The 113,544-nt window shown below is 58.2% G+C and carries 103 protein-coding genes, 1 tRNA gene, 1 other RNA gene and 8 pseudogenes (2 of these 113 only partly in view); 49 read left to right on the top strand and 64 right to left on the bottom strand.

Translation table 11 applies throughout. The features are described 5' to 3' along the window. The 3 genes and pseudogenes from FFH21_RS09930 to FFH21_RS09920 form a co-directional block, all read right to left on the bottom strand. A protein-coding gene (locus FFH21_RS09930) for a phage late control D family protein (RefSeq protein WP_011168263.1) crosses the window boundary here: on the bottom strand, positions 1 to 426 show its start. The gene continues 615 nt to the left of window position 1, outside the view; 426 of the gene's 1,041 nt are visible here — the first part of the coding sequence; the start codon lies at positions 424 to 426; its stop codon lies beyond the left edge, outside the window. A gap of 76 nt (positions 427 to 502) precedes the next feature. After that, a complete protein-coding gene (locus FFH21_RS09925; RefSeq protein ID WP_011168262.1) occupies positions 503 to 709 on the bottom strand; it encodes a tail protein X in 207 nt (68 codons plus the stop codon). After that, positions 684 to 821, bottom strand: a pseudogene (locus tag FFH21_RS09920) (phage tail protein); the annotation flags it as partial. The pseudogene FFH21_RS09920 and the gene FFH21_RS09925, both read right to left, overlap by 26 nt. A gap of 556 nt (positions 822 to 1,377) precedes the next feature. Here FFH21_RS09920 and FFH21_RS31025 point away from each other — a divergent pair. After that, positions 1,378 to 1,545: pseudogene (locus FFH21_RS31025) on the top strand (hypothetical protein); the annotation flags it as partial. A 109-nt stretch (positions 1,546 to 1,654) separates the two neighbouring features. Here FFH21_RS31025 and FFH21_RS09910 read toward each other — a convergent pair. Further along, positions 1,655 to 2,758: an IS5-like element ISPsy19 family transposase gene (locus tag FFH21_RS09910; RefSeq protein ID WP_004663854.1), complete on the bottom strand. Its 1,104-nt coding sequence runs from the start codon at positions 2,756 to 2,758 to the stop codon at positions 1,655 to 1,657. Between the two features lie 68 nt (positions 2,759 to 2,826). On the opposite strand from FFH21_RS09910, the pseudogene FFH21_RS09905 reads away from it, so the two are divergent. Continuing rightward, a pseudogene (locus tag FFH21_RS09905) lies at positions 2,827 to 4,100 on the top strand (IS256 family transposase). 61 nt (positions 4,101 to 4,161) lie between these two features. Further along, a pseudogene (locus tag FFH21_RS30535) lies at positions 4,162 to 4,317 on the top strand (LexA family protein); the annotation flags it as partial. A 29-nt stretch (positions 4,318 to 4,346) separates the two neighbouring features. On the opposite strand, the gene FFH21_RS09890 reads toward FFH21_RS30535, so the two are convergent. Continuing rightward, entirely contained in the window at positions 4,347 to 5,270 is a 924-nt protein-coding gene (locus tag FFH21_RS09890) for a hypothetical protein (protein WP_011168261.1), read from the bottom strand. Positions 5,271 to 5,668: 398 nt separating this feature from the next. Between FFH21_RS09890 and FFH21_RS09885 the strand changes: the two are divergent. Continuing rightward, a pseudogene (locus tag FFH21_RS09885) lies at positions 5,669 to 5,911 on the top strand (N-acetyltransferase family protein); the annotation flags it as partial. A gap of 91 nt (positions 5,912 to 6,002) precedes the next feature. On the opposite strand, the gene FFH21_RS09880 reads toward FFH21_RS09885, so the two are convergent. The 4 genes from FFH21_RS09880 to FFH21_RS09865 all read right to left on the bottom strand — a co-directional run bounded on the left by FFH21_RS09880 (position 6,003) and on the right by FFH21_RS09865 (position 9,405). Next, complete coding sequence (locus FFH21_RS09880; protein WP_019742372.1) at positions 6,003 to 7,130, bottom strand: sensor histidine kinase; 1,128 nt, start codon at positions 7,128 to 7,130, stop codon at positions 6,003 to 6,005. A 134-nt stretch (positions 7,131 to 7,264) separates the two neighbouring features. After that, the gene (locus FFH21_RS09875) at positions 7,265 to 7,504 is read right to left on the bottom strand and encodes a hypothetical protein (RefSeq protein ID WP_004659854.1); all 240 of its coding nucleotides are present in this window, start codon (positions 7,502 to 7,504) and stop codon (positions 7,265 to 7,267) included. Positions 7,505 to 7,582: 78 nt separating this feature from the next. Then, positions 7,583 to 8,026 (bottom strand): LexA family transcriptional regulator, encoded by a 444-nt coding sequence (locus FFH21_RS09870; protein WP_011168258.1) that lies wholly within the window; start codon positions 8,024 to 8,026, stop codon positions 7,583 to 7,585. A gap of 134 nt (positions 8,027 to 8,160) precedes the next feature. Further along, complete coding sequence (locus FFH21_RS09865) at positions 8,161 to 9,405, bottom strand: M20/M25/M40 family metallo-hydrolase (protein ID WP_011168257.1); 1,245 nt, start codon at positions 9,403 to 9,405, stop codon at positions 8,161 to 8,163. 240 nt (positions 9,406 to 9,645) lie between these two features. Between FFH21_RS09865 and FFH21_RS09860 the strand changes: the two genes are divergently transcribed. Both FFH21_RS09860 and tal read left to right on the top strand, forming a co-directional pair. Further along, on the top strand, positions 9,646 to 12,015 hold the full coding sequence (locus FFH21_RS09860) for a TonB-dependent siderophore receptor (protein ID WP_011168256.1): 2,370 nt from the start codon (positions 9,646 to 9,648) through the stop codon (positions 12,013 to 12,015). 215 nt (positions 12,016 to 12,230) lie between these two features. Further along, positions 12,231 to 13,157 (top strand): transaldolase, encoded by a 927-nt coding sequence (gene tal, locus FFH21_RS09855; RefSeq protein ID WP_004659848.1) that lies wholly within the window; start codon positions 12,231 to 12,233, stop codon positions 13,155 to 13,157. Between the two features lie 85 nt (positions 13,158 to 13,242). On the opposite strand, the gene rssC is transcribed toward tal, so the two are convergent. Then, entirely contained in the window at positions 13,243 to 13,728 is a 486-nt protein-coding gene (rssC, locus tag FFH21_RS09850; protein WP_002552898.1) for an anti-sigma factor antagonist RssC, read from the bottom strand. After that, entirely contained in the window at positions 13,725 to 14,909 is a 1,185-nt protein-coding gene (rssB, locus tag FFH21_RS09845; RefSeq protein WP_002552897.1) for a two-component system response regulator RssB, read from the bottom strand. The genes rssC and rssB overlap by 4 nt, the downstream gene beginning before the upstream one ends. 267 nt (positions 14,910 to 15,176) lie before the next feature. On the opposite strand from rssB, the gene FFH21_RS09840 reads away from it, so the two are divergent. Beyond that, the gene (locus FFH21_RS09840) at positions 15,177 to 15,476 is read left to right on the top strand and encodes a PilZ domain-containing protein (RefSeq protein WP_002552896.1); all 300 of its coding nucleotides are present in this window, start codon (positions 15,177 to 15,179) and stop codon (positions 15,474 to 15,476) included. Positions 15,477 to 15,564: 88 nt separating this feature from the next. Here the strand turns inward: FFH21_RS09840 and FFH21_RS09835 are convergent, their stop codons facing one another. After that, complete coding sequence (locus tag FFH21_RS09835) at positions 15,565 to 16,266, bottom strand: VacJ family lipoprotein (RefSeq protein ID WP_004659844.1); 702 nt, start codon at positions 16,264 to 16,266, stop codon at positions 15,565 to 15,567. Between the two features lie 199 nt (positions 16,267 to 16,465). On the opposite strand from FFH21_RS09835, the gene FFH21_RS09830 reads away from it, so the two are divergent. Next, complete coding sequence (locus FFH21_RS09830; RefSeq protein WP_004659841.1) at positions 16,466 to 17,074, top strand: hypothetical protein; 609 nt, start codon at positions 16,466 to 16,468, stop codon at positions 17,072 to 17,074. Between the two features lie 103 nt (positions 17,075 to 17,177). After that, entirely contained in the window at positions 17,178 to 17,444 is a 267-nt protein-coding gene (locus FFH21_RS09825) for a DUF4404 family protein (protein WP_002552893.1), read from the top strand. Between the two features lie 255 nt (positions 17,445 to 17,699). Here the strand turns inward: FFH21_RS09825 and queF are convergent, their stop codons facing one another. The 4 genes from queF to FFH21_RS09800 form a co-directional block, all read right to left on the bottom strand. Then, a complete protein-coding gene (queF, locus tag FFH21_RS09815; RefSeq protein WP_011168254.1) occupies positions 17,700 to 18,530 on the bottom strand; it encodes an NADPH-dependent 7-cyano-7-deazaguanine reductase QueF in 831 nt (276 codons plus the stop codon). 129 nt (positions 18,531 to 18,659) lie between these two features. Beyond that, positions 18,660 to 19,904, bottom strand: coding sequence for a lipoprotein-releasing ABC transporter permease subunit (locus tag FFH21_RS09810; protein ID WP_011168253.1), 1,245 nt, complete (start codon positions 19,902 to 19,904; stop codon positions 18,660 to 18,662). 77 nt (positions 19,905 to 19,981) lie between these two features. Further along, on the bottom strand, positions 19,982 to 20,665 hold the full coding sequence (lolD, locus tag FFH21_RS09805; RefSeq protein ID WP_011168252.1) for a lipoprotein-releasing ABC transporter ATP-binding protein LolD: 684 nt from the start codon (positions 20,663 to 20,665) through the stop codon (positions 19,982 to 19,984). A gap of 7 nt (positions 20,666 to 20,672) precedes the next feature. After that, positions 20,673 to 21,923: a lipoprotein-releasing ABC transporter permease subunit gene (locus tag FFH21_RS09800; RefSeq protein WP_004659831.1), complete on the bottom strand. Its 1,251-nt coding sequence runs from the start codon at positions 21,921 to 21,923 to the stop codon at positions 20,673 to 20,675. A 102-nt stretch (positions 21,924 to 22,025) separates the two neighbouring features. Here FFH21_RS09800 and FFH21_RS09795 point away from each other — a divergent pair, with 102 nt between their 5' ends. Together FFH21_RS09795 and FFH21_RS09790 are read left to right on the top strand one after the other, a co-directional pair. Further along, entirely contained in the window at positions 22,026 to 22,613 is a 588-nt protein-coding gene (locus FFH21_RS09795; protein WP_011168251.1) for a PilZ domain-containing protein, read from the top strand. A gap of 72 nt (positions 22,614 to 22,685) precedes the next feature. Beyond that, complete coding sequence (locus FFH21_RS09790) at positions 22,686 to 23,408, top strand: glycerophosphodiester phosphodiesterase (RefSeq protein WP_005744379.1); 723 nt, start codon at positions 22,686 to 22,688, stop codon at positions 23,406 to 23,408. Between the two features lie 42 nt (positions 23,409 to 23,450). Here the strand turns inward: FFH21_RS09790 and sthA are convergent, their stop codons facing one another. Both sthA and FFH21_RS09780 read right to left on the bottom strand, forming a co-directional pair. Next, positions 23,451 to 24,845 (bottom strand): Si-specific NAD(P)(+) transhydrogenase, encoded by a 1,395-nt coding sequence (sthA, locus tag FFH21_RS09785; protein WP_004664563.1) that lies wholly within the window; start codon positions 24,843 to 24,845, stop codon positions 23,451 to 23,453. Between the two features lie 166 nt (positions 24,846 to 25,011). Beyond that, entirely contained in the window at positions 25,012 to 25,995 is a 984-nt protein-coding gene (locus FFH21_RS09780) for an FAD:protein FMN transferase (protein ID WP_032704117.1), read from the bottom strand. Between the two features lie 425 nt (positions 25,996 to 26,420). On the opposite strand from FFH21_RS09780, the gene FFH21_RS09775 reads away from it, so the two are divergent. Next, positions 26,421 to 27,713 (top strand): MFS transporter, encoded by a 1,293-nt coding sequence (locus FFH21_RS09775; RefSeq protein ID WP_011168250.1) that lies wholly within the window; start codon positions 26,421 to 26,423, stop codon positions 27,711 to 27,713. An 84-nt stretch (positions 27,714 to 27,797) separates the two neighbouring features. On the opposite strand, the gene FFH21_RS09770 is transcribed toward FFH21_RS09775, so the two are convergent. Then, on the bottom strand, positions 27,798 to 29,042 hold the full coding sequence (locus FFH21_RS09770) for an MFS transporter (protein ID WP_011168249.1): 1,245 nt from the start codon (positions 29,040 to 29,042) through the stop codon (positions 27,798 to 27,800). 146 nt (positions 29,043 to 29,188) lie between these two features. After that, positions 29,189 to 30,652: a glyceraldehyde-3-phosphate dehydrogenase gene (locus FFH21_RS09765; RefSeq protein ID WP_011168248.1), complete on the bottom strand. Its 1,464-nt coding sequence runs from the start codon at positions 30,650 to 30,652 to the stop codon at positions 29,189 to 29,191. 190 nt (positions 30,653 to 30,842) lie between these two features. On the opposite strand from FFH21_RS09765, the gene mfd reads away from it, so the two are divergent. The 3 genes from mfd to FFH21_RS09750 all read left to right on the top strand — a co-directional run bounded on the left by mfd (position 30,843) and on the right by FFH21_RS09750 (position 37,651). After that, positions 30,843 to 34,295 (top strand): transcription-repair coupling factor, encoded by a 3,453-nt coding sequence (gene mfd, locus FFH21_RS09760; RefSeq protein ID WP_011168247.1) that lies wholly within the window; start codon positions 30,843 to 30,845, stop codon positions 34,293 to 34,295. A gap of 11 nt (positions 34,296 to 34,306) precedes the next feature. After that, on the top strand, positions 34,307 to 34,831 hold the full coding sequence (locus FFH21_RS09755; RefSeq protein WP_004659810.1) for a CsiV family protein: 525 nt from the start codon (positions 34,307 to 34,309) through the stop codon (positions 34,829 to 34,831). A gap of 75 nt (positions 34,832 to 34,906) precedes the next feature. Then, positions 34,907 to 37,651 (top strand): DEAD/DEAH box helicase, encoded by a 2,745-nt coding sequence (locus tag FFH21_RS09750; RefSeq protein WP_011168246.1) that lies wholly within the window; start codon positions 34,907 to 34,909, stop codon positions 37,649 to 37,651. A gap of 13 nt (positions 37,652 to 37,664) precedes the next feature. Here the strand turns inward: FFH21_RS09750 and FFH21_RS09745 are convergent, their stop codons facing one another. Next, the gene (locus FFH21_RS09745; RefSeq protein WP_011168245.1) at positions 37,665 to 38,231 is read right to left on the bottom strand and encodes a cysteine hydrolase family protein; all 567 of its coding nucleotides are present in this window, start codon (positions 38,229 to 38,231) and stop codon (positions 37,665 to 37,667) included. 114 nt (positions 38,232 to 38,345) lie between these two features. Between FFH21_RS09745 and FFH21_RS09740 the strand changes: the two genes are divergently transcribed. Then, positions 38,346 to 39,095: a 3-oxoacyl-ACP reductase family protein gene (locus FFH21_RS09740; protein WP_011168244.1), complete on the top strand. Its 750-nt coding sequence runs from the start codon at positions 38,346 to 38,348 to the stop codon at positions 39,093 to 39,095. 178 nt (positions 39,096 to 39,273) lie between these two features. Next, positions 39,274 to 39,363, top strand: a tRNA-Ser gene (locus FFH21_RS09735). A 371-nt stretch (positions 39,364 to 39,734) separates the two neighbouring features. Here the strand turns inward: FFH21_RS09735 and FFH21_RS31020 are convergent. From FFH21_RS31020 to FFH21_RS09710, 4 genes and pseudogenes are all read right to left on the bottom strand, one after another. Next, positions 39,735 to 40,013 (bottom strand): annotated as a pseudogene (locus FFH21_RS31020) (TOPRIM nucleotidyl transferase/hydrolase domain-containing protein); the annotation flags it as partial. A gap of 12 nt (positions 40,014 to 40,025) precedes the next feature. Then, a protein-coding gene (locus tag FFH21_RS09725; RefSeq protein WP_086004864.1) for an IS3-like element ISPsy24 family transposase occupies positions 40,026 to 41,188 on the bottom strand; the annotation gives its coding sequence in 2 pieces (ribosomal slippage) (positions 40,026 to 40,933 and positions 40,933 to 41,188; 1,164 coding nt in all). After that, the gene (locus tag FFH21_RS09720; RefSeq protein WP_011168241.1) at positions 41,157 to 42,674 is read right to left on the bottom strand and encodes an ATP-binding protein; all 1,518 of its coding nucleotides are present in this window, start codon (positions 42,672 to 42,674) and stop codon (positions 41,157 to 41,159) included. Before FFH21_RS09720 ends, FFH21_RS09725 begins: the two co-directional genes overlap by 32 nt. Positions 42,675 to 43,492: 818 nt before the next feature. Continuing rightward, on the bottom strand, positions 43,493 to 43,750 hold the full coding sequence (locus FFH21_RS09710) for a DUF1652 domain-containing protein (protein ID WP_004661336.1): 258 nt from the start codon (positions 43,748 to 43,750) through the stop codon (positions 43,493 to 43,495). A gap of 215 nt (positions 43,751 to 43,965) precedes the next feature. Between FFH21_RS09710 and FFH21_RS09705 the strand changes: the two genes are divergently transcribed. The 3 genes from FFH21_RS09705 (at position 43,966) to FFH21_RS09695 (ending at position 45,696) form a co-directional block, all read left to right on the top strand. After that, positions 43,966 to 44,469 carry a cupin domain-containing protein gene (locus tag FFH21_RS09705; protein ID WP_004661338.1) on the top strand — a complete coding sequence of 168 codons (504 nt, stop codon included), beginning with the start codon at positions 43,966 to 43,968 and terminating at the stop codon, positions 44,467 to 44,469. Between the two features lie 261 nt (positions 44,470 to 44,730). Then, the gene (locus tag FFH21_RS09700; RefSeq protein ID WP_004661339.1) at positions 44,731 to 45,261 is read left to right on the top strand and encodes a hypothetical protein; all 531 of its coding nucleotides are present in this window, start codon (positions 44,731 to 44,733) and stop codon (positions 45,259 to 45,261) included. A 66-nt stretch (positions 45,262 to 45,327) separates the two neighbouring features. After that, positions 45,328 to 45,696, top strand: coding sequence for a cytochrome c family protein (locus FFH21_RS09695; protein WP_011168239.1), 369 nt, complete (start codon positions 45,328 to 45,330; stop codon positions 45,694 to 45,696). Between the two features lie 52 nt (positions 45,697 to 45,748). Here the strand turns inward: FFH21_RS09695 and FFH21_RS09690 are convergent, their stop codons facing one another. Continuing rightward, positions 45,749 to 45,919 (bottom strand): DUF6021 family protein, encoded by a 171-nt coding sequence (locus tag FFH21_RS09690; RefSeq protein ID WP_004664519.1) that lies wholly within the window; start codon positions 45,917 to 45,919, stop codon positions 45,749 to 45,751. Between the two features lie 151 nt (positions 45,920 to 46,070). Here FFH21_RS09690 and FFH21_RS09685 point away from each other — a divergent pair, with 151 nt between their 5' ends. Next, positions 46,071 to 46,490 carry a DUF4124 domain-containing protein gene (locus FFH21_RS09685; RefSeq protein ID WP_011168238.1) on the top strand — a complete coding sequence of 140 codons (420 nt, stop codon included), beginning with the start codon at positions 46,071 to 46,073 and terminating at the stop codon, positions 46,488 to 46,490. A gap of 1 nt (position 46,491) precedes the next feature. On the opposite strand, the gene FFH21_RS09680 is transcribed toward FFH21_RS09685, so the two are convergent. Then, positions 46,492 to 46,821, bottom strand: coding sequence for an EthD family reductase (locus tag FFH21_RS09680; RefSeq protein WP_004661345.1), 330 nt, complete (start codon positions 46,819 to 46,821; stop codon positions 46,492 to 46,494). A 162-nt stretch (positions 46,822 to 46,983) separates the two neighbouring features. On the opposite strand from FFH21_RS09680, the gene FFH21_RS09675 reads away from it, so the two are divergent. From FFH21_RS09675 to FFH21_RS09665, 3 genes are all read left to right on the top strand, one after another. Next, positions 46,984 to 47,277, top strand: a complete 294-nt coding sequence (locus tag FFH21_RS09675) for a DUF6388 family protein (RefSeq protein ID WP_011168237.1) — start codon at positions 46,984 to 46,986, stop codon at positions 47,275 to 47,277. A 125-nt stretch (positions 47,278 to 47,402) separates the two neighbouring features. Then, on the top strand, positions 47,403 to 48,092 hold the full coding sequence (locus FFH21_RS09670) for a crotonase/enoyl-CoA hydratase family protein (RefSeq protein WP_002552864.1): 690 nt from the start codon (positions 47,403 to 47,405) through the stop codon (positions 48,090 to 48,092). 124 nt (positions 48,093 to 48,216) lie between these two features. Next, positions 48,217 to 49,188 (top strand): magnesium and cobalt transport protein CorA, encoded by a 972-nt coding sequence (locus FFH21_RS09665; RefSeq protein ID WP_004664514.1) that lies wholly within the window; start codon positions 48,217 to 48,219, stop codon positions 49,186 to 49,188. A 40-nt stretch (positions 49,189 to 49,228) separates the two neighbouring features. On the opposite strand, the pseudogene FFH21_RS09660 reads toward FFH21_RS09665, so the two are convergent. Further along, positions 49,229 to 49,956 (bottom strand): annotated as a pseudogene (locus FFH21_RS09660) (amidotransferase). 608 nt (positions 49,957 to 50,564) lie between these two features. Here FFH21_RS09660 and FFH21_RS09655 point away from each other — a divergent pair. Continuing rightward, positions 50,565 to 50,936, top strand: a complete 372-nt coding sequence (locus tag FFH21_RS09655; RefSeq protein WP_002552861.1) for a rhodanese-like domain-containing protein — start codon at positions 50,565 to 50,567, stop codon at positions 50,934 to 50,936. Positions 50,937 to 50,995: 59 nt separating this feature from the next. On the opposite strand, the gene FFH21_RS09650 is transcribed toward FFH21_RS09655, so the two are convergent. The 8 genes from FFH21_RS09650 to FFH21_RS09610 all read right to left on the bottom strand — a co-directional run bounded on the left by FFH21_RS09650 (position 50,996) and on the right by FFH21_RS09610 (position 59,276). Beyond that, positions 50,996 to 51,826, bottom strand: coding sequence for a transglutaminase family protein (locus FFH21_RS09650; protein WP_002552860.1), 831 nt, complete (start codon positions 51,824 to 51,826; stop codon positions 50,996 to 50,998). After that, positions 51,823 to 52,782, bottom strand: a complete 960-nt coding sequence (locus FFH21_RS09645; RefSeq protein ID WP_003415868.1) for an alpha-E domain-containing protein — start codon at positions 52,780 to 52,782, stop codon at positions 51,823 to 51,825. Before FFH21_RS09645 ends, FFH21_RS09650 begins: the two co-directional genes overlap by 4 nt. Positions 52,783 to 52,794: 12 nt before the next feature. After that, positions 52,795 to 54,204, bottom strand: coding sequence for a circularly permuted type 2 ATP-grasp protein (locus tag FFH21_RS09640; RefSeq protein WP_002552858.1), 1,410 nt, complete (start codon positions 54,202 to 54,204; stop codon positions 52,795 to 52,797). Between the two features lie 461 nt (positions 54,205 to 54,665). Next, positions 54,666 to 55,007 carry a ribonuclease E inhibitor RraB gene (locus FFH21_RS09630; protein WP_002552857.1) on the bottom strand — a complete coding sequence of 114 codons (342 nt, stop codon included), beginning with the start codon at positions 55,005 to 55,007 and terminating at the stop codon, positions 54,666 to 54,668. Positions 55,008 to 55,255: 248 nt separating this feature from the next. After that, positions 55,256 to 55,492, bottom strand: a complete 237-nt coding sequence (locus FFH21_RS09625; protein WP_011168236.1) for a hypothetical protein — start codon at positions 55,490 to 55,492, stop codon at positions 55,256 to 55,258. A 192-nt stretch (positions 55,493 to 55,684) separates the two neighbouring features. Beyond that, positions 55,685 to 57,772, bottom strand: a complete 2,088-nt coding sequence (locus FFH21_RS09620) for an LTA synthase family protein (protein WP_002552855.1) — start codon at positions 57,770 to 57,772, stop codon at positions 55,685 to 55,687. A gap of 262 nt (positions 57,773 to 58,034) precedes the next feature. Then, entirely contained in the window at positions 58,035 to 58,895 is an 861-nt protein-coding gene (gene speE, locus FFH21_RS09615) for a polyamine aminopropyltransferase (protein ID WP_011168234.1), read from the bottom strand. 189 nt (positions 58,896 to 59,084) lie between these two features. Next, positions 59,085 to 59,276, bottom strand: a complete 192-nt coding sequence (locus tag FFH21_RS09610) for a PLDc N-terminal domain-containing protein (RefSeq protein ID WP_002552853.1) — start codon at positions 59,274 to 59,276, stop codon at positions 59,085 to 59,087. A gap of 154 nt (positions 59,277 to 59,430) precedes the next feature. Between FFH21_RS09610 and FFH21_RS09605 the strand changes: the two genes are divergently transcribed. Next, positions 59,431 to 60,357 carry a ZIP family metal transporter gene (locus FFH21_RS09605; RefSeq protein WP_004665830.1) on the top strand — a complete coding sequence of 309 codons (927 nt, stop codon included), beginning with the start codon at positions 59,431 to 59,433 and terminating at the stop codon, positions 60,355 to 60,357. Here FFH21_RS09605 and FFH21_RS09600 read toward each other — a convergent pair. Continuing rightward, a complete protein-coding gene (locus FFH21_RS09600; protein ID WP_004658449.1) occupies positions 60,354 to 60,872 on the bottom strand; it encodes a hypothetical protein in 519 nt (172 codons plus the stop codon). The two genes, FFH21_RS09605 and FFH21_RS09600, sit on opposite strands and share 4 nt — an antisense overlap. A 95-nt stretch (positions 60,873 to 60,967) precedes the next feature. Next, positions 60,968 to 61,513 carry an ankyrin repeat domain-containing protein gene (locus FFH21_RS09595; protein WP_004665831.1) on the bottom strand — a complete coding sequence of 182 codons (546 nt, stop codon included), beginning with the start codon at positions 61,511 to 61,513 and terminating at the stop codon, positions 60,968 to 60,970. A gap of 346 nt (positions 61,514 to 61,859) precedes the next feature. Between FFH21_RS09595 and FFH21_RS09590 the strand changes: the two genes are divergently transcribed. Beyond that, positions 61,860 to 62,138, top strand: coding sequence for a DUF3509 domain-containing protein (locus FFH21_RS09590; RefSeq protein WP_002552849.1), 279 nt, complete (start codon positions 61,860 to 61,862; stop codon positions 62,136 to 62,138). 109 nt (positions 62,139 to 62,247) lie between these two features. Here FFH21_RS09590 and FFH21_RS09585 read toward each other — a convergent pair whose 3' ends face one another. From FFH21_RS09585 to aroC, 6 genes are all read right to left on the bottom strand, one after another. Further along, a complete protein-coding gene (locus FFH21_RS09585; RefSeq protein WP_011168231.1) occupies positions 62,248 to 62,970 on the bottom strand; it encodes a LuxR family transcriptional regulator in 723 nt (240 codons plus the stop codon). A 257-nt stretch (positions 62,971 to 63,227) separates the two neighbouring features. Then, complete coding sequence (gene mtnC, locus FFH21_RS09580; protein WP_004665833.1) at positions 63,228 to 63,911, bottom strand: acireductone synthase; 684 nt, start codon at positions 63,909 to 63,911, stop codon at positions 63,228 to 63,230. 16 nt (positions 63,912 to 63,927) lie between these two features. Then, positions 63,928 to 64,473, bottom strand: a complete 546-nt coding sequence (locus FFH21_RS09575; RefSeq protein WP_011168229.1) for an acireductone dioxygenase — start codon at positions 64,471 to 64,473, stop codon at positions 63,928 to 63,930. Between the two features lie 82 nt (positions 64,474 to 64,555). Continuing rightward, complete coding sequence (locus tag FFH21_RS09570; RefSeq protein WP_004658442.1) at positions 64,556 to 65,170, bottom strand: methylthioribulose 1-phosphate dehydratase; 615 nt, start codon at positions 65,168 to 65,170, stop codon at positions 64,556 to 64,558. Then, positions 65,167 to 66,330, bottom strand: coding sequence for an MFS transporter (locus FFH21_RS09565; RefSeq protein WP_011168228.1), 1,164 nt, complete (start codon positions 66,328 to 66,330; stop codon positions 65,167 to 65,169). Before FFH21_RS09565 ends, FFH21_RS09570 begins: the two co-directional genes overlap by 4 nt. A gap of 30 nt (positions 66,331 to 66,360) precedes the next feature. Next, on the bottom strand, positions 66,361 to 67,452 hold the full coding sequence (gene aroC, locus FFH21_RS09560; RefSeq protein WP_011168227.1) for a chorismate synthase: 1,092 nt from the start codon (positions 67,450 to 67,452) through the stop codon (positions 66,361 to 66,363). 141 nt (positions 67,453 to 67,593) lie between these two features. Here aroC and FFH21_RS09555 point away from each other — a divergent pair, with 141 nt between their 5' ends. Further along, entirely contained in the window at positions 67,594 to 68,622 is a 1,029-nt protein-coding gene (locus tag FFH21_RS09555) for an alpha/beta hydrolase (RefSeq protein WP_011168226.1), read from the top strand. Between the two features lie 101 nt (positions 68,623 to 68,723). Continuing rightward, positions 68,724 to 69,527, top strand: coding sequence for a hypothetical protein (locus FFH21_RS09550; RefSeq protein WP_011168225.1), 804 nt, complete (start codon positions 68,724 to 68,726; stop codon positions 69,525 to 69,527). Positions 69,528 to 69,571: 44 nt separating this feature from the next. Here FFH21_RS09550 and prmB read toward each other — a convergent pair whose 3' ends face one another. Further along, on the bottom strand, positions 69,572 to 70,480 hold the full coding sequence (gene prmB, locus FFH21_RS09545) for a 50S ribosomal protein L3 N(5)-glutamine methyltransferase (protein ID WP_004658439.1): 909 nt from the start codon (positions 70,478 to 70,480) through the stop codon (positions 69,572 to 69,574). A gap of 262 nt (positions 70,481 to 70,742) precedes the next feature. Here prmB and FFH21_RS09540 point away from each other — a divergent pair, with 262 nt between their 5' ends. The 5 genes from FFH21_RS09540 (at position 70,743) to FFH21_RS09515 (ending at position 73,844) form a co-directional block, all read left to right on the top strand. Next, on the top strand, positions 70,743 to 71,333 hold the full coding sequence (locus FFH21_RS09540) for a cysteine hydrolase family protein (RefSeq protein WP_002552839.1): 591 nt from the start codon (positions 70,743 to 70,745) through the stop codon (positions 71,331 to 71,333). Between the two features lie 149 nt (positions 71,334 to 71,482). After that, positions 71,483 to 71,800 (top strand): hypothetical protein, encoded by a 318-nt coding sequence (locus tag FFH21_RS09535; protein WP_011168224.1) that lies wholly within the window; start codon positions 71,483 to 71,485, stop codon positions 71,798 to 71,800. A 45-nt stretch (positions 71,801 to 71,845) separates the two neighbouring features. Further along, on the top strand, positions 71,846 to 72,403 hold the full coding sequence (locus tag FFH21_RS09530) for a Smr/MutS family protein (protein WP_005755898.1): 558 nt from the start codon (positions 71,846 to 71,848) through the stop codon (positions 72,401 to 72,403). A 442-nt stretch (positions 72,404 to 72,845) separates the two neighbouring features. Continuing rightward, positions 72,846 to 73,391, top strand: a complete 546-nt coding sequence (gene folE, locus FFH21_RS09520; RefSeq protein WP_002552836.1) for a GTP cyclohydrolase I FolE — start codon at positions 72,846 to 72,848, stop codon at positions 73,389 to 73,391. 75 nt (positions 73,392 to 73,466) lie between these two features. Beyond that, entirely contained in the window at positions 73,467 to 73,844 is a 378-nt protein-coding gene (locus tag FFH21_RS09515) for a glutathione S-transferase N-terminal domain-containing protein (protein ID WP_004658436.1), read from the top strand. Positions 73,845 to 73,865: 21 nt separating this feature from the next. Here the strand turns inward: FFH21_RS09515 and FFH21_RS09510 are convergent, their stop codons facing one another. The 3 genes and pseudogenes from FFH21_RS09510 to FFH21_RS09500 all read right to left on the bottom strand — a co-directional run bounded on the left by FFH21_RS09510 (position 73,866) and on the right by FFH21_RS09500 (position 76,090). Further along, entirely contained in the window at positions 73,866 to 74,252 is a 387-nt protein-coding gene (locus FFH21_RS09510) for a lysozyme inhibitor LprI family protein (protein ID WP_005782962.1), read from the bottom strand. 30 nt (positions 74,253 to 74,282) lie between these two features. Continuing rightward, positions 74,283 to 74,885, bottom strand: coding sequence for a glutathione S-transferase family protein (locus FFH21_RS09505; protein WP_011168222.1), 603 nt, complete (start codon positions 74,883 to 74,885; stop codon positions 74,283 to 74,285). Between the two features lie 38 nt (positions 74,886 to 74,923). Continuing rightward, a pseudogene (locus tag FFH21_RS09500) lies at positions 74,924 to 76,090 on the bottom strand (PLP-dependent aminotransferase family protein). Positions 76,091 to 76,172: 82 nt separating this feature from the next. Here FFH21_RS09500 and FFH21_RS09495 point away from each other — a divergent pair. Beyond that, positions 76,173 to 76,643, top strand: a complete 471-nt coding sequence (locus FFH21_RS09495) for a MarR family transcriptional regulator (RefSeq protein ID WP_004658431.1) — start codon at positions 76,173 to 76,175, stop codon at positions 76,641 to 76,643. A gap of 116 nt (positions 76,644 to 76,759) precedes the next feature. Then, positions 76,760 to 77,953, top strand: a complete 1,194-nt coding sequence (locus FFH21_RS09490; RefSeq protein WP_011168221.1) for a benzoate/H(+) symporter BenE family transporter — start codon at positions 76,760 to 76,762, stop codon at positions 77,951 to 77,953. Between the two features lie 30 nt (positions 77,954 to 77,983). Here FFH21_RS09490 and FFH21_RS09485 read toward each other — a convergent pair whose 3' ends face one another. Next, the gene (locus tag FFH21_RS09485) at positions 77,984 to 78,919 is read right to left on the bottom strand and encodes an LD-carboxypeptidase (RefSeq protein ID WP_011168220.1); all 936 of its coding nucleotides are present in this window, start codon (positions 78,917 to 78,919) and stop codon (positions 77,984 to 77,986) included. 231 nt (positions 78,920 to 79,150) lie between these two features. Between FFH21_RS09485 and FFH21_RS09480 the strand changes: the two genes are divergently transcribed. After that, positions 79,151 to 80,158, top strand: a complete 1,008-nt coding sequence (locus FFH21_RS09480) for an NADP-dependent oxidoreductase (RefSeq protein ID WP_011168219.1) — start codon at positions 79,151 to 79,153, stop codon at positions 80,156 to 80,158. Positions 80,159 to 80,225: 67 nt separating this feature from the next. Here the strand turns inward: FFH21_RS09480 and pyrF are convergent, their stop codons facing one another. Next, the gene (gene pyrF / locus FFH21_RS09475; RefSeq protein ID WP_041924767.1) at positions 80,226 to 80,924 is read right to left on the bottom strand and encodes an orotidine-5'-phosphate decarboxylase; all 699 of its coding nucleotides are present in this window, start codon (positions 80,922 to 80,924) and stop codon (positions 80,226 to 80,228) included. A gap of 291 nt (positions 80,925 to 81,215) precedes the next feature. Here pyrF and eat point away from each other — a divergent pair, with 291 nt between their 5' ends. Together eat and FFH21_RS09465 are read left to right on the top strand one after the other, a co-directional pair. Next, complete coding sequence (gene eat / locus FFH21_RS09470; protein ID WP_002552827.1) at positions 81,216 to 82,580, top strand: ethanolamine permease; 1,365 nt, start codon at positions 81,216 to 81,218, stop codon at positions 82,578 to 82,580. A 119-nt stretch (positions 82,581 to 82,699) separates the two neighbouring features. Further along, the gene (locus FFH21_RS09465; protein WP_002552826.1) at positions 82,700 to 82,867 is read left to right on the top strand and encodes a DUF2897 family protein; all 168 of its coding nucleotides are present in this window, start codon (positions 82,700 to 82,702) and stop codon (positions 82,865 to 82,867) included. A 36-nt stretch (positions 82,868 to 82,903) separates the two neighbouring features. On the opposite strand, the gene FFH21_RS09460 is transcribed toward FFH21_RS09465, so the two are convergent. After that, positions 82,904 to 83,740, bottom strand: a complete 837-nt coding sequence (locus tag FFH21_RS09460) for an ABC transporter substrate-binding protein (RefSeq protein WP_011168217.1) — start codon at positions 83,738 to 83,740, stop codon at positions 82,904 to 82,906. A 249-nt stretch (positions 83,741 to 83,989) separates the two neighbouring features. Here FFH21_RS09460 and FFH21_RS09455 point away from each other — a divergent pair, with 249 nt between their 5' ends. Beyond that, positions 83,990 to 84,532: an exonuclease domain-containing protein gene (locus FFH21_RS09455; protein WP_004665844.1), complete on the top strand. Its 543-nt coding sequence runs from the start codon at positions 83,990 to 83,992 to the stop codon at positions 84,530 to 84,532. A 112-nt stretch (positions 84,533 to 84,644) separates the two neighbouring features. After that, entirely contained in the window at positions 84,645 to 84,926 is a 282-nt protein-coding gene (locus FFH21_RS09450; RefSeq protein ID WP_004658419.1) for a pyrimidine/purine nucleoside phosphorylase, read from the top strand. A gap of 63 nt (positions 84,927 to 84,989) precedes the next feature. Here FFH21_RS09450 and FFH21_RS09445 read toward each other — a convergent pair whose 3' ends face one another. Continuing rightward, entirely contained in the window at positions 84,990 to 86,759 is a 1,770-nt protein-coding gene (locus FFH21_RS09445) for an ABC transporter transmembrane domain-containing protein (protein WP_011168216.1), read from the bottom strand. A 280-nt stretch (positions 86,760 to 87,039) separates the two neighbouring features. Here FFH21_RS09445 and FFH21_RS29930 point away from each other — a divergent pair, with 280 nt between their 5' ends. Beyond that, on the top strand, positions 87,040 to 87,210 hold the full coding sequence (locus FFH21_RS29930) for a PA1571 family protein (RefSeq protein WP_002552821.1): 171 nt from the start codon (positions 87,040 to 87,042) through the stop codon (positions 87,208 to 87,210). 72 nt (positions 87,211 to 87,282) lie between these two features. Here the strand turns inward: FFH21_RS29930 and pdxB are convergent, their stop codons facing one another. The 4 genes from pdxB to dnaX form a co-directional block, all read right to left on the bottom strand. Further along, positions 87,283 to 88,425: a 4-phosphoerythronate dehydrogenase PdxB gene (gene pdxB / locus FFH21_RS09435; protein WP_011168214.1), complete on the bottom strand. Its 1,143-nt coding sequence runs from the start codon at positions 88,423 to 88,425 to the stop codon at positions 87,283 to 87,285. A gap of 89 nt (positions 88,426 to 88,514) precedes the next feature. Then, positions 88,515 to 88,769 carry a sulfurtransferase TusA gene (tusA, locus tag FFH21_RS09430; RefSeq protein WP_011168213.1) on the bottom strand — a complete coding sequence of 85 codons (255 nt, stop codon included), beginning with the start codon at positions 88,767 to 88,769 and terminating at the stop codon, positions 88,515 to 88,517. A gap of 156 nt (positions 88,770 to 88,925) precedes the next feature. Next, complete coding sequence (locus FFH21_RS09425) at positions 88,926 to 89,252, bottom strand: YbaB/EbfC family nucleoid-associated protein (protein WP_002552818.1); 327 nt, start codon at positions 89,250 to 89,252, stop codon at positions 88,926 to 88,928. A 61-nt stretch (positions 89,253 to 89,313) separates the two neighbouring features. Then, on the bottom strand, positions 89,314 to 91,527 hold the full coding sequence (gene dnaX / locus FFH21_RS09420; protein ID WP_011168212.1) for a DNA polymerase III subunit gamma/tau: 2,214 nt from the start codon (positions 91,525 to 91,527) through the stop codon (positions 89,314 to 89,316). A 109-nt stretch (positions 91,528 to 91,636) separates the two neighbouring features. Here dnaX and FFH21_RS09415 point away from each other — a divergent pair, with 109 nt between their 5' ends. Together FFH21_RS09415 and acpA are read left to right on the top strand one after the other, a co-directional pair. Further along, positions 91,637 to 92,422, top strand: a complete 786-nt coding sequence (locus tag FFH21_RS09415) for an ABC transporter substrate-binding protein (RefSeq protein WP_004667473.1) — start codon at positions 91,637 to 91,639, stop codon at positions 92,420 to 92,422. Positions 92,423 to 92,515: 93 nt separating this feature from the next. After that, positions 92,516 to 94,201: an acid phosphatase gene (gene acpA, locus FFH21_RS09410; protein ID WP_011168210.1), complete on the top strand. Its 1,686-nt coding sequence runs from the start codon at positions 92,516 to 92,518 to the stop codon at positions 94,199 to 94,201. 17 nt (positions 94,202 to 94,218) lie between these two features. On the opposite strand, the gene FFH21_RS09405 is transcribed toward acpA, so the two are convergent. Beyond that, positions 94,219 to 95,343 (bottom strand): mechanosensitive ion channel family protein, encoded by a 1,125-nt coding sequence (locus tag FFH21_RS09405; protein ID WP_041924492.1) that lies wholly within the window; start codon positions 95,341 to 95,343, stop codon positions 94,219 to 94,221. 303 nt (positions 95,344 to 95,646) lie between these two features. Then, positions 95,647 to 95,743: signal recognition particle sRNA small type (gene ffs, locus FFH21_RS09400), an RNA gene on the bottom strand. Positions 95,744 to 95,969: 226 nt separating this feature from the next. Between ffs and FFH21_RS09395 the strand changes: the two genes are divergently transcribed. Then, positions 95,970 to 96,458 (top strand): GNAT family N-acetyltransferase, encoded by a 489-nt coding sequence (locus FFH21_RS09395; protein WP_011168208.1) that lies wholly within the window; start codon positions 95,970 to 95,972, stop codon positions 96,456 to 96,458. A 52-nt stretch (positions 96,459 to 96,510) separates the two neighbouring features. Here the strand turns inward: FFH21_RS09395 and FFH21_RS09390 are convergent, their stop codons facing one another. The 5 genes from FFH21_RS09390 to FFH21_RS09360 form a co-directional block, all read right to left on the bottom strand. Beyond that, positions 96,511 to 97,674, bottom strand: a complete 1,164-nt coding sequence (locus FFH21_RS09390; protein WP_004665850.1) for a putative zinc-binding metallopeptidase — start codon at positions 97,672 to 97,674, stop codon at positions 96,511 to 96,513. 635 nt (positions 97,675 to 98,309) lie between these two features. Further along, on the bottom strand, positions 98,310 to 100,673 hold the full coding sequence (ligA, locus tag FFH21_RS09375) for an NAD-dependent DNA ligase LigA (protein ID WP_004667470.1): 2,364 nt from the start codon (positions 100,671 to 100,673) through the stop codon (positions 98,310 to 98,312). A 129-nt stretch (positions 100,674 to 100,802) separates the two neighbouring features. Continuing rightward, on the bottom strand, positions 100,803 to 101,672 hold the full coding sequence (gene zipA / locus FFH21_RS09370; RefSeq protein ID WP_004665852.1) for a cell division protein ZipA: 870 nt from the start codon (positions 101,670 to 101,672) through the stop codon (positions 100,803 to 100,805). A gap of 250 nt (positions 101,673 to 101,922) precedes the next feature. Then, positions 101,923 to 105,411, bottom strand: a complete 3,489-nt coding sequence (gene smc, locus FFH21_RS09365; protein ID WP_054072944.1) for a chromosome segregation protein SMC — start codon at positions 105,409 to 105,411, stop codon at positions 101,923 to 101,925. Positions 105,412 to 105,415: 4 nt separating this feature from the next. Beyond that, the gene (locus FFH21_RS09360) at positions 105,416 to 106,075 is read right to left on the bottom strand and encodes a GntR family transcriptional regulator (RefSeq protein WP_002552808.1); all 660 of its coding nucleotides are present in this window, start codon (positions 106,073 to 106,075) and stop codon (positions 105,416 to 105,418) included. Positions 106,076 to 106,351: 276 nt separating this feature from the next. Here FFH21_RS09360 and xdhA point away from each other — a divergent pair, with 276 nt between their 5' ends. From xdhA to guaD, 4 genes are read left to right on the top strand one after another with little or no spacing between them, the layout of a single operon-like run. After that, complete coding sequence (gene xdhA, locus FFH21_RS09355) at positions 106,352 to 107,806, top strand: xanthine dehydrogenase small subunit (RefSeq protein WP_011168206.1); 1,455 nt, start codon at positions 106,352 to 106,354, stop codon at positions 107,804 to 107,806. Then, positions 107,799 to 110,318, top strand: coding sequence for a xanthine dehydrogenase molybdopterin binding subunit (gene xdhB / locus FFH21_RS09350; protein WP_011168205.1), 2,520 nt, complete (start codon positions 107,799 to 107,801; stop codon positions 110,316 to 110,318). Before xdhA ends, xdhB begins: the two co-directional genes overlap by 8 nt. Further along, complete coding sequence (gene xdhC / locus FFH21_RS09345; RefSeq protein WP_004665856.1) at positions 110,315 to 111,154, top strand: xanthine dehydrogenase accessory protein XdhC; 840 nt, start codon at positions 110,315 to 110,317, stop codon at positions 111,152 to 111,154. Before xdhB ends, xdhC begins: the two co-directional genes overlap by 4 nt. A gap of 17 nt (positions 111,155 to 111,171) precedes the next feature. Next, positions 111,172 to 112,485 (top strand): guanine deaminase, encoded by a 1,314-nt coding sequence (gene guaD / locus FFH21_RS09340; RefSeq protein ID WP_004665857.1) that lies wholly within the window; start codon positions 111,172 to 111,174, stop codon positions 112,483 to 112,485. A 762-nt stretch (positions 112,486 to 113,247) separates the two neighbouring features. Here the strand turns inward: guaD and FFH21_RS09335 are convergent. After that, positions 113,248 to 113,544 carry the final stretch of a GntR family transcriptional regulator gene (locus FFH21_RS09335; RefSeq protein WP_011168204.1) on the bottom strand. The gene runs 456 nt beyond the window's last position, so the window shows 297 of its 753 coding nt (coding positions 457–753); its start codon lies off the right edge, out of view — the gene reads right to left on this strand; it ends in the stop codon at positions 113,248 to 113,250.

The raw sequence follows: 113,544 nt of genomic DNA, 5'->3' as shown, positions 1-113,544 counted from the left end.
ATCAGCGCGGGGAACCTTCGTCGCAACATTGCACACAGGCGTCCACCCATTGCGTGCGGCAATGTCGCTCACTATCTTGGAGAGAGGTTCGCCCTCCCAGCTACCGCTGCGCGTGGTCTTGCCACTGCCGCGCATGCTGCTGGCCTTACCCTTGATGACCATCGTGTCGGGCGGGCCTGATATCTCGACTTCATCTATCGTGTACAGACCAATCTTGGTCAGCTTCTGACCTTCGTAGCCCAGATACACCTCGACATCAGCCCCCCTCGACGGCAACGCCACTGCACCGTCGCGGTCATCGATGCGCAGCTCAAACTCGTCTGAGTCCATGTCGGGCTTGTCAGTGGTGCGCAGCTGGATCAACCGATCATTGATCAGCGCCGTGATATCGGTGCCGTCGGCAACGATCCGAAAAGTGGGTTTCATGGGGAACACCAAAAGAAGGCCCCGCACTTGGCGGGGCAGGACAGAGGGGATGATTCGTTACGCGTAACGAAGGGGGTCAGCCCCAGAGCATTACGGTTTCACCCGAGGGTGCGGGAAGATCCGGCAGGGTGATGACCAGCCCGGCCCGATACGGCTGCACCACATCAGCCAGGCCCTGATTGGCATCCAGCACGGCTTCCACAGAGCCTTTCAGATGGCCGTAGTAGTTGAAACAAACGGTATCGAGGATATCGCCGTCAGACGTTCTGCATATCGTCGCCATAGCGTGTGAACTCCAGCGTAAACGCCTGTTTGCGAGGGATACCCCCTTGCATCAGGGCGCTCTGATCTTCCTGAATTTTCTTCAAGCACCAGTTGCCCATCACCGCCCCGTAACGGCACACGCTCTTTTTCAAACACCTGCGCCGTTGCTCCCAGCGTGGGAATGGCCGGACCCGGCATAGGGACAGGGGCCGGTGGCGCAGCCAGCAGCGACACCGGCTTGTTCTCTTTTTCCGGGGTGCCGAAGACCTCCTTGCCCAACGCGCCGCCGATCTCACCGCCGCCCCACGCCCCCAGGGCACCGCCAATGGCCGCGCCTATCGCCGTGCCCATGAGGCGTTTACTTTAAGACTAAAGCAGTGAGTAAATGGCTGAATGGAGAAGCGATTGCCAATGCAGATAGCGTGGTCGTTTTGTGCTCATGGTTGAAGGTGCGTAGGGAATGGCTAGAATATGGCGTGTTGCCAAAGAGCAGCGCATTTGATTCTTCAATAGAGAAGCTTACAACTGTAGGGACCTCCAATGCCGTAGATGTCCCATCTCGTTTTGACAAGGTGCCCCCTGATCTCATGGGTCCAAGCGGGGCTTGGTGCGAGGAAGCGAGCATAAGCCCTATGGTGTAAATGAGTGGGTATCCTGCCCAGTGCCCATTAGCAAAAATGGTTTGCGCTTAGGGTACGTGGAGACTCTATGACGAATCCTAGGTCAGGACGTAGCTACCCTTCAGACTGCATTATATTTATAGATCCAGAAGTCAGAGCAACTACCCGGGACCGTGTAATAGCGCGGGTCCCGAGACTGTCAGAAATTTTGTGTTCGGGCATAACATGTAGCTAGAGGTGCATGTATGCCGACCAAAAAGAAGTCCGCCAATGCAACAGCGAGGGAGTTGCCCTCGATTCCCCAAGAGCTGATCGAGCAGTTTGTTAAGAGGGTGTAGACAAAATCATGTAGTGAGTCGGCGCGCGAGTATTCGAGCCTCGGCCAACCAAACCCATGCCTCGCTTACCGCAAAAAGGCGATCATGATGCATGATCAGTCGCCGAGCTCTCTCATTCCAGGCATGAGTTCGCTCCACTACCCATCGCTTGGGCATGACCACAAATCCAGTCTGAACAGGCTCCACGGAAAATAGATCGCCTTGTTCAGAGTGCCATTGCCCTGTTCTTCTGTTATTCGGGCCACGGATCACTTGAACATCGATAGCGTGCAGTTGATGGGTGCGCTGTGCCCATTTTCCTGCGTACGCACTATCAACAAAAAGCGTGCTCAGTGACGGATATTTTTCCTTCGAGTACGCCACCGCATCATCCGCCGCGTCACGATCCTGCACGCTTGCAGCACTGATACTGACAGCCAGCAGCAGGCCCAATGTATCGACAATCAGACTTCGTTTACGCCCCTTCACTTTTTTGCCTGCGTCGTAGCCGCTGTCACCGCCTTGAGGAGAACTGCGGGTCGACTGTGAATCCAGGATCGCTGCTGACGGGCTGTCAGCGCGTTCTTCCCGCTCACGCCATTGAGCTCGCAAGCGATCATGCATTTGCTCGAACTTGCCTTGAGCGCTCCACCGGCGGAACGTTTTGTAGACATTGTCCCAATGAGGAAAATCGCGGGGTAGCATTCGCCATGAGCACCCCGTGCGTACGACATAGCAACAGGCTTCCAGCAACGTGCGCCGAGAGTGAAGCGGTGGCACTCCTCGTCCGCCCTGGCTTTCAAACAGGTCGGCGACCAGTGCCCACTCGGTATCTGTCAAGCAACTCGGATATAGCTGCTCCGGCAGTTGGCGGCGGTGGGTTTCATTGTAGCCATAGGCTTTATTAGGTTCAGGTGACTGAAAACTTCCCTTGGCCCGCTGCTTTACACGCGTAATCCCTGCCATTTTCAACGCTTTTGCAAAGGTGTCGGGATGCGCAGTGATACCGGTTTCGGCGAAGAATACGAGCGCCAATTCGGCCTGGCTGGAATAGGGCTGTGCATGAGCGAGTTTCACCAGCACGGGATAGTGCTCGGCGGCAATCGAGCGAGGACGTCCGGTTTTAGGCATGGCTTGAGGGCTATTCAGACAAGGGAGTGAAAGTTTAATTTATTTTGTCTACACCCTCTAAGGAAGGTCTGAAAAAGCCTTTTCTTCAAAAGTCGAAGCCAGTAAATACAGGCGCTCCAGCCCGGTTCCTCTCCAAAAAAATGGGCTTTTTCAGAGGATACTTAAAGGCCCGATGAGCGCCGAAGCCATTCAAGACGCGTCCATGGCGTTCAAGAAGGCTCTGATCGAGCGTGCGCTAGGCGCCGAGCTGGGTCACCACCTTGGTTACCCTCAGGGCGCGGAGCGCCCTGAGGGGGCGACCAATCAGCGCAATGGCAAAAGCAGCAAGACGGTTCTGACCGACGACGGGCCGCTTCGCCTGGATATCCCCAGAGACCGCGATGGTAGCTTCGCCCCGATCCTGATTCCCAAGCACGAACGACGTTTTACAGGCTTCGACGACAAGATAATTGCCATGTACGCCCGGGGCATGACGGTGCGTGAGATCCGCGCTTTTCTATCTGAGCAGTATGGAACTGACGTGTCCCATGACTTCATCAGCTCAGTCACCGATGCGGTCATGGAAGAGGTGGGCGCTTGGCAGCAACGACCCTTGGAACCGATGTATCCGGTGATCTTCTTCGATGCGTTACGGGTCAAAATCCGGGACGAGGGGTTAGTGTGCAACAAGGCTATTTATCTGGCGCTGGGGGTATTACCTGATGGCACGCGCGACATTCTGGGTATATGGATCGAGAGCACCGAGGGTGCCAAGTTTTGGATGAAGGTGTTCAACGACCTCAAGACTCGTGGCGTTGAAGATGTTCTGATCGCCGTCACGGATGGCCTCAAAGGAATACCGGAGGCGTTGGGGGCGGTTTTTCCTGCCACGACGCTGCAAACCTGCATCGTGCATCTGATCCGCAACAGCTTGGACTATGCCGCTTGGGATAAACGTCGGGCACTGGCCAAAGCACTCAAGCCGATCTACCAGGCGATCAATGCCGATGTGGCTGAGCAAGAGCTTAACGCCTTTGAAGCGGGCCCCTGGGGCAAGCAGTATCCGACTGTAGTTGCTGCATGGCGTCGCGCCTGGGATCGGGTTATACCGTTTTTTGTTTTTCCGGCGGGCATTCGCAAAGTGGTTTACACGACCAATGCCATCGAGAGCATCAATGCCCAGTTACGCAAGATCATCAAGACTCGAGGGCACTTCCCGACCGATGAGGCTGCGACGAAACTGATATGGCTTGGGTTGCGCAACATCACCGCCAACTGGGGTCATGCGGCACACGACTGGAAAGTGGCAATGAATCAATTTGCGATCCTGTACGGAGACCGATTTACCAGACCGAGCTGGTAAAACAAGGGCCTGCCTGACGGCAGGCCCTAACCAGCCCGAACACAAAAAAACTGATACTCCCCGGGTCCCGCGCACCAATGAAGTGACGTTTAAGGTTCTATTGGAGGACGCAGGGAGGCAGTATCTGCGCCCGATAAACCCACAATACCCCATCATTGATATTATTGAAGAAACCCATATCTGCGGTAAGGTTATGGGCTCTTTCATACCTGAGTAAATGAGGACACCATAGCCCCAGCTTGGCGTCTAGATTTTCAAAAAGTGATCATCGTTTTCAATGTACATATTGATATTCTGAAAGACCCAGAAGGGGCCGTCCTCTGACAGAACACCTTTTTCGCACTGATTCGTTTTCCAACGACCAAAAAATATATACTCCTCACCTACTGCAAAGCTGCTCGCTAGAGAGGATTTCGTTAAGGCAATTTTTACAACGGGCTTCACTACTTTATTACTCGGATCAGGCGTGACATAGGGAGCGTCCAGCTCTACTGAGTGAAATGGAAATTTTTCCGTTGGAGACTTTATACATTTAACACTACCGCAAATGGCTAGCGGCGAAGTTGTTTTAGGCGCTCCATATACATTGACTAACGTGCGAATATTTTCGTGATCGAAGTAAAACTCAGACCAAGGAATACTTTTGGCCCCGTCTTTGATGACGACAAGAGAGCTAAGATCCTCATTACTTTCACACAAGCTTCTAAGCTCTACTATCTGCTTTAGCTTCTTCAAGTAGCTGCTTAGCTTACCCTTCTGAACAAATAATTTATCTTTTCCTTGATTCTTTTCAGAATCTTTGGCGCTGGACAACTCAAGCTTAGAGACGGCCTTGAATGCCTGTAACAGTATATGCAAACGAAACTCATAACTATTTTGGGATACTGACCCGAAAATATCTGTATCAGAGCCGGCGGCCATCACCTTTAATTGGCCTTCCAGGTTGTATTTGCAATCAGCGGCATGAACCTCTTTGGGCTTAAGCCGAAAGCTTGGCTTAACCGTTATGGATTTGTCTGCAAGTTGTCTCAGGTGGCTCTTCACAAACGTAAGCTTAGCAGCACATTCACTTGAGGCGCAGATTGGAATTCCCACGGGAGACGACTCATATTCCTGAGCTGTTTTTTGCCCGACACCTTGAATTTTCGCCTTAAAAATCTTGCTTCCCACTTACCCTCCTACAAATTGAAAATTTGGATCCACAAATATCCATCACTGAGTGCAAAACTGCAAGGGAATTACTCAATCAAGAAAATATCAACCATAAGTTGATATTCACCTCATTCTTCCACCACAGAGCGAGGCATCACCATGCACACCAAGGCCGCCCCTCCGGAACTGACAATATCTCAAACGGTAACCGCTGGCGTTTATCCTTGCGCAGCTTGGTGAGCGCAGCCGGTTACTGGCGAGGAGGTATGTACGAAACCGGAAGTTCGTTATGAAGAAGTCTGACGTCGAGGTGATATGAGCATCACGTCAGAAGTTCATAACAAGCTGCGCCATCATCGGCAGGCGTACCAAGACGGTCTGACCAGGTATTCAGCGGGCAAAGAAGGAGTACATCAATGATTCGCATGGCCCGCCCCTCTGACGCAAAGGCCATTGCCCAGGTGCATGTCAGCAGTTGGCAAGAAGCGTACTGTGACCTGATGCCGACCGAATACCTGAATTCGCTGGAAGCAACCCTGGCTCAACGTGAATCATTTTGGGTTCGCTCGATTGAATCGGGCGAGCCTTGCGTATTGGTCGAGGAGTTGAACGAGCAGGTGGTCGGCTGGATATCAGTCGGTGCCAGCCGTGACGAAGATACTGCGGCAACGTTGGACCGTACCAAGGCTTTTACGCAAAGACGTAGTCGAGCGAGAAAGACAGATGACACAAGCGCCATCTGCCGGGGGCTCACTCCGCATTCAGCGGAATAAACACCGCAAACGTAGTTCCCAGATCCGCTTTTGACGTCACTTCAATACGCCCGCCATGGGCATCGACGATCTTGGCGACGATGAACAAGCCAAGCCCAAGGCTTGAGTAGGGACCGTTGTCAGTCATTTTCTCGGGCGAGTAGCGATCCATCGGGTTGAAGATAAAAGGAAGCACGTCTTCGGGAATTGGACTACCTGTGTTGTGCACGGTGAACTGAAGTGTGCCGTCAGAAGCTGCCAGCGTTACCTCGACAGGGTCGCGGCTGTTGCCGTGTTGTATGGCATTGCCAATGAGGTTCGAGAAGACCTGCTCCAGGCGATCACCATCAAAATTGCCAATGACCGGATCGTTGGAAGTGAGGTGAATATCCGCCTCTGGATTGACCGTACGCGATTCGTCAACGATGCGAGCACAGATGGGCTGGATGTCTGTCTGGGTCTTTTTCAACGGAATGCCGGGACCGATCTGTGACCGTGTGAAGTCGAGCAGATCGCCAACGATCTGATTGGCTCGTTTCACGCTTGAGTAGATCCTTGATGCCACCTTGGTCGGCCGCGCGCCCAGGTCATTGGTACGCAACAGCACGTCTGCACCCAGCAATATGGCACTTAACGGTGTGCGCAAGTCGTGCCCGAGGATGCCCAGAAAGATATTGCGCGAGGCCTGAACCGCACCGGTATAGCTGGAGATGGATTCCGCGAGAGCCTGATCTATTGCTTCGTTGAAGCGGATCATGTCCTCCATCTGCTGCTGGGTGTCCGAGGTCGCGCGCATCATCCATTGTTTTATCACGCTCGCGCGTAACGCTCGAAACTCCGAGACCACCTGATCAATGGTGAAACCTGACATCAAACGAGTGATCGCATGGCTTTTCGCAGCGGTCTCTTCTTGCGATACGACCTGGCCCTGAGATTTTTCGACCTGTTGCTGCGACGACTGATCAGTCCTTAAATCGGTGGCAATGGCTCGAAGCATCTGCTCGGCGTGATCTCTGAGCTCCTTGGTATCCAGAGGCTCGCCGAGCGTGGACATGGTGCGCGCGAAGTCGGTCCACTCCAGTACAATAGGCTCGATGTTCTCAAGGATGAAGCCCGATAACCGCATAGCAATTAAAACCCGAAAATGAACCCCGCGAACTGCAGATTCGTGGGGCGAGTTAAACACCAATTCCGATCAAAAAGACGGATACATTTGTTAAATGAATTTCACGCAGACCAGGAAAATATCGAGGCCCGGAGCTAATCGGAAAGCGCTTGTAAACGAGCCTGAACTGCGTCGTCAAAAATGATGTAGAGCGCCTCGGCATCGGCGGGACGCAGTTTTCTGCTTGTCTCAAGACTGTGAATGTATTCGATCTGCAACGCCCCTTCGGCCTCCACGTCAGCGCGGGTGCTGGTTGCTTCGAGCGCTCTTACCAGATCACTGATAGCCCCCTGGACAGCCTTGGGGAGCCGTAACTGGTCAAGTTGTTCCTGCATTCGCTCAATTTCCGGGTTAAAACCATAGGGTCGGCAGCAGATCACGGTGAAGCGTGCAATGCAAGGCCATGAGCCCGATCATCGATGAGCTGAAGAGGCGGTGCGACCTTCAAGAAGGTTTTTCAGGCTGTAGGTCACCACACCCAGAATGATCAGGTCGTCGTGGTCAGTGACATGCAGTGGTGGATAATCCGGGTGTTCGGACTTGAGGATCACGACGTCGCCACGCATGTGCAAACGCCGACACATCTGCCTTGCGTTGAGTGAGGCGACGACGATGTCACCGTGCTCGGCGTACTGACTGCGGTCGACAACCAGCATGTCACCGGTGCGCATGCCGCTTCCCTGCATCCCTTCATCCTCGACCCTGGCCAGATAAACGTGCGGCTCACGGACCTCACAAAGCTCTGCGATAGAGACATGCTTCTCGACCACTGGCGACCTGGAGCCGACGGATGACAAGGATAGCAAAGGGAGCTTGATGCCCCCTGCCGACAAGGGGCCAAGGAATGTGACACTCATGGGACAAGCCTTTTATGATTAACTGTATGCATATACAGTTAATCGTTTATCAGGCGTCAGGTCAATCTCCACGACCTGACACATCGACAAATGGTGTGGACTCAAGCCGATGCACGGTCAACGCTCGCGTACTGTCAAGGCGCCTCGCCTTGCGACAACCGGGTAATCAGCGCCACGGTCAGGTAAAGCCTGGGGGCGATGCTCGACAGTTCGATGTACTCATCGTCCGCATGCAAGCCAGCTCCGACAACGCCCATGGTTTCCAGCACGGCAGGCTTTGCGCTGCCCGGTACGTAGGCGTAGCCCGCATCGGTGCCGAAGCGCATGGCGATCGGCTCGATACTGCGACCTATTTTTTCATAGAGCGTCTGCGCGGTTTTCGCCAGTTGCTCGGAACCAGGGTTCCTGGCCAGTGGCGGACGGCCTTTCTCCATGCGCAAGGTCACTTCGGTGCCATTAACGAGGGTTTTCTTCACAATCCGCTGACCGTCAGCCAGCACCCTGTCGCTCTCGCTCAGATCGGAGTAGCGCATGTCCGCCTCGGCCGAAGCGCTGGACGGGATGATGTTGCGCTTCTCACCGCCTTTGACAAGCGTCCAGTTGACGGTCGTACCCTTGCCCGGATCGCCAAGGTCCTTGAGTTGCAGCAGTTGGTGCGCCAGCTCGATGGCCGCGTTGCGCCCGGCTTCAGGGGCCGAGCCTGCGTGTGACGACTTGCCTTTGACGTCGAGGAGCAAGCCATTGATGCCATTGGTGGCGACAGTCACGGCGTCTTTGTCAGGCGGCTCATACGAAAACACGTAGTCATGCTGACGAGCGAGTTCGGCTATGACTTTTTTCGACCCGCTGGAGCCGGTCTCCTCGTCCGGGTTGAAAAGCACGGTGAGCGTGCCGAAATCCTTGAAATTCTGGTCCTGCAGCAGTTGCAGCGAATGCAGAATCATCGCAACACCGCCCTTCGCATCTGCCACACCGGGGCCATAGGCGCGTTCGCCGTCGAGCCTGAACGGGCGTTTCGCGGCAGTGCCCGGCCCGAAGACTGTGTCGTAGTGGACCATCAACAGAAAGGACCGGCTGCCATTACCTTTGAACCTGCCGACGATGTTGTCACCCGCAGAAGGGTCTGCCGGCGTGGTGGAAACTTCGGCACCCAATGCCTTGAGACGCTCCACCAGCATCGCGCTGACTGTTTTCAGTCCGGGTGCCTGACCAGTGCCCGTATCGATATCCACGAGTTGCCGGACGGTTTTGAGGTAGGACTGTTGTTCGGCCTGGGCTTTTTTCAGTAACAGATCAGATGGCAGCTCGGCGGCGATGACGCCCATGGAAAACAATGAAAAGCCGATTGCGGCAGTGATGGGGAAACGTCGTGAATGCATGCTGGCTCCTTCAGATCATCGCGAGTTGAACAGCATCTTTACCCCAATGCACTGCTCGACGCCACAAGCGAGTCTCATCAGACAAATATGTATGAGAATGTAACTGATAGTGATTAGCATTTAATAAAATGTGAAAAATTTGTTAGTCTCGCCCTCCGCTGCCGTCTGTCACGACCTGCCAGCCAGCACACCATCATCCAGGTGTCCCGCCACGTCCCAGTTCCTGCAGGAATTACCCCAATGCTTCGTCCGCTTCTACCTTCGTTGGCCAGCCTTGTGACTCTCGGTCTGTCGGCCGCCGCTCTGGCCAGTCCCGTTCAACTCGATCTGCCTGCACAGGCGCTTTCCAGATCGCTCGCACAGCTGAGCCAAGCGAGCGGTATGCAGATATCAGTGGATGACAAATTGATTGCAAGCAAGCAGGCTCCAGCCATTAGCGGCAGCCTGGAACCGGCTCAGGCATTGAATCAGCTACTGTTGGGCAGCGGCCTAGATACGCAGGTACAGGGCAATGCTGTGAGGGTGTTCCAGCCATCGAGCGGTGGCTCGATGACGCTGGGCAACGTGGACATCAGCGCTCAGGCGGGCATTGCAGGAATGGCCACCACAGAAGGCAGCGGTTCGTACACCACGGGCTCGATGAGCAGCGCGACCGGGTTGCCCCTTTCGATTCGCGAGACGCCGCAGTCGGTAAGCGTGATCACTCGCCAGCGAATTGAAGATCAGGGCATGAACGACCTCAATGATGTCGTCAAATATGCACCCGGCGTGACACTGCGCAAATTCGGCTCGGACCGTCAGCAGTTTCTGGCGCGCGGCTTTACCATCGATAACCTGATGTATGACGGTCTGCCGACCATCGTCAGCACCTTTACACTGGACACCATCTCCGGTGCTGACCTGGCCTTGTACGACCGCGTTGAAGTGGTACGCGGCGCTACGGGGCTGATGACCGGTGCAGGCAGCCCCTCGGCGACACTCAATCTGATTCGCAAGCGCCCTACTGCTACCCCGCAAGTCAGCGTGACTACCAGCGCCGGGAGCTGGGACCGCTACCGTACCGAGGTGGACGCGTCGAGCAGGCTCAACGATTCCGGTACGTTACGTGGCCGGGTGGTGGCAGCCTATGAAACGGGCAACAGTTTTGTCGATGAGCGCGATAAAGAGCGTCAGACGTTCTATGGCGTTCTGGAAGCCGACCTTAACGAGTCGACCACCTGGACCATCGGGGCCTCGAAGCAGCGCGATGATGCAACGTCGGACTGGGGCAGCCTGCCATCCGGCCCTAACGGTGAAAACCTTCACCTGCCACGTTCCACCTTCCTCAGTAACGACTGGGCGTATTGGGACAGGGAAAACGTCAGTGTTTTCACGGACCTGACTCATCGCTTCGACAACGGCTGGAGCAGCAAACTGGCGGCGACCAGAATCTGGGCTGAATCCGACATGTACTCCAATTACCTGACCGCCAGTGGCACCGGTTACGGCCAAGCGGCTGGCGAGTACGACACCACAGACGTGCAGACCAGTCTGGATGGTTCGCTGTCCGGTCCATTCCAGCTGTTTGGCCGGCAGCACGAACTGATGCTCGGCGTCAGTCGGCGCGAAGAAAAGTTTGACCAGAAAGGCGGCTTTTACGGCTCCACACCGGTCGATATCTACACCTTCAACCCCAATCTCATTGCAAAACCGGACCCTACCACGCGTACCGCCTACGTCAATCAGAACACCGCCACCGAGGAAGGCGTCTACGCCGCCGCACGTTTCAACCCGATTGATCCATTGCACGTTATCGTCGGCAGCCGGGTAAGCTGGTACGACTATCAGAATCGTTCGGCCAGCAATGGTGACTACAAAGTCATTCGTGAGGTCACGCCTTATGCCGGCATCGTCTATGACCTGAACGATACCTACTCGGCCTACGCAAGCTATACCGAGATCTTCAAGCCGCAGAACCAGCTGGACGTGGGAGGCGGCGTATTGGACCCGATGACGGGCGAAAGTTACGAAATCGGCCTGAAAGGCGAATACTTCGACGGTGGTCTGAACGCATCGCTGGCAGTCTTCGACATGACCCAGGAAAACCGCGCGTACGCCATCGTCAATCCGCCAGTCACTTGCCAGCAGCAGAATCGCGTCTGCTACGAAGCAGCCGGTGAAGTGCGCAGCCGAGGGATCGACGCAGAAATCAGCGGCCAGCTGACACCTGACTGGCAAGCGTCGGCCTCCTACACACTGGTGCTAAGCCAGTACGTCAAAGACCGGACCAATGACAAGGGCGACCTGTTTGCGCCCAATCAACCGAAACACCTATTCAAGGCAGCAACGTCCTATCACCTGCCCGGCAACCTGAACAAATGGCGCGTGGGTGCCGACGTCCTGGCGCAAAGCGAAACGTACAACCGGGTCGGCACCGGTCACTCCGAGCAGGACGCCTATGCGGTTGTGGGACTGATGGCAGGCTATCGTTTCGACGAGCACTGGGACGCGCGGGTCAACCTCAACAACGTATTCGACGAAAAATACTGGCAGGGCATTCCTCTCGCGACCGGTAGCGGCGTTTACGGTGACCCGCGCAACCTGATGGTCTCGCTGAAGTGGTCGCTCTGACTCTTGCACGCTGCAAGCTGCAAGCTGCCTGATAGCCGTTAAATTCACATCAAGGGAACAAGCAGTGCGTGCGAGGCTCAAAAACAGTCTCGACAAAGGTATTCACGACAATGCCGTCCCTCAGGGCCTATCATCGGCAGCAGGAAACGCTGCGGCCTTGAGTGGTCGGCAGCGCTCGGGTAATGTCATCCAACCGCACAGGACAGAGCACGCTCATGACTTCCAAGCTGGATCAACTCAAGAAATTCACTACCGTTGTTGCTGATACCGGCGACTTCGGCGCAATCAAAAGCCTCGAACCAGAGGACGCCACCACCAACCCTTCGCTGCTGCTCAAGGCCGCATCCGACGTAAACAACGCTCAGATGCTCGCCGACGCATTCAGCGGTGCCAAGGGTGACATTGGCCTGGCCTGCGACCGCTTTGCAGTCGCCATCGGTCAGGAAATTCTCAAGGTGGTTCCGGGCCGCGTATCCACTGAAGTGGACGCACGCCTCTCGTTCGACACCAATGCCCTGATCGAGCGCAGCGAGCGCTTGATCGGCCTTTACGATGCCGCCGGCATCAAACGTGATCGGGTGCTGATCAAGCTGGCAGCCACGTGGGAAGGTATCCGTGCCGCTGAGAAGCTGGAGAAGGACGGTATTCAGACCAACCTGACGTTGCTGTTCTCCTTCGCCCAGGCAATCGCCTGTGCCGAGGCTGGCGTGTTCCTGATTTCGCCGTTCGTGGGCCGTATCTACGACTGGTACAAGAAATCTTCAGGCACCGACTACGTAGGCGCAGAGGATCCGGGTGTGCAGTCCGTGACGCGCATTTACAACTACTACAAGGCCAACGACTTCAAAACCGTGGTCATGGGGGCAAGCTTCCGCAATCTGAACCAGATCGAACAGCTGGCGGGCTGTGATCGCCTGACCATCAGCACCGACCTGCTCAAGAAACTGGCTGAAGATACCGGTACGCTGGAACGCAAGCTTGCACCGGGCAATGCCGGTGAGGCTCGCCAGAGCCTGACCGAGAGCCAGTTCCGCTGGGCCTCCAATGAAGATGCCATGGCCACTGAAAAACTGGCTGAAGGCATTCGTCAGTTCGCTCGCGATCAGGAAAAGCTGGAAGCGCTGCTCTCCGCAAAAGCCTGATAACAAAAAAGGGCGACACCTTAACGGGTGTCGCCCTTTTTGCTGCCTGTCGTTCAGTGATCAGAAGGACAGACGCCAATGGTGCCTAGCGCTGACCTTCCAGTGCATTGACCAGATCATGGAATGCTTCACGATTCGAGTCGTTAAGGCCCATGAGGATCTTGTGCGCCTCAAGTACCTTGGCCTTGACCACTTCCTCGCACTGATCCTGCGAAGGCAGGTCAGTCAGGCTCTCAGGCCGCGGCAGGGGCCGGTCAACGATGTTGAACACCTGATCAAAGCCCATCGACTGCAACAGGCGCGTGATGTCCTCGTGAGTGGTCACGAGAGTCGGCAACAGTCCGACCTTCTGGCGCGACAGGATCGAAAGTTTGGCCAGCAAGCCAAGCGTTGTGCTGTCAATGCTGCGCGTCTCGGTAAGATCGATGACCACCGCCGAGAAATTCAACGCAGTGAAGATACGCTCGATAGTCGCATCCAGGGCCGAACACAGCGTCAACCGCACTTCACCCACGAACTTGAGAACGAAGGTGCCTTCCTGCTCGGCGAACTGGATTCTACCGGTACTCATTCAAGATTCCTGCTTAACACTAACAAGGCGATATCATCCGGCATCTCCCCTAGCGTTGCCAATTCAAAAACCCGCTGCAAGCCATCCAGGCTGCCGCCAGCCGTCTTGACCAACTCGGGAAGGACGGCTTCTTTCTCTTTGAGTGTATCACCGGGCAACAGATCCAGTATGCCATCAGACAACATGGTCAGACTGAAGGATGCTGGCAGGTCGATTTCGTGATCCTGATAGGTCGCTTCGTTGAACAAACCGACCGGAAGGCCGCGACCTTCCAGATACCGCGCCTGCCCTTCGGAATACAACACCGGCAGTGGCAGATGACCACCCACGGCATACGTCAGTTTACCTGACTCTTCATCAATAACACCGCCGACCATCGTAACGTGCTTGCCCAGCTTGCAACTGATAAGCCCGCGGTTGATATGCCCCAGTACATCCGACGGTTTGAATTCCGGCAGTGTTCCGCCACGCCTGGATTCAAACAGCAGCCGCGTGGTCATGAACTTCAGCAGCACCGTGATGAACGCCGATGAAGCACCGTGACCTGAAACATCTGCCAGGTAGAAGGCAACACGCCGTTCGTCGACCCTGAAGTAATCGACAAAATCGCCGGACAGATACAACGACGGAATGATCTGATGGGCAAACTTGAATTCGTCAATCGACCACGGGGTGATCGGCAACATGTTCATCTGCACTTGCCGACCTGCGTCCTGATCTTCCTGCAACAGGTGAAGACTGGCTTCAAGTTCGCGATTGGCCTTTTCCAGCTTTTCGCGGTAGACCTGGTTTTCAGTAAGCAGACGAGCCCGATCCAGCGCCCGACGCACTGAATGCTCCAGCACGGCAAGATCTTCAAGGGGCTTGATCAGATAATCGGCAGCGCCGAGGCGCAAGGCCTCTACCGCATCGCTCATCACGCCCGCACCGGATACAACGATGACAGGCGTCTGCGGAGCAATGGCGGTGACCTGACGGATCAGCTCAAGACCGCCCATCTGAGGCATGCGTAGATCGCAGACCACCAGATCGGGGTTCTCTTGCTCGAACATCTGAATTCCCTGCAAGCCATTACTCGCTTGCAGAACGCTGAAGCCACTGTCTTCAAGGTAGGCGGCAAGGCTCGCGCGCACTACGTCGTCGTCATCGATAATCAGCAGCTTGGCACTGGTTTTTGGCATGGGGGCAAACGGCGCCAGATCAGGTTGGCGTAGGCGGCCCGGTGTTTCCGGAACCAGCTTACTGGATTCGCTTCTAGCCTCTCCGTAATAACACGCGACAACTGGATATGCGTGGCGTGTCTCAGAGGTGCCCTTCAAGGCGCAGACGGTACTCCCATCCGACGGGTGTTTCAAGCATGCTCCTATCCTCACTTTGCGCTCTTTACATCGCAAATCACCCGGAGTTATAAGAACTCACAAATCAGCAACTAAAACGAAGGACTGTACATGAGTGGAAATGATCGCAACTACGAGGAAAAGCGGGATTACATCCGCATGCGCGTCGAAGCAGACGTCAACCTGATCCACGCGGGCCAGGTGATTCCCGCCGTATGCATTGACCTTTCCAGCTCAGGCATGCAGGTCCAGGCACCACGCTCATTCCAGGTCGGGGACAAGCTTAGCGTGAGCATCGACTCTGATCATCCTGCGCTCAAGGGACTTGAGGCCGAAACCGAGGTGGTGTGGGTCAATGACGAAGAAGGCGGCGGACAGAAACTGGGGCTTTCCATCGTCTCGATGCGCTGACTGCAGGCGGAATTACTTCACACTTTCAAAAAATAATAAAGGCGACCCAGGGTCGCTTTTATTGATTCACGCAGAGGTAAAGTGTCGATTAAAAATCGTCTTCGACCTTTCCGTCCTTGACCTTGAACTCGCGGTTCTGCAGGTAAGCGTTACGGATGAACGTGTAACGATCACCGCTGACCATACGCTCGGCAGACAGCAGGCTGGCACGCGTATCGATGAGGTTGACGCCCAGCGCCGTGTTACGGGTCGGCACATGATCGATGTAGCGGTACGGAGACGTGTAGGTGTCCGGGTATTTGGCGAAGGCATCACGCACGGTGCTTGGACCCAGCAGCGGAATCACCACGAACGGGCCGCTCGGCACACCCCAGTAGCCCAGTGTCTGGCCAAAATCTTCATCGTTGCGTTGCAGGCCCATGCGGGTACCCACGTCAATGAAACCCAGCAGCCCGAACGTGGTGTTGACAATCAGGCGCGCAGTGTCGACACCGGCCGCCTCAGGCTTGGCTTGCAGCACGTTGTTCGCCAGGTTGCCGACATCGCCGATGTTGTTGAAGAAGTTATGGATACCGTCTTCGACAAATTGTGGCGCGATGTACTGATAACCCTTAGCCAGCGGCTTGAGCGTGTAAGCGTCGAGGGTATCGTTGAAGCTGAAAATGGAGCGGTTGATGCCTTCCCACGGGTCATCTTCGGCGGCCTGAACGGCTACCGGCACCAGCGCAATGCCGGCACAGAGGGACAATTGCAGCAAACGCTTGATAAAGCCTGCACCGGTCACGGGCATAGCTGACACTCCTGATCGAGATATCGAAATAATGACGCGGGTGCTACGCCCCACACGCTAGGACAGGGAGTATAAAGCCTTCTGTCATGAATAAGGCAGGTCTGTCAGCAAAGGGTTCCGGATAAACCCCCGTCATCGCACATTCATCGAAGTGTCACAAAATACCGGTAACGTTTCTGGATATTTCAGAGAGATCCTCATGCTCGCGCCGGTCCTCACGCCTCTGCCAACCTTTCCCGCCCTGCTGTTCGGCCTTAGCGGCTGTCTGGTGGACTTCGGTGCGCAGGCCGTGACCTCGCTTACACCAGGCAATGAGCTCACACAGCTCACACCTGGCGCAAAGAATATTCTGCGGACTCTGCGTGATCAGGGAATGCCTTGCGCCTGGCTTGACGAGCTGCCTGAAACCGTCAGCGCTACGCTGGCTGAGCCAGTAAGTGACTGGATGATTCCCGCCCCTCGCCCAACCGCCAAATGGCCCGCCCCGGATGCTTGCTGGATGGCGCTGATGGCCCTGAAGGTCAGCCAGCTGGATGGCTGCGTGCTGATCAGCGGCGACCCACGCCTGTTGCAGTCCGGGCTGAATGCCGGGCTGTGGACCATTGGCCTCGCGTCTTGCGGGCCACTGTGCGGACTTTCGCCTTCGCAGTGGCAGACACTGAGTGACGCCGAACGCGAGCAGCGACGCGCGCAGGCCACGCTCAAACTCTATTCGCTGGGCGTGCACTCGGTCATTGATCACCTTGGCGATCTGGAGTCCTGCCTGGCCGATATCGCATTACGCCGCAGCAAAGGTGAAAAACCCTGATACACATGCAGCCAGGCACTGACTGGATTAGTCTTGAGTGATCATGGACCTTTAGCTCTTCGGCGAAGTCCATGAGACAGACTTATCAATCAAGGAGCACGTCATGCCCGCCCGCGAACTGCAAGAACAACTCAACACCCTGCGCGAGCAACTGGAGCATAACCCCCCGCTTTCGGAGTCTGACCGGGAAAATCTTCACGAACTCATGCAACAAATCGAAACTGAAATTCAGCTGGAAAACGCCACCCATGAAGACAGCAGTTTGGCTGACGGCGTGAACCTGGCCGTCGAGCGTTTCGAGCTGGAGCATCCGACCATAGCTGGCACCTTGCGCAACATCGTGCAGACGCTGGGCAATATCGGAGTCTGATTAGGGAATGCCGCTCTGCTGGCTCTGCGTCCGGTCGCTGATGCATGGTGAGGCGTAGAGTTGTGACGCAGAGCGTCACCCAACGCGTGCCGACGCGGAGCGTCGGCACGATAATCCTGAACCTGGAAATATCAGCCAGTGGGTAACGAAGCGCTGCATCGGCACTGATGGACACAGACAACTATCGTTCCACACGCTCCGCGTGGAAATGCCGTTGCGGACGCTCTGCGTCCACGCCCTGAGCCCCAGACGATACTACTGCCGCGCCAGCCTGCGATTATTCACGTCCAGCGTTTCTGTGCTGCGATACGGGTTGATATCCAGACCACCGCGGCGCACGTAGCGTGCGTAAACCGTCAGTTTTTCCGGTTTGAGCAAACGCTGCAGGTCGAGGAAGATTCTTTCCACACATTGCTCGTGAAAGTCCGAATGCTGGCGGAAGCTGACGATGTACGCCAACAGGCTGCTGTGATCCAGCGCCGCCCCGCGATACTCGACCACCACACTGCCCCAGTCGGGCTGACTGGTAACCGGGCAGTTCGATTTGAGCAAATGACTGTGCACGCTTTCTTCGATAATTTGCGACTCATCGCAGCACAGCAGCTCTGGCTGAGGGCGATCGTAGCTACTGACCGTGATATCCAGATCGTCGATGCAAACGCCCGGCAAAGTCGCCACACCCTCCCCCTCAATGTCGCTCAGACTGCGAATGCGCACGCCAACCGGCTTTCCGGCCGCAGTTGACAGATCCTGTTCGAGGGTTGTCTGCACCTGCTCAACGGTAGCGAAGGCGGTCTGATTCAACGAGTTGAGGTACAGCTTGAAGGACTTCGATTCGATGATGTTCGGCGAATCGGCCGGAATGCTGAACTCGGCAATGGCCACCACCGGCTTGCCGGATGGCAGCAGCCAGGACAACTCGTAACAATTCCAGAAATCGACACCCTGATAAGGCAGCGTCTGAGCCGTCAGCCCAAGCTCGGCCCATTTTGCAGCGCGGGAGATCGGGAACAACAAAGACGGCGTATAGGTGGCGATGTACTCACTGGACTTGCCCAGCGGCGAGTGTTCGGCTGCGGGATGCATGGCGATACCTGGATCATGAATTAACGCGGCGAGTTTATAGCGTTTGCGACGGGCTTTCAGCGAAAATCCGCTTCAGCCCGCAGCCGTCGCGGGCCGCAATGCGGCCTCGGCGAGGACACTCGGTTCTGATCACTCATAACGCAATGCATGCGCAGGCTGGATCTGCGCGGCGCGCCAGGCTGGGTAGATCGTGGCCAGAAAGCTCAGGATAAACCCGGCACTGCAGATCAGCAGCACATCGCCGCCCTGCAATTCGGAAGGCAGGTTGCTGATGAAGTACACGTCGGAACTGAAGATGTGCTGACCACTGACCCGCTCGACCCAACCGACCAGACTGCTGACGTTCAGCGCGGCAATAATGCCCAGCACGCCGCCGATCAGGGTGCCGACAATACCGATCACCGTGCCCTGGACCATGAAGATCGCCATGATTTGCCGCGGCGTGGCGCCGATGGTACGCAGAATGGCGATGTCCGCGCCCTTGTCATTGACCACCATGATCAGCGTGGCAATGATGTTGAACGCCGCAACCGCAACGATCATCAGCAGCAGCAGGCCGATCATGGTCTTTTCCATTTTCATGGCGCTGAACAGGCTGCCCTGAGTGTGGGTCCAGTCATCGGCGTGATACCCGGCACCCAGACCGGCAGCAATGGCTGTGGACACCTGAGGCGCCTTGTACAGGTCCTTGAGCGCCAGTCGCACGCCTTGAACCTGATTGGGTTGCCAGCGTTGCATCTGCGCGGCGTCGGCAATGTTGATCAAGCCCATCGAGCCGTCCAGCTCGGCACCGACCTTGAAAATACTCACGACGGCCAAGCGTTGCAGGCGCGGCGTGATGCCGCCTGGCGCACTGCTGACTTCCGGTACGATCAGGGTCAGCTTGTCGCCGATGCTCAGGCGGAAGCGGCGCGCGGTTATATCGCCAAGTACCACACCAAATTCGCCCGGCTTCAGGTCTTCAAGACTTCCACGCGTAATGTGTTGAGTGACGATCGACACCTCATGCTCCAGCGCCGGGTCAACGCCGCTGATCTGGATCGGCTGCATCGAGCCCTTGTAGGACAGCATGCCTTCCATGTCGGTAAACGGTACAGCAGCGGTGACTTCAGGATTTTTCAACGCTGCGTCGGCCAGCGGTTTCCAGTCATCCACAGGTGTGGCACCGGCGATAACCGCATGCGGCACCATGCCCAGGATTCGCGAACTCATTTCCCGCTGGAAACCGTTCATGACCGACAGCACCACGATCATCGCCAGCACACCGAGTGCCAGCCCGATCATCGAAGTCATCGAAATGAACGAGATGAAGCTTTTGCGGCGTTTGGCGCGGGTATAGCGCATGCCGATGAAGATGGGTAACGGTCTGAACATTCGCGAAGCACCGTGGGAAAAAACACCGTATAAAAAACGTAGAACCCGACGCGATGAGTTGCGCCGGGCCGGGTCAATCAGGCCTCGACGAGGCGGCCGTCTTCCAGACGCAGGACGCGGTCCATCTGCCTGGCGAGGCTCATGTCGTGGGTCACGATCAGAAACGCCGTACGCGATGAAGTGCTCAACTCACGCATCAGGTCCTGAATGCCCTGCGCGGTGTGGTGATCGAGGTTGCCGGTCGGCTCGTCAAGCATCACCAGACCGGGCTGATTGATCAGCGCACGAGCAATGGCCACACGCTGCCGCTCGCCACCGGAAAGCTCCGAAGGCTTGTGCGCAAGACGATGGCCTAGGCCGACACGTTCGAGCAACGCGGTGGAGCGTTTACGGGCCTCGGGTATCGCCGTCCGACCGATCAGCAAGGGCATGCAGACGTTTTCCAGCGCCGTGAATTCAGGCAGCAAATGGTGGAACTGGTAGACGAAACCCAATGCCCGGTTACGCAGCAAGCCACGCGCCTTTTCGCCCAGCGCCGACAATTCTTCGCCCGCCAGCCAGACGCTGCCTTCGGAAGGTGTGTCCAGGCCGCCCAGAAGATTGAGCAAAGTACTTTTGCCCGACCCCGAACTGCCGACAATAGCCACCCGCTCACCGGGATGCAGCTCCAGTTGCAGACCGGACAACACCACGACCGACTCCGGGCCTTCCTCGTAGGATTTACCCAGGTTGCGGCAACTCAATACTGCTTTATCAGACATGCCCGACTCACTCATAACGTAACGCCTCCGCCGGCTGGGTGCGCGCAGCACGCCAGGCGGGATACAGGGTGGCGAGGAAACTCAGGACCAACGCCGCACCGCAGACCTGGAACACGTCCTGGGCCATCAGTTGCGAAGGCAGGTAATCAATGAAATAGACGTCGGCGTTGAGAAACTTGTGGCCGATCAGCCCTTCCAGCGCAGCGATGGCAGCACTGACGTTAAGCGCTGCAAGGATGCCCAGCGCAGCGCCAATCAGCGTACCGACCACCCCGATCACCGTGCCCTGCACCATGAAGATCGCCATGATCTGCCGCGGTGTCGCGCCCAGTGTGCGCAAAATGGCGATATCGCCCTTCTTGTCATTGACCACCATCACCAGCGTGGAAATGATGTTGAATGCCGCAACGGCCACAATCAGCAACAGCAACAGGCCAATCATGGCTTTTTCCATGCGGATGGCCTGATAGAGGTTGCCGTGGGTGCGCGTCCAGTCACGGGAATAGAAATTGTTTTCGCCCAGTTTCTGGGCGATTTCCCACGAAGTACGCGGCGCTGCAAACAGATCATCGAACTTGAGCCGCAGGCCCTGCACCTGATTGGGCTTCCAGCGGTGCAGACGGGCCAGGTCATCGAGGTTGGTCAGCCCCAGAAAGCCGTCGATTTCGCCAGCGCCGACATGAAAGATACCGGTCACCTCGAAACGCTTCATGCGCGGGAACATGCCGGCAGGCGTGACAGTCACCTCAGGCGCGACAAAGGTCAGTTTGTCGCCGACCACGACGCCCAGTTTGGCAGCCGCCTTGTCGCCGATCATGATGCCGAAACTGCCGGGAGACAGGCTGTCGAGCTGGCCCTGCTTGATGAAGTGGTCAATGATCGAGACCTTGCGCTCCTCGGCCGGGTCGATGCCATTGAGCAGCACCTTCTGAACCTTGCCGTCGTGGGTCAGCAGACCCTGCATTTGGGTGAATGGCGCAACGGCCAGCACCTGCGGGTTTTCCTGAACCTTCGCGGCCAGGCCACGCCAGTCGGTGATCGGGTCAGCCGATTCGATGGTCGCGTGCGGCACCATGCCCAGCACGCGGGTACGCATTTCGTGATCGAAGCCATTCATCACCGATAACACGACTATCATCACTACCACGCCGAGGGCGAGGCCGATCATGGACGTCAGGGAGATGAACGAAACAAAATGGTTGCGTCGCTTGGCACGTGTGTAGCGCGTGCCGATAAATACAAAAAGAGGTCTGAACATGTAGGAATTTGTTCGCAGGAATGAGGACGTCCATGTGGCGGGCCTTGACGTGCAGCTTTACACTCGAAACTCTCAGACCACCGCCGCTAGCTAGGGTTCGCCATGTCGACATTAGATGAAGCAGGACGCCGCGAATACTACCGTATCGACGACAGCGTCGCACTGGAAATTAACCCCCTGTCTGGTGCCGACCAGGCAAGTCAGGACGCCATGCAGGACACCTCGACACTGTTCGACCTGCTCAGCGAGCTGCACGTCAGCGAGTTCGAATCGCAGCATTTGATGCGCCAACTCGACGAGCGCGACCGGGTGCTGAACAGTTTTCTCAAGTCGCTGAGCAAGCGCATTGACCTGCTGGGCGAAGTGGTTGCACATACGGCGCTGGGCAAACTGGGCGCTCCGCAACCGGTAAAACTGTCCGAAGGCGGCATTCAATTCAATTCACAACAAGGTTTTGCCGTGGGCGAACAGCTGTCGATCAAGATGGTGCTGATGCCCCAGGCGGCAGGTCTGATGCTGCGCGCCAGGGTCAGCCAGTGCGATGCACGGGCAGATGGCGGTTTTGACATCAGCACCGACTTCGTCAATCTGCCGGACGCTCAACGTCAATTGCTCGCACGGCACGTGTTGCAGCATCAGGCTCAGCATCGACGCCAGGCCCTTGAACAGGGTCAGCCATCCGGCAATTGAGTTTCCGGTATATCTCTTTTCACCTCATCATTTTCATATCAGCAGTGGGTGCCTTAACGGCCAGGAGTAAACGTGACCTTTATCTACGGCCACCGCGGCGCCAAGGGCGAAGCACCGGAAAACACCCTGGTCAGCTTCCAGGAATGCATCAAGCACGGCGTGCGCCGTTGTGAACTGGACCTGCATCTTTCACTGGACGGAGAGTTGATGGTCATTCACGACCCGACCCTCAAGCGCACCACCGACCGACGCGGCAAGGTCAATGAGCATCTGGCCGCCGACCTGGTGACCTATGACGCGCGCAAAGGTGGCCCCGGCTGGGTCTCGCCCTGCCCGATTCCGCGTCTTGAAGAGTTGTTCGAGCAATGCGATTTCGAGCACTGGCAACTGGAAGTCAAAAGCGCTTCACGCACCCGCGCCGCCAACACCGTTCTGGCCATTCGTGAAATGGCTCAGCGTCATGGCTTGCTCGACAAGGTCACCATCACTTCCAGCTCTCGTGAAGTGTTGCGCGCCGCCCTCGACCTGACGCCGGACATATCGCGCGGGCTGGTGGCCGAGTACGCCTGGCTCGACCCGTTGAAGGTCGCGCAAAGCTACGGCTGTGAAATTCTGGCATTGAACTGGACACTGTGTACCCCGGAGCGCCTGCAGAAAGCACAGCGTCAGGGCCTGCATGTGTCAGTGTGGACAGTCAACGAGCCTGCACTGATGCGCAGGCTCGCTGATTTCGGCGTCGACAGCCTGATTACAGACTTTCCCGGTTTGGCCACCGCCACGCTCGGGAGTCGCTGAAGTCGGTCTCCCCGGCCGGCTCAGGCCACCGGCCGGAGTCGCTTAAAAAAGCCGGTTGAGGCCGTCGTATGCCGCTACCCGATAGGCTTCGGCCATGGTCGGGTAGTTGAACGTGGTGTTGACGAAGTACTTCATGGTGTTCGCTTCACCCGGCTGGCTCATGATCGCCTGACCGATGTGCACGATCTCGGAAGCCTGGTCACCGAAGCAATGCACGCCCAGCACTTCCAGCGTTTCACGGTGGAACAGGATCTTCAGCATCCCGACCCGCTCACCGGAAATCTGCGCACGGGCCATGCCCTTGAAGAACGCCTTGCCCACTTCGTACGGCACCTTGGCCTGGGTCAGCTCGTGCTCGTTCTTGCCGATCGAACTGATCTCCGGAATGGTATAGATCCCGGTCGGTACGTCGTTGACATAGCGCCAGCTGCCGTTGTCGACCATGCTGCCAGCCGCCGAGCGGCCCTGATCGTAGGCAGCGCTTGCCAGACTTGGCCAGCCGATAACGTCGCCTGCGCCATAGACATTGGAAACGCTGGTGCGATAGTTCTCGTCTACCTCGATCTGGCCACGACCGTTGGCCTTGAGACCAATATTTTCCAGCCCCAGCTTGTCGGTGTTGCCGGTACGGCCATTGCACCACAGCAACGCATCTGCCTTGATTTTCTTGCCGGACTTGAGGTGCAGGATAACGCCGTTATCCAGGCCTTCGACCCTCTCGTATTCTTCGTTGTGGCGAACCATCACGTTGTTGTTGCTGAAGTGATAACTCAATGCCTGAGAGATTTCCGAATCCAGGAAGCTCAGCAACTGGTCACGGTTGTCCACCAGCTCGACCAGAACACCCAGACCGCTGAAGATCGAGGCGTATTCACAGCCGATCACGCCCGCGCCATAAATGATCAGCTTGCGCGGGGTATGGCCCAGGCTGAGGATGGTGTCGCTGTCGTAGATGCGCTTGTGACTGAAATCGATGTCGGCCGGACGATAGGGGCGCGAACCGGTGGCGATGATGATCTGGTTGGCCACCAGCTTTTCGACTACGCCGTTGGAGCAGACCACGTTGACACTGGTCTCGTCGGCAAAACTGCCAGTACCGAAGAACACATCGACGCGGTTGCGGGCGTAGTAACTGGTGCGCGAGGCCACTTGCTTGGAGATGACCATTTCGGCGTTTTTCAACACATCCGGAAACGAAAACCAGCGCGGCTCGCCGATGGCACGGAACATGGGATTGGTGTTGAACTGAATGATCTGCTTGACCGAGTGACGCAGAGCCTTGGACGGAATGGTGCCCAAATGGGTGCAGTTACCGCCCACTTGCCGACGGCTGTCGACCATGGCGACCTTGCGCCCCGCCTTGGCGGCGTTCATTGCCGCGCCTTCTCCGGCAGGGCCGGAACCCAGTACCACTACGTCGTAGTTGTAGACAGCCATGCGTACTCCTTTAAACAGACCGAGGCGCCACTCTGGCATCTCTGGCTAAATCACACGGCGCAGTCTAGCGCTGCACCGAGGCGGCGAACATTAACCCTTGGTCGCGTCGAAGGCCAATTTTTGTCTGTCCAAGGTGGCAATTGACCGGAAGTTCCGGCCTCTTGACTTACCGTGGCTGCTCCACCGCCAGACGATCAAACGACGCGTTGCTGCGGATGATAAAGCGCTTATCGGCACGAATCACAAAAAAAGCAGGGATTTTATGTTCTTGCGCATAATTCCAGCCGCGCCGCGGGCCGAGAATCAACAGCAGTGAGGAGAGGCCGTCAGCCATCAGCGCCGAGGGATGAATGACCGTCACCGACGCCAGCCCATGATGAACGGGTTGGCCGGTCAAGGCGTCGAGCGTGTCGGAAATGCGCCCGCCTTCGCCGCCAGCGTAGCGACGATAGTCACCCGAGGTAGACAGGGCGTAACCATTCAGGGGAAAGACTTTTTGCACAACGTTGCCATCATCGCGTGGTGCGTCAAGGGCCACCCTCCAGGGCGAACCATCGGGCTTGAGCCCGCTGACTTTCAACTCGCCCGTGGCTTGCACCAGATAATCGTGCAACCCCAGCTTTTCCATGCGCTCGCTGATGCGATCTACCGCATAACCGGCGGCAATACTGTTGAGGTCCACTTGCACAGCGGCGCTTTTGCACAACTGTTGCCCGACGACGCGCAGATCGCGATAGCCCACCGTTGCCCGGGCGCGGGACAACTGGCGCACCAGCGGCATTTGCTCAAACAGTGCATGAGCGCCCAGCCCCCACAGGTCCATCAGCGGCTTCACCGTCAGGTCGAAAGCACCATCACTGTCCCGTGACAGTTGCTCGCCAACACTGATCAGTTTCAAAACCGGTTCGGGCATGGTCTGGCAGCTATTGGCAGGCAATGCATTGAAAAGCTCGATATCCGAGTCACTGCGCCAAAGCGACATCTGTTGATCGACTTCAGCCAGAATCGATTCGATCTGCGGGCGCACGACTGCAGGCTCAGGCTGCCCGGAGGCGCGCACGTACACCACTGAATAATGACTGCCCATGGCCGGCCCGCCAAAGCTTTCCAGCTTGCGTTCCTGACCGCAACCACCGCACCCCAGCAGCACCAGGCACACTGCAACCCTGCAAAACCCACGCAAACTGATGCCCCGCACTAAAAAAACCTTTCAGAGTGACTTGCCATCATTGGCAGGCAAGACAGAAACCTTCCGTAGCGGCCCGCTCGGACCAGGGCCGGCTTCACCCACATGAGGCCGACCAAAGCATTGAGTGGTCAGTGTCGGGCTTATGGTTCCCATGCGGCATGCCTGTTCATCCGGTTTCATCTGGTTGATAAGCCGTGCACGCATCGACCGGCTATACCTGTCAAGCGTCTGTTAAGTAATAGCAAATCGCCGAAACGGTTGTCTTTGAGCCCTGTTACACATACCGTTACAAATGTGCATCGCCAGTCGCACATACGTAATGGCGATGTAAACGGGATAAAAAAACGACAACGGACTCCAAGCCGACGAGCCTGAGCGAGTAACTAATGGCCTCCACAACAAGTAAGGGCAAAGCGATCTTTCGCGTTGTCAGCGGTAACTTCCTCGAGATGTTCGATTTCATGGTCTACGGCTTTTACGCCACGGCCATTGCCAAGACATTTTTCCCATCCTACAGCGCATTCGCTTCGTTGATGCTGTCGCTGGCGACCTTCGGCGCAGGCTTCCTGATGCGACCCTTGGGCGCGATCTTTCTCGGTGCCTATATCGACCGTCACGGACGTCGCAAGGGCCTGATTATCACTCTCGCGATGATGGCAATGGGCACTTTGCTGATTGCCTGTGTGCCGGGCTACGCCACTCTGGGCGTTGTTGCACCGCTGCTGGTGCTGCTCGGTCGCCTGCTGCAAGGCTTCTCGGCTGGCGTCGAGCTGGGTGGTGTTTCGGTGTACCTCGCTGAAATCTCGACACCAGGTCGCAAAGGCTTCTTCGTCAGTTGGCAGTCCGCCAGCCAACAGGCTGCCGTGGTATTCGCCGGTTTGCTGGGCGTTGGTCTGAACCACTGGCTGAGCCCGGAGCAAATGGGCGAATGGGGCTGGCGCGTGCCGTTCCTGATCGGCTGCCTGATTGTGCCGGCGATCTTCATCATCCGCCGTTCGCTGGAAGAGTCACCGGAGTTCGAAGCCCGCACGCACCGCCCGACGCTGCGTGAAGTGGTGCGCTCCATCAGCCAGAACTTTGGCCTGGTGCTGGGCGGCATGGCGCTGGTAGTGATGACCACGGTGTCGTTCTACCTGATTACCGCCTATACCCCGACCTTCGGCAAGAACGAACTGAACCTGACTGACCTGGAAAGCTTGCTGGTGACCGTCTGCGTCGGCGTGTCCAACTTCATCTGGCTGCCGATCATGGGCTCGTTCTCGGATCGCATCGGCCGCAAGCCGCTGTTGATTGCAGCGACCGTGCTGGCCATCGCCACTGCCTACCCTGCGCTGTCGTGGTTGGTAGAGCACCCAAGCTTCAGCCACCTGCTGATGGTCGAGCTGTGGTTCTCGTTCCTGTACGGTTCCTACAACGGCGCAATGGTCGTGGCGCTGACCGAGATCATGCCGGTCGAAGTCCGCACCACCGGTTTCTCGCTGGCCTACAGCCTGGCGACCGCAACCTTTGGTGGCTTCACCCCGGCGGCCTGTACTTACCTGATTCACGAATTGGGTAACAAGGCAGCGCCCGGTATCTGGCTGACGGGTGCCGCTGTGCTGGGTCTGGTTGCTACGCTGGTGCTGTTCCGCAAAGGCGGGCAGAAGCTGGAAGCGCCCGGAGCACCTGCAACCGCCTGATTCATCGCTTGATCGATCAGATAGCTGTAACGGCTAAAAGCAAAAACCCCGGCACGACTTGATCTCGGCCGGGGTTTTGCTTTTTCAGACAGCGCGCCTCCAGGGTCGAAAACCAAGCCAGAGCAGCACCCCGGGCAATTGCAACGCAATCATTAAACCCAGCGACCACTGATAGGCCTCAAGCGGATGACCGGCACCCTGCGCAACCGGCCACAGGTTGAGCACCACACCCATCAGCCACTGGAGGAAGAACGCGAGCACAAACACCACCAGATTGAAGGAAGAGCTGACCCTGCCCGCCAGCTCCGGTGCAACCGATTGCGCCACAATGGCGTAGTTCATGGTGGTCGACGTGCCGAAGAAGCTGAAGCCCATCGCAACAATATAGGGTGACACCGGTAGACCACTGGCCATCAGCATCTGGAAGCCGATGAAGATCACCATCCCTGCACCACAGACCATGATCGGCTGTACACCGAACCTGCGCAGATAATCAGTGATCGTGCCGAACGTCAGGGACCCTGCCACCATCGCGATAGCGCCGAACAGCAGTACATTGGCCATGCCTGAATCGCTCAGCCCGGCCATGTCACGCAACCACGGTCCCATCCACAGCGACAGTACCGACATGTAGATGGCGTGCGAAAACACTGAATACAACGCCAGACGCCAGAACGTCCAGGAAGAATAAAGTTTGCCGACTGCGGCAAACATATCGCTGTAGCGGGTGTTTCTGGTCTCGTAGGCTTTGGGAACACTGAGGTGTATGACCACGGCCACACAAAAGGTCAGCAGCGCCAGCATCAGAAACGCTTCTCGCCAGGTCAGCCAGCTCAGCAACGCATGCAAAGGCGTGGTCGACGCCATCGCGCCCAGCCCGCCAATCGACAGCAGGCAGGCAGTACTCAGTGGCAAACGCTCGACCGGCAACCAGATGGCACATGCCTTGATCGCACTCATCAGCGAACCCGCCACGCCCAGACCAACCAGACCCCGCCCGATCAACAACCCTGTCTCGGTGCTGGAAATACTGAAGATGACCGAACCGGCGACTGCAAACAACAGCATCGGCACCTGCACGCTGCGCGGGCCGTAACGATCAATCTGTGCGGCAGCGAAGGTCAGAAAATACACGCCAGTCAACATCCCCAGGCTGCTCGCGGGCAAACTCAGGTCGACCTGCAGATCGACATAGATCACCGCATTGACGGTACGAAACAGGTAGGAAACGAAATGCCCCAGACCAAAGGGGACGAAAATCGTCAGAAACAGAAAAAAGAAGCTGCTTTTGAGGTGTTTCTGCGATCCGTCCAGGGCCGAACTGCTCATCCTTGGCCACTCCGTCATCCACAAGGGCTTTGCCTGACAGGCTCTCATGACACGCAACAAAACAAAACGGGCCGAAGCCTGCATGCGCAGGGTTCGGCCCGTTTATTTGCTGCCCGGTCAGACCGGGCAGTTCAAGCGTTCAACATTTACTGCGGAAAGGCAGGCGGATTAACGTCCGCCATGTCTTCCATCACGCGAACCACCTGATGGCTGTAGCCGAATTCGTTGTCGTACCAGACGTACAGCACAACGCGGTTATCGTTGACGATGGTGGCTTCGGCATCCACAACACCGGCGTGACGCGAGCCGACGAAGTCAGTGGACACCACTTCCTGCGAGTTCACAAAGTCGATCTGCTTGTGCAGGTCCGAGTGCAGCGCCATGTAGCGCAGGTACTCGTTCATTTCTTCGCGGGTGGTCGGCTTCTCGAGGTTGAGGTTGAGAATGGCCATGGACACGTTCGGCGTTGGAACGCGGATCGCGTTACCGGTCAGCTTGCCGGCCAGTTCAGGCAGTGCCTTGGCAGCAGCGGTGGCGGCACCGGTTTCGGTGATCACCATGTTCAACGCAGCGCTGCGACCACGACGGTCACCCTTGTGGAAGTTGTCGATCAGGTTCTGGTCGTTGGTATACGAGTGAACCGTTTCAACGTGACCATTGGTGATGCCGAACTTGTCGTTGACAGCCTTGAGCACCGGCACGATGGCGTTGGTGGTGCAGGATGCCGCGGAAACGATCTTGTCGTCCGCCGTGATTTCACCGTGGTTGATACCGTGCACGATGTTCTTCAGCTTGCCTTTGCCCGGCGCGGTCAATACCACGCGGTCGACGCCAGGGCAGGCCAGATGCTGACCCAGACCGTCGGCATCACGCCATACACCGGTGTTGTCCACCAGCAGAGCGTCCTTGATACCGTATTGGGTGTAATCCACCTCGGACGGGTTCTTGGCGTAGATGACCTGAATCAGGTTACCGTTGGCAGTGATGGTGCTGTTGGCTTCATCAATGGTGATGGTGCCATCGAACGGACCATGTACCGAGTCACGACGCAGCAGGCTGGCACGCTTGACCAGATCGTTTTCCGCGCCTTTGCGGACCACGATGGCACGCAGACGCAGACCGTCGCCACCGCCCGTCTTCTCGATCAGAATCCGCGCCAGCAGGCGACCGATACGACCGAAACCGTAAAGCACGACATCGGTGCCCTTGCGCGGGCTGGTGCCCTGCTGACCCACTACACTGGCCAGCTCTTCACGTACGAACTGCTCGGGCGTGCGGCCGTTGCCTTCAGTCTTGAACTTCACGGCCAGCTTGCCCAGGTCCACCGAAGCGGCACCCAGTTTGAGCTCGCTCATCGCCTTGATCAGCGGGAACGTCTCGTGTACGGACAACTCAACCGCATCGGACTGACGATGACGCGCAAAGCGGTGAGCTTTGAGAATCGCGATGACTGAACGGTTGATCAGGCTACGGCCATAGATCGAGCTCACCACGTTATTATTGCGGTAGAGCTGACCGATGAGCGGGATCATCGCTTCGGCGAGAGCTTCACGATCAATCCATTCACCAAGACACTGGTCGGGCTTCTGAGTCACGGGAACCTTCCACATGTAGGGGCTGAAAAAAGGGGCTACATTATGACCGCGCCTTTTTTTATGAGCAATGCACGGCTGTCATATCGACGCGCACTACATAATTTTCGCCGGTAAACACTCGGTAATACTCCGGAAAACTGACAGCCACCACCTTCCCCCGTTACAATCGCCGCCCCTGTTGCAACGCCTGGAGCCCGACCTTCCCGTGCCAGTTCTGCGTCTACCGCATCTTTCTGCCGCTGCAGGCAAACAACACTGGGGCAATCTTCCCGGTGCCACACTGAGCCTGGCCATTGCCGAAGCCGCCAGCGCGGCGAAGCGCTTCACCCTGCTCCTGACCGCCGACAGCCAAAGCGCCGAGCGGCTCGAGCAAGAGCTGAAGTTTTTTGCGCCTACGCTGCCGGTTCTGCACTTCCCGGACTGGGAAACCCTGCCCTACGACCTGTTTTCGCCGCACCAGGACATCATTTCCCAGCGTATTGCCAGCCTCTATCGCCTGCCGGAACTGGAGCATGGCGTTTTGGTAGTTCCCATCACCACCGCCCTACACAGACTGGCGCCGACCAAATTCCTGCTCGGCAGCAGCCTGGTGCTGGATGTTGGCCAGAAGCTCGATGTGGAAGCCATGCGTACGCGTCTGGAAGCCAGCGGCTACCGGTATGTGGACACGGTCTACGAACACGGCGAGTTCACCGTGCGCGGGGCGCTGATCGATCTGTTCCCGATGGGCAGCAAGCTGCCGTTTCGTATCGACCTGTTCGATGATGAGATCGAAACGCTGCGCACCTTCGACCCGGACACTCAGCGCTCCATCGACAAGGTCGAGTCGGTACGCCTGTTGCCCGCCCGTGAATTCCCGCTGCAGAAAGAGGAAGTCACACGCTTCAAGGCGCGCTTTCGCGAACGCTTCGACGTGGACTTCCGGCGCAGCCCGATTTTCCAGGACTTGAGCAGCGGCATTACGCCTGCCGGCATCGAGTACTACATCCCGTTGTTCTTCGAGGAAACCTCGACGCTGTTCGATTATCTGCCGCAGGACACTCAGGTGTTCTCCCTGCCGGGCATCGAACAGGCTGCCGAGAACTTCTGGAACGACGTGCGCAACCGCTATGAAGAACGCCGCGTCGACCCGGCCCGGCCGCTGCTGCCGCCAGCCGAGTTGTTTCTCCCGGTAGAGGACTGCTTCGCGCGCCTGAAAAACTGGCCGCGCGTGGTCGCCAGCCAGCAGGATGTCGACACCGGTGCCGGACGCGAGCGCTTCCCGGCGCAGTCCCTGCCGGACCTGTCCATCGAAGCCAAGGCCACTCAACCACTGGCGGCCCTGTCGAATTTTCTGGATGACTTCCCCGGTCGCGTGCTGTTCACCGCCGAGTCCGCCGGGCGCCGGGAAGTGCTGCTGGAACTGCTCGAACGCCTCAAGCTGCGACCCAAGACCGTCGACAGCTGGCTGGATTTCGTCGACGGCAAGGACCGGCTGGCAATCACTATCGCGCCGCTTGACGAAGGCCTGCTGCTGGAACAGCCAGCCCTGGCGCTGATCGCAGAAAGCCCGCTGTTCGGCCAGCGCGTCATGCAACGCCGTCGCCGCGAAAAGCGCACCGACGGCGGCAATAACGATGCAGTCATCAAGAACCTCACCGAGCTGCGCGAAGGCGCGCCGGTGGTGCACATCGATCATGGCGTAGGTCGTTATCTGGGGCTTGCGACGCTGGAAGTCGAAAACCAGGTCGCCGAATTTCTGATGCTGGCCTACGCCGAAGACGCCAAGCTTTACGTCCCGGTCGCCAACCTGCACCTGATTGCCCGTTACACCGGCAGCGACGACGAAACCGCGCCGCTGCACCGCCTGGGCTCGGAAACCTGGCAGAAAGCCAAGCGCAAGGCTGCCGAGCAGGTGCGTGACGTGGCGGCCGAGCTGCTGGACATCTACGCGCGTCGCGCAGCCCGCGAAGGTTATGCGTTTGCCGACCCGAAAGCCGATTACGCGACCTTCAGCGCAGGCTTCCCGTTCGAAGAAACACCGGATCAGCAGACCACCATCGATGCCGTGCGCGCCGACATGCTGGCGCCCAAGCCGATGGATCGGCTGGTCTGTGGCGACGTGGGCTTCGGCAAGACCGAGGTGGCCATGCGCGCTGCCTTCATCGCCGTGCATGGCGGGCGTCAGGTGGCCATTCTGGTGCCGACCACCCTGCTCGCCCAGCAGCACTACAACAGTTTCCGCGACCGTTTCGCCGACTGGCCGGTAACCGTCGAGGTGATGAGCCGCTTCAAGTCGGCCAAGGAAGTCAGCGCCGCGGTTGCCGATCTGGCCGAGGGCAAGATCGACATCGTTATCGGGACGCACAAGCTGTTGCAGGATGACGTCAAGATCAAGAACCTCGGTCTGGTGATCATCGACGAAGAACACCGGTTTGGCGTGCGCCAGAAGGAACAGCTCAAGGCGCTGCGCAGCGAGGTCGATATTCTGACCCTGACCGCAACGCCGATCCCGCGCACCCTGAACATGGCCGTGTCGGGCATGCGTGATCTGTCGATCATCGCCACGCCACCGGCGCGCAGGCTGTCGGTGCGCACTTTCGTGATGGAGCAGAACAAGCCGACCATCAAGGAAGCCCTGCTGCGCGAGCTGTTGCGCGGCGGTCAGGTCTATTACCTGCACAACGACGTCAAGACCATCGAGAAATGCGCCGCCGACCTGGCCGAGCTGGTGCCGGAGGCGCGTATTGGCATCGGCCACGGGCAGATGCGCGAGCGCGAACTCGAACAGGTGATGAGCGACTTCTACCACAAGCGCTTCAATGTGCTGATCGCCTCGACCATCATCGAGACCGGCATCGACGTACCGAGCGCCAACACCATCATCATCGAGCGCGCCGACAAGTTCGGTCTGGCCCAGTTGCACCAGTTGCGCGGTCGCGTCGGGCGCAGTCACCACCAGGCCTATGCCTACCTGCTGACCCCGCCACGCAAACAGATCACCCCGGATGCCGAAAAGCGTCTGGAAGCGATTGCCAACACCCAGGACCTGGGCGCGGGCTTCGTGCTCGCCACCAACGACCTGGAGATCCGTGGCGCAGGCGAACTGCTCGGTGACGGCCAGAGCGGCCAGATCCAGGCGGTGGGCTTCACCCTGTACATGGAAATGCTCGAGCGCGCGGTGAAGTCGATTCGCAAGGGCGAGCAGCCCAATCTCGACCAGCCGCTGGGCGGCGGACCGGAAATCAACCTGCGCGTGCCGGCACTGATCCCCGAAGCCTACCTGCCGGATGTGCATACGCGCCTGATTCTCTACAAGCGCATTGCCAACGCCGCCGACGAAGAGGCCCTCAAGGACCTGCAGGTCGAAATGATCGACCGCTTCGGCCTGCTTCCGGAACCGACCAAGAATCTGGTGCGTATCACGCTGCTCAAACTGCATGCCGAACAGCTGGGCATCCGGAAAATCGACGGTGGCCCGCAAGGTGGCCGTATCGAGTTCGCGGCCGAGACGCCGGTTGACCCACTGACCCTGATCAAGCTGATCCAGAGCCAGCCCAACCGCTACAAGTTCGAAGGCGCCACGCTGTTCAAATTCCTGGTCCCCATGGAGCGCCCGGAAGAGCGTTTCAACACCATCGAAGCGCTGCTTGAGCGCCTGACCCCGAAAACTGCTTGAAGGATTCACGCATGCGTCTGTTTCGTTCATTGATCCTGCTGCTGACGCTGATCGCGCCGACCGCGTTCGCCGATGGCTTGTATCAGGTCGAGATTTTACTGTTTCGCCAGAACGGCGAACCCGCCTCGACCCGTCAGCTTGTCCCGGAAAACTGGGACAAGGACGCGCAGAAGATCGCCGCGACCGATGAACGAAGCCCAGCCCTCAATGATCTGGCCAGCAAACTGCAGGGCAGTGGCAATTACCAGGTGCTGATGCAGCGCGCCTGGCAGCAGAGCATCGGCACCGAGCCGGGCAAGGTTGCCGTCACCAGTGGTGACGAGCGGCTTGGGCACTTCCCTATCGAGGGCACCGTGAGTCTGGCGATGGCACGTTTTACCGATATTGGTGCACAATTCTGGGTCAACCAGCTGGACCCGCATGGTGTGGTCATCAGCAGTGAACGATTGAAGCAGACCGCCAGGGTAAAAAACGGTGAGCTGACCTATCTGGACAATGGCAACCTCGCGTTGCTGATCAAAGTTTCACCTCTTTGATCTTTACGTACGCAAGGGACGCCAAGGCGCCCCCTTTCTTTTTGAGCATCGCTGCGGCGTAGGGCTTTTTAAAACTTGTCGTCCATTCTCGAAAAAGTCCTGGCTGCGGCCTGGACAGACCTATTCCACGAGCGAACGCTCGAGCGAGGGCGCGACTACGCCCGGCAAAAACGCATCGTGCTGGAAGACTCCAGCCCGCAGATCATCCGCACCGCCTGTCGGGGCTCGGGCCTGGAAATCTATACCCAGACACTGCTGTTCAAGGACCCCGATCGCTACAAGAATTACCTGACCTGCAAATGCACCTGCCCGGTTCGCAACGATTGCAAACATTGCGTGGCTGCCCTGCTGTTTCTGCAGGACCCGCAAAACCGTCCGTTGCTGCAGGCCGCACTGGCCTCGCACCAGCAAGAGCCGGAAAAGCCCGTAGAGCAAAAACCCAGGCTGCCGGAGCGCCTGATCGATGACCTGCAGCCACGGCCCAGGCTGATTCTGGCCAGCATCGAGTTCAGTGCCTACGAGCCGCGCAACGGGCGCATGCAGCGGCACATTCAGCACCGTGCCGCGCTCGCCTTTGCCTACGGCAAGCATTACGCGGTCGGCACCACCAACGTCAGCATTCTGGTCAGTTCGCTGGGCAGCGATCTGGTGAATCAGAAAAGCGACATCATCGAGCACACCGACACCGAAACCCTGCGCATCCGTCGTCAGGGCGAACGGGAGCGGCAGTTGCGTCAGGAACTGGCCAACCTGGGCTTCAAGGTCGCCACCCGGCAAAGCAAGGCGTTGCCCGACAGCGCCGGCGACATGTACGAACTGCCCAACGACAAGGCCTGGCTGCATTTCGTCCTCGACGACCTGCCGCGACTGCGCGAGCAAGGCTGGGAAATCGACATTCAGGACGAGTTCGGTTTCGACGTCACGCCGGTGGAAGACTGGTACGCGGTCATCGACGAAGAGAACGAACGAGACTGGTTCGACCTGGAACTGGGCATCATCGTCAACGGCGAGCGCCTGAGCCTGCTGCCGATTCTGATCAACCTGATCCGCAGCCATCCCGAACTGATGAGCCCGTCGGCCGTGGCCAAACGCGGCGACGAAGAACAATTGCTGGTGCAGCTCAACCACTTCACCCAGAGCGGCGGCAGCCCGGTACAGATCGCCCTGCCCTATGGCCGACTCAAGCCGGTACTGGCTACGCTGGGCGATTTCTACTGGCGTCAGGAGGGCAACAACGCGCTGCGTATGAGTAAAGCCGATGCCGCGCGCCTTACCCAGCTAGAAGACCTGCCGCTTACCTGGCAGGGTGGCGACCGTCTGCGCCATTTCGCCGAACGCCTGATCAACATCAAGGACGCGCCGGTCAGCCTGCCCGATGGCCTTAACGCCACACTGCGCCCTTATCAGCTGGAAGGCCTGAGCTGGATGCAGTCGCTGCGCGAGCTGGAAGTCGGCGGCGTGCTGGCTGATGACATGGGGCTGGGCAAAACGCTGCAGACCCTTGCTCACCTGCTGATGGAAAAACAGGCCGGACGCCTCGACCGACCCGCGCTGGCCGTCATGCCCACCAGTCTGATTCCCAACTGGCTGGATGAAGCCGAGCACTTCACCCCGGACCTCAAGGTACTGGCCCTGTATGGCGCCAATCGTCATCAGGACGCTGGCAACCTGCAGGATTACGACCTGATCCTGACCACTTACGCATTGCTGCCCCGGGACCTGGAACTGCTCGAAAAACAGCCCTTCCACGTGCTGATTCTCGATGAAGCGCAGTACATCAAGAACCCCAACAGCAAGGCCGCCCAGGCCGCACGCAACCTCAACGCACGTCAGCGCCTGTGCCTGAGCGGTACGCCACTGGAAAACCACCTGGGCGAGCTGTGGTCACTGTTCCACTTCCTGATGCCCGGCTGGCTGGGCAACAGCAAGGAATTCAACAGCAATTACCGCACCGCCATCGAAAAGCATGGCAACCAGGACCGCCTCCACCACCTCAATGCGCGTATCAAGCCGTTTCTGCTGCGTCGCACCAAGGAGCAAGTGGCCACCGAGCTGCCACCCAAGACCGAGATCATCCACTGGGTCGACCTTAACGATGCCCAGCGCGACGTGTACGAAACCGTGCGCCTGGCGATGGACAAGAAGGTCAGGGACGAAATCACCCGCAAGGGCGTGGCACGCAGCCAGATAATCATTCTCGAAGCGTTGCTCAAGCTGCGCCAGGTGTGCTGTGACCTGCGTCTGGTCAATCAGGACATGCCGGTCAACAGCAAACAGGGCACTTCAGGCAAGCTCAACAGCCTGATGGAGATGTTCGAAGAACTGCTGGCCGAAGGTCGCAAGATTCTGTTGTTCTCGCAGTTCACTTCGATGCTCAGCCTGATCGAGGAAGAGCTCAAGCAGCGCGGTATCGCCTACGCCCTGCTGACCGGATCGACCCGCGATCGCCGCACGCCGATCCATGATTTCCAGAGTGGCAAGCTGCCGATCTTCCTGATCAGCCTCAAAGCAGGCGGCACCGGCCTCAACCTGACCGCCGCCGATACGGTGATCCACTACGACCCGTGGTGGAACCCAGCAGCGGAAAATCAGGCGACCGACCGCGCGTACCGTATCGGCCAGGACAAGCCGGTGTTCGTCTACAAGATGATCGCGCGCGGCACCGTGGAAGAGAAAATCCAGCGCCTGCAACGGGAAAAGTCAGCGCTGGCAGCCGGTGTGCTTGATGGCCGCACAACCGGCGACTGGAAACTGCGCGACGAAGACCTTCAGGCCCTGTTTGCCCCGCTTCCCGCAGCCCCGAAGAAAACCCGCAAGTAAACCCGTCCGGCGCTTATTCGACAGCAACCTGCTGGAGAATTTGCGCCGTGGACAGGACCGTGGCGTATTCACCGTGCAGGTTGGCCAGCGACATTGCATGCACGTCCTCGGCACTGCGCGGCGTGCCGAAAAAGTCCTGTTGATCGAAGGTAAAGCAGGCATCGTGCGCGACCAGCACATCAAACCCCAGATTGCCGCCACTGCGTGCGGTGGACTCGACCGAATTGTTGGTGATCACGCCGACAATCACCACCTGCCCGATCCCGTCCGAGCGTAACCACATCTCCAGAAACGACCCGCAAAACGCGTCAGGCACCTGCTTGCTCAACTCCCGCTCATCGGCGTGCGGCAAGAACGCTGACTGGTATTCGACCCCCGACTGCTCCGGCCAGAACACTGATTGGGGCGACGTCGAGAAATGCCGAACGTGAATCACCGGACGCCCGGATTGTCGCCAGGCACTCAGCAGCGCGCCTATATTCGCCTCGGCCTGCGGATTGTTACGCCGCCCCAGCTTGGGATGATTGATGCCCTGCTGCATGTCGATCAGGATCAGCGCGCCATTATCTTGAATACCCATGATGAATCAGTCCGAACTTTTGGTTCAGGAAGACTATCGCAATCAGGGTCTATTCTGGTCGCAATCGTCGACAGGCTCAGGCTTGTCCGAGACCCGCCCCCCAAGGAGAACATCATGATCGAACACCTTAAACTCGCTGGCAAAGTAGCGCTCGTGCAGGGCGGCTCCCGAGGCATCGGTGCAGCCATCGTCCAGCGGCTGGCTAAAGAAGGCGCCGCCGTGGCATTTACCTACGTCAGCTCTGAGGTCAACGCTCTGGAGATTCAAGACAGCATCGTCGCCAATGGCGGCCGGGCCCTGGCCATTCGCGCCGACAGCGGCGACGAAAAAGCCATCCGCCAGGCCGTGCAGACCACCGCCGAAACCCTTGGCAGGCTGGACATTCTGGTCAACAACGCCGGCATTCTGGCGATTGCACCACTTAACGACTTCAAAATGCAGGACTTCGACAAAACTCTGGCGATCAACGTGCGCAGTGTGTTCATCGCCAGCCAGGAAGCCGCCCGGCACATGGAAGAAGGCGGCCGCATCATCAACATTGGCAGCACCAACGCCGACCGCATGCCCTTTGCAGGCGGAGCAACCTACGCCATGAGCAAATCGGCGCTGATTGGCCTCACCAAAGGCATGGCCCGCGACCTTGGCCCGCAGGGCATCACCGTCAACAACGTCCAGCCCGGCCCGGTGGATACCGACATGAACCCGGCACAGGGCGAATTCGCCGAAACCCTGAAAGCACTGATGGCCCTGCCCCGCTACGGCACAAGCGAAGAAATCGCCAGCTTCGTCGCCTACTTGGCAGGCCCGGAAGCCGGCTACATAACCGGTGCCAGCCTGACCATCGATGGCGGCTTCAGCGCCTGAACTTCACAAGACGAGCGGCGCTGCGCCTCAGCGCCGCACCGCCTTCTTGGGCTTTTCAGTGGCACATAAGCGTTTATTTGCTTAAGCGCATGAAAAATCTGAAAAAAAGTTTTGCGTTAGGAAAAGGTTTCGACTACATTAGCGCGCCTCGACAGACACAACGTTGTCGTCGAGATACGGTGAGGTGTCCGAGTGGCTTAAGGAGCACGCCTGGAAAGTGTGTATACAAGAAATTGTATCGAGGGTTCGAATCCCTCCTTCACCGCCATATTAAGAAAACCCTGTGAATTCAGTTGTTTAGAGTTCACAGGTTTTTTTGTTTGTACTACTCACAGTGCTGCAAGTTCTCGCCGGTCAGCGCTTCCCCTCCCCCGATGGCTGGGGATGTGCATACATTCTCGACGCCCGCACACCCTTCTCCAACCCCGCCAGCTTCTCAGTCTGACTACTCGCCAGCCCGTCGCACTTTCTGCACAGGACAAGATTCTGTGGGTGCTCATGAAAGATCGGCACGACTACTTCACCGGCGAAGGCAAGCTGTGGTTCGACAATCAGAACCACATCGCCAGCGCGTGTGCTTGCAGCCTTACTGTTGCAAAGGCGTTCATCAAGAAATTGCGTGAGCATGGATAAAGCACCCGCTGCGGGCGGAGAAACACTGTCAATGTCGGTCACGATCAGAGAAGTGAGTCCCAAGAAATCAATGAGGCCTTTGAATCGATGTCCGAACGCGCCACCCACCTCTAAAACGCTCAAATAGTTCGATTGAAGTCGAGGTGCAGCTTTAGCAATCATTTGCGGCATCAGCAGCCGCTCGACGTTCCCTTCAACCAAAATGGCCGCATCAGCGAAGAACATGTCGCAGTGAGTTAGCCTGAGATATCGCTCAAGAAAATCCCTGGTGCGGTCATTTGGGTCGTTATGTAGTGGTCAACTGATCCCGGACACGACGTTAAGTCTTTTTTCGGACTGAGCTGGCGCCAGTCCGTTATTGAACTGGTGTGGCCGAATCCAGTTGTAGCGATGCATCAGATAATGACTGATGTCTCGCTGAGCCTCTTGGGCCGTCATGTAGCCCACGGTCGGTATCCACTCAGTTTTCAAACTCCGGAACACCCGCTCCATCGGCGCATTATCCCAGCAGTTGCCACGACGACTCATGCTCTGGCGTATGCGGTATCGCCAAAGCCGCTGGCGAAATTGTCGGCTGCCATACTGGGCGCCCTGGTCCGAGTGAAACAGCAGGCCCTGCGGCTTGCCGCGTTGTTCGTAGGCCATATCCAGCGCCTTGATTACCAGATCAGTATCCGGTTTGCTCGATAACGCCCAGCCCACCACTCGGCGCGCGAAAAGATCCATAACCACAGCCAGGTAATGCCATTTCCCTTGTGCCCAGATGTAAGTGATATCGCCGCACCACACCTGATTGGGCGCTGGAACATCGAATGCTCGATTCAAAATATTCGGAATATCGGGTCGCTCCACCGTCGCTTTTCTATAAGCATGCGATCCCGGTTGCTTACTGATCAATCCCAGCTCTCGCATCAGGCTACGTACCTTGAACCGGCCAATCTGCTCGCCATCTTCATGCATCATCAACACGATGCTGCGGCTGCCGGCAGCGCTTCGACTTTGTGTAAACAGCTCGTTGACCCGGCTGCGTAGCCGGACTCGCTCAACGTCTGGATTGCGCCGTCTAAGGCGATGGTTGTAGTAGCACGAGCGAGGTACTTCAAAGGCTTCGCACAGCAACTCAACCGATTCACGGGCACTGAGCTGATCAATCAGCGCATGCGCTCGTGCTCTTCCGACATCAAGAGCGCGGTAGCCTTTTTTAAAATGGATTTCTCCCGCTCAAGACGGGCAATCCGGGCTTCCAGCTCCTGAATTTTCTGCTGCTCGGGCGTCAGGGCTTTGCTCTGTGGAGTGACACCGTTGCGCTCCTGTTGAAGCTGGTTAACCCAGCGACGCAGTGCGGACTCGACAACTCCCAGCGAGCGAGAGGCCTCAATGTGGCTATAGCCTTGATCGAGCACGAGGCCTGCGGCCTCGCGTTTGAATTCAGCGGAAAAGGTACGGCGTTGTTTGGTCATCAGACACCTCTATCTGGCGAGCATTCTCGCCTAAATGGGTGTCCGGTTTCATTAGACCACTACAGTTAGGATCTACAGCCGCCTCATAAAAAGCTGCCATGCTGAGCACTTGAGATTGCTGTATGCCGGCATCCGCTACTCGCCGAAAATATCGAATAGGTTTAAAGCCTCGCTCGTAAAGGACGTGAGGCGAGTGCGTCGAGACTACAAGCTGGCTGGTGCAATATGGGCTGTCTTCCTCGGGCACGGCGAGTATATCTAACACTTTCCGAATGAAAACCTGCTGCAGCTGAGCATGGAGATGCGCCTCCGGCTCTTCTATGAATATCAGGTGGAGCGGTGGGCGGTTTTCCTCAATGTCCAACCATCGACCGTGAACATCAAGCAGTTCAATAACCATATAAATCAGGTTCTTGAAACCTAGGCCGTTGTACCTATCAGGCAAGGTTGCCGTGACCTCTGCTGCTCCGAGAGCGCCGAGCGCGTAGTGCACACGTGCCCCTTCATGGCTACTCAGAATGGTCGCAGGGTTCAATGCAGTCTTGATCAGCAGCCGAGGATTGTTTACCCCGGGATAGCCCAGATCGGCCAAACGCTCCAAAGTGGGACCGAAGACACGTTCCAGGTGGTCATTCAGTAGACTCTCGGATTGGTATAGTGCGCGCTGAGCGTCATAATCCTCGCCGCGCTTCTCAAGGTTCCGTTCATAGAAACGACTCAAACAGCGGGAGAGATCTTCGGATCTAGATCCAGCATTGGAGTCGGACAGGTGACGCTGGGCATGTAAACAGTCGACCTTTACCAAGCTACCCAGCACATCCCTGCCACTGCGCCCCTTATCAGGAACCAGGCGTAGAGGCACGTAACCATCAAGCTGTTTAAACTCAGTGTCAAATCCGGCGCTATCGAGTATGTAGTACCGCAATTCGAAATCACGCCGTAGCCTGTCACCTACGGTGTCTGCAATGAAGTCACAAGGGTCACGCGGTCGCGGGTTGTACCCGTCTTGCGCAATGGCTGGCTCCACGTATCCCTGTGCCACGCCTTCCCCTGCAGGCTGCAACTGAGCATGCCGTGCGCTGGCCCGTGCTTCTTGGAAACTGCTTCTCAGAAGGCCGGCATCTGCTGCTGCGAGCTCCACTCGAATACCAACCCGGCTACCTTGCCAATCTAGGCTAGGTAGCAGATCTACAACTCGATGCAGATCGGCTGGCGTGACGCAAAACCAGATGTCGAGGGAGATGGTTGGCAGTTCGACTCCGTCCGCTCCTTCTCCGAAAGCGTTGATGACGTCCCAGCACTCTGAGCTGAAATCATGGAGGGTAAACCGATCTTTCGAAGCGGAGGTAAAAAGCTGCAAAGCGTGCGCCGCAGATGTTTTACCGCTGTTGTTGGCCCCGACAAATATTGAAATATCTGACGCCAGATCGATGCGAGTGTCCTTCAGACGACGGAAATTACGCACCCAAACGGTCTCAATATGCATATCCTTTCGTTCCCTGAAAAATAGTTTTTGAATACTGAACGACTCGCTGCCACTTTCCCAGATACGCCAAATAATTTAGTTGGGTGCACGGGCCCTCTAACTAATGCCCGCGTCTGGCCGATAGCGGTCGGGCGCCACCGGCAGATTCAAGCCCAAGCGGAGACGCCTGCGACTCGACGCAATCCAGTCGACATTGCAAAGGCGATGTAGAACATATCATTCCTCGCCAACCAGCCTCCGGCGAAGAACTCCGTACAGGCCTTTTCTAAATCCATGCCGGTGAGCTTTTCGAACCTCTCCCAGCATAGCTCACTAAATGGCAACGCCTGTGCGGCTTTGCGGACTGAGGTAAAAGGTGGGACATGACTTGCTGGCGCCGTAATTGCAGTTCCCATCATTTTTGAGCATCCATGTGCAAATGCGGCTCCTGTCATCGGGCACCGGTGCTTGTGCATCATATTGTGTGTTCAAAACGCGAGCACCGCGGCTTTCCTTACGCAAGGGAATCAACCTCAGGCCCAACTCAATGTTCGTTTCTCGGGAAAGCATCAAGTCATTGTCTTGGTGATGGACTCGCGAGGGTAAACGCTCCGGTATCGCACCACGCCATTGACGATTACTTGAGTCCCCTCCTTCACCGTCATATCAATACAACGCAAAGCCTTTGAACTCTGAAAGCAATTCAGGGGTTTTGTGGTCTCTGACGTATCAAAACCAGCTGTCAGACGCCGCATGAGCAGACACCCACGATAAGCCTGGAAACGATACGACTTTCTGAATGCAATCAAATAATCCCAATCAAAATCCGAGCCCAGTCCCTACGCCAACCGCCTCATGGACAAATCCATCAACCCCATCAAGTCTCGTTGCTCTCTCAGCGAAAGCACCAGACGCGCGATGGATCGGCTGCTCTCTACCTCGGACAAGGACAGCCCCTTTACATACAGCTGGATATCGCCTGACTCGGGGTGGAGGAGCTTCACGGAAAAGGTTTCGTCCAGCGCGACGACGCACTCGCACTTTGACGGCAGAAAGGCCGTTTCAAGAACGCGCTGAATATCGGGTTTTGAAAACATGGTGCGTCCTCTGCAAAGGGCTGAATCGTGATGTAAAGAGTAGACGAGTTTTAGGTGAATAGGTTTCCGACCTGCGCAACTGCTGCACACGGCGCGGCAGGCTTTTTGTGGCGACTGCCCAAGACCGTTTTTTCCTGATCAAGGTAACTGCCTGCAACGCATCACGCCGTCTGGTCTAAAGTATCCTCTTCTGAACTCCCCGAGCCTCGACTGACATGAATGAACGCGCACGTGAACTGGCGTCTCGTCTGATTCGCAATTTCAATGAGGCCCCACTCCAACATGAGGTTCGTGAACCTCTCTATGAGAGCTCGGCGGCCCGTCTGGGCACAGGCACGGCAGCGCAAAAGCTCGGGGCCTCTATTGATGTCGTCGCGCCGGGCAAGCGCTCGTGCCCTTATCACTTTCATCATGCGCAGGAAGAGATGTTCGTGATCATCGAGGGCGAAGGCAGTTTGCGTGTCGCAGGCGAGATGCTGCCGATCCGGACGGGTGACATCGTGTTTATCCCGGCGGGCTCCGAATACCCTCATCAGATAATCAACACCTCGCAGGCCCCGCTGAAGTACCTGTCGATCAGCACCCGGGAAACGCCGGAGGTCTGTGAATACCCCGACTCGGGGAAGTATCAGGCGATGGTTTCAGTGCAGGGAACCCGTGTGTTTACCGCCAACCAGCGGACCACTGAAAACCTCGATTACTGGGAAGGCGAACCCTGATTTCAATTGTTCATAAATTGTATCCGGCAGTTCACGCTTTTTTCACGTTCGCGGGTTTATTGTTAACTCAATTCCCAGCAAGACCTTAAGCCCGCTACCCCCCATCGCGGGCTTTTCTTTGTCTGCGATTTGAGCATGCAGCGTCTGGCATGGGTCAAGAGACATCAGGGACACGACTGCTCAAGCAAGCGTCGGGCAGACAGGGAACATCATGCAGAAAACGATTTCCAAGCCCTACCTCCCGGATGAAACCCTGCAATCATGAAAAATATCCTGAAAAAACTGCTCATCGCCGTTGCGTGTCTGGCGGCTGCTCCCGCGTTCGCTGCGTGTCAGATGACGCCAGTGGCGTATGACATGCCTTCACAACGCCTGGATGAGGCGCTGCAACAACTGGCGCATAGATCCGGCTGCCCGGTTACCGTCGACTTGGGTGTTGACAGCAGCAGAAAGGTCAAGAAATTCAAGGGTACGTTCACGCCGGATCAGGCACTTTGGCTGGTGTTGAAGAAAACCGGGCTGGAGGGCTATGTCGAAAACGACGGGCTCACCGTTGATCGTCGAGGCCAGGATTTCGTAAACCAGCGAGCAACTGAGCTACGCACGGCTATCGATGAGGCTGGCGCACGGATGGAGGCGAGAAAGAAGAAGCGCTTCCTTCATCAACTGGACACCATCGAGTCCGGCGCGAAGAAAGTGGTCTTTGAACAAAGCTTTGTCAGTGCCGCAGAGATGGCGAGTTACAAGCGTGACTTCGACGAGTTGTCGAGGCAGATCCCGGCCAGCAAGTGAACCTCCGATAATTGCGCTAACATTCGTCGTTTTTGACCAGACGGCCGCACACGCTGTGGGATATCGATGAGAAAAACTGCCTTATTCATAGTGGCGCTGGCACTGCAACCGCTGGCTTACGGCGCAGGTGATGCAGAGGCCGGAAAAGCAGTCTTTACCCGCCTCTGCTCCGGCTGTCACAAGATCGGCCCTTCTGCACGCAACGCATTTGGTCCGCCCCTCAACGGCATCATTGGCCGTCAGGCAGGGCAACAGGAAAGCTACGTTTATACCGATGCAATGAAAAACTCGGGACTGGTCTGGACGCGTGAAGAGTTGCGCACGTATATCAAAGACCCAGGCGAAGTCGTGCCTGGCACGCGGATGAAACTGTGGTGGATGGGCAACGATGAGCGAATGGAAGACCTGCTCGAATACCTGGACGCAAACAAATAATACGGACAGGTAGATAAACCGCCCTCGGTGTTTACCGAGGGCAGTCGCTCAGTTACTTGTCCGGGGTGTACGGCGGGTAATCATCCTTGCTGCCCTTGTCAGTGGCTGGAGTCTTGGCGGGCTCGCTCGGATCGATTTGCGGGTCCTGGGTTTTCGGTGACTCTTCGTCAAAACCCGGATCATTCTTGTCTTCGTTGCTGCTGCCTGGCTTGGTGCCGGTCATGTGAGCCTCCACTGGTTAAATTCAGAACCTGATAGTCAGAAAGCGGATCAACATAGCCGTGCGATATGTCTGACGAACGGGGCCTTGCAGCAAGAGGATATGGCGGCGTTCAGAGGCAAATGGTAGCCTTGCGCCATGCAAGGAGAGAACCATGAAAAGGCTTTCAATCACGCTGGCAGTGGCAGCGTTACTGGGTGCAGGCACGGCGTACGGCGAGATCTTCAAATGCACATCAGCGCAGGGACAGGTGAGCTATGCGTCAATCCCCTGTGACAACGCTGCACAGAGCGCGCTGCAGCGCCAGGGGCCGCCGAACATGCGGCGCGAGGGTGAGCCTATCGATTATGTTCACCAGACCAATCTCAAGGCCACTGAATACCTGAAGATCAGTGGCCGCACCCACGTGACGGTCTACGAGACGGAACGCTACAAGGCGTATCAACGAAACCGCACGCCACCGCCGAACATCCCTTCGCAGTGCCAGAGCCCACATTACGACAGCCAGTGCTTTGATCCGTCGGGTGGCATGTCGTCAAAAAAACAAGCGGCTCGCCAGGACGCCGCTCGATAATCTATGGCGCGGTTTTCACATCGGCACGCACTTCGCTGATCTGTATCTCCGGGATCAGGTCGGTGTAGTTGGTGATGTCGGCATTGATCTGCTTTGAATGCGGCCCCATGCCGGCTTCAAAGTCTTCAATGGAATTACAATAGATGTGGCACATGCCGATATACCGAGGCTCCGAGCCCGGCGTTGCTCCGCCTATGCCTCTGTCGACGCTGTAGCCCTTGCAGTAACTGCCCATCAGCTCTTGCACCAGCGGCAAGTGTTTGTCGCGATAGTAATCGTGGTCGAAACGGGCACCCTCTTCATACGCATACAGCACACTGACTTTGATCATCTCGATAGGCTCCTGAGTGAAGGATCAATACATTAGTCTGAACACTCTAGCGATTATTGCGGCCGGGTGCTGACATCAATGCCGCGCTCCCTCACAATCACGCCGTCTTGCCCCCTGCCCTGAAAAGCGGCCGGGCTATCGAAACGTTTTGAGGAACCCCGCATGAACACGCTTGAGTGGAACGAGGCCGCGCTGGCGAAATACCTCGCTACCCATCCGACCCTGAAGGACGAAATCAGCGCGTTGAGCCCGAAAGAGCAAAAGCAGCAATTACAGTGGGCTTTTGAAGATGAGGCCGAGAGCCAGGGCATCGAGACCTGGGAACTGGCGCTGGAACTGATTGCCGAGTCGCCCGAACAGTTGCAGAGCATGCGCCTTGAAGCACACCGCCAGGTCGCCGAGGCGCTGGGCATGGACTGGGAAGAATATTGCGGCCTCAACGATATCCAGCCGTGACCGAAGCCGCCGTGGAGGGTAAATCGGCCATTGATTGGCGATCTACCGAGTGACTCATCAGTCAGCGCTTTACCTGTTCCTTATGGGTGAGTAACGTCTGCTCAATTCAATAAAGGAATCACGTCATGAGTGATCTGGTCTCGTACCATCTGGACGACGGTGTCGCCACGCTGACCCTGAACAACGGCAAGGTCAATGCCATTTCCCCGGACGTAATCATCGCGTTCAATGCTGCGCTGGATCAGGCCGAACAGGACCGGGCAATCGTGATCGTCACTGGACAGCCCGGCATTCTCTCGGGCGGCTACGACCTCAAGGTGATGACCTCGAGCGCCGAAGCGGCGATCAATCTGGTTGCTCAGGGCTCCACCCTGGCGCGCAGAATGCTGTCACACCCCTTCCCGATCATTGTCGCCTGCCCCGGTCACGCGGTTGCCAAGGGTGCCTTTTTGCTGCTGTCCGCCGATTATCGAATCGGTGTCGCAGGGCCATTCAGTATCGGATTGAACGAAGTACAGATCGGCATGCCCATGCACCACGCCGGCATCGAACTGGCGCGTGACCGGTTGCGTAAATCAGCCTTCAATCGCTCAGTGATCAACGCCGAAATGTTCGACCCTGAAGGCGCGATGGCCGCCGGCTTCCTGGACAAGGTGGTCAGCGTCGATGAACTGCAAAACACCGCATTGTCGGTCGCTGCACAGTTGAAGAAGATCAACATGAGCGCGCACAAGAAGACCAAACTCAAGGTCAGAAAAGCCTTGCTCGATACACTGGATGCAGCTATCGAGCAGGATCGGCAACACATGCTGTGATACCCAATCGAAGCCCGCCCGCGCGGGCTTTTGTTTACCGGCGAACTCATACGCATTTGATCAATCTGATCAGCTACCGCGCATGTTTTTTGCGCCACTGACATATTGAAGAAGCGATAGCGCCATGGGTCGAGTTGTTGCAGCAGCGGTGTACAGCAAAGGCAAAAAAGTCCGCGACATTACCCTTGATGAGGGTGCCGCCTGGGCCGCCAAACCCGATCATTTCGTCTGGATCGGCCTGGAGCAGCCCAGTAATGAGGAACTGACCAGCCTGAAAGAGCAGTTCAACCTGCATGAACTGGCCCTTGAAGATGCCATGGAGGTTCACAGCCGTCCAAAGCTGGAAACCTTTGGCGATGCGCTGTTTATCGTGACCTACGCGCCGGTACGCGAAAACGGCAAGCTGCTGTTCATCGAAACCCATATCTTCGCGGGCAAGGGCTATGTCATCACCTCGCGCAACGGCCATTCCAAGTCCTACGGGCTGGTGCGTCAGCGCTGCGAGGCCAGGCCACTGCTGCTGGAGCACGGCGAAGACTTCGTGCTCTACGCCCTCCTGGACTTCGTCACCGAGAACTATCAACCGGTGACCGAAGCCATCCATGCCGAACTTGAACTGTTGGAGCAAAGTGTCATCGGCGGCTCGTTGCGCGAATCCGACATCCAGCACATTCATGCACTGCGCCGTGACCTTTTGCGCATGCGCCGTTATGTAGCGCCGATGGTGGAAGTGGGTGAAGAACTGCAGAGACTCAGTTTCCCGTTCATCGACAAGAACATGCGCCCCTACTTTCGCGACGTGGAAATTCACGTCAAGCGGCAGATGGAAGACCTGGGCAACCTGTGTGACATCGCCAGCCAGACAATCGAAATCGGCCTGTTGCTGGAGTCTTCGAGGCAAAGCATCGTGCAGCGCAAGTTTGCTGGCTGGGCAGCGATACTGGCCTTTCCAACCGCAATTGCCGGCATTTACGGCATGAACTTCGAGAACATGCCGGAGCTCAAGTGGGAGTACGGCTACTTCATCGTGCTGGGCGTCATTCTGGGCGGGTGTACGGCGCTGTTTGCCAGCTTCAAGCGCTCTGGCTGGCTATAGCACCGCCACTGCATTCCCGTTCAAAAAGCCATGCGCCGGATCAGACAGACTGTTTTTCCGGCTTGTGCGCCACAAAGCGCATCATCCATTCTGCCACCGTCGTCCCATGATGGTCGTGATCCAGGCTGGCAACACCCTGTTGGTAAACCTGTTCGCCCAGCGCTTCCTGACGAAGATCAAGCAAGGTCCGGGAAAACTCGTGAATGAACTCGGGATGGCCCTGGAAACACAGCACCTGATCATTGATATGGTAGGCCGCAAATGGACAGAACTCGCTGGATGCAAGCACCGTTGCGTTCTCGGGCAGCGCGGTCACCTGATCCTGATGGCTGATCAGCAACGTGAGCTTGTCCATTGCTGGCGTCATCCACGGTCTGGCGGGTGCCAATTGATAGTGATGAATACCCACACCCAACCCTGCACGGCACGCTCGGTCCTGCCGCCCAGGAGCAAGGCCAGCAACTGGTGACCAAAGCAGATACCCAGCAGTTTTTCGCCGCGCTGATAAAGCTCCAGCAGATAAACCTTCAAGGTCTGAATCCAGGGATCGGTGCCAAACGAGTCTGCCTTGCTGCCGGTCACCAGATAAGCATCGAACTGCTCGTCTACAGGTGGATAGTCACCTTGCACCACGTTGTAAACCGTCAGCTCTGCAGCGATTGGCTGGCGAGCGAAGAGCAATTCGAACATCCGCCCGTACCCCTGGTATTGCTCGACCAGCTCCGGTCGCAGGTTGTCGGTTTCCAGAATACAGATGCGTAAAGACATAAAAGAGGCCCTGAAACAATGATGAGGCAATAGCGCACGGGCAGAGCCTGCCTTGACGGCCTCGGCAAATCAAGCAGCACTCCGCGCCTTGTCGGAGGTTTAATGCACGTAGGAAAAGTCTGACCCGGACGAACGGTGCAAAGCTGACCGATGTGAATGAAGCGTCTAGCAAAGGCCTGAGCCTCTGGCGAGCAGTTGATTGATAACGTTAAGTTGGATAAGTAGACGTTTAAATTCCCAACCGTTCTAAGGCGTGGGGCACCTCGGCTCTATTGTTAAATCTGTAACAGGAGGCGCGCAAAATCCTTTCAGCGCTCGGGCCAGCGGTCAAATGACCGGGGCCACCTGTTCAATGCGCACCCATGCCAGCGGTCGACTCTCTGCGTTGCGGAATAGACCTGCTTCTGTCGCTCAGGAATAACAACAAAAGGCGGTCAGCCATGTTCAAGTTCAAACACTCCAAAGTACGTCAGGCGGGATTAATCCTCTTTACCACTGCGCTGTTATTGATCGTGCCTAACCTGAACAGGTTGTTCGGCTGATCTGACACGCTTTCGGTCAGTGTGTAACTGTGCCACTCTTTCCACTCGACTGAAGGAGACGCGCCTATGCGCCAATGGATTGCTGTTTTTGCACTTGTCAGCAGCTTCGCAGCCCACGCGGGCATGGTAGATCAGGCTGCAGCGGTGGCTGCGCTCAAGGAAGGCAAACTGGCGATGGATGTACGCAGCCAGACCGACTATGACGCTGGCACAGTATTGAATGCAGTACGGGTCGATGACCGGCGGCTGGTCAATCAGATGAAGCAGGTGCTCAACGACCGCAATGCGGTTTTCGTTATTTTCAGCAGCACCGACAGCAAAGCCGACAAGGCTCAGGAAAAGCTCAGGGCAGCGGGCTATTTCAGCGTCATCAATGGCGGTAATTACGAAGAGCTGCACAACGCGCTCTACAGCACCACCGACGACCCTGCCGAATAAGCAATGGCCGGAGTTTGAATTCCGGCCATTTCAGTGAAGCGCAGGTCAGTGCGTTAAAGCTACTGATGCTGCGCCTGGACCTGTACGCGGGTTTTCACTTTTGGCGTACCGGTCATAGGCGAAACCACGACCTTGGCGTGCATCTGCTCAGACCCGCCACCCCGGCGCATGCCGCGCACCGGGCAAGCATCCAGATAGTCCAGCCCTACCGCCAGCTTCAAATGGCGCTCAGGAATGGCCAGCTGATTGGTGACATCGAAACTGTACCAGGCGTCATCTATCCAGGCTTCGGCCCAGGCGTGACTGGACAAGTGTTCGCTGTCTTCGCTGCACAGATAACCGGATACATAACGTGCCGGCACCCCAAGACTGCGGGCGCAGGCCAGGAAGGCGTGGGTATGGTCCTGACAGACCCCCGAGCGTCCGGCGAAGGCTTGGGCGGCACTGGTGTCGACTTCGGTCGCACCCTGCGTGTAAGTCATGTGCTGGTTGAGCGCCTGCATCAGGTCGATCAATGCGCTACGGTCAGCGCGCTTGCGACATTCCCTGGCTGCGAAACTGCGAATCGCTTCGTCAGGCTCGGTCAATCGCGTCACGCGCAAAAACGGTAATGCCGACTGGCTTTCGTGCTCGGCCTCGCGGGTTTCGTCGATTTCCACCTGCCCGCGCGCGCCGATGATGATCGCTTCGTGCGGCTCTTCCAGGCTAAGGACATGCAGGATATTGCCGAAAGGATCAATCTGCGCGCGCACCGGGCGCGGCAACGTCAATTGCCAGCTAAGCACTTGCTGGCGCTCACTGTCGTGAGGCGTCAGGCGCAGATACTGGATACTCGAGCGCACCTGGTCATCGTAGTGATAGGTGGTCTCATGGCTTATCGAAAGTCTCATGCAGCCTCCAGGTACGAAGTGTGAATGGCATCACCCAGTTGGGCCAGCATTGGAATGAATTCGTTCAACCACTCATGCAGGCCCTCAGCCAGAATCTCGTCGATACTGGTGTAGCGCAATCTTGCATCCATCTCGGCGGCCATGCGCTGCGCAGGTCGGCCATTGACGCCGGGCAGACTGGCCAGAATGACGTCCATCTCTTCCAGACAGGCGCGCAACGAGCGCGGAATGTCGGCACGCAGCAGCAACAGTTCGGCAACCTGACGCGCGCCTGGCGCATCCCGATAGACTTCAGTGTAAGCCTCGAACGAAGACAGTGCGCGCAACAAGGCGCTCCACTGGTAGTACCCGGCAGCCGAGTTGTCCGCCGCAGCATTGGCCTGTGGCCCACGCAGTTCGAGCATCTCATAGCGGGCGTCGAGCATGCGCATGGTGTTGTCAGCGCGCTCGATGAACGTTCCCAGACGAATGAAACGGAACGCATCGTTACGCATGATGGTGCCGTAGGTCGCACCACGGAACAGGTGCGAACGCTCCTTGACCCACTCGCAAAAGCGACTCATGCCGTAACGGGTCAGACCCTGTTGAGCAATGCCGCGAATTTCCAGCCAGGTGGAGTTGATGTTCTCCCACATGTCGGCAGTGATACGCCCGCGCACGGCATGCGCACTGGCCCTTGCGGCACCCAGGCAGCTGTAGATGCTGGCCGGGTTGGTCGCGTCCAGCGCGAAGAAATGCAGCATGCGCTCGGCATGCAGTTCACCATGACGCTCGATGTAGGTTTCCAGCGTTCCGGTAATCAGCAACGGCATGGCTATTTCATCCAGCCCGTCACCCCGCCCGTCCTGCGGCATCAGCGACAGCGAATAGCTCACGTCCAGCATTCGGGCGAGGTTCTCCGCTCGCTCCAGGTAACGCGACATCCAGAAAAGATCAGAGGCAGTTCTACTTAACATTGGCAGGCATCCTTAATCCTCGACCACCCAGGTGTCTTTGGTTCCGCCACCCTGTGACGAATTGACCACCAGTGAGCCTTCACGCAAGGCCACTCGGGTAAGCCCGCCAGGTACGACGCGGGTTTCGCGACCGGACAGAACAAAGGGGCGCAGATCGATATGTCGCGGTGCTATGCCATTTTCGACAAAGGTCGGACAAGTCGACAGGCACAAGGTGGGTTGGGCGATGTACGCATGCGGCTTGGCCTTGAGGCGCGCCCGAAAGGCTTCGATCTCGGCGGCGGTCGCTGCAGGGCCGACCAGCATGCCGTAGCCCCCGGAGCCCTGGGTTTCCTTGACGACCAGGTCGCCCAGGTTGGCCAGCACATGTGACAGCTCCTCCGGCTTGCGGCACTGCCAGGTCGGTACGTTCTTGAGAATCGGCTCTTCGTCCAGATAGAAGCGAATCATGTCGGTGACATACGGATAAACCGACTTGTCATCGGCAACGCCGGTACCAATGGCATTGGCCAGAACCACATTGCCGGAGCGATACGCGGCCAGAAGTCCGGGAACGCCCAGCATGGAATCAGGGTTGAACGCCAGCGGATCAAGGAATGCATCGTCAAGCCGACGGTAGATAACATCGACAGCCTTGGGACCGTCGGTGGTACGCATGAACACGCGGTCGTCGCGGACAAACAGATCGGCACCTTCAACCAGCTCGACCCCCATCTCGCGAGCCAGAAACGCATGCTCGAAAAAGGCGCTGTTGAAACGCCCGGGCGTCAGTACCACGACACTCGGGTTGTCCAGATGGCTGGAACTCTTGAGCGTGTCGAGCAACAGATTCGGATAGTGATCGATCGGTGCAATGCGCTGGGCCGAGAACAGCTCGGGGAACAAACGCATCATCATCTTGCGGTCTTCGAGCATGTAGCTCACGCCGCTCGGGGTTCGCAGGTTGTCCTCCAGCACGTAATACGTGCCATCACCGTCGCGCACCAGATCGACGCCGGAAATGTGCGAATACAAATCGCGGTGCAGGTTCAGGCCCTGCATCGCCAACTGATATTGCTCGTTGGCCAGCACCTGTTCGGCAGGAATTATCCCGGCCTTGATAATCCGTTGGTCGTGATAAAGATCTGCCAGAAACATGTTCAGCGCCTTGACGCGCTGGATACAGCCACGCTCGACAACACGCCATTCGCTGGCGGGAATGCTGCGCGGGATGGTATCGAAGGGGATAAGCCGCTCGGTGCCCTGCTCATCACCATAGAGTGTGAACGTGATCCCGGCACGGTGAAACAGCAGATCGGCTTCGCGCCTGCGTTGAGCCAAAAGCTCGGGAGGCGTATCACCCAGCCAGCGGGCGAACTCCCGATAGTGCGGACGGACTACGCCGCCCGCATCGTACATCTCGTCATAAAAGGTGCGGATCATGCCGTACTCCTTGTCACCATGGACACCAAGACCATCGCAAAGCCCGTGCCACCGGCATAAACGCTTGGATTTCAAAAGGTTAGGTAAACACTCGACGTTCTACGCACCATTCCTGTGCACTAAACGCCCAAGCCGATTATTTCGCGCCTCATTCGGAAGCGTCATTCAACCGTGAAATCTATGATCAGAATAGTCAGAGTTGATTTCCGCCAACAACATTAGTTCGCCACACTCCACAGCAACCGAGCAAACAGGGCACCAAACGCCGTTTTTGCGCTAACCGTTATTTTGTCCAGCAGGCGAAGAACGCGTGCGGATTTTAAACAGACTTCCCTTTGCGCCACTCATTTGAGTGGCTTTTTTTTGACCACTGTTTATGAGCGCGAAGCAAAAACAGAACCGGCCGATCCAGAACGTATCCCGAATCAGCCGGTAATGTGTTGCCTGACAATCAAAAGCCATCAAGCGTGCAGTCTTCTGATCTCCTGAGTGACACCCCAACCTTCAACCTCACCGTCCATGGGCGAAATCACCATCTGAAAGTCCTGCTCGAAATCACCGATACCGTCATAAGTGGCGTACATCACTTTGCTCAACTGCAAGTGCCAGTTACCGTCATCACGTACGTTTACCTGGGTATTGAGGGATTCACCGCGAAATTGCTCTGCAGCCTGCCGTGCCCGCTCCTCATCCGGGAAGATGGCGTAAAACTCGATGGGATAGATTCGCGCAAAATCAAAACCGCCTTCTTTCATGCGGCGCAGTACGTTACTGCTGATGTCCTCTTGATAGGCTGTGCTCATGAAACGTCCTCCTATGCAACGATAGATAGAGTTTCAACTCTTCCAGAGCGACCGCCGAATCATCGGGGGCCGCCGCACGACAGATAATCCGGCGTGGGGAATCAAGCATGTAGCTGACCAGACCAGGCTTGGCACAGGTCGGGTATCGAGATGTCAGAGGCCGTTTGAACAGCCTCATCTGCAGAGTAGACCCATCGTGGGCAGGATGCCAAGTGGTTGCCACGAAAAGCTTTTTGAATCACCGCAGGTCAGGCAACTTCTGTAATGGAAATGATCCGCACACTGTTATGGTCTTTAAGCGTTTTAACCGTAGGCTCGTCGGTGCGCCCGTCAAGATCATTGAGATCCAGCTCATCGGTGACTGGATACAGGTCCTTGCGCAGGAAACGCGCGGCCTCCTCCTCACTGGGACGCTCGTCAAAACTAGCCTCACGGAGTTGCTGCACACCATCCTTGTCCAGATACGAAATGGCCCACTGTTTCATCAATGCCTCCAGAACGAAGCCAGGCACTCTGGCTTATGTGATCTGGACCTTTTGGCCCACGCATTCGTTCCAACGAATTACGCCGGACAGCCCGCGATGACGGGCAAAACAAAAGGCCCTCGCAATGGATGCCGAGGGCCTTTTGTGTGCTGCTGATCCGACTTGCCGGGTACCCGGACAAGTCAGTCATGGTCAGTTACGGTTCTTGCTGGCCTCGACACCGGCCGTGTTGTCCAGAAGGCTCTTGGTGGCGGTCTGCAGGAAGCTTTCCAGCTTGCGCTTGAGCTCCTGAGTGTCAGGTGCATCAGGCACTTCTTCGGCAGACGGCTTGGCACCGAGCGTGTAGGTCAACAGCTTGGCCGGCATTTCTGTCGGCTCGATCAGAATGCGGTTGCCGCTGATGATCGCGACCACCTGCTCACTGCCCGACGGCTTGATCACGCCAAAACCCTTGTCGCCTTCCGGCAGGTTCAGCAGATCGCGGCCCCAGCACTGGTTGCGGTTCAGGCCACCCAGACGCCCCATGATGGTTGGCACGACGTCAACCTGTGTGCCGACAATGCTGCTGCGCTGGCCGAATTTCTCTTGTACCCCAGGCCCGATGAGCAGCAATGGCACGTTGAAACGCCCCAGGTCCATTTCAGTCAACTGCTTGTCATTACCGAAACCGTGGTCGCCCAGCACCACGAACAGGGTGTTCTTGTAGTAAGGCTCTTTTTTGGCCTTCTCGAAGAACTGACCCAGCGCCCAGTCGGCATAACGCATGGCGGTCAAATGCTCATCCAGCGAGCCGTGCCCGGTCACGCGCTCGACCGGCAGCGGGTCCGGCAACGCATACGGCGTGTGGTTGGACAGGGTCTGCAGCAGCGCATAGAACGGCTTGCCGTCCTGACGGGCTTTGAGCTCCTGAGCGCCACGGTCGAACATGTCCTGATCGGAAACGCCCCAGGTCGGATCGGAGAACACCGGATTGACGAAGTCCTCGCGACCGACAAAGTTGGTCATGCCCTGGTTGCTGAAAAAACCCGACTGGTTGTCCCAGGCGAAGTTGCCGTTATAGACATAGACGTCATCGTAGTTGCGACCCGCGCTCAGCAATTGCGGAAGGCCCGACAGCTTATGGCTGCCCTCTGGCGTCTGCATCAGGTACTCAAAACCCGGCAGGTTCGGGAAGCACGCCATGGTGGCGAACATGCCCTGATGGGTGTGGGTGCCGTTGGAGAAGAAGTGGTCGAACAACAGACCCTCTTTCGACAGCTTGTCGAAATACGGCGTGATGTTGGCATCGTTGCCCAGCGCCCCTACCGAGTGACCGGCGAAGCTTTCCATCAGGATCACGACCACGTTGCGGATCGGCAACGTGTTCTCTACTGGCGGTGTGAAGTCGCGACGCACAGCCGCAATATCAGGTTCTACCAGCTTGTCATGCGAGGTCAGCAGCATGTCGCGCACAGTCTGTTGCGCCTCGGCCTGTGGCAGCGTGGCTTTCCAGATGTTGTCGCGATCTTCGGACATACGGCTCTTGGCCGCCGTAATCAGGGTCAGTGTGCCGTTCAGGCCCAGCTGATTGGCGAAGTTGGAGTCGGTGGTGTAAGCGTCACCCCAACGCAGCGGTGGGCCTTGGCGCAGGGTGCCACGGATGCACACCACCATAACCAGCAATACCAGCACGAAAACGCCAACACGCATGTACCACGGCGCAACTGTACTGACCGTCTGGGTGCCCTTCGTCGTTACGAGGCGTGGCCGCGTCAGGCGGTCGATGCCCTTGAACACCAGGCTCAACAGCCAGGTCACGATTGCCCAGGCGAGCAGGTAGCGAACCACCGGAAAGCCATACCAGAGCATGCTCAGGACAGTCTTGGGGTCTTCCTTGACGTATTGAAACACCAGACCGTTGAGGCGCTGGTGAAACTCACGGTAAAAGTCCATTTCCATCAAGCCGAAGAACAGCGTGATGCTGCCGACCAAGGTCAGCCAGAACCGGAAAAACCCGCGTGCAGCCATGGCCCGGGCGCTGAACAGCGACAGCACCAGCGGAATGAGCAGATACATGGTCAGGCGCAGGTCGAAGCGCGTGCCGTTGAAGAGTGCTTCAAGGAATGTCGAGGCTGGCGTGTCGCCAATCATCTCGCGGTTGTAGACCAGCAGACCGATACGCAACAGCGTGTACATCACCATCAAAGCGAAACCGCTGAGCAGGATGTAAGCCAGATGCGATTTGACAGTCGGGTTCAGCAGGCGGGCTTGCCGATGAATCTGGGCGTCCGTTTTAGCCATGGTTGTCAGGATCCGGTGGATTCAGGGGTAGGTTCAGGGTGCAGCACCGCCCTTCACCAAGGGCGGGCGGCGTACGACAGGGCGCAGATATTACTTGATTGCGGGTCACCAGGGGCCGGGGCGGCCCATGAATACGCGTGCCTGTTCAGCTTCGCGCGCAATTCTGGGACAGAAAGTGTGAAATTTCTGTCGCCAGTTGCGCGCTTCAACGCCTCTCAGGCGGCGTTAAGGCTGACCCGGCCGCTAACGTCAGATCTATTGATCAGTCGTTGCTGGCCTTGCTCACAGCCTGCAGTACGTACTGCGGCAAGGCGAATGCGCTAATGTGAACTTCCGGGTTGTAATAGCGCGTAACAATACCGCTGCCCGTGAAGCGCTGACGCAGGGTTTCCAGTGGCAGTTTGCGGTAGCTCTTGTCAGTGGCACCCCAGGCAAAAGTCATTGCACCGCCGATGTAGGTCGGGATGGCGGCCTGATAGAAATGCCAATCGGCAAACAGGCCATTCATGCGTCCTGCAGTGGTCTGCACACCGCTCAGTTGCATGAAGGGCGTACCGTTCTGGGTAACCAGAATGCCGCCTTCGTTCAGGCAGCGATGACAGGCCTGATAAAAGTTCTCCGAAAACAGCACTTCGCCCGGACCGATAGGATCAGTGGAGTCGGAGATGATCACGTCGAACTTCTCTTCGGTCGTCGCGACAAAGCGCATGCCGTCGTCGATGACCAGGTTCAGGCGCGAATCGTCAAAAGCGCCACTGGAGTGATTGGGCAGGAACTCCTTGCACATCTCGACCACCGTGGCGTCGATCTCGACCATGGTGATGTGCTCGACGGTCAGGTGCTTGGCGACTTCGCGCAGCATGCCGCCATCGCCGCCGCCAATGATCAGTACACGTTTGGCAGCGCCGTGGGCCAGAATCGGCACGTGAGTGAGCATTTCGTGATAGATGAACTCATCCGCCTCGGTGGTCTGGATCACGCCGTCCAGCGCCATGACGCGGCCCATGCGCGGGTTCTGGAAGATCACCAGATGCTGGTGTTCGGTACGCACTTCGTGCAGCATTTTTTCCATACGAAAGCGCTGGCCGTAGCCTTCGTACAACGTTTCCTGATAATCGCTCATGGGTAAGCTCCCGCTGGGTACTGATGACAGGACGGCCGACCGCCCACAACAAAGGCGCGCATTCTACGTCGAGGAACATGACAGGTCGAACCTCTGTGCAGCGTCTTGCTTGCAAATGCCTTGGCCCATGAACGAAAAACGCCTGATTACTCAGGGTAATCAAGCGTTCGTTGATAACCTGGCGGCCTATCAGATTCGCACGTTGCCACGCGGTCCGAGGATTGCCCAGATGATCAGGCCCACAACAGGCAACAGCACGATCAACAATACCCAGAGAATTTTCTTGCCGGTCTCGGCGCCGCTTTTCAAGACATTGATGATGGCCCAGATATCGAGCGCCAGAATGATCAAGCCGACCAGGCCGTTGAAACTAGAACCCATGGTGTTGCCCCTAATTGAATGCTTACCTTCCTAGGATAGTTGTGCCGTTCGGGGGTTCCGTTGAACCAACCTTATATTCTCAGGCTCCCAACGGGGGGTCGACTTTGCATTTCATTCATTATCGCTTTCACCCCCTATACAGGTAGCCGTCTTCATGCCAACGCCCGCACAACCCCGAACGCCTTGGGCGACATGGTTCAACCATCTTCAGGGCAGCCCGCTGGTGAGCCTGGGTTTCGCCCTTGCTCTGCTGATCGTCGTCGGCCTCGGCGGCATCAGTCTTTACAATGCCTTCTATGGCACCAGCCAGGTCAACTTCAATCATGCACTGCTGGGCGGCACGGCCGGCTTCCTGGCGACGGCGCTGGGTGCAGTCATGGCGGTCGCCCTGCGCAACGTTTCGCAACGCGCTCAAGACATCATGCTCGGTTTTGCTGCCGGCATGATGCTGGCTGCCAGCTCGTTCTCGCTGATACTGCCCGGGCTGGAGGCCGCTCGGGGCATAACCGACAGTGGCCCTTGGGCGGCTGCGACGGTAGTGACCGGTCTGGGCCTGGGTGTGCTGTTGATGCTTGGGCTGGACAAGTTCACCCCGCACGAGCATGAAAGCGTAGGCCGTCAGGGTCCTCATTCAGAGCGAATCAGCCGGGTCTGGCTGTTTGTCCTGGCGATTACCCTGCATAACCTGCCGGAGGGCATGGCGATAGGTGTGAGCTTCGCCAGCGGCGACATGAACGTCGGCCTGCCGTTGACTACTGCCATTGCTATTCAGGACATCCCTGAGGGCCTGGCCATTGCGCTGGCCCTGCGTGCTACCGGGCTGTCGGCATTCAAGGCAATGCTGGTGGCCATCGGTTCAGGACTCATGGAGCCGCTGGGCGCGCTGGTGGGCCTGGGTATTTCCAGCGGGTTTGCCATCGCCTACCCGCTCAGCATGGGGCTGGCGGCAGGTGCGATGATCTTCGTGGTGTCCCATGAAGTCATCCCGGAAACCCACCGCAACGGCCATCAGACCTCGGCGACGCTTGGCCTGATGGGCGGCTTCGCGGTAATGATGTTTCTCGACACGGCGCTGGGTTAACCGCGCAATGCCTGTAGCGCGGGTGCGGCATGGATGCCGGCCAACGCTGCCAGTTCAAGCACCCGCGCCTCGTCACGGCCATACACCAGCACCGCTTGCAGTTCGTCATCCAGCGGCTGGCTGAAGTTCATCAGCACATAGCCGCCCATGTCCTTGTTCATGCTGCTCAATTGAATCTGAATCCGGTTGAGCGCTACCAGTGGTTCGACCTTGGCCAATTGTTTCGGCTTGATGTTGAACGTCACGTCCTTGCCGAATGACTGCACGATCTGCTCGAACAGGTCCATATAACTGTCGGCCTGAAACAGCACGGTTTCCGGCAGACTGCCTACCACCACCCATTCGCCCAGCGGAATCGGAAAGGTGTCGTCGTAGTTGATATCAGGGTTGGCGGCCAGAAAAGCCTGCGGGTCGGCATACGCCTGCGCGGCTTCATCGGCAATACGCACGATTTCGTCGTCGCCCATGCAGCCGGAGCTGACTTTGCTGATTAATTCGACCAGTGAGTCTTTCATGGGAGCGATCCTGATAACGGGCAAAAAAAGAGGCGCGAAGGATAACGGTAAATCCATCGCGCCTCTATGTGTTCATGCCCTGAAGGCACTCGGCATCAGGACCGGGCCGGCTGTACGCCCAGTTTGATCAGTTGATCAATGGTGACGGTCGCGCCCATTGCCTGAGCGGCGCCCAGTGCAGTGATGCCCTTGGCATCAGTGGCATGCGGGTCCGCGCCCTGACTGATCAGGTAATCGACTATTTCGTTGCGATTGAACATCGCCGCCATCATCAACGCAGTACGACCATCGGCAGAGGCGCCGTCAACGTCTGCACCGGCCTCGACCAGCAGCCTCACCACCGCCAGATCACCCTTGAACGCGGCACCGGCGATGGGGCTCTGGCCATTATCGTTACGAATTTCAGGGTCAGCCTTGTGGTTCAGCAGCACACGGACCGCATCCGCATGGCAGTGGTAGCTGGCCAGCATCAGCAGCGTATCGCCCTTGTGGTTGCGCAGGTCTGCGGGCAGGCCTTTTTCAAGCAGACGCTCCAGCATGACTGCATTTCCCTGGCGAGCCACATCGAATACCTGCTCGGCGAACTCGGCGGCTTCGTCTTCAGTCATGGTTTTCGAAGCGCTGATATCTGTATCGGTCATTAACTACTCCTTGGCGCAAGGTACTCCGGGCATGCGTTGACCCGGCGTCGATACACACACTGACCTCAAGTCTCGCCAGCTGTTCGATCAGCATCGATACGGATGCGCAATGCCTGCTCCTGATCACCGCAATCGATGCAATCCCCCTTCTGCCCGATACCCATCGTGCAAGAAACGGCAAAATGCAGGGCGCACGAAGGGTGTTCATGCAAAATGCACGAAGCCTTAAAATAGAGAATATTTCAAGTTGTTGATTTTAAAGGATTTATTTTAAGTTAAAGACTGGCACAGACACTGCAATAGTACTTCCAAGCTTATTATCCCATGAGCAATGGAGCCGCCTGACATGACTTTTATTCAAGAAAAATTCGCTTCCGTATTCTCCGACTACACCGTTACCACTCAGCCACGTCCTGATGGTGGTGTTCTGTTGTCACTGCGTACTCACGATGGCAAGCAGATCCGTCGCTCCGTGTCTTATGCTCAGTTGCACACTCCGGTCCAGCTGGAATGGGTAATCAGTGCTATCCGCCGCGACCTGGCTGCACAAGCCAGCGAGTTGCCAGCTATTTCGATGCTGCAAAGTCAGCACCGCTTCGACCTGCCGACTTACCACACCCGTTGATTTTCCCGCCGCCTTGACAGGCGGCACCTGCTGTACGCTCTCATCCCTTGTTTGCCGCGATTACACCTTGTTCTCGCGGCTTTTTTTTGCCCGCGTTTTCAGGTGTCGATTACCTGATCAAACCCCGGCAAAGCGCTTCGCCTACCGCCTGCGCCCTATTGGCGACACCCAGCTTGGAATAGATGGTCTTGAGGTGATACTTCACCGTCGACTCCGACACGTCGCGGATCATTGAGATCTCCCAGGCAGTTTTTCCATCCCTGGCCCACTGCAGTACCTCCAGTTCCCGATGGGTCAAACCGCGAGAGCAGAACTTCAAACCCCGCGCAACGCTGTGCAGCACCGGCATGAGACTGCTCATGAGGTATTTTTGTTCAGCGGAGATCGCTCGCCCCACTTCACCCAGCGTACAAACCGACGTCACGCTGTCGGCACCACGGCAATGGTTCATGTAACCGTAGGAAATGGCCGGAAGCAGTTCGCACGTAACGACGATTTCTTCGTAACACGCTGACACCGGATACTGTCTGAATGCATCCTGCCAGTTCACAAATCCCAACTGATTGCGATAACAGCGGATGACCGGATCCTGGGTGATGAACTCGCGCTGGCGGTAAGCCTTGCCCCAGGCATCATCGACATTGCAGGTAATGAACGTCAGCAGCACCGGCCCTTTGAACTGATAGAACATCGCCCGCTCACTATTGCATTCGCGCCTTAGCCATTCGAGGGCATTCTCGATGGCGGTCTGGCCATCGAGTTCGCTGATCGTGCTCACCATCTGCTGTATCAATAAGTCCCTGCTTGCGCTTTCTTTAATGGCACTGCACATCCGCTGCCGCTCCTTATGCGCCCGCGAATCGGTACAGGTGTTGTCCGTGACTCAGCGGGCGATGGGCGCAGAACTTACACGAATAATCGCGTTGAAGAATGACGAGCAGAACAAACAGATTCAACGCACTTTCAGGTAGGCAACGTCCCACTCAAAAGCAGCACGCTCCTTACAGAAAATAGCGTGCAAGCCTCGCGGCAGGCAGATTTGCATGCTGCGGCATCAGGACAATGCCGTGCACGACAGGCTGATGTCGTTTAGAACGAAGCAGGGTCGATGAGCGCGAAACTGCTCACATATCTGTGACCCACAAGCACCCCGCCGTCACGCGCCAGACCGCAGGTGATCATGCCAGCGGCCTGCGCTGCGTCGAGCTCTTCGACGATATCCGAGAGGAACAGAATGTTCTCGGCAGGACACTCGATTGCCTGCGCAATCGTCCGGTAGGACTGCGCTTCGCGCTTGGGGCCGGACGTCGTATCGAAGTAACCACTGAACAGACCGGACAGATCGCCCGCCTCGGAACAGCCGAAAATCAATTGCTGAGCCTGAATTGAGCCCGAGGAATAAACGTAAAGCCTGTAGCCCTGTTGATGCCAGTGTTTCAAGGCATCGACAGCATCCGGATAAACATGGCCCTTGAGCTGTCCGGCGTTATAGCCCTGCTCCCAGACCATGCCCTGCAACGCCTTCAGCGGTGTGGCCTTGCGGTCTTCGGCAATCCATTCCAGCAGTATTGCAATAACCCGCTCGACATCGGCGTCAGGCTCGCCGGCCTCGGTGCGTACCGCTTGCAGCTGCGACGCCACTGCCGGTTGTCCGGCGTTTTGCCGAACAAACCCGGGCAGGTGCTTTTTGGCAAACGGAAACAGCACGTCGAAAACGAAACTCACTGCGCTGGTGGTGCCTTCAATATCCGTGAGGATAGCTTTGATGGGCATCAGAATCGGGCTCCTGTCAGTCTTCCAGCCGTGGAAAACGGCCAGCAATGTCTTCACCGGTAAAATTCGCCACCCAGCCTTCCGGATTGTTGAACAGGCGGATGGCAACGAAATGCGGGTTCTCGCCCATATCGAACCAGTGCCGGGTGCCGGCCGGTACGGAAATCAGGTCATTCTTTTCGCACATCACGGCGTACACATAGTCGTCGATGTGCAATGTGAACAAGCCCCGCCCGGCGACGAAAAAGCGCACTTCGTCCTCACCATGCCGATGCTCTTCAAGAAATTTGGCGCGCAATTCGGCTTTCTGCGGGTGGTCACTGTTGAGGCTGATGACGTCTACGGTGACATAACCATGCTCGGTCATCAGCTTGTCGATCTGGGTACGATAGGCGCTGATCACTTCTTCCTGGCTGGCACCGGGGGTAATTGGCGCTGCCGCTTCCCAGCGGTCGAACGCCACGCCGTGCTCGCCCAGCGTCGAAGCAATATCTTCCAGATGGGTCAGCACCTTGTTGGGCGTGTCAGGGCTTGAAACGTGAAAAACGGACAGGCTGCTCATGGCATGAATCCTCGGTTTGGGGCACCACCTTCCGGCTTTTACAGGCAGGTCAGGCTTACAGGCTGGTTTTAATACGACGTTTTCAACGGTTCAATACCGCGCGCATTTTAAGTTCGCATTCAAACAGAAACTCGAACGCTTCGATCTGGCGCAAGGCGTCGCTCATTTTTGCCCCCCAGGTGTAGAGACCGTGACCGCGGATCAGGTAACCAGCGCACTCGGGATGGGCGTCCAGCCAAGGCTGCACCTTTGCGGCGAGACGGGCAATATCCTGATCGTTGTCGAAAATCGGTACCACGACCTGCGACTGATGAGTGACCACGCCGTGAAAGGCCTTTTGCAGCTCGTAATCCTCGAACACCAGATGATCGGCGGCAGTCAGCCTCGACAGCACCGTCGCATTCACCGAGTGGGTGTGCAGCACCGCGCCGACCTGTGGCCTGCTGCTGTACAACTGGGTGTGCAGCAAGGTTTCGGCAGACGGTTTTTTGCCGGGCTCCAGGCTGTTGCCTGCCATATCGGTAGCCAGCACATCGTCAGGACCCAACTGGCCCTTGTGCTTGCCGGATACGGTCAGCAGCGCCTCGGTGGCTGAAAGACGCGCGGAGTAATTGCTGCTGGTGGCAGGCGACCAGCCGCGGCCATACAGGAAGCGTCCGGCCTCGATTATTTCCACGCTAAGTTGTTCGCGGCTCATACACCTTCCTCTTTCTTGGGTGTGATAATCATGATGGCTGCGGCAAAGGCGACAAGGCTGGCAATGGCAAACGTCCAGGCTGGCCCCAGCGCGTTCCAGCTGTAACCGGAATACAGAGCACCCAACGCGCCACCCACGCCTGACAGTGCGGCATACAGCGCCTGCCCCTGTCCTTGCTGACGCGGGCCAAAGCTACTTTGCACGAAATGAATGGCAGCGGCGTGAAAGCTGCCGAACGTGGCGGCGTGCATCACCTGGGCAATCAGCAGCGCGGTCAGGTAATCGGCAAACAGCCCCAGCAGCAGCCAGCGCAATGCGGCCAGCAGAAAGCTGACGAACAGTACCTGGCGCACGGAGAAACGCTGCAGAATCCGGCTCATGACCATGAACATCAGCACTTCAGCCACCACGCCGACCGCCCATAGCAGGCCGATCAGGCCACGGCTGTAGCCGAGCGCTTCGAGGTGCAGGGTCAAAAAGGTGTAATACGGCCCATGGCTGAGCACCATCAGCGCGACACTGAGGTAGAACGCCAAGACACCGGGACGCGCCAGTTGCCTGAGAAAGCCGCCCGAAACGGTTTCACGGCTCGACGGTGAGGGATGCGCATTCGGCACCCACCAGCTGCTGACAACGATACCGGCCATGATCGCCAGCGCGATGTAAGGAAACAGATCCAGACTGAACCATTCGAACACCCGTCCCAGCACCACGACCGCCAGAATGAAACCGATCGAGCCCCACAGGCGGATCTGGCTGTAGCGCGAGGTCTGGCCTTGCAGGTGCGCGAGGGTGATGACTTCGAACTGCGGAAGGACGGCGTGCCAGAAGAATGCATAGAGCGCCATGACCATCGCCAGCCAGGCATAGCTTTTTTCGACCAGAATCAGCGAAAACGCCAACAACGTGCAGATGGCGCCAGAACGCACAATGGTCAGACGCCAACCGGTGTGATCACCCAGCCACCCCCAGAGATTGGGCGCAACGCAGCGCATCAGCATAGGGATGGCGATCAGTTCGCCTATGCGTGAGCTGGAAAAACCCAAGTGATGAAGATAAAGGGCCATGAACGGCGCAGACAGGCCGAGCAAGGCGAAATAGCACACGTAGAACCCGGACAGCCGCCAGTAAGGAAGCTGTCCGCCGGATGTTTGCGTCACGCTAGCAGTCCGCGACCGTGACAGCGCGCATTACAACTGTCCCAGCACAGGCGTGTTGACGCTGACATCGGCGTTCTGACCGCGATGACGCAGCAGATGATCGAGCAACACGATGGCCATCATCGCCTCGGCAATCGGTGTGGCGCGAATGCCGACACACGGGTCGTGTCGGCCTTTGGTGATGACGTCAGCCGCGTTGCCATCGGTATCGATCGAACGCCCCGGCGTGGTGATGCTGGAGGTTGGCTTGAGCGCCAGATGCGCAATGATCGGCTGGCCGGAGGAAATGCCGCCGAGAATGCCGCCCGCCTGATTGGACAGGAAACCCAGTGGGGTCATCTCGTCGCGGTGCTCGGTGCCGCGTTGTGCAACGCAGTCGAAACCGGCACCGATCTCCACGCCCTTGACCGCATTGATGTTCATCAGCGCGTGTGCCAGCTCGGCGTCCAGACGATCAAAGATCGGCTCGCCGAGGCCGGGCATTACGCCTTCGGCCACCACCGTTATTTTCGCACCGACCGAGTCCTGATCACGTCGCAGCTGGTCCATGTAGGCTTCCAGCTCCGGCACCTTGTCAGGGTCGGGGCAGAAAAACGCGTTGTCTTCTACCGAATCCCAGGTCTTGAACGGGATCTGGATCGGGCCCAGCTGGCTCATGTAGCCGCGAATGACGATGCCCTGGGTTGCCAGGTATTTCTTGGCAATCGCCCCCGCTGCCACGCGCATGGCGGTTTCCCGTGCCGAACTGCGGCCGCCGCCGCGGTAATCGCGAATACCGTACTTGTGGTGGTAGGTGTAATCGGCATGGGCCGGACGGAACAGGTCCTTGATGGCCGAATAGTCCTTGGACTTCTGGTCAGTGTTGCGGATCAGCAGGCCTATGGAGGCACCGGTGGTTTTGCCCTCGAAGACGCCGGAGAGGATCTCGACCTCATCGGCCTCCTGACGCTGCGTGGTGTGACGGCTGGTGCCTGGCTTGCGCCGGTCCAGATCACGCTGCAGGTCTTGCAGGTCCAGCTCCAGCCCCGGCGGGCAGCCGTCGACGATAGCGACCAGCGCCGGGCCGTGGCTTTCGCCGGCGGTGGTGACAGTGAACAGCTTGCCGAAAGTGTTGCCGGACATGCGGGCGCTCCGAAAAATCAGCCAAAAAACCAGATCGTTAAACCAAGCGCGCCAGTATACGCAGGCTCGCGGTTCAGTTCATCCTCGAACCTTCTGTCACGCCGCGCGTCCAAGCGAGACTCTCCCCATGATGGCCTTGCGATGTTATCCGGTAATTCCCTGCTTCGAGTACCAAACGCGCTGCGTCTGCTGGCCCTGCCGATAACATTGACCCTGAGCCTAATCGCCGGAACAGCCAGTGCTGCGGCGCCCAGCGTGGTGCAGCGGCCGATCACGGTGGATACCGAAAACGGCAAACTGTACGGCACTCTGCTGATGCCCCGATCGGACAAACCGGTCCCGGTGGTGCTGATCATCGCCGGTTCCGGCCCCACCGACCGCGACGGCAACAACCCTGAGGGTGGACGCAACGACAGCATGAAACGCCTGGCGGTGGTTCTGGCTAAAAACAATATCGCCAGCGTGCGCTACGACAAACGCGGCGTCGCAGCCAGCAAGGCAGTCACGCCGGATGAACGTAATCTGAGCGTCGAGCGCTACGTGGACGATGTTCAACTCTGGGCCAGAGCGCTCAAAGCCAACCCGCGCCTTGGCCAGCTGATTCTTCTGGGCCACAGCGAGGGTGCGCTGGTGGCGACGCTGGCGGCTGAAAAAGTGGGTGCAGCGGCGCTGATTTCCGTGGCGGGCACCGGACGGCCTGTCGATCAGGTGCTGCGCGAACAATTTCAGGAGCGCTTGCCACCGGATCTGCTGCAACGCAGCAATCAGTTGCTCGATGAACTGAAGGCGGGCAAGACCGACGACAACGTGCCCGCCGAGCTGGAAGTGGTATTTCGCCCCAGTGTCCAGCCGTATCTGATCTCGCTGTTTCGCCAGGACCCCGCCGCAGCCTTCGCTGCGGTGCACATTCCGGCGCTGATCGTTCAGGGGCGCAACGACATTCAGGTGGGCGTGGGCGATGCCCTGCTGCTGCAAAAAGCCAGACCGGATGCTGAACTGGCCCTGATCGACGGAATGAATCATGTGCTGCGTATCGTGCCAGACGACTTACAGCAGCAGTTGTTGTCCTACCGCAACCCGACCCAGCCGCTGGCCAGTGAAGTGACCAAGCGGATCCTGGCCTTCATCAAGGCCCTGCCCCAACCAGGAAAAAAATCTGACGTCAGATAATTGCAAACCCTTCAGTCTTCGGATATCTGGCCGATAGCGGTTTGCTGGCTTCTTGTTCCGTTGCAAGTATCCCGGTGCAAGGCCCAGGAAAGGACACCATTATGACTGAAGCGAATATCATGACTGAAACCACTGCAGCACCCGAAAGCGTAGAAGCCGAGGTTCAGGCACCGCCGCAGCCGTGGGAAGACGTTCTGCCCGAGAACTTTCAGATGTTGCGTCTGGCACCACAGCCTACCGACCGCGCCACCGGCGGACGGCCCTTGCGTTTTGTGCAGTTTGGTCGTGCCGAGCGGCACAGCAAGGAATTGAGCCTGCTGCGCATCAATGTGCAGCTGCCAGGCCAACGAGTCCGCAAGGAGCAGAACAATCTGGATGTCTGGGCCGATCACGAAAAGCGCACTGTGCGCTTCGGTCCCGAATCAGGCTTGCAGATTGAGCCGTGGAACCGCGGCATCGGTCGTTTCATGATCGCCCATGCCGTGCATTGGGCGCAGAAAAGATGGTCATCCTACAAGATTGAAGGCGTAGCGCTGGCGAGCAAGGACGGCCTGAACGAAGACACACGCCTGCGTCGTGACCACTTTCTGCGCACCTTGGGTTTTGAAGTAGCGTACGCCGATGCCCAGCACATGAAAGGCACCATCAAGGACGTACACGTCGGCAACCTGCACAGCACCTGGAACAACGACAAGGTGCAGATCATCGAAATTCTCGAAGCCTCGCAAATGCTGGAAAAGGCCGAGAAGAACCTGATCGAACAGGAAGTGACCATTCGCCAGCACGAGGACCGGGTCGGCAAGTACAAGCGCGAGGACGCCGGTCTGCGCTTCACGATTGCCTGTCTGGTGACCTTCGCGGTGTTTCAGGCGGGACTGTTGATCTGGATCGCGACCCACCGATAAAAAAAGGAGCTGATCTCAGCTCCCCCTTCTCTCAGTCTTCCCTATCAAACCTTCGACTGGAACAACGCCTGATGGTTGCGGCACTGTTCTGCTGTGAGCATGAACACCCCGTGACCACCGCGCTGGAAATCCAGCCAGGCGAAATCGACTTCCGGGTACAGCGCCTGCACGTGTACCTGGCTGTTGCCTACTTCGACGATCAGCAAGCCTTTCTCGTTCAGGTGATCGGCTGCCTGCGCAAGCATACGGCGTACCAGGTTCAGACCATCGCTGCCACAGGCCAGCGCCAGCTCAGGCTCATGCTGATACTCGTCGGGCATGTCGGCAAAGTCTTCGGCGTCCACATAGGGCGGGTTGGACACGATCAGGTCGAAGCGCTGACCCGGCAAACCGTCGAACCCGTCGCCCTGCACGGTGTAGACGCGATCCTCCATGCCGTGACGCTCGATGTTCTGGTTAGCCACCTCCAGTGCGTCGTAGGACAAGTCGGCCAGGGCCACCTCGGCTTCGGGAAACACCTCGGCACAGGCGATACCGATGCAACCGGAGCCAGTGCACAGGTCCAGAATCAGGGCTGGTTCGTTGGCCAGCCAGGGCGCGAAACGCTCTTCGATCAGTTCGGCAATAGGTGAACGCGGGATCAATACACGGTCATCGACAATGAACGACATACCGCAGAACCAGGCTTCGCCCAGCAGATACGGCGTTGGCACACGGTCATCGATTCGGCGTTTGATCAGGCGTTGCAGTTCGGATATTTCATCGACTTCCAGGCGGCAATCCAGGTAGCTGTCGGCGATTTCCCAAGGCAGATGCAATGCGCCCAGCACCAACTGCCGCGCTTCATCCCAGGCATTGTCGGTGCCATGACCGAAAAATACGTCTTCCTCGTGAAAGCGGCTGACGGCCCACCGTATATGGTCGCGCACGGTACGCAAACGGGAAGTGATCATGGACAAACTCCTTGAAAAGGCGACGAGCTGCTGTAAGACGAGCCACGGTGAAAAGTCTGGTTCCGAACAATGCACATTCTTCGTACCCGATAGGCGTGGAAGTTTCCATGATTCGCGTACTGCCATCAAGGCAAACCGCCAGCCACCCCCACCGCCAACTGCCCTGCAGGCCATAAAAACCGTGGCCTGCGATGGTTGCCATTCCCAGAACGCCTCAGCCAGAGGACAATGTCACAAAAGCCCCACACCAAGGAGCCCGTGAATGTCCGATTTAAAGACCATGTTCCAACTCAGCGGCCGGGTGCATGCGCCCGCCAATTTGAGCAATGCGACGCTGATCATCATCGATGCCCAGAAAGAATACCTCAGCGGCCCGCTGGCCCTGACCGGTGTCGACGAAGCCCTGGCCAACATCTGCCAATTGGTCGAGAAGGCCCGTGCGGTCAAGTGCCCGATTGTTCATATTCGCCATCTGGGCACTGTGGGCGGCCTGTTCGACCCACAGGGCGAGCGCGGTCAACTGGTGCCGGAGCTGTTACCAAAGGACGACGAACATCTGGTCGAAAAACGCCTGCCCAACGCTTTCAACGGCACCGGGCTGCATGATCTTCTGCAAAAGCTGGGTCATCTGGACCTGATCGTCTGCGGCTTCATGAGCCACTCGAGCATCAGCACCACGGTTCGCGCTACCAAGGACTATGGTTATCGCTGCACACTGGTCGACGATGCCTGCGCAACCCGAGACTTGCCGAGCCCGCACGGCGTCGTCAGCGCGCAGGTGGTGCATAGAACCGAGATGGCGATCATGGCCGACAACTTCGCCACACTGGCGCTGACCAAAGACCTGATCTGATCTGCGCCGGAACGAGTGGTTGTGTGGGCGTACTCACATAACCGCCTATCCCTTGCCGGCTCGTATCATCCCGGAGGCGGGAACCACCCCTTCTTCTCCGGGTCACAGCGCCGATACTCCATTGAGCCGATACCTATTGAGGAAAAGGCATGAAAACGTCAGATGGTTTCGATGCACGTCGCCTGCGCCCCAGGGGTCAGGGCAACTGGGGCAAACGCATCGGTACGCTGATCGCGCTGCTTCTTTTGGCGTCAGGCGTGTTGCTGACCGTTGCCGGAGTTTCCAGCCTGACCGTTCACCCGCAGATGCTCGGCGAGCTGAATGCCAGCCCTGAAGGCGCCGCATTTGTCGCCGTCGGCGGGTTGCTGGTGCTTTATCTGGGTGTCTGGCTATGGCGCCGCTGCCGCCGTCAACGCAGTGCCAGCGGCTTGAGTATCTCGGCGCACCTGATGAAAAAACACAACTGACCCTGGCGCTTGAACGGTTAGAATGGCTTCCTTCGCGGAGGTCCCATGCAAGACGACGATTTTTCCCTGTTCAGAAGCGAAACGCGCGGCGTAAAGCCGCTCAAGCATGAACACGCCGATGTCGGCAAACCCAAGACCGATCGAAAAATGCTGGCCCGCCTGCGTCAGTCGGCGACTGTGCGCACCGATTCGGTGACCGTCGACGGCTTGTCGGATCAATTCGTGATCGATGTCGGTCCGGAAGATATCCTGAGCTGGTCGCGCGACGGCGTACAGGAAGGCCAGATGCGCAAGCTCAAGCTCGGGCAGATCAGCTTCGAAGGCAGCCTGGACTTACACGGCATGAGTGTGGAAGTGGCGCGTGAGACGCTGTGGGAGTTTCTGGCTGAAGCGACCCGACTGGAAATACGCTGCGTACGTGTCACCCACGGCAAGGCGGTACGCCTGGACGGCAAGCGCCCCATGATCAAGAGCCACGTCAACACCTGGCTGCGTCAGCATTCGCAGGTACTGGGCTTTTGTTCATGCCTGGCCAAACATGGGGGTGCGGGTGCGGTGTACGTGATACTCAGACGCACCATGATGGAAGGACGCGACGAGTAATCCTCCTCGCGCCCCTCTTGCCGGACAGCAATCTGCTGCCCGGCGTATTACTCAGCGCGGGCCAGGACCGCCGGGGCCACCAGGTCCACCCCCTTCATGATGGCCGCCGCCATGTCCGCCCGGACCAGGCCAAAACGGCCAGCAGCCGGAAACCGACGACAGTACGATTGCGAACAACGCTATTTTTGCTACTCGACTCAACATCCGGATTCACTCTCTCCACAGGCAATTGATTAATAACCTGCACAGTCAGACAGCGCGGTGCCGGGGAAGTGGGTAGCGATCTGGTCGCCAACGTGTAAGCGCTACGATACAAAACGCATAACGCCCGGTTGATTTGCAGCGCTGCCGTGCACCCGCACTCTTGCGTAAGTTACTATGTGCGCCGTCGGCGACGGGCCTGCCCTCGCACCCATCGAAACCCACACGGAAACACACCCCTGTGACACTGGAACAGAATTACACCGCCATACTCGGGCAACTGGGCGAGGACGTCTCGCGCGAAGGTCTGCTGGACACCCCCAAACGCGCCGCCAAGGCCATGCAGTACCTGTGTCGCGGTTACGCGCAAACGCTGGAAGAAGTCACCAACGGCGCGCTGTTCAGCTCCGATGCCAGTGAAATGGTCATGGTCAAGGACATCGAGCTGTACTCGCTGTGCGAGCATCATCTGCTGCCGTTCATTGGCAAGGCACATGTCGCCTACATTCCCAATGGCAAGGTGCTGGGCCTGTCGAAAGTGGCGCGGATCGTTGATATGTACGCCCGCCGCCTGCAGATCCAGGAAAACCTCAGCCGTCAGATCGCCGAGGCCATCCAGCAGGTTACCGGTGCACTGGGTGTGGCAGTGGTGATCGAAGCCAAGCACATGTGCATGATGATGCGCGGTGTCGAGAAGCAGAACTCGGCCATGATCACGTCAGTGATGCTCGGCGAATTCCGTGAAAATGCTGCCACTCGCAGTGAATTTCTCAGCCTGATCAAGTGACCCGTTCAGCCAGCGTTCACGTGCCACGGCGCACGCTGAACGTCCGGCCGATTCCCGCCACTGTCCGCAAGAGGTATGACCGTGTTCATGAAAGCGTTAAGAGTCGGCCTTGGCCAGCTCGTCATCGGTATCGACTTCCTGACCCGCCCGAGCAGGAAAAAGCGCGATCCGCAGGCCCAGGCGGCTGTCGCTGAGGCGGCTCAGGACCTGACGCTGTACCAGTTCCACGCCTGCCCGTTCTGCGTGAAAACCCGTCGCACCCTGCACCGTCTCAATGTTCCTGTCGCTTTGCGCGATGCGAAGAACAACGAGCTTGACCGTCAGACGCTGCTTAACGAGGGCGGCAAAATCAAAGTGCCTTGCCTGCGAATCGAAGAAGGCGACAAAACCGTGTGGATGTACGAATCCAAGGTCATTATCGACTACCTGAATCAGCGGTTCGGCGCGATCTGAACACCTCGTGCCCGACGTGCCTCAACGCGGGCAACCTTCCTCGCGGCATGCGACATAGGCTTGCAACTGCTTGAGGCGCACGCGGGTCTGGTCAGCCAGGCATTGCGATTGCAGCAACGGCCATATGGAGCCTGAATCCTCGGGCTTGCCAGCCTGATACAGGCAATCGGCGTCACGCAGGGCTATCCACTTCAGTTGTGCATCCTTGAACGCCTGCTTTTTGGCCGGCGTCTTCAGCCACGTCATCTGCGCCTTGTACTGCTTGTTGAGATCAGCATCGAGCGCCGACAGCTCATTGGCAGCACACTGATTCATACTGGCCTGATTGGCATCGCAATCCTGAGCCTGTGCCGAGCAGCCGATACCCAGCGCGATGAAAGCGGCCAGAAGTGCTATTGAAACACGCATAAATTTCCTTTTATTCAGCCAATGGGTGCATCAATCCAGCATATCGATATAACCGGGCTGCGCCTTGACCCGATCCAGCCAGCGCCGAATTCCGGTGTAAGGTGCCAGATCGAAACCGCCCTGATGAGCGACGTGGGTGTAGGCGTACAAGGCGATATCGGCGATGGAGAAATTCTCACCGACCAGAAACGGTGTGCGATCAAGCTGCTGCTCCATGACCGCCAGCGCTCGATAACCGGATTTCTGCATGGCCCGATACTCAGTCATGCGTTCAGCCGGAAAGCCCAGATAGAACTGGATGAAACGGGCAACCGCCACTGACGGCTCATGGCTGTACTGCTCGAAAAACTGCCATTGCAGTACCTGGGTACGCAGCCGCGGTTCGCTCGGAAGATACCTGGAACCATCAGCCAGAAAATTGAGAATCGCATTGGACTCCCATAGATAAGTGCCGTCTTCCAGTTCCAACACCGGGATCTTGCCGTTTGGGTTCTTCTCCAGAAAAGCCGGGGTCTGGGTTTCGCCATTAAGAATATCGACCGGCACCCACTCGTACTCACTGCCCAACAGGTTAAGCATCAACTTGACCTTGTAGCAGTTGCCCGAGTTGTAATCGCCATAAACCTTGTACATCGCCTGCTCCCTCGATATGCCTGTATTGCCGGCTCTGATCAGGCGGCTTTCAGATTCTGTGCCGCACGGACCACGGACGCCAGTCGTTTTATGCCTTCATTCAGACGCGCCGGGTCGATATGACTGAAATTGAGGCGCAGATGGCCGTGATTGGCGTCCGGGTCAGCAAAAAAAGGTTCGCCCGGCATGAACGCGACGTCCTGCGCCAACGCGGCATCCAGCAAGGTACGGGTGTCCAGCGGCTGTTTCAGGGTCAGCCAGAAGAACAATCCACCTTGCGGGCTGTTCCACTCGGCCAGGTCTGAAAAATGCGTCTGCAAGGCATCCTCGAATGCATCCCGGCGACCACGGTAGAACTCGCACAGCGTCAGCAGATGTTCACGATAGTGCTCAGTGCCGATCCACTGCAAGGCCTGCCATTGGCCAAGGCGATTGGTATGTAGATCGGCGGACTGCTTCAGGCGCAACAGGTGCGGAAACAGATCGGGACTGGCGATCAGATAACCCACACGCAGGCCGGGCAATAGCGTTTTGGAGACCGTGCCGGTCTAGATCCAGCTTGCTGTCTTCAGGCCGCTGACAATCGGCCTGGCACTGCCGCCGTCAAAACTCAACTCGCGGTACGGCTCATCCTCGATCAACGTGACGCCGAACTCGTCAAGCAAAGCCGCAACCGCATCGCGGCTGGCCTGGCTGTAGCGCACTGCCGAGGGGTTCTGGAACGTCGGAATCAGGTAGGCGAATGCGGGCCTGTGCTGCTCCAGGCGCTGGCGCATGGCAACCAGGTCCGGGCCTTCGGCCTGCAGGGGCACGGTGATGCAGTCGGCACCAAACAGCTGAAATATCTGCAGCGCCGCCAGGTAGGTGGGTGCTTCAAGCAGAATCTCGGTGCCTTTGTCGATGTAGAGCTTGGCCGCAAGGTCCAGCGTCTGTTGAGAACCACTGACCACCATGACCTGACTGGCATCGCAAGCAATACCCAGGGCGCGGGCGTCGGCAGCCAGCGCTTCGCGCAGCGCAGGTTCGCCCTCGCTCATGCCGTACTGGCCCAGAGAAACAGGCATGTCAGCCCACTCGACTTTGGGCAGCATCGACTCGGCAGGCAGGCCACCGGCGAACGACATCACTTGCGGGTGCTGAGCGGCGGCGAGGATCTCGCGAATCAGGGAACTTTTCAGACGGGAAACGCGTTCGGAAAAAGCCATGGCACTTACCTGTAGCCGAGACGAAGGAAAATAAGTCAAACTTGTTGACTCAAATTACGACGCCCACCCCGGATACGTCAACATGCTTGACTTAAAAAAACCTGCCAATCAACAAATGGCCATGGAAGCCTTCTTCTTCGGCTATCAGGCTTTCACCGCCAAGGCTGATGAAATGCTGGCCAAGCGCGGCTTCAGTCGCGTGCATCAGCGCATTGTATTTTTCATCGCTCGCTATCCCGAACTGAGCGTCAAGGAACTGCTCACGGTATTGGGCGTGAGCAAGCAGGCGCTCAATGCCCCGTTGCGCCAACTGATCGGCATGGACCTGGTACACAGCACCGCCCCGGAAACCGACAAACGCAAACGACTACTCGGGCTCACCGATGAAGGCGCCCGTTTCGAGCAGGCGTTGCGGCGTGAACAGGTCAAGCTGCTGCAACGGGTGTTCGCCGAAGCGGGTCAGGAAGCGGTGGATGGCTGGATGACAGTCAACCTGGCGCTGGGCCAGACACTGCAATCCGGTGCGTGTCCAATCGGGACTGACGTCGAGTAAATGCCACTGTCGCAACTGTGCTGGCGTTTACTCGTATCGCTGTATCGTAAAGCCACGCGACCATACGTTTAGGCTTGGCGTCCTTTGCTACCTGCCCGCTTCAAGGAACGCCCTGCATGAACGAAACCCTAAAGGCACCATTGCGCCCGCTGACCGACTCATCGCCGTCTGCGGTGGTTGCCGGCTTCATTGCCATGATGACTGGCTGCACCAGCTCACTGGTGCTGATGTTTCAGGCCGGACAGGCGGCCGGTCTGAGCAGCGTGCAGATTTCGTCCTGGCTGTGGGCGTTGTTCATGGGCATGGCGGTGTGCAGCATCGGCCTTTCGTTGCGCTACCGCATGCCGATTACTGTCGCGTGGTCCACACCCGGCGCCGCACTGCTGATCACCAGTCTGGGTGGTGTGGCATACCCGCAGGCGATTGGCGCGTTCATGACCAGCGCGCTGCTGGTCATCCTGTGCGGCGTAACGGGCAGCTTCGAACGTATCGTGAGGCGTTTGCCAGCCTCGCTGGCTGCGGCCTTGCTGGCGGGAATCCTGTTCAGGATCGGCAGTGAAATCTTCATCGCCGCCCAGCACCGCACCGGCCTGGTGTTGGGCATGTTTTTCACGTATCTGGTGGTGAAGCGTCTTTCCCCACGCTACTCGGTGCTGCTCGCACTGCTGGTCGGCATCGGGATATCGGGCGCGCTGGGCTTGCTGAACTTCAGCGGTCTGGCGCTGCAAGTCGCCGCGCCGGTCTGGACCACTCCCGAGTTTTCCTGGGCCGCGACGGTCAGCATCGGCATTCCGCTGTTCGTGGTGGCCATGACCTCACAGAACATGCCGGGTGTGGCGGTGTTGCGAGCCGACGGTTACTACCCGCCTACCTCACCGCTGATATCGGTAACAGGCTTTGCCTCTTTGCTTACCGCACCGTTCGGCTGCCACGGCATCAACCTGGCCGCCATCAGCGCCGCCATCTGTACCAGCCCTCATGCGCACGAAGACAAGTCCAAACGCTACACAGCGGCGATCTGGGCCGGGATTTTCTACGCAATCGCCGGGATTTTCGGCGCCACGCTGGCAGGTCTGTTCAGTGCGTTCCCCACGGAGCTGATGATCTCGATTGCCGCACTGGCGCTGCTCGGTTCGATCACCAATGGCCTGACCGTGGCCATGGCCGAGCCCCGCGAGCGCGAACCCGCTCTTATCACCTTCATGGTGACGGCCTCAGGGCTGACGCTGTTTTCCATAGGTTCGGCATTCTGGGGCATTGTTGCGGGCCTGCTGACCATGCTGATCCTCAATGCACGCAAGGCCGGATAAGCCTGCCTCAAGCCCACGTCATAAGAGCGATCAACTCCGGGCAGTGGCTGACACCAGCAAGGTTCCGGCATCTGCATCGAGTATTGCCTGCGTTCCCAAGGGCACGGCCTGATTGAGATCTCCATGCCCTACCGGCAAGCCGCCCAGCACCGGAATGCCCAGACTGCCCAGCCGTTCCAGCAGCACATCGGCGGGGCTGATGGTGCCGCCGGTGTTCGCGGCCGGGGTGAACTCGCCCACCGCGATACCCGCCAGACGCGCAAGGATGCCGCAGTTACCCAGATGGGTCAGCATGCGGTCAACCCGATAGGCCGGTTCGTTGACCTCTTCGATGAGCAAAATCGCACCGGTCATGTCGGGCATGAACGGCGTACCCACCGAGGTATCGAGGATGCACAGATTGCCGCCCAGCAACAGGCCCTGCGCGCTGCCGCCGGTTCTGACCTTCGCCGTTGGTGAGGCATGATCGGCCTTGAGCAATACCGGCTCGGTACTCATCAGCACATGGTGCATGCCGCTGACGAACAGGCCACCGCGTTCCAGCTGCGAGGCGACCGGGCCATGAATAGTGGCCAGACGTGCATGGTTCCACAGCGCACCATGCAGCGCGGTGATATCGGAAAAGCCGGTCACCAGCTTGGGGTCACGACGCACAGCGTCCATATCCACCTGCTGAACAATTCGCTGCACGCCATAGCCGCCGCGGTTGCAGATGACCGCACGGATCTCCGGATCAGCCAGTGCGGCGTTAAGGTCAGCAAGCCGCTCCTCGTCGGTCCCCGAATAGAATGAGTATTTGCCCAGTGCATGCGGATAGACACGCGGACGCAGCCCCCACCCCTTGAGTACCGCGACCGCAGCGTCGATTTTGCCGGGGTCAACAGGCCCGGCAGGCGATACCAACGCCACGGCGTCGCCAGCACGCAGGACCTGAGGGTGAAGCGTCTGTGGAGAAGTAGCTGGCATTACGGTTATCCAGACGTTTGTCGAGCGATGAATCTAGAGCACCGGCGTAAGTGACTCAAGCCCTATCGGCATTCAGCCTGCGTCATCTGCAGATCCGTCTGAACGCCAAAGCCGCATCGGACTCCTATCAATCACATGGATCAAACAGCATTCGCTTGATGATCGCTTCTTGCCTGAGCAACGCGGCGAGCGTTTGAATCCATCTTTGAACCATTTTCTGGAGACCCTGCCATGACTGATCTTTCCAACCGCCAGTTCCTGCTCGCCAAGCGTCCGTCGGGCGATGTGCGCCGTGAAGACTTCACCTATCAAGAGGCTCCGGTCACCGCACTTGCCGAAGGCCAGATACTGGTCAGGAACAAATACCTGTCGCTGGACCCGGCGATGCGTGGCTGGATGAATGACGGAAAATCCTACATTCCGGCCGTAAAGCTGGGCGAAGTGATGCGCGCCCTGGGCGTGGGCGAAGTGCTTGAATCGAAAAACCCGAAATTTGCCGTAGGCGACCATCTGCAAGGCGCACTTGGCGTTCAGGATTATTTCGTGGGCGAGCCAAAAGGCTTTTACAAGGTCGATACCAGCCTTGCCCCGCTACCGCTTTATCTGTCTGCTCTGGGCATGACCGGCATGAATGCCTACCTAGCGCTGCTGGATGTCGGCCAGCCAAAAAGCGGTGATACCGTAGTGATTTCCGGTGCAGCGGGTGCTGTCGGCAGCGTCGCCGGACAAATTGCCAAGCTCAAGGGCTGCCGGGTTGTCGGCATCGCAGGAGGCGCAGAAAAATGCCGCTTACTGACCGAAGAACTGGGCTTCGATGCAGCCATCGACTATAAGTCCGAAGACGTTATGGATGGTTTGAAGCGCCACTGTCCGGATGGCGTGAACGTGTACTTCGACAACGTTGGCGGCGACATTCTGGACGCGGCGCTCAGCCAGCTGGCGGTCGGCGCGCGCGTGGTGATCTGCGGTGCCATCAGTCAGTACAACAACACCACGGCGATCAAAGGCCCGGCCAACTACATGTCACTGCTGGTCAACCGTGCACGCATGGAAGGCTTCATCGTACTGGACCACCCCGAGCGCTTCGCTGAAGCCGGTCAGGTGATGGCGGGCTGGATCAAGGAAGGCAAGCTCAAGAGCAAGGAGCATATCGTCGACGGTCTCGAGACTTTCCCGGAGACCTTCCAGATGCTGTTCAGCGGTGAGAACCAGGGCAAGCTGATCTTGAAAGTGGAATAAAGCCCGCGGGCCGGACACCTCACGCTTCGGCGTGGGGTGCCTTGCGCGACGCTGTGCGTCCGTCCGCTCAAGCCAGCTCGGCAACCACTGCAGCCAGGGCCTTCGCCGGGTCAGCTGCCTGGCTGATCGGGCGGCCGATAACGAGGTGATCGGAGCCGGCATCCAGGGCCTGGCGCGGGGTCAGAATGCGCCGCTGATCGTCCTGCGCACTGCCCGCCGGGCGGATACCCGGCGTCACCAGTTGCAACGACGGGTGAGCCGCTTTCAGGGCCTGCGCCTCCAGCGCCGAACAGACCAGACCGTCCAGACCGGCCTTCTCGGCCAGCGCTGCAAGGCGCAGCACCTGCACCTGCGGATCAATATCCAGGCCGATACCGGCAAGGTCTTCCCGCTCCATGCTGGTCAGAACGGTCACGCCAATCAGCAGTGGCTGAGGACCGCTGCGCTGCTCGAGCACTTCGCGGCAGGCCGTCATCATGCGTAGCCCGCCTGAACAGTGCACGTTGACCATCCATACGCCCATCTCGGCAGCGGCCTTGACCGCCATCGCCGTGGTATTGGGGATATCGTGGAATTTGAGATCAAGAAACACCTCGAAACCCTTGTTGCGCAGGGTCTCGACGATATCGGCCGCACAACTGATGAACAGCTCCTTGCCGACCTTGACCCTGCACAGCTTGGGATCGAGCTGATCAGCCAAACGCAAGGCGGCTTCACGGGTCGGAAAATCCAGGGCGACGATGACGGGAGTCTGGCAGGCGGACATGAGCGTGGTCTCAGGTAAGTCGAAATCGGCGCGCATTGTAGCCGAACCGGCGAGCAGACGGGACCCGTAGATCGGCATTTAGCCAGTCGCGTCCATAAAAAGTCATGATTCCCTGCACCCGCAGCGACCACTGCTTCGATGGCCTGCACCAAACCTGCACAACCCGATGAATCGGTTCACTGCAGCGTTCTGTAAACGACCCGTTTTGAAGCAACACGACAATGATCAGTGCACTGGCACGGCCTCTGCAACAGGATGTTTCAACGATTACCGAATCTCAGGGAGATGACCATGAGCACGCAACTCAAGCCAACGCTGGGCACGATTCATCTATGGGGGATCGCTGTCGGGCTGGTGATTTCCGGCGAGTACTTTGGCTGGAGTTACGGCTGGGGCGTGGCGGGTACACTGGGCTTTTTGGTAACAGCCTTGATGGTTGCGACCATGTACACCTGCTTCATCTTCAGCTTTACCGAGCTCACTACGGCCATCCCGCACGCGGGCGGCCCATTTGCCTATAGCCGCCGCGCCTTTGGCGAAAAAGGCGGGCTGATCGCCGGTATGGCCACTCTGATCGAATTCGTATTCGCGCCACCGGCCATTGCCATGGCAATCGGTGCGTACCTTAACGTGCAATACCCGGGGCTGGACCCTAAACATGCGGCTGTCGGCGCTTACATCGTGTTCATGGCACTCAACATCGTGGGCGTAAAGCTGGCAGCAACCTTTGAGCTGGTCGTGTGCATTCTCGCCGTGGCCGAGCTGCTGGTGTTCATGGGGGTGGTCGCACCTGCATTCAGCTTCAGCAACTTCGCCCTCAACGGCTGGGCCGGTTCCCAGACCTTCGGGCCGGAAGCGATTGCCGGCATGTTCGCCGCCATCCCCTTTGCGATCTGGTTCTTCCTGGCCATTGAAGGCGCTGCAATGGCCGCCGAAGAAGCCAAGGACCCGAAACGCACCATCCCGAAGGCCTATATCAGCGGCATTCTGACCTTGGTGATACTGGCGATCGGCGTCATGCTGTTTGCCGGTGGCGTGGGTGACTGGCGCACCCTGGCCAACATCAACGACCCACTGCCGCAAGCAATGAAAGCCGTGGTTGGTGACAGCTCCGGCTGGCTGCACATGCTGGTGTGGATCGGCCTGTTCGGTCTGGTCGCCAGCTTCCACGGCATCATCATGGGTTACTCGCGCCAGTTCTTCGCCCTCGCCCGTGCCGGTTACCTGCCTGCCTCGCTGGCCAAGCTGTCACGCTTTCAGACACCGCACCGGGCGATCATCGCAGGTGGCCTGATCGGCATCGCCGCCATCTACAGCGATGGCCTGGTCAACCTGAGCGGCATGACACTCACCGCCGCGATGATCACCATGGCTGTTTTCGGCGCTATCGTCATGTACATCATGAGCATGCTCAGCCTGTTCAAGCTGCGCAAGACCGAGCCTGACCTTGAGCGCAGCTTCCGCGCGCCAGGCTACCCGGTGGTGCCCGGCATTGCGCTGGCTCTGGCAATCGTGTGTCTGGTGGCAATGGCCTGGTTCAACATGCTGATCGGCCTGATTTTCCTCGGGCTGATGGCCATAGGTTTTATCTACTTCAGCCTGACCGCAAAATCGCGCGCCGATGCACCGACCGACGCGATGCTGACCGGGCAATAATTCAGAGACTTTCCGGGGTTGCGTGCAAAGGGTTTTGCACGCAACCCGATCAGGGCGCATACACTTGAACCATTGAGCAGCCTCGCTGCTCAAACCGGTATCACAACAAGGAGAGCGCTATGCCCTGGTATGCCTGGTTAATTCTGCTCGTAGCCATCGGCTCGATCGTCGGCGGTCTTATGATGCTGCGCGATACCGCCAAGAAACTGCCCCTCACCGAAGAACAACTCAAGCGCGTCCATGAGCGCAACGCCGAAATGGACGCCAAGGAAGCCAAGGACCGTTAAATAAGTCCGGGTGGCAGGCTGAAAACCTGCCCCTGCCTATTTCCCGATCTCTGCGCTGACCGAAAGCACCTTGATATGAAGCGGCTGAAAGATCGTCTCCAACTCGCCGTCCGCGCGCAACTTCTCCAGCAGCGCTTTGAAGTGTGGAACATCAATGTTGCCATTGGGGCGCAACAACGCGTATTGACGGTAGATCTGATCAACGCGTTCGGAGACCATTAACTGCGCCGCTTCATCTTTGTTATGTGCCATAAAATCAATCAGATAGGAACGGGTAACAGGCGCGATATCCGCCCGATTGCGCACCACCATCAATAGATTACTGTCGTGAGAATAGGTGGAGGTCACATTGAAGTGCTCACTCAAGTACTTCTGATCGGGATTGAAGTTGGCAAATCCATAATGGTAACCACTGAACAACGCCAGACGTTTGTCAGACAGATCATCGAAGTAATTCTGATCACGCCCTTCGACCCGCCTTGCTACATAGACCTCGGCATCTTCAAGGCCCAGATCGACGGTTTCGTGCGCAATATCCTTCCAGCCCCAGTCAGGGTTCTCGAAGATCGCAACATCGAAACGCCCTTCCGCAAAGTCACGAAAACGCCGGGGCACGGAGGTGGGGATCATCACAAACTCGTAATCGTCCTGCTCGGCATTCAGGGCATCGATCAGCTTGGGCAACAGACCGGCGTCTTCGCCTTTTTCAGGGCGGACCATATACGGAGGGAAATGCACGGCGGCCACCCGCACGACCTGCGCGGCATAGACTTGGGACGTTGCCATGAACGGCACAAAGAGCAGAAGGCCTGTGGCGAACGTGCGCGCGACGCCATCAATTAATACTGCAAATTTTTTCATAAAACACGACATCAATCAAAGCCCTCCACGCTATGCGGTTTCCATGATTTAAACAACTGTCAAATCAACGGCGTCAGCATTGCTCACAGTGGTTACTATTGTGCACCGCTGCGATGAACTCGCGTGAGGCACCAATGCCATTAGCAGCGGTCACTGTAAGGGCAGTTGTAAAAACGATATTGTCGGCGCAGCCTCAAGCGTGGGCGCAACAGGCTAATCTGGCTACGCTGAAGCCATTGACTATCGTAAGGGAGCTTGATGATGCCGCATTGGCTGGTGATTGATCTGGAGGCTACCACCGAAGAAGGTGGCTGGCCGGTCGCAGAAATGGAAGTCATCGAAATAGGCGCGACGCTGGTCAATCAGGACGGGCGCGAGCTGGACCATTTCGAGCGCTTCGTACGCCCCGCACGCAGGCCTGTGCTGACTCATTTTTGCCGAGAGCTGACCCATATCAATCAAAGCAGTATCGACAGCGCTGCGCCCTTGACGACCGTGTGGCCTCAGTTCGAGCGCTGGCTGAGCCATCACCGTGCCCGCGTGCTGGGTTGGGCCAGCTGGGGGGATTACGACCGCCAGCAACTGGAAGAGGAATGGCGCTACCATCGCCTCGACAGCGCACTGTCGAGCATGCCGCACGTCAATCTCAAACAGCGATTCGCCCAGGCCCGTCAGTTACAAAAGCCGATGGGCCTGAACAGCGCCCTGCAACTGGCTGGCATGCAATTCGCAGGTCAGCAACACCGGGCACTGGTCGATGCACGCAATACCGCCCGGCTCTTGCCGTTGATACTGCTTAATTGAATCTCGCTGCACGTCGTCGTTTGTTCAGCGTCGACTTGCAAGGGGCGTGACGAGTTTTACCGTGTTGGGCATACTGGCGGGCCATTTCCAGCCCTTTCAAAAGGAATCGCCCATGTTCAAGGTCAACGAGTACTTCGACGGCACCGTCAAATCCATCGCCTTCAGTCAGGTCGACGGTCAGGCAACCATCGGTGTCATGGCGGCGGGCGAATATGAGTTCGGTACAGCGCAACGGGAAATCATGCACGTGATCTCCGGCGAGCTGAACGTGAAGCTCCCGGACAGTACCGACTGGGAAACTTTCTCCACCGGCAGCCAGTTCAATGTCCCGGCCAACAGCAAGTTCCAGCTCAAGGTCAGCGTTGATACCGCTTACCTGTGCGAATACCGCTGAGGCTGAACACGTGGGGGGCCTGACCTCCCACCTTGCCCGCACACCTGCCTATACTGCCCCTTTCTATTCGACGCCAGCATTGAACTGCAACGCCGCCAGACGTGCGTAGAGCGGGTTGCTGGCAATCAGTTGCTGATGGGTACCGACCGCCACCAGCCGGCCCTGATCCATAACGGCAATCCGGTCGGCATTCTGCACAGTGGCCAGTCGATGGGCGATGACCAGCGTAGTACGGCCCTGCATCAGGCTTGGCAAGGCTTGCTGAATCAAGTGCTCACTCTGCGCATCCAGCGCACTGGTCGCCTCGTCCAGCAACAGGATCGGCGCATCGACCAGTAACGCACGGGCAATCGCCAGACGCTGCCGCTGTCCGCCGGACAATCCCACACCGCCCTCACCCAGATGCGTACCGTAGCCGTCGGCCATGTCGAGAATGAACTCGTGCGCATGGGCGATACGCGCTGCTGCCTGTACCTGCTCAAGGCTGGCACTGGCGTTTCCGTAACGAATGTTGTCCTCGACACTGCCGAAAAACAGTGCGGGCGATTGTGAAACCAGCGCGAAGCAGCGGCGCAGATCGTGCGGATCGAGCTGTGCGATCGGCACGCCCTCAATCAGGATGCGCCCTTGAGTCGGGTCGTAGAAACGCAGCAGCAGGTCGAGAATAGTCGACTTACCTGCTCCGGAAGGCCCGACCAGCGCCAGGGTTTCACCGGGCTCGATGTTCAGGGTCAGGTTATCCAGCGCATTGCGCTCGGGACGCGACGGGTAGGCGAAAGTGACATTCTCCAGCGCCAGACGCCCGCTGATGCGTTGCGGCAGGCTCTGCAGCTCTGTGGCTGGCGCTTTGATCTCGCTGCGAGCCTGAAGCAGCTCGCCAATCCTCTCTGCGGCACCGGCGGCGCGCTGCAAATCGCCGATCACCTCGCTCAACGTGCCAAACGCCATGCCGACCATCAGCGCGTAAAACACAAACGCTGCCAGCTCTCCGCTGGAAATACGTCCGCTGATCACGTCCATGCCGCCCACCCATAGCATTACCGCCACTACGCCCAGCACCAGAACGATCACCAGCGTAATCAGCCAGGAGCGCTGCAAAATCCGTTTGCGAGCGGTATCGAACGCCTGCTCCACCGTATGTGAAAAACGCTGTTTGTCCTGCTCTTGATGGTTGTACGCCTGCACCGTCTTGATCTGCCCCAGCGCTTCGGCCACGTAGCTGCCCACATTGGCGACCCGGTCCTGGCTCTCGCGCGACAGGTTTCGTACCCGCCGTCCGAACATGAGAATGGGCGCGATGATCAGCGGCAACGCCACCACCACGATGCTGGTGAGCTTGGGGTTGGTGATGAACAACAGCACGATGCCGCCAACGACCATCAGTACGTTGCGCAGGAACATCGACAGTGACGAGCCGATCACCGACTGCAACAACGTGGTATCGGCAGTCAGCCGCGACTGGATTTCCGAGCTGCGATTGTTCTCGTAAAAGCCCGGATGCAGCTCTATCAGGTGATCGAATACTTTCTTGCGCAGGTCGGCGACCACACGCTCGCCGATCCATGACACCAGATAGAAGCGGGCGAACGTTCCGATGGCCAGGCCAACCGTCAGCAGCATGAAAAAGCCGATCGAGCGTTCGAGCAACTGCGGCGAGCGGGTCATGAAGCCCTGATCGACCATCAGCTTGATGCCTTGGCCGATCGACAGGGTGATACCCGCGGTAATGACCAGTGCCAACAACACTCCGAACGCTTGCCAGCGATACGGCGCAATGAAACTCGCGGCCAGGCGAAGTGCCTGGCGGTGACGTCGGGTAATCCGTGAAATCATGAAGCCTGCCTGTTTGCCCGATCTGTCTGAATAGCGAAGCCTACACCTGTCACGCATGACGCGCTGTGCATCATTTCGAATGAACTTGCGCCCGGCTTCAAAGGTCAGGTTATGACTGCTTTACAGAGGCGCTATAAGACATCGATCTAAGCGCCTGCTGGCAGATTTGCATCATTTCTGTTGCACTGGGAACGCGTTTGAGCGGCTGACAGAACCTGTCACGGACCGGTCATCAAGCGCGGTTAATTTAACGCCGTTACCTGATGAAAGGAGAAACACCATGAGCCTGCAAGAGCGCAGCAACGAAGTTCCAGTCGTTCGAGCCACGCCCAATCTGCCGGTTGGCGGTGCAATTCTCGACGAGCATGGGCAAGAAGTCCTGATCACTGAAGCGATGGTTCAGGCTGCCTGCCAGGAATGCGACAAGAACTGGGTAACCCCGGAAAAATAAAACCGAACCTGACCAAATGCCTTGAAACCCGACCCTGAGTCGGGTTTTTTATGTCCCGCGTTTACCGGACGATCAGACCAGTACGGCCCCCAGCGCCCGCACGAGTTGCGCCAGCCCCCCGGACTCACCCTCCAAACGGACCTTCAGACCTTCGATTTCCCGACGTGGCGGGTAATGCTTGCGCAGGGCATCGAAGGCCAGGCGCTGACTGGCAGTGTCGCCGGTGAGGCTGCGCCGAAAGTCTGCATCGTCACGCCGCGGGTCGTACACGCCACGGCACAGCATGTTCAGTGCCCAGACCGGATCGCTTGAAGCATCAAGGCTGACCTGCGCCAGCCACGGCTTGGGCAGCAGATCGTCCAGTTTTATCACCGCAGGCTGCCCCAGGAAGGCACACAGCGCCTGATAGATCTGCGCAGTGCCCCGTTGCCTGCCATCAAGGCTGTAACCGGCGATGTGCGGCGTACCCAGAACGCACAGGTCGGCCAGCGCCACGTTGACCTGCGGCTCACCTTCCCACACATCCAGCACGGCTTGCAGGTCTTCGCGCTCATGCAGCACGTCGTGCAGCGCAGTGTTGTCCACCACGGCACCACGGCTGGCATTGATCAGCCAGGCGCCTTGCCTGAGTTGGCGCAAACGGGTTTCGTCGAGCAGGTGCCAGGTTGCCGACGCCCCGGCCTTGCTCAACGGCGTGTGCAGGCTGATGACGTCACAGCGCTGCAATATCTCGTCAAGGCTGACGAAGTCACCACCTTCGGCAGACTTGCGTGGCGGATCGCAGACCAGTACGTTCCAGCCAAGCGCCTTCAAGACATCGACCAGACGACCACCCACCTGCCCTGCACCGACCACACCGTAAGTACGTTGCGCGAGGTCGACGCCTTCGATTTCAGCCAGGGTCAGCAGGCTGCCGAGCACGTAATCCACCACGCCGCGCGCATTGCAGCCCGGTGCGCTGGCCCACTGGATACCGGCTTGCTGAAACCCGTCCAGATCCAGATGATCGGTGCCGATGGTGCAGGTGCCGACAAACCGCACCGGGCTGCCTTCGAGCAGCTCACGGGTTACGGGTGTCACGGAGCGCACCAGCAGGATGTCGGCGTTCGCCACCGCAGCGCGATCTATGGCGCGTCCCGGCAAACGATGAATCTCACCGAAATGAGCGAAAAAAGCGTCGAGCAGGGGAATATTTTCGTCAGCAACAATGCGCATGGAAGACTCTCTGGGTCTGGCGAACAGGGACCGGTCCCCAGCGGGAACAGGTGCGTCGTGAACCGGCGCGGGTTGCAGCGATGTAACAATCAATCAGGCTTTTTGCGTATCCAGTACAGGAACGTGCCTTCTTCAGCCTGCTCCGCAACCAGCTCATGCCCAAGAAATACACAGAACTTCGGAATATCGCGGCGCGTGGAAGGATCGGTCGCGATCACCTTGAGCAGGCCGCCCGCAGGCAAGTCACGCACCTTTTGATGCAGCATCATCACCGGTTCCGGACAAAACAGGCCGACAGCTTCCAGCACGGCGTCGACGGTGAGGTTTTCAATGGGCTCAGACATGGGGCACTCCAGAGGCGGGTGACGATTGTCGCTCAATTCAGTCGGTCAGGCCAAATACTGATGGTTGTACTGATGCCGAACGGCGGCGCGCAGCAGGACAGCAGACAGAAAAATGCCAGGCACATGGCCTGGCATTGATCGTGACCCAGACGACCGTCAGAACGGCAGTTTCATGCCCGGTGGCAACTGCATGCCCGCGGTCATGGAAGCGGTCTTGTCCTGGCTGGCCTGCTCGATCTTGCGCACGGCGTCGTTGACGGCGGCGGCGATCAGGTCTTCCAGCACTTCCTTGTCTTCCTGCATCAGGCTGTCATCCAGATTGATGCGCTTGACGTCGTGACGACCGGTCATCACGACGCTCACCAGGCCTGCGCCCGATTGACCGGTGACTTCCGCGTTGGCCAGTTCTTCCTGCATCTTGGCCATTTTTTCCTGCATTTGCTGCGCCTGCTTCATCAGGCCAGCCATGCCACCTTTCATCATGGGATATCTCCTCGAAAATGGATGGTTTGTTTGCGCGGCGCCAATGGCGCCCTGTGTTCAGTTATTGAGGCTGCACCGCAGGCGCGTCTACGGGCTGGATAGTATCTTCCCGGATAACAGCGCCAAACTGCTGCAACATCTGCTGGATATACGGGTCGGCCTGGATCGAGGCTTCGGCCTGACGCTGACGCTCGGCACGCAGTCGCGAAGCAGCCTGGGCAGGAGTTTCCTGCTCGGGCTTGATCAGCTCGATACTCAGATTGATCGTGCGACCATGATACTGGTTCAACGCATCGTTCAGGCGGCGCTGCTGGGTTGAGTTGAACAGGGCGCTGTGCGCCGGGTCCAGGTGCAGCAGCCAGCTATCGCCATCGACCGCCATCAAGGTGCAGTTGGCCGCAATGCTGCCGGTCATGCCGGAAATCGGCAATTTGGGGAATACCTCCAGCCAGTCGGCAGCGAGGCCGGTGGCCGGCTTGGCAGCCGGAGCGGGCTCGGGCTCGACCGCTTCAAGCTCGACGACGCTCTCGTGGGCCAGTTCATCCAGATAGCTATAGGACGCCGGGTCGATGTCGATATCCGGCTCGACGTAATCGTCATCCGCTGGCGGCTCGTCATCGCGCCCCATTGGGCCGGAATTCGAAGACATCGAATCCGGATTCATGGACAGATAGGCGGAATCAGGGATGGCTTCAAGCATCGCCGGTGTAACCTGCTGCTCGGCAACCGGCTGCGCAGGTTCCGCCTCCGGCGCATCTGGCACTGGGCTGGCGGGCGCAGGCGTCGGCATTGGCGTGAGGTCTGGCTGTTCGGAGACAGTCTCCAGAACCGGCTCGGCTACCGGTTCTGCAACAGTGCCAGTGTCAGGTGCGGATTCAGCGTTTTTTTCGGCAACCGGTGACTTTGGCTCATTCCACGGCAGATCGACTTCTTCGACCGGCTCGGGCTGAGCTTGCGGCTGTGATTCTGGCTGTGCTGCGGGCTCAGCTCGTACAGCAGCGGTCGGCATCGGGGCGGCGGCTGGCGGCAGCGCTTCGAAGGCCGGATCGGGCGCAGCCATCACCGGTGCAGTTGAAACTGCGGGAGCTACCGATGCAACAGGTGTCGCATCGGCCACTGCTTTTCGGGAATCAACCGTGGCCTGGCTGATCCCCACCGGCTTTAGCGGTTGCCTCGGCGCATCGTAGTTATCGGCCGGGCGGAACGCCAGCATGCGCAGCAGGACCATCTCGAAACCGCCACGCGGATCCGGGGCCAGCGGCAAGTCACGACGACCAATCAGACCCATCTGGTAATAAAACTGCACGTCTTCGGCAGGCAATGCCTGGGCCAGCGCCAACACCCGGTCGCGGTCGCCATGCCCGTTGTCGACGCCTTCGGGCAACGCCTGGGCAATCGCCACGCGGTGCAGAACATTGAGAATTTCCGAGAGCACGCCATTCCAGTCAGGCCCCTGCTCGGCCAGGTGGCGTACCGCCTCCAGCACACCGCGAGCGTCGCCCTCAAGCAACGCAGTCAGCACATCGAACACCTGACCATGATCCAGTGTGCCGAGCATGGCGCGCACATCGGCAGCCATGACCTTGCCTTCACCAAAGGCAATGGCCTGATCGGTCAGGCTCATCGCGTCACGCATCGAACCGTCGGCAGCGCGCCCGAGCAGCCACAGCGCATCGTCTTCGAACGGCACATTCTCGACGCCCAGTACGTGGGTCAGATGTTCGACCACACGTTCGGGCGTCATGTTTTTCAGCGAGAACTGCAGGCAGCGCGACAGAATGGTCGCGGGCAACTTCTGCGGATCGGTGGTAGCGAGGATGAACTTGACGTAGGGCGGCGGCTCTTCAAGCGTCTTGAGCAAGGCGTTGAACGAGTGACTGGAGAGCATGTGCACTTCGTCGATCAGGTAGACCTTGAAGCGACCGCGACTTGGCGCGTACTGCACGTTATCCAGCAGTTCGCGCGTGTCTTCGACCTTGGTGCGGCTGGCGGCGTCGATCTCGATCAGGTCGACGAAACGACCTTCATCGATCTCTTTGCACACCGAGCAAGTGCCACAGGGCGTAGAGGTGATGCCAGTTTCGCAGTTCAGGCACTTGGCGATGATCCGCGCGATAGTGGTCTTGCCGACGCCTCGCGTGCCGGTGAACAAATAGGCATGGTGCAGGCGCTGGCTGTCCAGCGCGTTGATCAGGGCCTTCAACACATGAGCCTGGCCGACCATTTCGCGGAACGAGCGCGGACGCCATTTACGTGCAAGAACCTGATAACTCATTTAAAACCGTCGCAACTGGTAAGCGGAAGACCGCCAATGCTAGCCGAGCAGGGGCAAAATTGCATCTGGTGTCCGCCTCTATTGTGGCTAAGCTGAGCAAATGAATCCAATGACGCGCTTTAAACGGACTTTTGCAGAGCCACGGCTGCCTCGTGCAGCCGTGGCGTGCATGCTGTTGCTGTCGATGCAGACGGTAAGCGCGGCCAAAGGCACTCTGGACTTCGCGGTCAACGAAGGGTGGACCATGCCGATGATGCATATCACCGACTTTCGGCCCGAATCCGGCATTCTGTTCGACATCATGCAAAGCGTTGCGCACCATGTCGGCCTTGAAGCCAGGTACCATGTGATGCCGCGCCTGCGCATCCAGTCGGCGCTTGAGCGTGGCGAAGTAGACATGCATTGCTACAGCTCACAGGCGTGGTATCCCGATCTGTCCGGGGATTACCTCTGGAGCCTGCCGATTCTCTATCAACGCGACTGGCTGGTCGCTTCAGCCGAAACAGCTGCGGGTCCTTACCCGGAGCAGTTCGACAATGAAACCGTCGGCACGGTACTTGGCTACAACTACCCTGCCCTGCAGCATCTTTTCGATAATCATCAACTGATACGTGAAGACGCGCGCACGCAGAACCAGACGCTCGGCAAGCTGATGGCTGGACGCTACAACTACGCCGTGACCAACCAGTTGATCCTTGAATGGACCAATCGAAACCTGCCTGTCGGCAGAAGGCTGAAGCCCATATCGCTGGTCGCAGAGCAGCCTGCGGCCTGCCTGATACGCAACACCCCCGAGCTGCCGACAGGTAAAATCCTGCGCACACTTGTGCAAATGCGCCTGTCGGGCGAGATTCAGCAAATCATCGATCACTACACCGCGCCCACGCCCCCGTGACCCTTCATCTGCGGTGTAGCAATAGCGTCATATTCCGTCGTTACGCTCGCCTGAAATCTTTGGTAATACATTAACCAGCGCGAGTATTTGGCGATGAGCGACAGACCATACGACGAAGACACCAACAACAACCCCAGCCGCCGTCGTTTTCTGGGCGGGATGGCTGCCTTGGGCGCAGGTGTCACGCTGAGCAGCTACGTTTCGGCCCACGAGAAACCGCCCGCCGACAACGACAAGCATCATCATCTTGCCGGGCCGGCGCTGGACCGGGCCTTGCGCGAAAACGTGAAGACCATTGTGGTGATCTACGCCGAGAACCGCAGCTTCAATAACCTGTTCGGCGATTTTCCCGGGGTCCAGAAGCCACTCTCCTCGCTCAGACCTTCCGACTATGAACAGCGCGACCGCGACGGCACGCTATTGTCCAAACTGCCGCCAGCCTGGGGTGGTGTGTTACAGGTCGGGCCGCAAACCGTTGACGGCGTGACCTACCCGGCAGGCGAGCAGTTTCAGAAAGGCCTGCCCAACGCTCCCTTCCCGCTCAAGGGGCCAAACGGCGAAGACCTGCCGCTGAGTCTGGTCACTCGCGACCTGTGGCACGTTTTCTATCAGAATCAGATGCAGATCAACGACGGCCGCAATGATCGATTCGTCGCCTGGGCCGACGCTGGCGGGCTGACCATGGGCAACTATGCACAGACTCAGTACTCGCTGCGCCTGTGGGACGTTGCCTCGGAATTCGTGCTGTGCGACAACTTCTTTCAGGGTGCATTCGGCGGCTCGTTCCTCAACCACCAATACCTGATTTCAGCCACCGCGCCGATTTACCCCAACGCTGCCGAGTCTCCGGCCAAATCGCAGATCGCAACCCTGCAGAGCTTCAACCCGCAGGACCCGCGCCTCAAGCCACTGGACAAGTCGCCTGCCAGCGCAATGGAGGGGCCACCGCAGTTCGGTCCCAGCGCCATTACCCCGGACAACTACGCCGTCAACACCATGGCCCCGCCCTACTGGCCAACCTGGCTGCGCGACCCGCAGAACCCTGATTACTCGAAACCGGATCTGCCCAACGTGCTGGTTCCGCAAAGCCACGAACACATCGGCGACAAACTGTCGAAAAGAAATGTCGACTGGGCCTGGTACGCTGGGGCCTGGCAAGTGACGCTGGACGAGTTCAAGGACTCCACGGGAATCCCGAAAATCCCTAACTTTCAATACCATCACCAGCCGTTCAACTACTTCAAGCAACAGGGTCCGCAAAACCCTGAAGAACGCAAAAAACGTTTGCGTGACGGCGGCCTGGGTGACGAGTCCAGCACCAACCGTTTCCTCGCCGATGCCGAAGCCGGCAAGTTGCCCGCGGTAACCTTCTACAAGCCCCAGGGCAACCTGAACATGCACGCCGGTTATGCCGACGTGGCTGCGGGTGACCGGCACATAGACCGGGTGATCAAGGTGCTGCGCAAGAGCCCGCAATGGGACAACATGGTGATCGTCGTGACTGTGGACGAAAACGGCGGCTGGTGGGACCACGTCGCACCGCCCAAAGGCGACCGCTTCGGCCCCGGCACGCGTATTCCGGCGCTGGTCATTTCACCCTTCGCCCGCAAAGGCAAGGTGGACCACACGGTATACGATACGGCCTCGATTCTGCGCCTGATTACCCGTGTTCACGGCCTGGAAAAGCTCGACGGGCTGAAGCGCCGCGACGACGCCATGATCGCGCGCGGCCAGGCTCCCATGGGCGACCTGACCAACGCATTGCACTTTCCTGCCTGATTCCGTCGCTGTAGCGCTCAGGTACTCGCGTCGGCTGCCTCCAGTGCAGTCGGACGCGACGTCTTGACCGGTGGCAGGGACGCCACATACACCGTGCGGGACGGGAACGCGAAACGCACATCCAGTTTGGCGAAGGCCTCCATGATGTCCAGATTGATCGCCTGCTGCACATCCATATAAACGTTGTAGCTGGGGTCGAGAACGATAAAGACGGTCTCGAACTCCAGTGATGTTTCGCCAAAACCACGGAAATGCGAGCGGTCGAAACGGGCGAGTTTCTGCGCGTTGATGATCGTTTCTACTTTCTTTGGCACTTCCCGTATCTGATCGACAGAGCAGTCATACGTGAGCCTGAATTCGAAGACAATGCGCCGCTCCTGCAAGCGTTTGTAGTTCTGAATGGTGTTGTTGATCATGTCGGCGTTGGCCATCACGATCTGCTCGCCGCCCAGGCTGCGGATGCGCGTGGTCTTCAGACCGACATGTTCGACCGTACCGGACAGCGCGCCAACCACAATGAAATCGCCCACTTCAAAAGGCTTGTCCACTGCGATGGAGAGCGAGGCAAACACATCACCCAGAATGTTCTGCACCGCCAGCGCAACCGCAATACCGCCCACCCCGAGGCTGGCCACAAACGCAGTGATATTGACCCCGACGTTCGACAACATCGCCATGACCACCGTGGCCCACAGCAACACTTTCGCGCCCCACAGGCTCAAAGTTGCCAGCGCACTGCCCTGATAGGTGCCGCCAGCGTTGTGACGTACAAAGTAGCGCTGCAGCGCGAGCGCAATTGCCCTGTTCGCCCACAACCCGACCTGCAATGCAGCAACCACGAACCACAGACTGCTGACCCGCCCAAGCCAGCGCTCCGGCAGATCGAGCATGCCCACCCCGATCAGAATCGAAGCCAGCAGTAACAGTGTATTGCTGGTGCCCGACAGCACCTGCACCACGATGTAGCGCATATGCGTGCTGGGCGAATCAGGCCGCGAGCGCATCTTTCGGAGCACAAAACCGATAACCCCCCTGACCAGAATAAAACTCATGGTCGAGGCGAACACAGCGAGTATCCAGTTGGCGAGCGAAATGCCCAAAAATTGCGAGTCTGTGAAAAATCTGATGATGTCCTGTTCCATCCAGCCCCCGGCTCCACTGCTACGAGACGCCTGACCGAAAAGCCCGTGACACCCGCAGCGACCTGAATTGCCCCTTGCCGTAAAACGGTTTCAAGCGACGCGTAAGGGGTTAGGTGGCACATGGTGCCGAGGGTTCAGACGAATTCGGATCGCATTACCAGCAGCTTTCACATCGGGCATGACAGACAGGCGCAGGAACAGCTAACGCACTCGGCATACGGAGACGGTTAGGTGGTAATCGGGGAGGCGGAGATTTCAGTGCAACTACGTCGAGGGCCGACTAAGGATTCGTTAAGGTGGTGCCCCCACCAGCCACACCCCGGCACACAATGTTCCCGCTGTGGCTGCTTCCTTCCGGATCTGACCAGGTTCACGGGTAATCGTTGCGGGGGGACCGATGGGGTCACCATAACGACACTCACCAGTTGGCGAGCCGCGCCATTGTACCGGTCTGGCGTGAGTTTACAACCGTTGGTTCGGATAAAAATTTCGAGGGGGCTCAAGCACTTGTGTGCAGGGGCTGAAACGCAAAGCTGCATCGGCCGTTGATGTCACAAATCCTCGAAAGCTCCTTATTCGATCCTGTACCCTACCCGCCTTAACAATAATCAGCCAGCAGGTTGCTCATGCAGACTCGATTGGTCGACTACCACGACCTTAACGCCTCTCAACGCCAACAGCTCGGATACCTTGAGGTGACGCGGGAGCAGACACAGTTCTCCGGTGATATTTACACCGCGCTCAATACTCTGCTGGTCAACCCCAGCCCGAATGTTTGCGGCTTTGTGCTGCTGGGCGACGACAAGCCGGTGGGTTTTTTCCTGCTCAAGCGTGGCGACTGTCTGCCGCACTGGGCTCAGGAGGAGCTGGCTGCGACGCTGCATGCGTTGCAAATGGATCATCACGAACAGGGCAAGGGGCTAGGCAAAGCGTGCTTGCAGGCGTTGCCTGCGGCGCTAAGCCTGAAGTGGCCAGACATCACGCATTTGATGCTCTCGGTAGATGCAGATAATAGCGCTGCTATCGGGCTTTATTCAGGTCAGGGCTGGGTGGACACCGGAGAGGCTTACCGCGGAAGGATCGGTTTTGAGCGCAGGCTGGTGCTGAAGCTTTGATACGGCGTTTGAACACGCGCCTGACATCCAGCGATGTCAGGCGCTGTCTGGGTTACTGAGCCTGCAACACCTCGTCGGCCTTGCCACCCGCATCCTGAATCACCAAGTGGATGAAATGCAGCTTGGCGATTACCGCAGGAGGCAGCACGAATGGATAGAAGTCCGGCTGACCCATACTGCGTGACAGCTCGTTGAGCATGCTGGCCAGTTCGATCCAGGCGTTGACGAACGACAGGAACGCCGGGCCGCCTGGGTGCTGTGGATCGTAGAGCACTTCCAGCGGGAATGGCTGGTAGTCCAGCTCCATGTCGCGCGCGCTCATGCCAAAACCCAAGGCAGTGTCGACCGCGTCCATCATGTGCAGGTAGTGAGCCCAGGTTTCGGCCCAGTCTTCCCACGGGTGCATGGTGGCGTAAGCACTGACAAAGCTTTCCTGCCAGTTGTCGGGCGCGCCGTTTTTATAGTGGTGATCAAGCGCATCGGCGTAGCTGGCGCGCTCGTCGCCGAACAGATTGCGGCAACCGTCCTGCCAGTGGGTATTGGCGATCAGTCGATCCCAGTAATAATGGCCAACTTCATGGCGGAAATGGCCGAGCAAGGTGCGGTAGGGTTCGTGCATCTGCACGCGCATCGCTTCGCGGTGAGCGTCGTCGGCTTCCTCGATGTTAAGGGTAATCAGGCCATTGGCGTGGCCAGTGGTCGGCAGCTTGCCTTCCAGATCGACACCGACAAAGTCAAAGGTCAGGCCGGCTTCTTCATCGACGCTCTTGGGGATGACCTGCAGCCCCAGGGAAATCAGCTGCGCAACCAGACGACGCTTGGCGGTCTCGACCTTGCGCCAGCGCTCACCGTTTTCGGCGATGGACAGGTCGGGAATGGTGCGATTGAGGCTGCACGCAACGCAAAACTCACCGGCGTTGTGCTCCGGAAACAGCCAGTTACAGGCTGCCGGGGTATCGAGGTTGGCGCAACGTCGATACAGACCAGCACCCGGCTCGTCGCTCAGGCGCCAGGTAGGCTCAGGCCCCGCTTCAAGCGTAGCCACGCGGCCCTGCTCCGGCAGGTAACCCAGCGCAGCCGAACAGGCCAGGCATTGGGAATTGGGGAAAAACACCGACTGGCCGCATGTGCACTGCCAGACCTTGCTGTTACGTTTGGACTCGCCGACAAATGGGGCGGTAATGCGTGAACTCAATTGCTCGAAAAAGCGATACATGGCGATCTCCCGTTGGCCTTGCATGGACTAGATCATGCCTACGCTTCAGGGGTTCAAAATATTATCGAACGGTGGGGACGGATAGCGTCGACAGCGTTTGCGTGGGCGAAAACGGTGCGTCGCACGGTAGTTGAGATTATCGTTCCGCACGCTCCAGCGTGGGAATGCCGTGCGTGACGCTCTGCGTCACAGATCTACGCCGCACCATCACATTCAAGACCGGACGCAGAGCGTCCAGAACGGCATGCAACGCGGAGCGTCGCACGATAATCAAGACATGCCTAAGCAGAGCATCGCACGGTAGCTAAGATTATCGTTCCGCACGCTCCAGCGAGGGAATGCCGTGCGTGACGCTCTGCGTCACAGATATGCGCTGCGCCGCACGCTCAAGATCGGACGCAGAGCGTCCAGAACGGCATGCGACGCGGAGCGTCGCACGATGATCAAGACATGCCTAAGCGGAGCATCGCACGGTAGTTGGGATTATCGTTCCGCACGCTCCAGCGTGGGAATGCAGTGCGTGACGCTCTGCGTCACAGATATGCGCTGCGCCGCACGCTCAAGATCGGACGCAGAGCGTCCAGAACGGCATGCGACGCGGAGCGCACGATAATCAAGTGGAGCGTCGGCCTGCCTCAGTCAACCGCCACGCCCAGTTCGGTCAGGCGTTTGAGCAGCGCATCTTCGTCCAGTACGGTCAGCCCCAGCTCGTTGGCCTTGGTCAGTTTCGAGCCTGCACCGGGGCCTGCAACCACGGTGTGGGTCTTGGCCGAGACCGAGCCGGAGACTTTGGCACCAAGGCTTTCGAGTTTTTCCTTGGCGACGTCGCGACTCATGCGTTCCAGCGACCCCGTCAGTACCCAGGTCTGCCCGGCCAGCGGCAAGCCTTCGACGGTTTTTTTCTCGCTGCGCCAGTGCATGCCGAAGTCTTTGAGCTGGGCTTCTATGGCGCGTGCACGCTCGGCATGTGCGCTGTCGTCGAAGAAATCACGGACTGATTTGGCCTGCTTCTCCGGCAGCGTCTGGCGCATGTCCAGCCAATCGGCGCTGATGATGGCCTCCAGCGTGCCGAATCTGTCAGCCAGTTTTTGTGCAGCGCCCGGCCCTACCGACGGGATATGTAATTTGTCGATCAGCCCTTCGAGCGTAGTGCTGGCCGCAAACTCGGCGCCCAACTCGCCCTGGTCCTGCAATTGCAGTCCACATTCGCCCAACAGCGCATCAATGACGTTACGGTTGTGCTCGTCTTCGAAGAAGCTGTGAATTTCGTAGGCGACTTCCAGACCGACATCCGGCAGGTACGTCAGGACTTCCGGCAATGCCTGTTTGACGCGGTCCAGAGACGCCAGCGAACGCGCCAGCACCTTGGCCGTCTCCTCGCCCACATCGGGAATGCCCAGGGCATAGATGAAGCGCGCCAGGGTCGGCTGTCGGCTGTCGGCAATCGCCTTGAGCAGCTTGTTGCTGGAAATTTCGGCAAAGCCTTCCAGGTCGATGATTTGTTCGTATTTCAACTTGTACAGGTCGGCGGGCGAGCCAATGAGTTTTTCATCGACCAGTTGCTCGATGGTCTTGTCTCCCAACCCTTCAATGTCCATCGCACGACGTGACACATAGTGGATGATCGCCTGTTTGAGTTGCGCACCGCAGGCCAGACGCCCGACGCAGCGATACACCGCACCTTCGGTGACGGTTTCCTTGCCCTTGCTGCGTTTGATCAACTGCGTGCGCTCGACATGCGAGCCGCACACCGGGCAGGTCTGTGGAACCTGCACCGCCCTGGCATTCTCGGGGCGGCGCTCGGCAACCACCTGCACCACTTGAGGAATCACGTCACCGGCACGACGTATGATCACCGTGTCGCCAATCATCAAGCCGAGCCGCGCCACTTCATCCATGTTGTGCAGCGTGGCGTTGGCGACCATGACACCCGCCACCTTGACTGGCTTGAGGCGCGCGACCGGCGTTACCGCACCGGTACGGCCTACCTGGAACTCGACATCCAGCAACTCGGTCAGCTCTTCCATGGCAGGGAATTTATGGGCGATCGCCCAGCGTGGCTCGCGGGCGCGAAAGCCCAGTTCGCGCTGCGCAGCCAGGTTGTTGACCTTGAACACCACACCGTCGATCTCGTAGCTCAGCGTCAGGCGCCGCTCACCGATATCGCGGTAATAGTCCAGACACTCCTCGACGCCATTCGCCAGCTTCAGCTCGTGACTGACCGGCATGCCCCATTTTTTCAACGTTTCAAGCACACCGATGTGAGTGTCGGCGATTTCCGCCGAAGTCTGCCCCAGGCCATAGCAGCAGAATTCCAGCGGACGATTGGCAGTGATTTTCGAGTCCAGCTGGCGCAGGCTGCCCGCCGCCGCATTGCGCGGGTTGGCGAAGGTCTTGCCGCCGATTTCCAGCTGGCTGGCGTTGAGCCGCTCGAAACCTGCCTTGGACATGAACACTTCGCCGCGCACTTCCAGCACATCCGGCCAGCCCTTGCCTTTCAGCTTGAGCGGGATGTTCCGCACGGTGCGTACATTGACGCTGATATCCTCGCCGGTGGTCCCGTCCCCACGCGTCGCACCGCGTACCAGCGCACCATCGCGATACAGCAGGCTGACTGCCAGACCGTCCAGCTTGGGCTCGCAGCTGTACTGCACCTTGCTGCCCGCACCAAACAGGTCCCCGGCAGGCAAGTCCAGCCCTTCGGTTACCCGCCGGTCAAACTCGAGCATGTCGTTTTCTTCGAAAGCGTTGCCCAGGCTGAGCATCGGCATTTCGTGCCGCACCTGGGTGAACGCCGACAAAGCGGCACTGCCGACCCGTTGCGTCGGCGAATCCGGCGTGACCAGATGCGGGTTTTCTGCCTCAAGGGCCTTGAGTTCGTGAAACAGGCGGTCGTACTCGACATCCGGGATGCTGGGCTCATCCAGCACGTGATAGCGGTAGTTGTGCTCATCCAGCTCTGCACGCAGTTCCAGGATTCGGGTTTCGACGGCCTTCATACGGTGTTCTCTCAAAAAGCAAAAGAGCAGCCGAGGCTGCTCAATCTGTTGGCTCTGATCTGTTCAAGCCCAGGTCCCGAAAAGGCCTGCCGGAGCATGCTCTTGATCGGGACGTGGACAAGGATTCGCTTAACCGCGACGCTGAGTCAGCGCACGGCGCTCGAATTCAACAATGCGCTGACGGTAATGCTCGATGGTTTGCGCGGTCATGACGCTGCGCTGGTCATCTTTCAGTTCGCCATCCAGTTCATGGGCCAGCTTGCGGGCTGCGGCAACCATGACGTCGAAGGCCTGCTTGGGATGACGCGGGCCTGGCAAACCAAGGAAGAAGCTCACGGCACGGGTGCTGAAATGGTCGATATCGTCCAGATCGAACACGCCGGGCTTGACCGCATTGGCCATCGAAAACAGCACCTCGCCGTTGCCTGCCATGCTTTCGTGACGGTGGAAAATATCCATCTCGCCAAAACGCAGACCGCTTTCCAGAATGTTCTGCAACAACGCAGGCCCCTTGAAGCCGCCTTCACTGCGCGAAATAACGCTGATGACCAGCACTTCCTCGACCGGAGGCAGGTCCTTGTCCTCAGTGATGCGCTGGGCAGGCTTGTCGTCCGGGAAGTCATCGTCACGCCCGGTGAACAGGCTCGGGCCGTCCAGATCCAGATTCAGGTCACCCTGCTGCGGTTCATCCTTGCGCTTCTTGTCGCTGTTGCCACGCTTGTCACTGTTGCTGCGCTTGCCCTCACGCGGGCTGGCGCTCATCGACGGCAAATCATGCTCATCGAGTTGCGGCTCCTTGTGGGTGTCCAGCACCCGGGGCGGCCCGAGCACTTCGGCCGACGTGGTTTCCTCCTCATCCGGAAGATTGGAGAAGCTTCGATCCAGCCTGAATTTCAATTTACCTTTGCTGCCGCGCATACGGCGCCAGCCATCAAAAAGAATACCGGCAATGACTATTATGCCGATGACGATCAGCCACTCGCGCAGACCGATTTCCATGTAATCCAGTGCCTCTAATGAAGAAATCTGAAAATAAGGGCCTAAACCCCTTTAATACGTGGTGCCAAGTCTATGTTCTGACTGGCAATTTGCCCACGCGAAAATAAAAAGTGGTCACTAAGCTAGCACGACCAAAGGCAACTTTACACCGTCCGTTACGTCTCTTCGCCGCCCAAAGTGCCATCTATCACACAACCGTCACATTTTCAGGCGCTTACGCAGCCATTTCGCCGCTGAATCAGGCCCGAACTCAGGCGTCCACCAGCGCCATCGCTTGCTCTACATCCACCGCTACCAGCCGCGAACAGCCTGGTTCATGCATCGTCACACCCATCAATTGGTCAGCCATTTCCATGGCGATCTTGTTGTGGGTGATGTAGATGAACTGAACAGTTTGTGACATTTCTTTCACTAACCGCGCATAGCGACCCACGTTGGCGTCATCCAGCGGCGCATCCACCTCATCAAGCATGCAAAACGGCGCAGGATTGAGTTTGAAAATGGCAAAAACCAGCGCCAGTGCAGTCAAGGCTTTTTCCCCACCCGACAGCAGATGAATGGTGCTGTTCTTCTTGCCGGGAGGGCGCGCCATGATTGTCACCCCTGTATCGAGTAAATCTTCGCCCGTCAGTTCCAAATAAGCGGAGCCACCACCGAAAACTTTTGGGAAAAGTGCCTGAATTCCGCTATTTATCTGATCGAAGGTATCTTTGAAGCGGTTTCGGGTTTCTTTATCGATCTTGCGGATGACGTTTTCCAGCGTGTCGAGTGCTTCCACCAGATCAGCATCCTGCGCATCCAGATAACGCTTGCGTTCGGATTGCTGCTGGTACTCGTCAATGGCGGCAAGGTTGATCGCCCCCAGACGCTGAATACGCCCGGCGATGCTCTCCAGTTGCTGCTCGGCCGCCTGCTCGCTGGCATCAGGGGTCAACGTGGCGAGCACGCCGTGCAGGTCGTAGCCTTCCTCGTGCAATTGGTCCTGCAACGTCGTGCGGCGCACCGTCAGCGACTGCCATTCCAGACGTTGCTGCTCAAGCTGACCGCGCAGCAGTTGCGACTGCTGTTCGGCCTGGGTCCGGCGCTTTTCGGCTTCACGCAATTCGCGGTCAGCGTCTTCGAGGGCGTTCTTGGCGATGCGCATTTCATCATCGACCACCATGCGCCGCTCCAGCAGCTCTTCAAGCTTGAGGCGCAGCTCTTCAAGCGGTGCCTCGCCCTCCTCCAGATTCAGACTCAGTTGCTCGCGTTTTTCGGTCAGCCTTTCGGACTGCATGCGCAGGCGCTCCAGCGCCTGACGCGTCGAATCGTACTGCGCCTTGAGCGAGCCCAGACGCACCGCCAGTTGATGACTGTGATCCTTGTGCTGCCGCGCATCCTGACGAATCCTATCCAGACGCTCACGCAGCGCATCACGCTGCGCCTGAAGCACTTCGCGCTGTTCGGTATCCTGCGCCATGCTGTCCAGTGCATCCTGCAATTGCAGGCGCGATTCGCCGAGGTGCTCGTGCTCGACAGCGCGTTGCTCGCCCAGCTCGGCCAGCTCTTCGTCCAGACGAGTACGACGCAGGGTCAACTGCTCGACCTTGACCCTGACCGCCGACAGTTGCGCCTTCAACTCGCTTTGCTGACGGGTTTCGTCCTGCACGCGGCGGCGCAGCTGCTCGCGGGCTTCTTCCTGCTGCGATTGTTGCTCGCGCAGCACCAGCAATTGCTCTTCAAGCGTAGCCAGCGTCGCTTCGCGCTCATCACGCTCCAGGCCCAGCCTTTGTAACTCCTGCCCCCGCGCCAGCACGCCACTCTGCGCCTCGCTGGCACGTCGCACACGTAAAAAGTGCCGCCCGACCCAATAGCCGTCACGGCTGATCAGGCTTTGTCCGGCGCTGAGTTGTGCACGTCGCGCCAGCGCTTCGTCCAGATCCTCGACTGGAATCACCTGCCCCAACCAGGCCGACAGATCAACCGTACTGTCCACTTTCTCCAGCAGGCTGCCAGGCACCCGTACCGTATCGGCGCCGGCGCTGAGCAAGCGCAGATCACCCTGCTGGAAGTTCGCCAGATCAAGCGCGTCGAAGTCATCCACCAGCACCGCCTGCAAATCCGCGCCGAGCACGGTCTCCACCGCCAGCTCCCAGCCCGCTTCAACGCTCAGCCCTTCGGCCAGACGCGGGCGCTCGGCCAGTTGCTGATCGCGCAGCCATTCGGCGGTGCCGGTATCCGGGTCAAGTGCCGCCTGTTGCAGCGCTTCCAGGGAAGCCAAACGCCCGTTGAGACGTTGCAGCTCGCCCTGCGCCTGCTGTTGCGCCTGACTGGCCTGCTGCAGAGCTTCACGCAATTGCTCAAGACGCTCGACCGCCTGCTCTTCGCCTGCGTGCAGCTCTTCAAGGGTCATGTCACGGGTGGCGAGGTCTTCGCTCAGTTCCAGAATGGCCGCATCTTCAGGATCGGCGGCCAGCAACTGACGCTCTTCGGCCAGACGCCGCTGGCGTTCGGCCAGGCGTTCGATGCTTTGTTCAAGTTGCTGAATGCGCGACTGCTGGACCTGCGCCTGGCGCTGTGGCTCGGCGGATTGCTGATTGAAGACGTCCCACTTCTCCTGCCAGCCCTGCATGGCCGCTTCGGCGTCTTCCAGGGCAATGGCCGATTCTTCGGCGGCGGCGCTGGTCATTTCCTGCTCGGACTCAAGCATCTCCAGCTCTTCGCCCAGGGTGGCAAGCAAGGTGGTGTCGTGGCCGAGATGGGATTCGGTTTCCTGGCGGGCGCGCTCTGCTTCGCGCAGGTCGTCCTGCAATTGACGCAGCCGCTGCTGACCGTGCTGGATGCTCTGCTCGACGCGGGCGATGTCGCCACCGACCGAATAAAAACGGCCCTGCACCAGGTTGAAGCGTTCGGACAGATCATGATGGCCGTCGCGCAGCCTTTCGATGCTGGCATCGGCGCTGCGCTGATTAGCCACCAGCGCTTCAAAACCGATCTCCTGATTGCCGATCACTGCCTCGCGCTGCCCCACCAGATCATTCAGCGCCTGCCAGCGCAGGGCCGACAGTTGCGCCTTCAACTGGCGTTCTTCGGCCTTGTATTCCTGATACTTCTCGGCGGCCTGAGCCTGCCGGTGCAGACGCTCCAACTGACGCTCGAGTTCTTCCCGAAGGTCAGTCAGGCGCGCCAGGTTCTCGTGGGTGCGGCGAATACGGTTTTCGGTTTCCCGACGGCGCTCCTTGTATTTGGAGATCCCGGCGGCTTCTTCGATAAAGTTGCGCAGGTCTTCCGGCTTGGCTTCGATCAGCTTGGAGATCATCCCCTGCTCGATGATCGAATAGCTGCGCGGCCCCAGGCCGGTGCCAAGGAAGATGTCGGTAATGTCGCGACGGCGGCATTTGGTGCCGTTGAGGTAGTAGCTGTTCTGGCTGTCGCGCGTCACTTTGCGGCGAATGGAGATTTCCGCATACGCCGCGTACTCGCCGACCAGGGTGCCGTCGGAGTTATCGAACACCAGCTCGATACTCGCCTGGCTGACCGGTTTGCGGCTGGTGGAGCCATTGAAGATGACGTCGGTCATCGACTCGCCGCGCAGGTTCTTGGCCGAGCTTTCGCCCATGACCCAGCGCACGGCGTCGATGATGTTGGATTTGCCACAGCCATTGGGGCCGACAACGGCCGCCATGTTACTGGGGAAGTTCACCGTGGTGGGATCGACGAACGACTTGAACCCTGCCAGCTTGATGCACTTCAGGCGCATGGCGTCAGTCCGCTGCCAGGGCGGCCAGCACCAGCTGGCAGCTGCGCTGACAGTAGGCGATCAGCACAGCACGAATTTTCGGCAGATCCCGCGCGATCACCGCGCCAAGCAACTCGTCGAACAGCGCCAGGTAGTCGCCCATATCGGCCTTGCGTTGCTCGAGCGCGAGAAAATAGCTGCGGCTCATGGACGGCTGCAGGTTCTCGACCGTTTCTTCGAGGTACGGGTTGCTGGCGAACGGATAGGCCGCGCGCATGACATTGAAGCTCTCTTCGACAAATGCCTTGACGTCCTGCTGCTCGAAGCTGACCTGCAGACGCTGCTGTATCTGCACGAACGGCGCAAGATCATCCTCGGTGCGCCAGCGCTCGACCACTGCATTGGCCAGCAGAATGTACAACTCGCTCATCAGGCCACACAGGCTGGTCACGTTATGCGCGTTGAGCACCGTGACCTGTGCCCCCCGACGCGGCAGGATCACCACCAAATGGCGGCGCTCCAGAATCAATAATGCTTCGCGCACAGAACCACGGCTGACGTTCAACGCCTGCGTGACTTTCTGTTCCTGAATACGCTCTCCAGGCTTGAGCTCACCGCGAATGATCCGCTCGGCAAGATGATGAGCAATTTGCTCAGCGAGGCTGTCCGGGGCCTTGAACGTCATGACTATCCTTCAAAAAAACCAGTTCTGCATGCAAGCCGCGAAGTGTAGCGCAACCGGTACGGATGGCGCAGGGCCATAGACGCGGAAACTGGCACGAAATACGCAAAACCTTGAATACAACCCAATGGGCGACTCAAGAACCAGTGTGCCTCTGATCGGCAGATTGCTGAAAAACTCAATTTCCTGACTCTTAAGTCAGAAACAAATTGACCCAATAAGCAGAGCTGATAGATTCATCGACATGTCTGATGACAATAAATGTGAGGGCTTTGCGCCGTGATTCAGTTCCTTTTGAACCAAGAGCTAAAAACCGAGCGCAGCCTGAATCCGAACATGACCGTGCTGACCTACCTGCGTGAGCAGGCACACAAGCCCGGTACCAAGGAAGGTTGTGCCAGCGGAGACTGCGGTGCCTGCACCGCCGTGGTTGGCGAGTTGCACAGTGACGCCGATGGCAAGCAAATGTTGCGTTATCGCAGCCTCAATTCGTGCCTGACGTTCATGGCGTCGCTGCACGGCAAGCAATTGATCAGCGTCGAAGACCTCAAGCACCAGGGTCAGTTGCACAGCGTGCAACAGGCCATGGTCGAGTGTCACGGCTCGCAATGCGGCTTCTGTACCCCAGGCTTTGTGATGTCGCTGTTTGCCCTGCAAAAGAACAGCACCGACGCCAACGCGCATCAGGCTCACGAAGCGTTGGCAGGCAATTTGTGCCGCTGCACCGGTTATCGCCCTATTCTGGCCGCCGCCGAGCAGTCTTGCAGCCAGCGCCAGCCGGATCAGTTCGATCAGCGCCAGGCTGAGACGGTCGAGCGCCTGCGGGCAATCACCCCGGCCCAGACCGAAGCACTGAGCGACGGCGAAAAAAACTGCTTCATTCCGCTGACCGTGGCAGACCTGGCCGACCTTTATGGCAGCCATCCGCAGGCCCGTCTGCTGGCGGGCGGCACTGATCTGGCGCTGGAAGTCACCCAATTTCACAAACAGTTGCCGGTGATGATTTACGTCGGACACATCGACGAGATGAAGGGCGTGAAGCGTTTCGACGACCGTCTGGAGATCGGCGCGGCCACTCCGCTGACCGATTGTTATGCAGCACTAAAGGCCGAATACCCGGACTTTGGCGAGTTACTGCAGCGCTTCGCCTCGTTGCAGATCCGCAATCAAGGCACGCTGGGTGGCAATATCGGCAATGCCTCGCCGATTGGCGACTCCCCGCCCCTGCTGATCGCCCTTGGCGCGCAGATCGTGCTGCGCAAAGGCAACAGCCAACGCACGCTGGCGCTGGAGGATTACTTCATCGACTACAAGGTCACGGCTCGCCAGGAAAGTGAGTTCATCGAAAAGATCATCGTGCCGACCGCCAATCCACTGCTGACCTTTCGTGCCTATAAAGTTTCAAAACGCCTGGATGACGACATTTCGGCGGTCTGTGCGGCGTTCCGCCTGACCATAGAAGACGGCGTGATCCGCGAGGCACGTGTGGCGTATGGCGGCATGGCGGCGATTCCGAAGCGCGCAGCGGCCTGCGAGCGAGCCCTGGTCGGTCAGCTCTGGAGCAATGAAACCGTTGAGCAGGCCTGCGCCGCACTTAGCGAAGATTTCACGCCGCTGTCGGACTTCCGTGCCAGCAAGGAATATCGCCTGTTGAGCGCGCAGAACCTGCTGCGCAAGTATTTCATCGAAGTGCAGACGCCTGCCGTCGCAACGCGGGTGACTGACTATGTCTGAGCATTCTCCATCCATTACCCAGGCCGAAATGCTCGCCGTGTTTCAGCAGGGCTTGAGCACTGGCGTCGGTCGCAGCGTCAAGCATGACAGCGCCGACAAACATGTGTCCGGCGAAGCGGTGTATATCGATGATCGCCTGGAGTTTCCCAATCAGTTGCATGTGTATGCACGTCTTTCCGACCGTGCCCACGCGCGAATCATCAGCATCGACACCTCGCCCTGCTACGCCTTCGACGGCGTACGCATTGCGATTACTCATCAGGATATTCCGGGGCTGAAGGACATCGGGCCGTTGCTGCCCGGCGATCCGTTGCTGGCCATCGACACGGTGGAGTTTGTCGGTCAACCGGTGCTTGCCGTTGCTGCTCGCGATCTGGACATTGCCCGGCAGGCGGCAATGGCGGCGATTATCGAATATGAGGACCTGGAGCCGGTGCTGGATGTGGTTCAGGCGCTGCGTCAGAAACACTTTGTGCTCGACAGCCACACGCACAAACGTGGCGACTCGGCCGCAGCGCTGGCAGGCGCAACCCACCGTTTGCAGGGCAACCTGCACATCGGCGGTCAGGAACATTTTTATCTGGAAACCCAGATATCCTCGGTGATGCCGACTGAAGACGGCGGCATGATTGTCTATTGCTCGACCCAGAACCCCACGGAAATCCAGAAGCTGGTGGCCGAGGTACTGGGCGTGCCGATGAACCGCATCGTGGTCGACATGCGGCGCATGGGTGGTGGCTTTGGCGGCAAGGAAACCCAGGCGGCGAGCCCGGCCTGCCTGTGCGCCGTGATTGCAAGGCTGACCGGCCAGCCCACCAAGATGCGCCTGCAACGTTTTGAAGACATGCAGATGACCGGCAAGCGCCACCCGTTCTACATCGAGTACGACGTGGGCTTCGACGACGAGGGTCGTTTGCAGGGTATAGAGCTGGATCTGGCAGGCAACTGCGGCTACTCGCCGGACCTGTCCGCGTCGATTGTCGACCGCGCCATGTTTCACGCCGACAACGCCTACTATCTGGGCGAAGCCACGGTCAACGGCCATCGCTGCAAGACTCACACCGCGTCCAACACGGCCTACCGTGGCTTTGGCGGCCCGCAAGGCATGGTCGCCATCGAAGAGGTCATGGACTGCATCGCACGTTTCCTCGGCAAGGACCCGCTGGCGGTGCGCAAGGCCAACTATTACGGCAAGACCGAGCGTAACGTCACGCACTATTACCAGACGGTCGAGCACAACCTGCTGGAAGAGATGACCGCCGACCTCGAGCAGAGCAGCCAGTATGCCGAGCGCCGCGAAGCCATTCGCACGTTCAATGCCGGAAGCTCGATCCTGAAAAAAGGGCTGGTGCTGACGCCGGTCAAATTCGGCATTTCCTTTACCGCCAGCTTCCTCAATCAGGCAGGCGCGCTGATTCACATCTACACCGACGGCAGCATCCACCTGAACCATGGCGGCACCGAGATGGGCCAGGGTTTGAACACCAAAGTCGCGCAGGTCGTGGCTGAAGTGTTTCAGGTGGACATTGACCGTATTCAGATCACCGCCACCAACACCGACAAGGTGCCGAACACCTCGCCCACCGCCGCCTCAAGCGGCACCGACCTGAACGGCAAGGCCGCGCAGAATGCCGCTGAAACCCTCAAGCAGCGGCTGGTGGAGTTCGCCGCCCGGCACTATCAGGTGGCAGAAACAGAAGTCGAGTTTCGCAACGGCCATGTGCGGATCGGCGATATTTTCCTGCCCTTCGCCGAGCTGGCGCAGTTGGCATGGATGGGCCAGGTTTCGTTGTCCAGCACCGGCTATTACAAGACGCCGAAGATTTTCTATGACCGCAGCCAGGCGCGTGGCCGACCGTTCTATTACTACGCGTTTGGTGCGGCATGCGTCGAGGTCATCGTCGACACGCTGACAGGCGAGTACAAGATGTTGCGCACCGACATTCTGCACGACGTCGGCGCCTCGCTGAACCCGGCCATCGATATCGGCCAGGTCGAAGGCGGCTACATTCAAGGCGCAGGCTGGCTGACCACCGAGGAACTGGTGTGGAACGACAAGGGCAAGCTGATGACCAGCGGCCCGGCGTCCTACAAGATCCCTGCGGTGGCGGACATGCCGCTTGATCTGCGCATCAAGCTGGTGGAGAACCGCAAGAACCCGGAAGACACCGTATTCCACTCCAAGGCAGTGGGCGAGCCACCGTTCATGCTCGGCATCGCGGCCTGGTGCGCAATCAAGGACGCTGTGGCGAGCCTGGGTGATTATCGCCATCAACCGGACATTGACGCGCCTGCAACTCCGGAAAAAGTGTTGTGGGGCTGTGAGCAGATGCGCCACAAAAGCGCTGCGCGTCGCGCATCCGGCGAAGGTGCCGAGCCGATTGTTTCCGCCCCTTCGCGGGTAAGTGAAGCTTCGCCAGGCTCGCCTTCACCTATTCAGGATGCCCCCGTGGGAGCGAGCTTGCTCGAGAAGGCGCCTGGCCTGGATCACTCTGTCCTGGAGCAGAAATGAACAACTGGATCAGCGCCCTGGCCGAGCTACAGGCCCGTGGAGAACCCGGCATTCTGGTGACCATCATCGAGGAGCTGGGCTCGACGCCACGCAACGCCGGCTCCAAGATGGTGGTCTGTGCCGAGCATATCCACGACACCATCGGCGGCGGGCACCTGGAATACAAGGCCATGCAAATCGCCCGCGAGATGCTGGCCAGCGGCACCCGGCAGACGCGTCTGGAACGTTTCAACCTCGGCGCAAGCCTCGGTCAGTGCTGTGGCGGCGTCAATGTGCTGCTGTTCGAACCCATGGGCGAACCAGTCGCACAAATCGCCGTGTTTGGTGCCGGTCATGTTGGCCGTGCGCTGGTGCCACTGCTGGCCAGCCTGCCCTGCCGGGTGCGCTGGATCGACGCACGTGAGAACGAATTCCCCGAGCCGATGCCCGAGGGCCTGTTGAAGATCGTCAGTGAAGAGCCGGTCGACGAGGTCGCGCAGTTGCCTGTCGGCACTTACTGCATTGTCATGACCCACAACCATCAACTGGACCTTGAGCTGACTGCTGCAATCCTCAAGCGCGGCGACTTTGCTTACTTCGGGCTGATCGGCTCGAAAACCAAGCGCGTCAAGTTCGAACATCGCTTGCGGGAACGCGGTTTCGACGCCAGCCTGCTGCAACGCATGCGTTGCCCAATGGGCCTGGCGGAGGTCAAAGGCAAGCTGCCTATCGAGATCGCGGTGTCCATCGCCGCCGAAATAATCGCCACCTACAACGCAAGCTTTGGCCAGCACAGTGCCAATGCCGAACCAATCGCCAGACTGCTGCCCGCATCACGCCGCAGTCAGTCGCAATGAGTCACAACGAGAGTGCCATGAGTTCAGTTTCCCGCCGTAAAGCCTACCGCGCCGCCATCCTTCACAGCATTGCCGACCCCGCAGAGGTGGCAGTAGAGGCGTCTTATGAGTATTTTGCCGATGGCCTGTTGCTGGTCGAAAACGGCAAAATCATTTCCGTGGGCAATGCTGACGATTTGCTCGATAGCCTCGACGGCGATGTCGAGCTGATCGAATACCCGGACGCACTGATCACACCGGGCTTCATCGACACCCATATCCACTTGCCACAAACCGGCATGATCGGTGCCTACGGCGAACAACTGCTCGACTGGCTCAACACCTACACCTTCCCCTGCGAAAGCCAGTTCGCCGACCCCGAGCATTCGGCGCAGGTGGCCGACATCTTCATCAAGGAACTGCTGCGCAACGGTACGACCACAGCGCTGGTGTTCGGCAGCGTGCATAAAGAATCGGTCGAGGCGTTTTTCAATGCGGCTCAGGCACTCGATCTGCGCATGATCGCCGGCAAGGTGATGATGGACCGCAATGCGCCGGATTATCTGGTTGATACGCCAGAATCCGGGTATGCCGACAGCAAGGCGCTGATCGAGCGCTGGCATGGTAAAGGGCGTTTGAGCTACGCAGTGACCCCGCGATTCGCGCCGACCAGCAGCCCGGAGCAATTGAGCCTGGCTGGGCAGTTGCTTACTGAGCATCCCGGCCTGTACATGCAGACCCACATCAGCGAAAACCTTCAGGAGATCGAGTGGGTCAAGGCGCTGTTCCCCGAGCGCAAGCATTACCTGGATGTATACGATCACTTCAACCTGCTCGGCGAGCGCTCGGTGTTCGCCCATGGCGTGCACTTGTGCAACGAACAGTGCGCACGACTGGCGCAAACCGGTTCGGCGATTGCCTTCTGCCCGACCTCCAACCTGTTTCTGGGCAGCGGCCTGTTCAACCTGCCGATGGTCGAAAAGCACAAGGTGAATGTCGGCCTGGGCACCGACGTGGGCGGCGGCACCAGTTTTTCGATTCTGCAAACCCTGAACGAAGCTTACAAGGTCATGCAAATGCAGGGCGCACGGCTCAATCCGTTCAAGTCGCTCTATCTGGCGACATTGGGCGGCGCACGCGCATTGCGACTGGAAGACAAGGTCGGCAGCCTGAAACCCGGTAACGAAGCCGACTTTCTGGTGCTGGACTACAACGCCACCCCGCTGCTGTCATACCGGTTGAAACAGGCTAAAGACATCGAAGAGATTCTGTTTGTGCTGATGACGATTGGTGATGACCGGACGGTGAAGCAGACCTGGTCGGGTGGGCGGTTAGTGCATGACAGGGGCTAAATCGTCCCTCACGCTCACGCAGGCTCTGCGTCGTCAAGCGGACGCGGAGCGTCCAGAACGGCATGCGATGCGCAGCGTCGCACGATGGTCAAAGCTTCAGCACGAAGTTGAGGTTATCGTTCCCTACGCTCCGCGTGGGAATGCGGGTCTCGACGCTCTGCGTCGTCAAGAGGACGCGGAGCGTCCGGACCGGCATGCGACGCGGAGCGTCGCACGATAGTCAAAGCTTCAGCACGGAGTTGAGGTTATCGTTCCCTACGCTCCGCGTGGGAATGCAGGTCTCGACGCTCTGCGTCGTCAAGAGGACGCAGAGCGTCCGGAACGGCATGCGACGCGGAGCGTCGCACGATGGTCAAAGCTTCAGCACGAAGTTGAGATTATCGTTCCCTACGCTCCGCGTGGGAATGCGGGTCTCGACGCTCTGCGTCGTCAAGAGGACGCAGAGCGTCCGGAACGGCATGACGACGCGCAGCGTCGCACGATGGTCAAAGCTTCAGCACGAAGTTGAGGTTATCGTTCCCTACGCTCCGCGTGGGAATGCGGGTCTCGACGCTCTGCGTCGTCAAGAGGACGTAGAGCGTCCGGACCGGCATGCGACGCGGAGCGACGCACGATGGTCAAAGCTTCAGCACGAAGTTGAGGTTATCGTTCCCTACGCTCCGCGTGGGAATGCAGGTCTCGACGCTCTGCGTCGCAAGAGGACGCGGAGCGTCCGGAACGGCATGCGACGCAGAGCGTCGCACGATAATTGTTCATCCAGCCTCAACGCCCGGTCTTTTTCCGACCCATGACGTGCGAGAACACCGCATGCAAATCGTCCGAGGCACTATCCTGGTCGAGGTTGAGCTTGCCGTCGATGTGGTCCATGTGATGCATCATCAACTCGACGGCGAGCGGCGCATCGCGCGCTTCTATGGCGTCGATCAGTTGGGTGTGTTCGTCGTAGGAACAATGTGTGCGGTTGCCGGTTTCGTACTGGGCAATGATCAATGAAGTCTGCGATACCAGGCTGCGCTGGAAGCTGATCAGCGGCGCGTTTCTGGCGGCTACGGCCAGTTG

Source organism: Pseudomonas sp. KBS0707 (genome assembly GCF_005937945.2).
Lineage (GTDB): Bacteria > Pseudomonadota > Gammaproteobacteria > Pseudomonadales > Pseudomonadaceae > Aquipseudomonas > Aquipseudomonas amygdali.
This window is presented reverse-complemented; position numbering and strand designations above follow the sequence as displayed.

Coding starts and splice junctions, on each gene's coding strand:
- FFH21_RS09925 (WP_011168262.1), bottom strand. CDS start 709: ATGGCGACGATATGCAGAACGTCTGACGGCGATATCCTCGATACCGTT.
- FFH21_RS09910 (WP_004663854.1), bottom strand. CDS start 2,758: ATGCCTAAAACCGGACGTCCTCGCTCGATTGCCGCCGAGCACTATCCC.
- FFH21_RS09880 (WP_019742372.1), bottom strand. CDS start 7,130: ATGCGGTTATCGGGCTTCATCCTTGAGAACATCGAGCCTATTGTACTG.
- FFH21_RS09875 (WP_004659854.1), bottom strand. CDS start 7,504: ATGCAGGAACAACTTGACCAGTTACGGCTCCCCAAGGCTGTCCAGGGG.
- FFH21_RS09870 (WP_011168258.1), bottom strand. CDS start 8,026: ATGAGTGTCACATTCCTTGGCCCCTTGTCGGCAGGGGGCATCAAGCTC.
- FFH21_RS09865 (WP_011168257.1), bottom strand. CDS start 9,405: ATGCATTCACGACGTTTCCCCATCACTGCCGCAATCGGCTTTTCATTG.
- FFH21_RS09860 (WP_011168256.1), top strand. CDS start 9,646: ATGCTTCGTCCGCTTCTACCTTCGTTGGCCAGCCTTGTGACTCTCGGT.
- tal (WP_004659848.1), top strand. CDS start 12,231: ATGACTTCCAAGCTGGATCAACTCAAGAAATTCACTACCGTTGTTGCT.
- rssC (WP_002552898.1), bottom strand. CDS start 13,728: ATGAGTACCGGTAGAATCCAGTTCGCCGAGCAGGAAGGCACCTTCGTT.
- rssB (WP_002552897.1), bottom strand. CDS start 14,909: ATGCCAAAAACCAGTGCCAAGCTGCTGATTATCGATGACGACGACGTA.
- FFH21_RS09840 (WP_002552896.1), top strand. CDS start 15,177: ATGAGTGGAAATGATCGCAACTACGAGGAAAAGCGGGATTACATCCGC.
- FFH21_RS09835 (WP_004659844.1), bottom strand. CDS start 16,266: ATGCCCGTGACCGGTGCAGGCTTTATCAAGCGTTTGCTGCAATTGTCC.
- FFH21_RS09830 (WP_004659841.1), top strand. CDS start 16,466: ATGCTCGCGCCGGTCCTCACGCCTCTGCCAACCTTTCCCGCCCTGCTG.
- FFH21_RS09825 (WP_002552893.1), top strand. CDS start 17,178: ATGCCCGCCCGCGAACTGCAAGAACAACTCAACACCCTGCGCGAGCAA.
- queF (WP_011168254.1), bottom strand. CDS start 18,530: ATGCATCCCGCAGCCGAACACTCGCCGCTGGGCAAGTCCAGTGAGTAC.
- FFH21_RS09810 (WP_011168253.1), bottom strand. CDS start 19,904: ATGTTCAGACCGTTACCCATCTTCATCGGCATGCGCTATACCCGCGCC.
- lolD (WP_011168252.1), bottom strand. CDS start 20,665: ATGTCTGATAAAGCAGTATTGAGTTGCCGCAACCTGGGTAAATCCTAC.
- FFH21_RS09800 (WP_004659831.1), bottom strand. CDS start 21,923: ATGTTCAGACCTCTTTTTGTATTTATCGGCACGCGCTACACACGTGCC.
- FFH21_RS09795 (WP_011168251.1), top strand. CDS start 22,026: ATGTCGACATTAGATGAAGCAGGACGCCGCGAATACTACCGTATCGAC.
- sthA (WP_004664563.1), bottom strand. CDS start 24,845: ATGGCTGTCTACAACTACGACGTAGTGGTACTGGGTTCCGGCCCTGCC.
- FFH21_RS09775 (WP_011168250.1), top strand. CDS start 26,421: ATGGCCTCCACAACAAGTAAGGGCAAAGCGATCTTTCGCGTTGTCAGC.
- FFH21_RS09770 (WP_011168249.1), bottom strand. CDS start 29,042: ATGAGCAGTTCGGCCCTGGACGGATCGCAGAAACACCTCAAAAGCAGC.
- FFH21_RS09765 (WP_011168248.1), bottom strand. CDS start 30,652: ATGTGGAAGGTTCCCGTGACTCAGAAGCCCGACCAGTGTCTTGGTGAA.
- FFH21_RS09755 (WP_004659810.1), top strand. CDS start 34,307: ATGCGTCTGTTTCGTTCATTGATCCTGCTGCTGACGCTGATCGCGCCG.
- FFH21_RS09745 (WP_011168245.1), bottom strand. CDS start 38,231: ATGGGTATTCAAGATAATGGCGCGCTGATCCTGATCGACATGCAGCAG.
- FFH21_RS09740 (WP_011168244.1), top strand. CDS start 38,346: ATGATCGAACACCTTAAACTCGCTGGCAAAGTAGCGCTCGTGCAGGGC.
- FFH21_RS09720 (WP_011168241.1), bottom strand. CDS start 42,674: ATGCATATTGAGACCGTTTGGGTGCGTAATTTCCGTCGTCTGAAGGAC.
- FFH21_RS09710 (WP_004661336.1), bottom strand. CDS start 43,750: ATGTTTTCAAAACCCGATATTCAGCGCGTTCTTGAAACGGCCTTTCTG.
- FFH21_RS09705 (WP_004661338.1), top strand. CDS start 43,966: ATGAATGAACGCGCACGTGAACTGGCGTCTCGTCTGATTCGCAATTTC.
- FFH21_RS09700 (WP_004661339.1), top strand. CDS start 44,731: ATGAAAAATATCCTGAAAAAACTGCTCATCGCCGTTGCGTGTCTGGCG.
- FFH21_RS09695 (WP_011168239.1), top strand. CDS start 45,328: ATGAGAAAAACTGCCTTATTCATAGTGGCGCTGGCACTGCAACCGCTG.
- FFH21_RS09690 (WP_004664519.1), bottom strand. CDS start 45,919: ATGACCGGCACCAAGCCAGGCAGCAGCAACGAAGACAAGAATGATCCG.
- FFH21_RS09685 (WP_011168238.1), top strand. CDS start 46,071: ATGAAAAGGCTTTCAATCACGCTGGCAGTGGCAGCGTTACTGGGTGCA.
- FFH21_RS09680 (WP_004661345.1), bottom strand. CDS start 46,821: ATGATCAAAGTCAGTGTGCTGTATGCGTATGAAGAGGGTGCCCGTTTC.
- FFH21_RS09675 (WP_011168237.1), top strand. CDS start 46,984: ATGAACACGCTTGAGTGGAACGAGGCCGCGCTGGCGAAATACCTCGCT.
- FFH21_RS09670 (WP_002552864.1), top strand. CDS start 47,403: ATGAGTGATCTGGTCTCGTACCATCTGGACGACGGTGTCGCCACGCTG.
- FFH21_RS09665 (WP_004664514.1), top strand. CDS start 48,217: ATGGGTCGAGTTGTTGCAGCAGCGGTGTACAGCAAAGGCAAAAAAGTC.
- FFH21_RS09655 (WP_002552861.1), top strand. CDS start 50,565: ATGCGCCAATGGATTGCTGTTTTTGCACTTGTCAGCAGCTTCGCAGCC.
- FFH21_RS09650 (WP_002552860.1), bottom strand. CDS start 51,826: ATGAGACTTTCGATAAGCCATGAGACCACCTATCACTACGATGACCAG.
- FFH21_RS09645 (WP_003415868.1), bottom strand. CDS start 52,782: ATGTTAAGTAGAACTGCCTCTGATCTTTTCTGGATGTCGCGTTACCTG.
- FFH21_RS09640 (WP_002552858.1), bottom strand. CDS start 54,204: ATGATCCGCACCTTTTATGACGAGATGTACGATGCGGGCGGCGTAGTC.
- FFH21_RS09630 (WP_002552857.1), bottom strand. CDS start 55,007: ATGAGCACAGCCTATCAAGAGGACATCAGCAGTAACGTACTGCGCCGC.
- FFH21_RS09625 (WP_011168236.1), bottom strand. CDS start 55,492: ATGAAACAGTGGGCCATTTCGTATCTGGACAAGGATGGTGTGCAGCAA.
- FFH21_RS09620 (WP_002552855.1), bottom strand. CDS start 57,772: ATGGCTAAAACGGACGCCCAGATTCATCGGCAAGCCCGCCTGCTGAAC.
- speE (WP_011168234.1), bottom strand. CDS start 58,895: ATGAGCGATTATCAGGAAACGTTGTACGAAGGCTACGGCCAGCGCTTT.
- FFH21_RS09610 (WP_002552853.1), bottom strand. CDS start 59,276: ATGGGTTCTAGTTTCAACGGCCTGGTCGGCTTGATCATTCTGGCGCTC.
- FFH21_RS09605 (WP_004665830.1), top strand. CDS start 59,431: ATGCCAACGCCCGCACAACCCCGAACGCCTTGGGCGACATGGTTCAAC.
- FFH21_RS09600 (WP_004658449.1), bottom strand. CDS start 60,872: ATGAAAGACTCACTGGTCGAATTAATCAGCAAAGTCAGCTCCGGCTGC.
- FFH21_RS09595 (WP_004665831.1), bottom strand. CDS start 61,513: ATGACCGATACAGATATCAGCGCTTCGAAAACCATGACTGAAGACGAA.
- FFH21_RS09590 (WP_002552849.1), top strand. CDS start 61,860: ATGACTTTTATTCAAGAAAAATTCGCTTCCGTATTCTCCGACTACACC.
- FFH21_RS09585 (WP_011168231.1), bottom strand. CDS start 62,970: ATGTGCAGTGCCATTAAAGAAAGCGCAAGCAGGGACTTATTGATACAG.
- mtnC (WP_004665833.1), bottom strand. CDS start 63,911: ATGCCCATCAAAGCTATCCTCACGGATATTGAAGGCACCACCAGCGCA.
- FFH21_RS09575 (WP_011168229.1), bottom strand. CDS start 64,473: ATGAGCAGCCTGTCCGTTTTTCACGTTTCAAGCCCTGACACGCCCAAC.
- FFH21_RS09570 (WP_004658442.1), bottom strand. CDS start 65,170: ATGAGCCGCGAACAACTTAGCGTGGAAATAATCGAGGCCGGACGCTTC.
- aroC (WP_011168227.1), bottom strand. CDS start 67,452: ATGTCCGGCAACACTTTCGGCAAGCTGTTCACTGTCACCACCGCCGGC.
- FFH21_RS09555 (WP_011168226.1), top strand. CDS start 67,594: ATGTTATCCGGTAATTCCCTGCTTCGAGTACCAAACGCGCTGCGTCTG.
- FFH21_RS09550 (WP_011168225.1), top strand. CDS start 68,724: ATGACTGAAGCGAATATCATGACTGAAACCACTGCAGCACCCGAAAGC.
- prmB (WP_004658439.1), bottom strand. CDS start 70,480: ATGATCACTTCCCGTTTGCGTACCGTGCGCGACCATATACGGTGGGCC.
- FFH21_RS09540 (WP_002552839.1), top strand. CDS start 70,743: ATGTCCGATTTAAAGACCATGTTCCAACTCAGCGGCCGGGTGCATGCG.
- FFH21_RS09535 (WP_011168224.1), top strand. CDS start 71,483: ATGAAAACGTCAGATGGTTTCGATGCACGTCGCCTGCGCCCCAGGGGT.
- FFH21_RS09530 (WP_005755898.1), top strand. CDS start 71,846: ATGCAAGACGACGATTTTTCCCTGTTCAGAAGCGAAACGCGCGGCGTA.
- FFH21_RS09515 (WP_004658436.1), top strand. CDS start 73,467: ATGACCGTGTTCATGAAAGCGTTAAGAGTCGGCCTTGGCCAGCTCGTC.
- FFH21_RS09510 (WP_005782962.1), bottom strand. CDS start 74,252: ATGCGTGTTTCAATAGCACTTCTGGCCGCTTTCATCGCGCTGGGTATC.
- FFH21_RS09505 (WP_011168222.1), bottom strand. CDS start 74,885: ATGTACAAGGTTTATGGCGATTACAACTCGGGCAACTGCTACAAGGTC.
- FFH21_RS09495 (WP_004658431.1), top strand. CDS start 76,173: ATGCTTGACTTAAAAAAACCTGCCAATCAACAAATGGCCATGGAAGCC.
- FFH21_RS09490 (WP_011168221.1), top strand. CDS start 76,760: ATGAACGAAACCCTAAAGGCACCATTGCGCCCGCTGACCGACTCATCG.
- FFH21_RS09485 (WP_011168220.1), bottom strand. CDS start 78,919: ATGCCAGCTACTTCTCCACAGACGCTTCACCCTCAGGTCCTGCGTGCT.
- FFH21_RS09480 (WP_011168219.1), top strand. CDS start 79,151: ATGACTGATCTTTCCAACCGCCAGTTCCTGCTCGCCAAGCGTCCGTCG.
- pyrF (WP_041924767.1), bottom strand. CDS start 80,924: ATGTCCGCCTGCCAGACTCCCGTCATCGTCGCCCTGGATTTTCCGACC.
- eat (WP_002552827.1), top strand. CDS start 81,216: ATGAGCACGCAACTCAAGCCAACGCTGGGCACGATTCATCTATGGGGG.
- FFH21_RS09465 (WP_002552826.1), top strand. CDS start 82,700: ATGCCCTGGTATGCCTGGTTAATTCTGCTCGTAGCCATCGGCTCGATC.
- FFH21_RS09460 (WP_011168217.1), bottom strand. CDS start 83,740: ATGTCGTGTTTTATGAAAAAATTTGCAGTATTAATTGATGGCGTCGCG.
- FFH21_RS09455 (WP_004665844.1), top strand. CDS start 83,990: ATGCCGCATTGGCTGGTGATTGATCTGGAGGCTACCACCGAAGAAGGT.
- FFH21_RS09450 (WP_004658419.1), top strand. CDS start 84,645: ATGTTCAAGGTCAACGAGTACTTCGACGGCACCGTCAAATCCATCGCC.
- FFH21_RS09445 (WP_011168216.1), bottom strand. CDS start 86,759: ATGATTTCACGGATTACCCGACGTCACCGCCAGGCACTTCGCCTGGCC.
- FFH21_RS29930 (WP_002552821.1), top strand. CDS start 87,040: ATGAGCCTGCAAGAGCGCAGCAACGAAGTTCCAGTCGTTCGAGCCACG.
- pdxB (WP_011168214.1), bottom strand. CDS start 88,425: ATGCGCATTGTTGCTGACGAAAATATTCCCCTGCTCGACGCTTTTTTC.
- tusA (WP_011168213.1), bottom strand. CDS start 88,769: ATGTCTGAGCCCATTGAAAACCTCACCGTCGACGCCGTGCTGGAAGCT.
- FFH21_RS09425 (WP_002552818.1), bottom strand. CDS start 89,252: ATGATGAAAGGTGGCATGGCTGGCCTGATGAAGCAGGCGCAGCAAATG.
- dnaX (WP_011168212.1), bottom strand. CDS start 91,527: ATGAGTTATCAGGTTCTTGCACGTAAATGGCGTCCGCGCTCGTTCCGC.
- FFH21_RS09415 (WP_004667473.1), top strand. CDS start 91,637: ATGACGCGCTTTAAACGGACTTTTGCAGAGCCACGGCTGCCTCGTGCA.
- acpA (WP_011168210.1), top strand. CDS start 92,516: ATGAGCGACAGACCATACGACGAAGACACCAACAACAACCCCAGCCGC.
- FFH21_RS09405 (WP_041924492.1), bottom strand. CDS start 95,343: ATGGAACAGGACATCATCAGATTTTTCACAGACTCGCAATTTTTGGGC.
- FFH21_RS09395 (WP_011168208.1), top strand. CDS start 95,970: ATGCAGACTCGATTGGTCGACTACCACGACCTTAACGCCTCTCAACGC.
- FFH21_RS09390 (WP_004665850.1), bottom strand. CDS start 97,674: ATGTATCGCTTTTTCGAGCAATTGAGTTCACGCATTACCGCCCCATTT.
- ligA (WP_004667470.1), bottom strand. CDS start 100,673: ATGAAGGCCGTCGAAACCCGAATCCTGGAACTGCGTGCAGAGCTGGAT.
- zipA (WP_004665852.1), bottom strand. CDS start 101,672: ATGGAAATCGGTCTGCGCGAGTGGCTGATCGTCATCGGCATAATAGTC.
- smc (WP_054072944.1), bottom strand. CDS start 105,411: ATGCGCCTGAAGTGCATCAAGCTGGCAGGGTTCAAGTCGTTCGTCGAT.
- FFH21_RS09360 (WP_002552808.1), bottom strand. CDS start 106,075: ATGACGTTCAAGGCCCCGGACAGCCTCGCTGAGCAAATTGCTCATCAT.
- xdhB (WP_011168205.1), top strand. CDS start 107,799: ATGTCTGAGCATTCTCCATCCATTACCCAGGCCGAAATGCTCGCCGTG.
- xdhC (WP_004665856.1), top strand. CDS start 110,315: ATGAACAACTGGATCAGCGCCCTGGCCGAGCTACAGGCCCGTGGAGAA.
- guaD (WP_004665857.1), top strand. CDS start 111,172: ATGAGTTCAGTTTCCCGCCGTAAAGCCTACCGCGCCGCCATCCTTCAC.